Here is an 84355-nt window from a genome sequence, read left to right on the forward strand (position 1 = left end):
AAACCCCGCTCGACTTGCATGTATTAGGCACGCCGCCAGCGTTCGTCCTGAGCCAGGATCAAACTCTCCAATAAAGTATTGAAAAGAGCGATAAGCTCATTTTGAATCTGACGAGATATAAATCTCATTGTTTGCTGTTACTTTCGTAACAGCGATACTCACTCGTTGTTCAGTTTTCAAAGATCAAGCATTTCACTTTCGCTCATCACCGCGTTTCAGCAGCGACTTTAATAATATATCATGTTAAGTTCGTTTTGGCAAGAGATTTTTTTATTCTTTTCAATCTCTTATTCTTTCAACCATCTTTTAATGAATATTGTCAAAAGCGGAACGAGAATTAATTTATCACATTTTGTAATGCTAAGTCAATAACTTCTTTACTTATTGTTTCACTTGGGGAAAACGTCCGCTTCTTGCATACTTGGATAGTTCTTTGGGCGGAGCAAAACGGGCGTACATCCGGAATACAGTCTTGTAGCGATTGGCAATCGCACGTCGGATATCCTGGTCCAGCCGGGTATCTGTCAGATCCAGCAGCATTTCATCCAGTTCCTTACGCAGCACATAGTCAAGTTCTTTGCATTCTTTATCGTTGAAGAGCATACCCAGCATTAGTCCTGGCCTCCTTTAAAATGATTTCTGGTTATCCTTAAATCCATGTAAGAACGACAATTCAGAGGTGTACCCTTTTTTTAACCTGAACCCAACATTTTAAATCGCAGCTCAAGCCGCAAATTTGCTATACCAGCCTCTATGCAGCTTCCTGTATTCTTCGTCCCGCAAGTTGACAGGGGATCCCTATCGTCCATAAAGAATTGATGTATCCCCCTATTGGTATGCTCAACTTTTGGTAAAATTATGAATGCAAGTTGCAGATATTTATCTGCCGACCAGTTGATAAGTAAGTGTACTCTCGATAACAGCAGCTGCAAACAGCAGGATAACGACCCAGACGGAAGCAGTCCCTGCTTGTCTAAGCATCGGTTTCCAGCCTCTTCCCCCTCTCTCATAATCGAAATCCTTTTTGCCGCGGATCGCCCACCAGAGCGTTCTCCCGAACTGCAGCCCAAAGGCGCAGGCAATAATTAAAGCCGGTATTTCGATAATTCCATGCGGCAGCAGCCCTTTCACAATCAGCTCAGTCACTCCCGCTCCATTCAAGTCCGCCAGACGAACAACAAAGCCTACTACCATTCCATTAATAACGAGGAAGATCAGAGGACCAATACCAAACAAAGCCCCCAGGAAAATGATGATGACACTCTTGATCGCGTTATTAAGAAAAATAAATATAAAGAAGCTCAGCTGAACGTTATCCGATGTTTCCAGCTTCTCACGGACCTCTGTCAATCCTTGCAGCTGTTGAATCAGCATGTCACGAAAGGTCTCTGCGCCGTACCAGCCGGCACCTAGGGATACCGCAAAAACAGCAGCCGCAAACAACAGTACGTAACGCAGACTGGTCAAATCCTTAATGAATGTACTAAAACGAAGCATATTCTCCTCCTTCAGATGATTGGGAATAAGTAACGGGTACAGGCATATTATTTAGAGTAAACAAGCTGAGGTGAACAAGCAACTTTATCGTGGAGAGGGGCGATTTAAGGCATGAACCAGTTTTTCTATGTACTGAATGGCAAAAAAATAAAAAGGATGCTGCTGGTTGCTGCAGCGGCCGTCTTTGCTCTCGGTGTCATCTATCTGGAGTCCGACCATGTGACCGTGTTTTCTGAACAGGCACCATCCGCTGTATACAGCGTCCCAACAGACAAAAAAGTGATCGCATTGACCTTCGATATTAGTTGGGGTGACAAACGCGCTGAACCGATCCTGAAGGTGCTGGAGGACAACAAAGTGGAGAAAGCGACCTTCTTCCTCTCCTCTCCTTGGAGTAAAACACATCCAGAGCTAGTAAGCACCATGAAGGAGCGCGGGTACGAAATCGGAAGTCACGGATACAAGCATGAAAATTACAGCACACTAACAGACGAAGATATCCGCAAGCAGATCAACACAGCCGATGTTATGCTGTCTGAACAGCTTGGACAGAAACCGAAGCTTATTCGTCTTCCTAATGGTGATTTTGACAAGCGGGTACTCCAGACCGCAGCCAATTTGGGTTATACAGTTGTTCAGTGGGATACGGACTCCCTTGACTGGAAAAATCCCGGAGCCCAAAAAATAGCAGATCGTGTGATCTCCAAAGCGCACCCCGGGGACATCGTCCTTCTTCATGCAAGCGACTCCAGCCAGCAGACACACGAAGCCCTTCCTGTTATTATTGACCAGCTCCGCAAGCAGGGATACACCTTCGTCACGGTCTCGGAACTCATTAATCAAAGCACAGCCAAGGGCAAGGAGGTCCGCGATCAGGCCTCCGTTCAGCGTGCAATTGAAGATGCAGCAGGTTTGTAATCGAATATGAATTCTTTCGGAGAAGGGCTAAGGGATTAGCTCTTTTTCCATTGGATACATCAGATGAAAAGCAAAACTTGGACAACATAAATCTCATTGTCTCCTCACATACTACATCCAGTATTCATAAAGGAGGAGCAGCCATGAAGCGGACGGTGTACACGATGCTTGGCATCATTTGCAGTCTTAGCGTGCTTCTGGCCGGATGCGGTTCTGATCAAAGCTACTCGCCTCCGCAAGCCAGTTATAAAGAAATGAAAACCATGGTCGTCGATATCCTCAAGAGTGATGACGGTAAAAAAGCAGTGGAAGAAGCTTTAACCGGTAAGAGCAGCAGTTCGGGCGGAGAGTCTGGCAGCGGCGGCAGTGGAGGCTCTGGCGGTGGAAGTATCGGCATGAAAATGTTAATGCCAAGCCAAAGCCAGGATCAGATTCGTATTGCCGTCAAAGATACATTGACCGCACCCGAATATAAAAAAGAAATTGAAAAAATTATGACAGACCCCACCTTTGCCGGGGAATTTGCCAAAGCCATCAATTCCCAGAGCAAGCAGCTTCATATGCAGCTGATCAAGGACCCCACCTACCAAAAGTCAGTTGAAGAAATGATGAAGTCACCGGAAGTCACCAAAATGTTCCTGGACCTCACTAAAACATCTGAATACCGAAAACAGTCGATGACCATTATGCAGGACGCTATGCAGAACCCGCTTTTCCGCATGGAGGTTCTCACCCTCTTGAAATCCGTAGTACAGGACGAGCTTCAGCCTAAAGTAGAGAAAGGCGGAGGTGGAGAAGGCGGGCAGGGAGGCCAGGGTGATCAGGGTCAAGGTAAAGAAGGCAGTGACAAGCAGAATGGAGAAGGCGGCAATAATCAAGGCGGCGGCTCCTAACCGATAATACCATCAAAAAAAGCCTGCAGCTGCTGCAGGCTTTTGGGCTGATCCCGATTGATTATATCGTGTGGTCAGCCTTCTTTATGTTCACATTGCTTAATCACCTGCAGAGCGAGCTCGTTGTACAGCTCCCCGGTTTCTGTAGATGATTTGTAGACTGAAGGTGAAAAATCCGGCTCAGACGGATGATTATCCGGTGCTCCCAGTGGAATCTGGGCCAGCAGGCTGGTGTGCAGGCTCTCCGCCAGCCGGCCGCCGCCGCCGCGGCCGAATACATAGTCTTTCTCTCCGTTGGAATTAAGGTAATAAGACATGTTCTCCACAATCCCCAAAATCTCATGATCCGTCTGCAGGGCCATCGCGCCCGCCCGCGCGGCTACGAAGGCTGCAGTAGCATGTGGTGTCGTTACAATGATCTCCCGGCTCTGCGGTACCATCTGGTGTACATCAAGGGCTACATCCCCCGTGCCTGGCGGCAGATCGAGAAGGAGGTAGTCCAGCTCTCCCCAATCCACGTCGCTAAAAAATTGACGGAGCATTTTGCCAAGCATGGGTCCGCGCCAAATGACCGGATTGTTCTCGCGGATGAAGAAGCCCATAGACATCACCTTTACGCCATATCGTTCAACAGGCTGAATCCGATCGTCAATGACGGCAGGTCCCTCTTCAATACCCATCATATCCGGAACACTAAAGCCATAGATATCTGCATCAATCAACCCTACACGTTTCCCCTGGCGAGCCAGTGCAGCCGCCAAATTGACAGTTACGGTTGACTTGCCTACTCCCCCTTTACCGCTTGCAACTGCAATAAAATGGACATCCGGTGAATTCAGCAGTTCATTACGCTCCATTCCTGCGGCATGTCCTTTACGAAGGACTTCCTCATCTGTAGGTTCTTCTGTTCCAAGGACAGTCTGACGTTCATGCTCAGACGCTTCACGAAAACGGATATGTACGCCTTCTGCGCCAGCTCCAGTAAGCGTCTGTTCAACAAAAGCCCTGATCTCTGACTGCTCCTGTTCATCCAGAGACAAGCATACGACCGTTAAAGATATATGGTTCTCTTTAATCATGATATCTCTAATAAACTGAAGCTCACTCAAGCTTTGCCCGCTGTGTTTCTCTGTCAGCGGCTGTAACAACTGAAGCACTTGTTCTTTTGACAGCACGATATCAGCACCTCTGCTCTATGAATGAATTAGGAACATTGACTAGATGTGCTCATTATAGCACTAGAGGGCTGGCGTTGACGATGGCTTGGCTTTTTCCCCGGAACTGTAACGCAGAATACCTTTATACACAGCTGCCGCAACTTTCCGCTGATATTCCGGGTTTCCCAGATTACGAGCTTCCGCCACATTGGATAAGAAGCCGACCTCTACTAAAGTAGATGGAATCTGGAGGGCCTGCAGAATGTATTTGGAGTCAAGTGTCTTGGCTGCACGGTCTGTATTTTCCAGGTTACGCCGGATTTCTTCCTGAATCAGATTAGCCAGATCCGCGTTGCCGGGACGATCCGGATAGTAAAAGGTCTGTGCTCCGCTCCAGCGGCTGGAAGGTATACTGTTCATGTGAATACTTACAAACAGGTCCGCTTTATGCTCTTCGATCAGCCGTACACGCTGTTTCAAGTCCTCTGTCTTCCGTTTGGAGTACCCTTTAGTCCCCGGCTGGGCCAAATCCCGGTCTTCTTCCCTTGTCATATAGACGATCGCACCAGCCTGCTGCAGATAATCCCGTAAATAAAGAGCGATGGCCAGGTTAATATCCTTTTCGATGATGCCTTCCTTGCTGACCGCTCCACCATCCGGCCCGCCATGACCCGCATCCAGTGCAACGACTTTACCCGACAGCGGCAGATTCCATGGCTTGGATGCCTTGGAGGACGGCACCTCATACATCACTACCCCTGCAAACAGCGCCAGCAGACACATCCCCAGCAGCAGCCTTTTGATTGTCTGCAGCCGGATCCATACTGTTACCTTCTTATTACTTGGCAATTTATTCACGCAAAAAACACCTCGCCCCATACAGACTCTAACTCATCTATATGGGACAAGGCGTTTAAATATGCCGTATGTTGTTATTGCGCTGGCTGATGTTCCACCATACCTTCGATCAGGATTTGAGCTACCTCAGGGCGTGTGAACTCAGGTGGAGGGCATACACCATCCCGCAGCAGTGCCCGGACTTTTGTTCCCGACAGGGTCAGATGCTCTTCTTTTGGATGCGGGCAAGTTTTGCTGGAAGCCATGTTGCCGCATTTTTTGCAAAAGAAGCTATGTTCGAAGAACAGAGGCGTTATGGTCAATTCTCCCGGGGTAAACTGTTTGAAGATCTCCTGCGCTTCGTAGGTTCCGTAGTAATCGCCTACACCTGCATGGTCTCTCCCCACAATGAAATGGGTGCATCCGTAATTTTTGCGCACAATGGCATGAAAGATCGCTTCACGTGGACCTGCATACCTCATTGCCGCAGGGAAAACACCAAGAAACGTGCGATCCTCCGGATAGTAATGTTTCAGCAGCTCCAGATAGCTCTTCATTCTTACATCTGCCGGTACATCATCCGATTTGGTCTCACCTACCAGCGGATTAAGGAACAAAGCGTCTACGATCTCCATCGCACTCTTCTGGATATATTCATGAGCCCGATGAACCGGATTACGAGTCTGAAAGCCTACAACCGTTCTCCAGCCATTCTTTTCAAACTGAGCACGCGTCTCTCGGGGATCAAAATAAAAATCCTCAAACTTTGCAGGCTTAGGACGATTCAAGACCTGCACCGGACCTCCCACATATACAGAAGGACGTTCATTCAGCTTACGAACACCAGGATGCTCCGGATCGGACGTTTTAAATACGGACAAGGCCTCCTGCTCCTGATCGACACGGTAAATACTCTCCACTTTAATGACACCATAGATCACTTGATCCTCTTCACCCACCAGGGCTACCTGCCCGCCGATCTGAAGACGCTGGGAGAGCTCTTCATCCACAGCAAGCGTAATCGGAATACTCCATACAGTCCCATCGCTCAAACGCATGTCAGCAAGTACACGCCGGTAATCCTGCTCATTCATAAAACCGGTTAACGGCGAAAATGCTCCTACTCCAATAAGATCAAGATCCGAAATCGTCCACGTATTAATAGCAATCTTCGGGCTCTGTTCAGCAGCCGCAAGCAGACGCTCACGCTCACTTCCTTCTGCAATCCGATTAATTAGTTGGCCACCGTGCGGCAGGATGCCTGTCATAACAATACCTCCAAAAATCGATTATTTATGAAGTCCACATTCTGTCTTGTCGTTACCAGCCCAACGGCCCGCTCTAGGGTCTTCCCCTGGCTTAACTTCTCGTGTGCAATATTCACAGCCGATGCTTGGGAAGTTGCGGTCATGCAGCGGGTTATAAAGGACGTTGTTCTCACGAATATACGCCCATACGTCTTCAGATGTCCAGCTTGCCAGCGGATTAAATTTGACCAATCCAAACTTCGCATCGTATTCGACTTTCTTGGCATTAGCCCTGGTAGGTGCCTGATCGCGGCGAATCCCTGTAATCCAGGCGTCGTATTGGGACAAGATCCGGGTCAACGGTTCCACTTTGCGGATATTACAGCATGCATTCGGATCACTCAGCCACAGACTTTCTCCATGCTGCAGCGCTTGTTCCTCCGGTGTAATTAAAGGAGATACTCTAACAAACTCCATATTATATTTTTGCATCATCTGATCACGGGTTTCGTAGGTTTCCTGGAAGTGAAAATCCGTATCCAGATAAAAAATATCCGTCGATGGACTAATCTTCTGCAGCATATCCACCAGCACAACATCTTCTGCCCCGAAGCTGCACGCGAACGTGATGTTCGGGAATGTCTGAACGGCCAGTGTCAAAATTTCTTGCGGTGTCGCCAGTTCCAAGTCTACTGCCTGCTGTCCGATCCATTGCTCTTTCTCCAATAAGTTCATTTCCAGAAAACCTCCATCTTGTGAAGTCAGACTTATATCCTACTAAATTAATGTGATTAATGTAATTATAGTCCATTCCAACTTAATGTCAATATAAAATAAAGTCTGAAAACAAAAAAAGAGCCTCCTCCATAAAGGAGAAGACTCTTGGAAAGACATATTAACGTTTGGAGAACTGTGGCGCACGACGAGCGGCTTTGAGGCCGTATTTTTTACGTTCTTTCATACGTGGGTCACGAGTCAGGAAGCCTGCTTTTTTCAAAGCTGGACGGTACTCTGGATCTGCTTTGAGCAGAGCACGGGAGATACCGTGACGGATTGCACCGGCTTGACCGGAGATACCGCCGCCATTAGCGATAACCAGAACATCATATTGACCGATAGTTTCAGTCAGGTTCAGTGGTTGTTTAACGATCAGTTTGAGTGTTTCCAAACCGAAGTATTCATTGATATCACGTTTGTTGATGACAATGCGTCCTTCACCCGGTACGAGACGTACACGTGCTACCGAGTTCTTACGACGACCTGTCCCATAGTATTGTACTTGTGCCATGAAACTGTCCTCCTTTTAATTATCCGCGAAGTTCGTAAACTTCTGGTTTTTGTGCAGCATGTGGATGCTCAGTGCCTTTGTAAGCTTTCAGTCTCAGCTTCATTTTCTCGCCCATGCGAGTCTTAGGAAGCATTCCGTATACAGCCAGTTCCAGCATACGCTCAGGTTTGTTGGCGATCATGTCTTTAGCAACAGTGACTTTCAAACCACCTGGGTGCAGGGAGTGACGATAGTATTTTTTGTTATCCATTTTCTTACCAGTCAACACGATTTTCTCAGCATTGATTACGATCACGAAATCGCCGCCGTCCACGTGAGGAGTAAAGGATGTTTTGTGTTTGCCGCGAATCAGAGCAGCAGCTTCGCTTGCCAGACGGCCAAGCGTTTTGCCTTCAGCATCGATGATGTGCCATTGGCGCTCAACTTCACTTGGCTTCGCCATGTACGTAGTACGCATGAAAAGGTTCCTCCTTAAATTCGTTCATTAATCGGTTTATAACCATTTATCTTCGTTCATTTGATAACACAATGTTGATGGATTATATGTTGCTTTTTGTGATGATCTCAATTGGGGCTGTGGGAAAGCCATTAAGAAAACACAACTTATATATTACATGATAAGTGTTGTTTCCGCAAGCAAAAATTCAATCATTTTCGCTATTAAAATGATATTCCACACTCCACAGCATTAATGCATGTGCAACAGCTGTTGGCCCGGCCTTGGAACGGTCTTTGGCAGCAAGAATACCCGGAATATCGTCCGGCGATTTCTTGCCTTCGCCAACCTCAATCAGCGTCCCCATAATAATCCGCACCATGTGCTGCAAAAAGCCGCTGCCTGTAATATAGGTGTCGATGATGCCCTGATCATCAGAGCCAGGACGTGAGTAGGACATATCGACCTTCATATGTGCATCAAAGATCGTACGGACATGATCTGTCTTCTGTGACCGCCTCGAGGCGAACGAAGTATAGTCATAGGTACCGATCAAATGCTTCAGTCCTTCTTCCATAGCAGCTACATTCAGCTGTGTAGGATGATGAAACTGTGTGCGCCGATGAAAGATATCCGGGAACCGGTTCGCATTGATGCTGTACCGATACGTCTTCTTCTTGGCCAGACGGCGTGAATGAAAAGATAAAGGAACCTCTATCGCATCCGTCACAATAATATCCTGAGGCAGACGCGCATTAAGTGCCAGACACCAGCGGCGCAAGGGAATCGGAGACTCTGTCAGGAAGTTAAAAACCTGGCCATAAGCATGCACTCCTGCATCCGTACGGCCTGATCCCGTAATCTTGAGTTTCTCCCCTGTCAAAGAGTAGATCGCCTCTTCAAGAAAATCCTGAACCGTGTTCCCGTCCGGCTGTGTCTGAAAACCGTTATAGGCAGTTCCGTCATAATTCACTTTCATACACAAATTCCGCATGATTCTCACACCTTTGTTCATACTACAAGATACACAAAACCTACATTAGACAGCACTTCAAGCGGCTCAAATGAAAAGAGAAGCCCCTTACGGAGCTTCTCACACAAGAGAAAAAAAGGGCTTGTTCAGAATCAGCCGATCCTGTCCACCCTTTCCTCACCCTCGCCTGTTCTACGCGCGGTCAACCAGTTCCAGATATACCATTGGAGCGGCATCGCCACGACGAGGTCCCAGTTTCAGGATACGAGTGTATCCACCTGGACGCTCAGCGTAACGTGTAGCCAGTTCGCTAAACAATTTTTGGATTGCATCCTGCTCACCATCAATAGTTTCACGGCGTACATACGCAGCTACTTGACGACGTGCATGCAGATCTCCTTGCTTAGCTTTGGTGATCAGCTTTTCAGCGATAGAACGAACTTCTTTAGCTTTCGCTTCTGTAGTTTGGATACGCTCATACAGGAACAGATCCGTTACCAAGTCGCGAAACAACGCTTTACGGGCACTGGAGTTACGGCCCAACTTTTGATATGCCATGATTACCCTCCTTCACACAAACGCTCTACTGACTATTCTTCCGTCCGGAGACCCAAACCGAGCTCTTCCAGCTTCTCTTGTACTTCTTCCAAAGATTTACGACCCAGGTTACGCACCTTCATCATATCCTCTTCGGATTTCGTAGTAAGTTCCTGAACCGTATTGATACCTGCGCGTTTCAGGCAGTTGTAGGAACGGACAGAGAGATCCAGCTCTTCGATCGTCATTTCGAGCACTTTTTCTTTTTTGTCTTCTTCTTTTTCAACCATGATTTCAGCGTCTTTCGCTTCGTCAGTCAATCCTACAAAGAGCATCACATGCTCCGTCAGGATTTTAGCGCCGAGGCTAACCGCTTCTTCAGGTCTGATACTTCCGTCGGTCCATACTTCAAGCGTCAGCTTGTCGTAGTTGGTAACTTGACCGACACGCGTATTCTCCACGCCATAGTTAACGCGGGAAATCGGGGTGTAGATGGAGTCGACAGGGATGACGCCGATCGGTTGGTCATCGCGTTTGTTCCGATCCTGCTTAACGTAGCCGCGACCTCGATTGGCAAAAATACGCATGTGAAGTCTCGAACCCGGACCGAGCGTTGCAATATGAAGATCCGGATTAAGAATTTCCACATCGCTGTCCGCACGAATATCTCCTGCCGTAATAGCTCCTTCGCCTTCAACATCCAGTTCGAGCACTTTCTCCTCGTCGGAATGAATTTTCAGCGACAAAGCCTTCAGGTTCAAGATGATTTCCGTTACGTCTTCCATCACGCCTGGTACTGTTGAGAACTCATGAAGAACCCCATCGATTTGAACCGATGTCACTGCCGCACCCGGCAATGAGGACAAGAGGATCCGGCGAAGCGAGTTGCCAAGCGTCGTACCGTATCCGCGTTCCAGCGGCTCAACCACGAATTTCCCGTAGCTGCCATCTTCGCTGACATCTACTGTCTCAATTTTCGGCTTTTCGATTTCAATCACTGCAATACCCCTCCTTCAAAACGTCGCTCCTATATGAAACATTCACCTTATCAAGTGTAACCATGCAGTACGCCTAATCAACCATTATGACCTAATGTTATGATTTTATACTACACGTAAGGGGCAAATCTCATTAGACACGACGACGTTTTGGAGGACGGCATCCATTGTGAGGAACTGGAGTTACGTCTTTAATCAGGTTAACTTCCAGACCAGCTGCTTGCAGGGAACGAATCGCTGCTTCGCGGCCAGCACCAGGACCTTTAACCATAACTTCCACGCTCTTCATGCCATGTTCCATTGCTGCTTTAGCTGCAGTTTCTGCTGCCATTTGAGCTGCGAATGGAGTCGATTTACGGGAACCACGGAATCCAAGACCGCCGGAGCTTGCCCAGGAAATTGCGTTACCGTGTGGATCAGTAATCGTAACGATCGTATTGTTGAATGTGGAGCGGATATGAGCCACGCCAGATTCAATATTTTTACGGTCACGACGTTTTGTACGTACGACTTTTTTTGGTTTAGCCATTGAATGTTATCCTCCTTTCTTATTTCTTTTTGTTTGCTACAGTACGACGAGGACCTTTACGCGTACGAGCATTTGTTTTAGTACGTTGACCACGAACAGGCAATCCACGACGGTGACGAATACCGCGGTAGCAGCCGATTTCAGTCAGACGCTTAATATTTAAGGAAATTTCACGACGCAGGTCGCCTTCCACTTTCACCGTTTTGTCGATCGTTTCACGTAATTTGCTCACTTCATCTTCAGTCAGATCACGAACACGAGTGTCTGCACTGATGCCTGCTTCTTTAATAATTTTCTGAGAAGTCGTCTTACCGATTCCGAAAATGTAAGTCAAGGCGATCTCAACGCGTTTGTCACGTGGCAAATCCACACCAGCTATACGAGCCATTTACGCTACACCCCCTTCTTTAACCTTGTTTTTGTTTGTGTTTCGGGTTTTCACAGATAACCATTACGTTGCCTTTGCGACGAATGACTTTGCATTTTTCGCAGATAGGCTTCACAGAAGGTCTTACCTTCATGTTTATTACCTCCTCAAAGTTTTACCAAAAGTAAAACTGGCCTGACTATGCAGCCTAGTTTTGCAGAGCAAAACTCTCATTATAAGGATTCACTGGTTCTACCGAAGTAAAACCATTCACACAACCTTTATAGCATACCTCTCTTTTAACAAAAAGAAAAGGGTCTTTGACAGCATACACGTTTCTATATCAGAAACGCAAGCCACCTATTTACGGTAAGTGATCCGACCTTTGGTCAAATCGTAAGGTGATAGCTGAACTACCACTTTATCCCCAGTCAAAATACGGATGAAGTGCATCCGCAGTTTACCGGAAACATGAGCGAGAATTTGATGACCGTTCTCAAGCTCAACCTTAAACGTTGCATTCGGCAGCGGCTCAATTACCGTGCCTTCTACTTCAATTACATCTTCCTTGGCCACAGTCAGTCTCCTTTCTCTTCAGCTTAAGTTTCGGTGGACTGCTCGAACATCGCTACTGCGTGACGCAGCTTTCCGTTCGTAACCCGACCGCTTTCATTTAAACTATTTACAACCTCGCTGCTAATCATCGTCTGGAACGCCAAATGAGAAACATTTTTCTTCTTTGGCTGATCAAACTTGCGTTTGTCTCCATCCGCGATATACACGAATCTGCTGTCAGCAATGGCAACAACGACTGCTACCTGATCGGCATCTCTGCCTTTCAGAATTTTCACGAGCTGACCGATCTGCGGGTTGAGATTATTCATCTGATCACCTACACGTCCAGTTTTGTGAAAATTTCCAGACCGTCCGGTGTCACAGCCACTGTATGTTCAAAGTGAGCACAGAGTGAACGATCCACCGTCACGACTGTCCAATTGTCATCCAGGGTCTTCACATGACGTGAGCCTGCATTCACCATCGGTTCAATCGCAAGTACCATCCCCGGCTTCAACCGAGGGCCCCGATCTGCAGGACCGTAATTCGGAATTTGCGGCTCTTCATGCAGTTCCCTTCCTATGCCGTGACCGACATATTCACGAACGACCGTAAAGCCCGCATCTTCAATGTACTTCTGTATGGCATGAGATATTGTAAACAAGCGCGTTTCCGGTTTGACAAGCGCCAGCCCCGCATAAAGCGAGCCCTCGGTTATATCCAGCAGACGCCGTGCCTCCTCCGATATGTTACCAACCGGGTAAGTCCACGCCGAGTCTCCATGATAACCCCGATACTGCGCGCCGATATCAAACGTAACGATGTCGCCTTCGTTTAATTTGCGTTTACCGGGAAATCCGTGCACCAGTTCCTCGTTCACTGAAGCGCAAATGCTCGCAGGAAAACCGTTGTAGCCTTTAAAAGACGGCACAGCACCTTGACTGCGAATGTACTGATCAGCCATATCGTCAAGTTCTCCAGTCGAGATACCCGGTTGGATATGCTTTTCCAGGAGGCGGTGACATTCCGCTACGATCCGGCCAGCTTCTCTCATAAAGCCGAGTTCCGTGTCGGACTTACAGATGATCATTCCATTAACCCCGCAGTAAGGATATCAGTTCATCGGAAACGGCATGAATATCCTGATCTCCATCTACCTGGCGCAGGAGATGTTTGCTGTCATAAAAAGCGAGCAGAGGTTGTGTCTTGTTGTCATACTCATTCAGCCGCTTTTCTACACTCTCTTCGTTGTCGTCAGAACGCTGGTACAGTTCCCCACCGTCTTTATCGCAGATGCCTTCCACTTGTGGAGGATTAAAGACCACATGGTAAGTGGTACCGCAGACTTTGCAGATGCGTCTTCCCGTGATGCGAACCATCAATTTCTCACGGTCCACTTTGAGGTTAACAACATGATCCAATTTTGTGTTCAAACGAGCAAGAATTCCTTCAAGCGCTTCGGCCTGAGAAAGGGTTCTTGGAAACCCGTCCAATAAGAATCCTTTTTTACAGTCAGGTTGCTGCAGCCGTTCTTCTACAATACCGATCGTAACATCGTCCGGTACCAACAAACCTTGATCAATATATTCCTTGGCTTTAACTCCTACCGGAGTTCCCTGCTTGATCGCCAGACGAAAAGCATCACCTGTCGAGATATGAGGAATACCGAGTTCATTCACAATGACTTCCGCTTGTGTACCTTTGCCGGCCCCAGGAGGGCCCATGATTAGAATATTCAATTCCTGTCACTCCCCCCAAGAAGGCCACACACAAGAAACAGCACAATAGGTGCCGGAAAGGATAAACCTAGCCGGTACCTACAGTTCTATTTATTGATGAAGCCTTTGTAATGACGTTTAATCAGTTGGCTCTCAATCTGTTTCATCGTATCCAGTGCAACACCGATAATAATGAGCAGTGAAGTACCGCCAATCTGTACAGTCTTAGGCAGACCGGACAAGGCGCCAAACACTACAGGCAGGATCGAGATCACTGCCAGGAAAATAGCACCGGTCATCGTCAGACGTGTCATTACACGAGTCAGATATTTCTCGGTTGCTTTACCCGGACGGATGCCCGGAATATAACCGCCATTTTTCTTCATGTTATCAGCCATTTGCTGCGGGTTCATCTGCACGAATGTGTAGAAGAACGTGAACCCGAGGATCATGACAACATACACTGCAATACCCAGCGGCGCATTCAGGGACAAATTAGCCGTAACCCATTTAGCCCATTGATGCGTCGACCAGAAGTTGGCGATGATTACCGGGAACTGCAGCAGCGACACGGCAAAGATTACCGGGATAACACCTGCAGCATTGATTTTCATCGGGATATGCGTGTTTTGACCGCCATACATTTTGTTGCCTACAACCCGTTTTGCATATTGAACCGGAATTTTCCGGATCCCTTGTTGAATAAAGATAACCCCTACCACAATCAGAACGAGCACAATAGCCACAATGATTACTTTCAATACATTCATGAAGATTTGATCTGCCTGAATGAATTGGGATTGAGCTGTGTTACGGATATGTCCCGGAATCCCTGCAGCAATACCTGCAAAGATCAGAATGGAAATACCGTTCCCGATGCCCTTCTCCGTAATCTGTTCGCCAAGCCACATCAGGAACGAAGTACCTGCTGTAAGGACAATTGCAATCAGAAGGTAATCGACAAACGTCGCGTTCGGAACCATCGTCGCATTATAGAGACGGTTAAATCCGATCGCTGTGCCGAAAGACTGGATCAAGCTCAGGACCACTGTTAGATAACGAGTGAGCTGTGCTGATTTCTTCTTGCCGTGCTCCCCTTGTTTTGCCCATTCCGCCAGCTTAGGAATAACGTCCATGGACAAAAGCTGTACGATAATGGATGCTGTGATATATGGAATAATCCCAAGGGCGAAGATCGAAAATTGGAACAGCGCGCCCCCAGAGAATGTGTTCAAGAGTCCGAACAGCTCACTACCTGCCTGATTCTGAGCTTCAAATACCGACTTATCCACCCCTGGAACAGGGACGAAAGCGCCGATACGATAAACGATCAAAACCAGCAGTGTAAATAAGATGCGGGTACGGAGATCTTGAACATGCCATATATTCTTAAGGGTTTTGAACATTAGATCACCTCGGTTTTACCGCCGGCAGCTTCAATTTTCTCTACCGCAGATTGAGAGAACTTATTAGCCTTCACAGTCAGTTTGACTGTTACTTCGCCGTTACCGAGAATCTTGATGCCTGATTTAGTGTTGTTAACTACACCGTTCTCGACCAAAAGCTCTGGAGTCACTTCTGTACCTGCTGCAAAACTGTTCAGATCCTCGATGTTAACAATCGCATACTCTTTGCGAGTAGGATTCACGAATCCACGTTTTGGCAAACGACGATACAATGGGTTTTGACCACCCTCGAAGCCCGGACGAACACCACCGCCAGAACGAGCGTTTTGTCCTTTATGACCGCGACCAGATGTCTTACCAGTACCGCTACTAGTACCGCGACCTACGCGTTTGCGTTCTTTGCGGGATCCAGGAGCAGAGGAAAGCTCATGTAACTTCATCGTTCGTTGCACCTCCTTAAGTATTGTGGGATAAGCGAATGCTTATCCTTGAATTTCTTTAACGGATACCAAGTGAGATACTTGGTTAACCATCCCACGAATCGCAGGATTATCGTTATGAACTACAGTATGGTTAATTTTGCGCAAGCCAAGCGTTTTCACGGTCGTTCTTTGTGTTTCAGGACGGCCGATCAACGAACGCACAAGGGTAATCTCCAATTTAGCCATGATATTCCCCTCCTTAGCTCAGCAGCTCTTCGACGGATTTGCCACGCAATTTCGCTACATCTTCAGCGCGTTTCAAGCGGGACAAGCCTTCCAAGGTCGCATTGACCATGTTCATGGAATTCGAAGAACCCAAAGATTTTGTCAAGATATCGCCTACACCAGCCAGTTCCAGAACAGCACGCACTGGACCGCCTGCGATAACTCCAGTACCTTCCGATGCTGGTTTCAACAGCACGCGGCCTGCACCGAACTTACCTGTAACCAAGTGTGGAATCGTTGTTCCTACGAGTGGAACGTGAACCAGGTTTTTCTTCGCATCTTCAATACCTTTGCGAATCGCATCAGGTACTTCGCCAGCTTTACCGATACCAGCGCCTACCCAGCCATTGCCGTCGCCGACAACAACCAATGCGCTGAAGCTGAAGCGACGTCCGCCTTTGACAACTTTAGCTACACGATTAATATTTACAACTCTTTCAGTCAGTTCTAAAGTGTTAGGATCTACACGCAAGTCGTTAACCTCCTTTTAAAAATGTCTTAGAATTCAAGGCCTGCTTCGCGAGCAGCATCAGCCAGCGCTTGAATACGTCCATGATACAGGTAACCGCCGCGGTCAAAGATAACAGCTGTTACACCTTTGTCCTTCGCACGTTTAGCGACCAGTTCGCCAACTTTACGAGCGGACTCCACGCTGCCACCGTTTTTGATATCAGCGCTCAGTTCTTTATCCATAGTCGAAGCTGCAGCCAGTGTTACACCAGCTACGTCATCGATCAATTGAGCATAGATGTGTTTGGAAGAACGGAACACGTTCAAACGAGGACGTGCTGCAGTTCCTTCAATTTTCTTACGTACACGCAGATGTCTTCTGACACGCGCTTTGTTTTTGTCTTGTTTCGTAATCATCTTTTCGTTTCCTCCCTTCAGAAGCTGTTCAAAGCTTCATATTAAGCCGCTTGGGGTATATAAGAAACACGATACTTTCCAATCGGAAAACCGCACCAAAGCAGGTAAGAAAGCTTACTTCTTCTTACCAGCTTTACCTTCTTTACGAATGATGCGTTCGCCTTCGTACTTGATACCTTTACCTTTGTAAGGCTCAGGTTCACGAACGGAGCGAATTTTAGCTGCGTATGCACCTACGCGCTCTTTATCGATACCACGAACGATGATCTTCGTGTTCGAAGGAACTTCGAACTCGATCCCCGGCTCTGGAGTGATTTCAACAGGATGGGAGTAACCTACGTTCAATACGATTTTATCCCCGGATTTGCTTGCACGATATCCGACCCCAACCAACTCAAGGGATTTTGCGAAACCTTCAGTTACACCGCTCACCATGTTGCTGACAACACTGCGTGTTGTACCGTGCAAAGAACGGTGAGTTTTGTTATCGGAAGGACGTTCTACGAGAATTTCGTTGTTCTCAACGGTTACCTTCATGTCTTTGTGAAGCTCACGAGTCAAGGAACCTTTAGGTCCTTTAACAGTGATTGCTGTGTTGTTCAGTGTGATGTCCACACCACTAGGTACTGTGATTGGTTTACGACCAATACGAGACATTTAAGTGCGCCTCCTTTCTTCTAGCGTTATATTACCAAACGTAGCAGACAACTTCGCCGCCGGATTTAGCTTGGCGAGCTTCTTTGTCTGTCATGATACCTTTGGAAGTCGAGATGATCGCGATACCCAAACCGCCGAGTACACGTGGAACTTCATTGCTCTTCGTGTAGACGCGCAGACCTGGTTTACTGATTCTTTTCAGACCAGTGATAACACGCTCATTGTTGGAACCGTACTTCAGGAAGATACGGATAATCCCTTGTTTGTTATCTTCGACGAACTCTGCATCACGGATGAAACCTTCACGCTTCAGAATGTCCGCGATTTGTTTTTTCATCTTCGAAGCAGGCATTTCTACTGTCTCGTGACGCACAGTGTTGGCGTTACGAATACGAGTAAGCATATCTGCAATTGGATCAGACATAGTCATTGTGTGTAAACCTCCTTCCCGTTCAGGACTTTTTACCAGCTTGCTTTTTTCACGCCAGGAATCTGGCCTTTATAAGCTAATTCACGGAAACAAATTCTGCAAATTTTGAACTTTTGCAGGACCGAATGTGGACGTCCGCAACGTTCACAACGAGTGTATGCACGTACTTTGAATTTCGGTGCACGTTGCTGTTTAACTTTCATCGAAGTCTTTGCCACTTAGCCTGACACCTCCTAGATATTATCGGAGAAAAGGGAGTCTTACGACGCCCGGAACGTTAAGCCGTCATTACTTTGCAAAAGGCATGCCCAGTTGAGTCAGAAGCTCACGGGACTCTTCATCTGTCTTAGCAGTTGTTACGATAACGATGTCCATACCGCGGACTTTATCCACTTTATCGTACTCGATCTCAGGGAAGATCAGCTGCTCTTTCAGGCCCAGTGTGTAGTTACCGCGGCCGTCGAACGCTTTGTTCGATACGCCTTGGAAGTCACGTACACGTGGCAGAGTGATGTTGAACAATTTGTCCAGGAAGTAGTACATGCGATCTCCACGCAGTGTAACTTTAACCCCGATCGGCATGTTCTCACGCAGTTTGAAACCTGCGATGGATTTTTTAGCACGAGTGATGACAGGTTTTTGACCTGCAATCAGTTCCATGTCGGCTACAGCGGAATCAAGCACTTTGGAGTTTTGGACAGCGTCGCCCACACCCATGTTGATTACGACTTTTTCCAGTTTAGGAACTTGCATTACTGTGCTGTAGTTGAACTTCTGCAGCAAAGCAGGAGTAATCTCATTCAAATAACGTTCTTTCATTCTTGCAGTCATGAAAGTTGGTCCTCCTTTCTTAAGCGATTGTATTAGTCGATGATTTCTCCGGAACGTTTAGCAACGCGTACTTTCTTACCGTTGTCCAATACTTTGTAACCTACACGGGTTACTTTTCCGCTCTTCGGATCAACGTGCATTACGTTGGAAACGTGAATTGGAGCTTCTTTCTCGATGATGCCGCCTTGCGGGTTCAGCTGGTTAGGCTTCTGGTGTTTTTTGATCATGTTCACACCTTCAACAAGGACACGGTTCTCACGAGGATAAGCAGCGATGACACGGCCTTTTTTACCTTTGTCTTTACCGCTGATAACAATAACTGTATCGTCCTTTTTCACGTGCAGTTTGTTGTTATGGGACTCCAGAACTTTTTTCACTCTTGGCATTTCGTACACCTCCTGTTTCGTGCATTTGCAAACAAAACTACGTGCCCAATCACTCGGGTGCTATTAGATAACTTCCGGAGCCAAGGAAACGATTTTCATGAAATCTTTGTCGCGAAGTTCACGAGCAACAGGTCCGAAAATACGAGTTCCGCGAGGGCTTTTATCTTCCTTAACAACAACCGCTGCGTTTTCGTCAAAACCGATGTAAGATCCGTCTTTACGGCGAACGGAACGTTTAGTACGAACCACAACCGCTTTAACTACATCACCCTTTTTGACAACGCCGCCTGGTGTTGCTTGTTTTACGGAGCAAACGATCAGGTCACCGATTTGAGCTGTACGACGTCCAGTACCACCCAGGACACGGATACACATCAGTTCCTTCGCACCGGAATTGTCGGCTACGGCCAAACGTGTAAATGGTTGAATCATTTAGATTTCCTCCTTTCGGCAAAAACTGCTTAGGCTTTAGATGATAACCGCTTTTTCAGTTACTTCTACGAGTCTCCAGCGCTTATCTTTGGAAAGCGGACGAGTTTCCATGATTTTCACAGTGTCACCGATTTTCGCAGTGTTGTTCTCGTCATGTGCTTTGAACTTCTTAGTGTATTTAATGCGTTTATGGTAGAGATCATGTTTTTTGTAAGTTTCTACAGCAACAACGATCGTTTTCTCCATTTTATCGCTGACCACTTTACCGATTAATACTTTACGGTTATTGCGTTCGCTCATTGTTGGCCTCCTTCCTGATTACAGACGGACTGTCCACCCGGTCTGCTATCTTAGCTAATCCCTAGTTCTCTTTCACGGATGATCGTTTTGGCACGAGCAATCTCGCGGCGTACATCACGAATACGAGTCGGGTTATCAAGCTGACCGGTAGCGAGTTGAAAGCGGAGGTTAAAGAGTTCCTCTTTAAATCCTGCAATCTTCTGCTCAATTTCAGCAGTAGTTAGGTTGCGGATATCACTAGCCTTCATTTACTTCACCACCCAATTCTTCACGTTTCACAAACTTCGTTTTGATAGGCAGTTTATGAGCGGCAAGACGCATTGCTTCACGAGCAATCTCTTCCGGTACACCAGCAAGTTCAAACATGATCTTACCAGGTTTCACTACTGCTACCCATTTCTCAACGTTACCTTTACCGCTACCCATCCGGACTTCGAGAGGCTTTTGAGTAATCGGTTTGTCAGGGAAAATCTTAATCCAAACTTTACCACCACGTTTGATATAACGTGTCATTGCAATACGGGCAGCCTCGATCTGACGGTTCGTGATCCAAGCTGGTTCCGTTGCTTGCAGGCCGTATTCGCCAAAGTTCAGCGTAGTGCCGCCTTTAGCTTGACCTTTCATGTGACCGCGCTGTTGCTTGCGGTGTTTTACGCGTTTTGGTACCAACATGATTAGTTGCCTCCTTCCTGAGCAGCTTGTTTCTTAGCCGTAGGAAGAACCTCTCCACGATAGATCCATACTTTTACGCCGATACGGCCATAAGTAGTATGAGCCTCTGCTGTACCATAGTCAATGTCGGCACGAAGCGTATGAAGTGGAACAGTTCCTTCGCTGTAGCCTTCCGTACGAGCGATCTCGGCTCCGCCAAGACGTCCGCTAGCTGAAGTTTTAATCCCTTTTGCTCCGGAACGCATAGTTCTTTGAATTGCTTGTTTCAGTGCACGACGGAAAGAAACGCGACGTTCCAGCTGTTGTGCAATGCTTTCTGCAACGAGAATAGCGTCCAGCTCAGGGTTTTTAATTTCGGAAATGTTAATGTGAACTTTTTTACCGCCTGCGATTTTGGTGATTTCACCACGCAGAATTTCTACTTCGGAACCACCCTTACCGATAACCATACCTGGTTTCGCAGTGTGGATCGTTACGTTCACACGGTTAGCTGCTCTCTCGATCTCAATGCGGGATACAGCAGAGTCTTTCAACTTGTTTTTCAGGTGCTCACGGATCTTAACGTCTTCCAGCAAAAGATCACCGAAATCTTTGCCTGCATACCATTTAGATTCCCAGTCACGGATAATTCCGACACGGAGTCCGACTGGATTTACCTTTTGGCCCACACGTTTTCCCTCCTTATTTTTCAGATACCACCAAAGTGATGTGGCTAGTACGTTTGTTAATCCGGCTTGCGCGACCCATCGCACGAGGACGGAAACGTTTCATCGTTGGACCTTGGTTAACATAAGCCTGGGAAATAACCAGTTTGTTAACGTCCAAAGAGTAGTTGTGCTCAGCGTTAGCGATCGCTGAGTTCAAGAGCTTCTCAACAACAGGAGAAGCGGATTTCGGAGTATGGCGAAGGATTGCGATCGCTTCACCGACTTGCTTACCGCGAATCAAGTCAACAACGAGTTGAACTTTACGAGGAGCAATCCGTATAAACTTGGCATGTGCTTTTGCTTCCATTGTTTTACCTCCTCTCAACATTTGCGTTGTTCAATTTATCTTCTTGTCTTCTTATCGTCATCTGTATGGCCTTTGTACGTACGGGTTGGAGCGAACTCGCCCAGTTTGTGTCCGACCATGTCTTCAGTAACGTATACCGGTACATGTTTGCGTCCATCGTATACACCGAAAGTGTGTCCGATGAATTGAGGGAAAATTGTGGAGCGGCGGGACCAAGTTTTGATAACTGCTTTCTTGTCCGTTTGATCCAGTACTTCAACCTTCTTCAACAGGTACCCGTCAACGAAAGGTCCTTTTTTAAGACTGCGACTCATATATGAATCCTCCCTTCATCCAATGTTCTCGCTCAAGCTAAAGCCAAAAGTAAAGTATTACTTCGTGCGGCGACGAACGATATATTTGTCAGAAGCTTTTCCTTTTTTACGTGTCTTGTAACCAAGGGTTGGTTTACCCCAAGGAGACATAGGCGATTTGCGTCCGATAGGAGCGCGGCCTTCACCACCACCGTGTGGGTGATCGTTAGGGTTCATTACTACACCGCGGACTTCAGGGCGTTGACCCAACCAGCGGCTACGGCCTGCTTTACCGATTTTCACGAGCTCGTGATCTTCGTTACCAACAGAACCGATTGTAGCACGGCAAGTTTTCAGAATGCGACGAACTTCCCCAGAAGTCAGGCGGATCGTTACATACTTCTCTTCTTTACCGAGCAATTGAGCTTCTGTACCAGCAGCACGAACCAATTGGCCGCCTTTACCTGGTTGCAGCTCGATGTTGTGGATAACTGTACCTACTGGAATGTTTTCCAGCGGAAGAGCATTACCGATTTTGATATCGGAGTCTGCGCCAGATACCACTTGATCTCCAACTTTCAGACCTTTAGGAGCGATGATGTAACGCTTCTCGCCGTCTGCATAGTGGATCAGAGCGATGTTGGAAGTACGGTTCGGGTCATACTCGATTGTAGCAACGCGGCCCGGTATTCCATCTTTGTTACGTTTGAAGTCGATGATACGGTATTTACGTTTGTGTCCGCCGCCTTGATGACGAACTGTAATTTTACCTTGGTTGTTGCGGCCCGCTTTTTTGCTCAAAGGCGCCAGCAACGATTTCTCCGGCTGATTTGTTGTGATTTCTTCAAAAGAAGAAACGGACATTGCACGTCTTGCCGGGGATGTCGGTTTGTACTTTTTGATAGGCACTAGTTTTCCCTCCTTACTTACACAGTTTCAATTATACCGATTCAAAAAACTCAAGCGGCTTACTGTCTTGGCTCAGCGTTACGAATGCTTTTTTCCATTCGCTAGTGTAGCCATTGTAACGGCCGTAACGTTTTGGTTTCGCTGGTACGCGAAGCGTGTTAACGTTAGCCACTTTCACGTTGAAAATAGCTTCTACAGCTTGCTTAATCTCGGTTTTGTTCGCACGGATGTCGACTTCGAATACATATTTGGATTCGTTCATCATGTCAGCTGTACGTTCAGTGATAACCGGACGTTTGATAATATCACGAGGATCTTTCATTACGCGAGCACCTCCTCTACCTTCTGAACTGCTTCTTTCGTAATGATCAGTTTGTCGTGCCCAAGCACGTCAAGAACATTAATGCCGTCAGCGGCTACGAATTTCACACCAGGAATATTACGAGCGGAAAGAGCCACATTATCATCATAGCTAGGAGTTACGATCAGCACTTTGCGATCAACCTTCAGGTTGTTCAGAATTGCTGCGAACTCTTTCGTTTTTGGAGTTGCCAGGGACAGAGCATCCAATACGATGATTTCGTTATCCACAACTTTGGAAGACAGAGCGGATCTGATAGCCAGACGACGAACTTTCTTCGGCAGTTTGAAGGAGTAGCTGCGTGGAGTTGGTCCGAAGACTACGCCGCCGCCTTTCCATTGTGGTGAACGGATGGATCCTTGACGAGCGCGACCTGTACCTTTTTGTTTCCAAGGCTTACGTCCGCCGCCACGTACTTCAGAACGTCCTTTTACTTTGTGTGTACCTTGACGCACAGCAGCTTGCTGGAGCAGAACTGCTTCATGCATAGCGTGCACGTGTGGTTGAATACCAAACACTGTATCGTTCAGCTCGATTTCGCCCACTTGGCTACCGCTGACATTATAAAGTGCTACTTTTGGCATTTTGTGTTCCTCCTTTCTTCAGTCGATTATTTTTTCACCGTTTCTTTAACATTTACGAAGCTGTTTTTAGGACCCGGAATGGAACCTTTAACGAGCAGTACGTTACGTTCTGCATCGACTTTAACAACTTCAAGACGTTGGATTGTCACTGTGTCATGACCCATATGTCCTGGCAGGCGTTTACCTTTAGGAACGCGGTTCGCTTGAATGGAACCCATGGAACCAGGTCCGCGATGGTAGCGGGAACCGTGAGACATTGGTCCAGTGCTTTGTCCCCAACGTTTGATAACGCCAGCAAAGCCTTTACCTTTGGAAATGCCCGTTACGTCAACAAATTCGCCCTCAGTGAATACGTCAGCTTTCAGTTCTTGGCCAACTTCATATCCAGCGAGATCAATACCGCGAATTTCACGAACGTAGCGCTTAGGAGCAGTGTTAGCTTTTTTCGCATGTCCTGCTTCAGGTTTGTTGGAGTTTTTCTCTTTTTTGTCGGAGAAACCGAGCTGTACTGCTTCGTAGCCGTCATTCTCCAGGTCTTTCTTTTGCAAAACAACACAAGGACCTGCTTCGATCACCGTTACAGGAATTACATTACCTTCTGGGGTAAACACTTGAGTCATTCCGAGTTTTTTTCCTAAGATACCTTTCATGTTGACACCTCTTTTCCCTTCTTAAATCAGCTATTGCTGCTTGTATTACAATTTAATTTCGATATCTACACCGGACGGCAGGTCCAAGCGCATCAAGGCATCCACAGTTTGTGGAGTCGGGTTAACAATGTCGATCAGACGCTTATGTGTGCGCATTTCGAACTGTTCCCGGGAATCCTTGTACTTGTGTACCGCACGGAGAATGGTAATCACTTGTTTTTCAGTTGGCAGCGGGATTGGACCGGATACACCAGCACCGGAACGCTTTGCTGTCTCAACAATTTTCTCAGCGGATTGATCAAGAATTCTGTGGTCGTAAGCTTTCAAACGAATACGAATTTTTTGCTTTGCCATTATATTTCCCTCCTTCTATCGCCCAATTTATTATCGGACATACTCCGTGAAAATTTTCTAACCACTCTCCCATGGCAAAGGGGCCGGGTGTGTCAGTAACCTCTCACATCATCGCACAGTCACAGAACAACATTTATTATTATATATAAGAGATGGGCATATTGCAAGCATAATCTAAAAAAAACTTTGCTATACCCTAAACATGCCATAAAACAGAAAAAGCTCTAATCCCATAAGGATCAGAGCTCCTCTTATCGTTACAGTACACTGTTGCTCGTTCCAGTACAATGTTGCTCTATTCAAGACTTGAAAGTCTTTATTATTTGGAGATTGTTGCTACGGAACCTGCACCAACTGTACGGCCGCCTTCACGAATGGAGAACTTAGTTCCTTCTTCAATCGCGATTGGGGAAATCAGTTGAACAGTAACCGTGATGTTATCACCAGGCATTACCATTTCAGTACCTTCTGGCAGGTTGATGATACCAGTAACGTCAGTTGTACGGAAGTAGAACTGTGGACGGTATCCAGTGAAGAAAGGCTTATGACGGCCACCTTCTTCTTTTGTCAGAACGTAGATTTGTGCAGAGAATTCTGTGTGTGGTTTAACAGAACCTGGCTTTGCAAGAACTTGACCGCGTTCGATTTGGTTACGGTCAACACCGCGAAGCAGTGCACCAATGTTGTCGCCAGCTTGAGCGGAGTCAAGCAATTTGCGGAACATTTCTACGCCTGTTACTACGGATTTTTTAGTTTCTTCTTGGATACCAACGATTTCGATCTCTTCGCCGACTTTAACAGTACCACGCTCTACACGGCCTGTAGCAACAGTACCACGACCAGTGATGGAGAATACGTCCTCGACAGGCATCAAGAAAGGCTTGTCAGTTTGACGCTCAGGCAATGGGATGTAAGTGTCGATTGTTTCGAACATTTCAACAATCTTCTTAGCCCAGTCGCCATCAGGGTTGTTGAGGGCTTCACGAGCGGAACCACGAGTGATTGGAGTATCGTCGCCTGGGAACTCATATTCGTTCAACAGGTCACGTACTTCCATTTCAACCAGTTCCAGAAGCTCTTCGTCTTCAACCATGTCGCATTTGTTCAAGAATACAACGATGTAAGGTACGCCTACTTGGCGGGAGAGCAGGATGTGCTCGCGAGTTTGCGGCATTGGGCCGTCAGCTGCGGATACAACCAGGATCGCTCCGTCCATTTGAGCCGCGCCAGTGATCATGTTTTTAACATAGTCGGCGTGACCTGGGCAGTCAACGTGTGCATAGTGACGGCTAGGAGTCTCATATTCAACGTGAGCTGTGGAGATTGTGATACCGCGCTCGCGCTCTTCTGGAGCTTTGTCAATTTGGTCGAATGCTACAGCAGCACCACCGTAAGTTTTGGACAATACAGTTGTGATTGCAGCAGTCAGAGTTGTTTTACCATGGTCGACGTGACCGATAGTACCAATGTTAACGTGCGGTTTATTACGTTCGTATTTAGCCTTTGCCATTTGAACGTTGCCTCCTTAATATTATAAGTATATTGGGCCGCTGGATTACTGCAGTTCACACCACAGAATCCAAGCGACGTGAAAACAGATTACTCGCCGCCTTTTGTTTTGGAGACGATTTCTTCAGCGATGTTCTTAGGAACTTCATCATAATGGGAGAGTTCCATGGAGAATACGCCGCGTCCTTGAGTACCGGAACGAAGAGTTGTAGAGTAACCGAACATTTCGGACAGAGGCACCTTAGCACGGATGATTTGAGCACCACCACGAGCGTCCATACCTTCGATCCGTCCACGACGGGAGTTCAGCATACCCATTACATCGCCCATGTATTCCTCAGGCACTGTAACTTCAACCTTCATGATTGGCTCCAGCAGGACAGGTTTACACTTGTCTTTAGCTGCTTTCAAAGCCATCGATCCAGCAATTTTAAACGCCATTTCATTGGAGTCAACGTCATGGTAAGATCCGTCCACGATTGTAGCCTTAACATCTACAAGTGGGAAGCCCGCGAGGACACCATTCTTCATCTGCTCTTCAATACCAGCAAGTGCAGGCTGAATGTATTCTCTTGGAACGGAACCACCGACTACTTTGCTCTCGAATTGGCTGCCAGTACCTGCTTCAAGAGGTTCGAACTCAACCCATACGTGACCGTATTGACCACGACCACCGGACTGACGAACGAATTTACCTTCTACGCGTGCAGGCTGACGGAATGTTTCGCGGTAAGCAACCTGTGGTTTACCCACGTTAGTTTCAACCTTGAACTCACGACGCATACGGTCGATGATGATATCAAGGTGAAGCTCACCCATACCTGCCAAGATCGTTTGACCTGTTTCTTCATCAGTATGAGCACGAAGAGTTGGATCCTCTTCAGTCAATTTACCGAGAGCAACACCCATTTTATCTTGGTCAGCTTTGGTTTTAGGTTCTACTGCGATTTCGATTACCGGATCAGGGAAGTTCATGGACTCCAGGATAACCGGATTCTTCTCATCACACAGTGTATCACCTGTGCCAGTATCTTTCAAACCTACAGCAGCTGCGATATCACCGGAGTAAACTTCGGAGATCTCTTGACGGCTGTTGGCATGCATCTGAAGGATACGGCCGATACGCTCACGTTTGCCTTTTGTAGCATTCAATACGTAAGAACCGGATTGCAAAATACCGGAGTATACGCGGAAGAATGTCAATTTACCAACGTAAGGATCTGTCATGATTTTAAATGCAAGCGCCGAGAACGGCTCTTCGTCGGAAGAGTGACGCTCTACTTCAGTACCGTCTTCCAGGTGACCCTGAATGCTTGGTACGTCAATTGGAGCTGGCAGGTAATCGATAACTGCGTCCAGCATCAGCTGAACACCTTTGTTGCGGTAGGAAGATCCACAGATAACTGGGAAGATCTTAACTTCTACTACACCTTTACGGAGAGCGCCTTTGATTTCTTCAATCGTCAGCTCTTCACCTTCAAGGTATTTCATAGTCAATTCTTCATCAAGTTCTGCTACTTTCTCTACCAGTTCCATGCGGAGCTCTTCGACTTTGTCTTGATACTCTGCAGGGATTGGAGCTTCCTCGATATTTTGGCCCAGGTCATCTTTGTACATATATGCCTTTTGCTCAACAATATCGATGATACCGATGAAATCATTCTCTGCGCCGATTGGCAGTTGAATTGCAACAGCGTTTGCCTGAAGGCGGTCACGCATGTCAGCAACAACGTTCAAGAAGTCGGCACCGATGATATCCATTTTGTTTACATATGCGATACGAGGTACGCCGTAACGGTCAGCCTGTCTCCATACGGTTTCGGACTGAGGCTCTACGCCTTCTTTCGCACTGAAAACACCAACTGCTCCGTCCAATACACGCAGGGAACGTTCAACTTCTACAGTGAAGTCAACGTGCCCTGGGGTATCAATGATATTAACGCGATGACCCTTCCAAGCGGCTGTAGTCGCAGCGGATGTAATTGTAATACCGCGCTCCTGCTCTTGTTCCATCCAGTCCATTGTCGCAGCGCCTTCGTGAACTTCACCGATTTTGTGCGTACGGCCTGTGTAGAACAAGATCCGTTCAGTAGTAGTCGTTTTACCGGCGTCAATATGAGCCATGATCCCGATATTACGTGTATTTTTCAAGGAGAACTCTCTTGCCATGGAATGGGTCTCCCTTCAAAAATGAAGTTATTTTTATGAGCTGAATCCTACCAACGGTAGTGAGCAAACGCTTTGTTCGCTTCAGCCATTTTATGTGTGTCTTCACGTTTCTTAACGGAAGCGCCTGTGTTGTTGGAAGCATCAATGATTTCAGCCGCCAAACGCTCTTCCATTGTCTTCTCTCCGCGGTTGCGGGAGTAGTTAACGAGCCAACGAAGTCCCAAAGAAGTACGTCTCTCTGGCTTAACCTCGATTGGTACTTGGTAGTTGGCACCGCCTACACGGCGAGCTTTAACTTCCAGGACTGGCATGATATTCTTGATTGCTGCTTCAAACACTTCCATTGGGTCGTTGCCTGTACGCTCTTGAATCAATTTGAATGCATTGTACAAGATGCTTTGAGCAACACCGCGTTTTCCGTCGAGCATGATGCGGTTGATCAAACGGGTAACCAACTTGCTGTTGTACACCGGATCTGGCAACACGTCTCTCTTGGTAACTGGACCTTTGCGTGGCATGGATATCCCCCTTTCTCACATGTTGTCTGAAGATAAGCTGCGATTAAAGTTGAATCATCTTCAGATGGCTATCGCCTTAGTATTATTAAGCTTTTTTAGCTTTTGGACGTTTCGCACCGTATTTGGAACGAGCTTGCATACGGTTGTTAACACCTGCTGTATCCAGTGCGCCGCGAACGATATGGTAACGTACACCCGGAAGGTCTTTTACCCGTCCACCGCGAATCAATACAACACTGTGCTCTTGCAAGTTATGTCCGATACCCGGAATGTAAGCAGTAACCTCGATACGGTTAGTCAAACGTACACGGGCATATTTACGAAGTGCGGAGTTCGGTTTCTTAGGCGTCATTGTACCTACACGAGTGCAGACACCACGTTTTTGCGGGGCACTCAGATCTGTAGCTTCACGCTTCAAGGCGTTAAAACCTTTTTGCAGAGCTGGCGATTTCGATTTCTCGATTTTAGCACGACGACCTTTACGAACGAGCTGGTTGATAGTTGGCATGTGATTGCCACCCCCTTCCTCAGTTTTTACTGTTTCTTTACAAACCGCTTTTTAAGCCCACAGACCCAGGCGGTTCATAAAAAGACAAATGAAAAGTTTTTGCCGGTGAGATTCCAAGCTCTCTGACAAAAACGCCTCTTACCTTATTGTTTTACGATAGCAGCCATAGCCGCACCCACTTCAATCCCGCATGCTTTGCCGAGATTTTTCATCGTATCCACCAAGGTAACCTTGGTATTATGTTTATCACACAAGGTGATGATTTTGGAAGTGAGCCGAGGATCTGCATCTTCTGCTACATAAACTTCTGCAGCGAAGCCCAATTCAACCATCCTCATGGTTTGCTTGGTACCGATCTTGACATGAGCATCCTGAAGTCCTTGTTCATTAGACATATCTCATTCCTCCGAAAAGACCTGATAACTACAGGGCACTCAAGCACCTTTGCTATATTATCATTACGGACCAATCAATGTCAAGAGATTTGCCTAAGAAAAATATCAAAGCACGGACGGATCGGATTCGGGGCATCCCTGCCCCTTCTCCGGCCCGCACTTTGTTATCTTCATTCAACACAAGCTCAGGTTAGTTTCTCTATTACTCTGCAGGAATTGTTTCGAGTTCCTCTGTGAGTCCCTCTTCACTATCGGAAGCCAGCTTCACACTGCGGTAACGGTTCATACCTGTACCTGCAGGGATCAGCTTACCGATGATAACATTCTCTTTCAGGCCAAGCAGCTGATCGACTTTACCTTTGATCGCTGCATCAGTCAGGACACGAGTTGTCTCCTGGAAGGATGCGGCAGACAGGAAGGAGTCAGTCTCCAGAGACGCCTTCGTAATACCCAGCAGCACCGGTTTGGCAACCGCAGGTTCATTACCGCTGAGAATAGCACCTTTGTTAGCTGCTTCATATTCATAAACATCTACAAAGGAGCCTGGCAGAAGCGCTGTATCTCCGGCATCGATAATGCGGATTTTACGCAGCATCTGACGGATCATAACCTCTACGTGCTTATCATTGATTTCTACGCCCTGGTTACGGTAAACGCGCTGAACTTCCTGAAGGATATAGTTCTGCACGCCGCGAACACCTTTGATGCGCAGCATTTCTTTAGGGTCAATGGAACCGTCAGTCATCTCGTCACCCGCTTCAATAGCCATGCCTTCGCTTACGCGCAGACGGGAGCCATAGGTAACGGAGTAAACTTTAGTCTCCGCTTCACCTTGAACTTCAATTTCACGACGATCCTTGCCTTCGCGAATCTCTTTAACCACACCATCGATCTCACTGATTGTAGCTTGACCTTTAGGGTTACGGGCTTCGAAGAGCTCCTGGATACGCGGAAGACCTTGTGTGATGTCGTCACCCGCAACGCCCCCGGTATGGAACGTACGCATGGTGAGCTGGGTTCCTGGTTCCCCGATGGACTGTGCGGCAATGATACCAACTGCTTCACCAATCTCAACGAATTTACCAGTTGCCAGGTTGCGGCCATAACATTTCTTACATACGCCATGGCTTGTGCGGCAGCTGAGTACAGAGCGAATCTGCAGTTTCTGCACGCCGGCAGCTACGATCGCCTCCGCTTTATCAGAGTCAATCAGCTCGTTACGGCGAGCCAGCACTTCATTCGTCTCTGGATGACGGACAGTCTCGAAGCAGTAACGACCTTCAATACGGTCATACAGATCCTCGATAACTTCCTTACCATCCTGGATACGGCTAACGATAAAGCCTTTATCTGTACCGCAATCATCCTCACGGACGATAACATCCTGCGCAACGTCTACGAGACGGCGAGTCAGGTAGCCGGAGTCAGCTGTACGCAATGCGGTATCGGCCAGACCTTTACGCGCACCGTGCGTCGAGATGAAGTACTCGAGTACTGTCAGACCTTCACGGAAGTTCGATTTGATAGGGAGTTCAATGATACGACCTGATGGGTTGGCCATCAGACCGCGCATACCGCCCAGCTGGGTGATCTGCGATTTGTTACCCCGTGCCTTGGAGTCCACCATCATCATAATCGAGTTATAACGATCCATGGATTTCAGAAGGATCTCTGTCAAATCGTCTTTCGTTTTGGACCAAATATCGATGATACGGTCATAACGTTCTTCGTTCGTAATCAGACCACGGCGGTACTGGTTCGTAACGACTTGAGCCTTCTCATCAGATGCAGCTAGAATATGCTTTTTCTCCTCAGGTACGACAACGTCAGCAACCGCAACAGTTACACCCGCTTTAGTGGAGTAGGTGAAACCAAGCTGCTTGATATCATCGAGGATGACAGCTGTTTTGGTTGTATGGTAAATCTCAAAGCAGCGGGCAATGATGTTACCGAGGTAATCCTTACCTACGCCGCCCGCCTGAGGAGCGTTCATAATAGCCTCTCTCAGGTCCGCACCTTTCTCGTACACGAAGGAATGCTCTGGCGTACCTTGGAACAGATTCGCACGAGTTGCATCGTTAATGTATGGGAAGCTGGCTGGGAAGATTTCGTTGAAAATAATTTTACCGATCGTTGTGATCAGCATGGCACCCTGCTGCTTCTCCGTAAAGCTGGTTTTACCCAATGCTTTAACCGGAATCGCTACACGTGCATGAAGACCTGCAGAACCACGCTGATACGCAGATACCGCTTCGTTCACGTTACGCAGAATCATACCGGTTCCTTTTTCCTCTTTGTTATCCATAGTGAGGTAGTAGGAACCCAAGACCATATCCTGGGAAGGTGTAACAACCGGCTTGCCGTCTTTCGGGTTCAAAATGTTACCGGATGCCAGCATCAGCAAACGTGCTTCAGCTTGCGCTTCAGCAGACAAAGGTACGTGAACAGCCATTTGGTCGCCGTCGAAGTCGGCATTATATGCCGTACATACGAGCGGGTGAAGACGGATCGCACGGCCTTCAACCAGAATAGGCTCAAATGCCTGGATACCGAGACGGTGAAGTGTAGGGGCACGGTTCAGCAGAACTGGATGCTCCTTAATTACTTCTTCCAGCACATCCCATACTTCTGGGCTTACACGTTCAACTTTGCGTTTCGCACTCTTGATGTTATGGGCCAATCCTTTATTCACAAGCTCTTTCATAACGAAAGGCTTGAAGAGCTCCAATGCCATCTCTTTCGGAAGACCACACTGGTACATTTTCAGGTAAGGACCTACGACGATAACGGAACGACCGGAGTAGTCAACCCGTTTACCGAGCAAGTTCTGACGGAAACGGCCTTGCTTACCCTTCAGCATATGGCTGAGGGATTTCAAAGGACGGTTACCAGGACCGGTTACAGGGCGTCCGCGACGTCCGTTGTCGATCAGGGCATCTACAGCTTCCTGCAGCATCCGTTTCTCGTTCTGTACGATAATATCCGGTGCACCCAGATCAAGCAGGCGCTTCAGACGATTGTTGCGGTTGATTACACGGCGATACAGGTCATTCAGGTCGGAAGTCGCGAAACGCCCACCGTCCAGCTGTACCATTGGACGCAGTTCCGGCGGGATGACAGGAAGTACATCCATAACCATCCAGTCCGGTTTGTTGCCGGAATTACGGAAGGCCTCAATAACCTCAAGGCGTTTGATCGCACGGTTGCGACGCTGTCCTTGAGCTGTACGGAGCTCTTCTTTCAGGAATTCCAGCTCTTTATCAATATCGAGATCCTGGAGCAGTTTCTTAACCGCTTCAGCACCCATGCCTGCCTGGAAACCGTAACCGTATTTCTCACGGTAGCTGCGATATTCCTTCTCGGACAGAAGCTGCTTTTTCTCCAGCGGCGTTTCGCCTGGATCTGTTACGACATAAGATGCAAAGTAGATAATCTCCTCCAGAGATCTAGGAGACATATCCAGGGCGAGACCCATACGGCTTGGAATGCCTTTGAAATACCAAATGTGAGATACAGGTGCAGCCAGCTCAATGTGGCCCATGCGCTCACGACGTACTTTGGCGCGTGTTACTTCAACGCCGCAGCGGTCGCAGACAACGCCTTTGTAACGCACACGTTTGTATTTACCGCAATGACATTCCCAGTCTTTCGTTGGTCCAAAAATCTTCTCGCAAAATAGTCCTTCTTTTTCCGGTTTAAGCGTACGATAGTTAATCGTCTCCGGTTTTTTGACTTCTCCGCGGGACCAAGAACGAATTTTTTCAGGGGAAGCAAGCCCGATTTTCATATATTCGAAGTTGTTAACGTCCAACAAGGAGCAACCCTCCTTAACCCAGTCCTAAATTCTAGGGTTCCAGCCGGCACAGTGACCGGCGGAATCCTGAAGAAAACAAATCTCTCAAGGATGACCGCAGCGCGTAATCCAGCGGATCAGCACTGCGGTCATGACAGTTGGCCTTACTCTACGCCGACTTCCTCGCCTTCCAGATTCAGGCTCAGCTTATCGCCAGTCGTATCGTCTTCATCATCCAGTTCTTTCATTTCAATCTCCTGCTCGTCTTCGCTCAAGATCTTGACATCCATACCCAAGCTTTGCAGCTCTTTGATCAATACCTTAAACGATTCAGGAACGCCCGGTTCCGGAACGTTTTCGCCTTTGACAATGGATTCGTACGTTTTCACACGTCCTACCACGTCATCGGACTTGACGGTCAGAATTTCTTGCAGTGTATAAGCGGCGCCGTAAGCTTCCAGCGCCCACACTTCCATCTCACCGAAACGCTGTCCGCCGAACTGAGCTTTACCACCCAGGGGCTGCTGCGTTACGAGAGAGTAAGGTCCTGTGGAACGGGCATGGATTTTATCGTCAACCATGTGCGCCAGTTTGATCATGTGCATGACACCGACAGTAACTTCACGCTCAAAGCGTTCCCCTGTACGTCCGTCATAAAGCACAGTCTTACCATTGCGCTGCATGCCTGCTTCTTCCATCGTGTCAAACACATCATACTCGTTCGCTCCGTCAAATACCGGCGTAGCCACATGGATACCCAGGCGCATAGCCGCCATACCCAAGTGAACTTCCAGCACCTGACCGATGTTCATCCGGGAAGGTACGCCCAGCGGGTTCAGTACGACCTGTACAGGTGTACCGTCCGGCAGGAATGGCATATCTTCTTCAGGCAGGATCCGTGCTACGACACCCTTGTTACCGTGACGTCCGGCCATTTTATCACCCTCGGAAATTTTACGCTTCTGGGCAATATAGGCACGTACGAGCTGGTTAACACCTGGTGGCAGTTCGTCGCCATTCTCGCGTGTGAACACCTTAACGTCCACGACAATACCGTCGGTACCATGCGGTACACGCAGGGAAGTATCACGAACCTCACGGGCCTTCTCACCAAAGATGGCATGCAGCAGTCTTTCTTCTGCTGTCAATTCGGTAACACCTTTTGGTGTTACTTTACCAACCAGAATATCGCCTGCAGCGATCTCAGCACCGATACGGATGATACCGCGCTCGTCGAGGTTGCGAAGGGCCTCTTCGCCCACGTTCGGGATGTCGCGGGTAATTTCTTCAGGTCCCAGCTTCGTATCACGAGCTTCGGACTCATATTCTTCAATGTGAATGGAGGTGTAAACGTCCTCTTTCACCATTTTCTCACTCAACAGGATCGCATCCTCGTAGTTGTAACCTTCCCAAGTCATGAAGGCAACGACTACGTTACGTCCCAGGGCCAGTTCGCCCATCTCTGTGGAAGGTCCATCAGCAAGGATGTCACCCTTCTTCACGAATTCGCCAATCTTGACGATTGGACGCTGGTTAATGCATGTGCCTTGGTTCGAACGCATAAATTTGTGTAATTTATACTTAACGATGTCACCTTTAACTTCCTGTCCGTCCACCATCTCCACACGACGCAGCCAAATCTCGTTAGCTGTAGAACGTTCAATAATTCCGTCATGTTTGGATACAATACATACACCAGAGTCTTTGGCAGCCTTATGTTCCATGCCTGTACCTACCAGCGGAGCTTTCGGAATCAGAAGCGGAACGGCCTGACGCTGCATGTTGGAACCCATGAGTGCGCGGTTGGAGTCGTCATTCTCGAGGAACGGGATCAACGCTGTCGCAACGGACACAACCTGTTTAGGCGATACATCCATGTAGTCAACACGGTTACTTGGCATCGGAAGGATGTTGTCGGATTGTTTGTTATAACGAACGATAACCGTCTCATCCTGGAACGTACCCTCTTCTGTCAAAATCGCGTTGGCCTGTGCAATGATATAGTTATCCTCTTCATCTGCCGTCATGTAATCAATATGTTCGGTTACACGGCCTGTTTTCGGATCAACCCGACGGTAAGGCGCCTCAATAAACCCATATTCATTAATGCGCGCAAACGTAGACAAGGAGTTAATCAGACCGATGTTCGGACCTTCCGGCGTCTCGATTGGACACATACGACCGTAGTGACTCGGATGGACGTCACGCACTTCCATGCCCGCGCGTTCACGTGTCAGACCACCAGGTCCGAGAGCGGACAGACGGCGTTTGTGCGTCAGTTCAGCAAGCGGGTTCGTCTGGTCCATAAACTGGGACAGCTGCGAACTGCCGAAGAACTCTTTAATAGATGCAATCACAGGACGGATATTGATCAGTGCCTGCGGCGTAATAACATTCGCATCCTGAATGGACATTCTCTCACGAACTACACGCTCCATACGGGACAACCCGATACGGAACTGATTCTGCAGCAATTCGCCGACCGAACGCAGACGACGGTTACCCAGATGGTCAATATCATCTGTGCTTCCGATGCCATGCAGCAGGTTCAGGAAATAACTGATGGATGAGATAATATCTGCCGGTGTTACATTCTTGACGGTTTTATCAATATTGCCGTTGGCAATCAGCTTGACTACTTTTCCATCCTCAATCGGAGAGAAGACGTCAATGGTTTGCAAAGGAATATCAACAGAATCCATCACACCATTGGCAACATGATAAGTTTTGTGACCTACTGACTCTTCCAGCTGCGGCAGAATTTCGTCGAGAATACGACGGTCAATCATCTGACCTGCTTCTGCAATAATCTCACCGGTTGCTGTATCGATCAGCGTCTCAGCCAATCGCTGGTTGAACAAACGGTTTTTGATGTGCAGCTTTTTGTTGATTTTGTAGCGGCCTACATTCGCCAGATCATAACGTTTTGGATCAAAGAAGCGTGCAACGAGCAGACTCTTCGCGTTATCCAGCGTTGGCGGCTCGCCTGGACGAAGACGTTCGTAAATCTCGATCAAGGCTTTCTCGGTAGAATCCGTATTGTCCTTGTCGAGTGTATTGCGAATATATTCGTCGTTCCCAAGCAGATCCAGAATTTCCGCATCTGTGCCGAAACCCAGTGCTCTCAGCAGCACGGTCACCGGAATTTTACGGGTGCGGTCGATACGTACATAAACGATATCCTTCGCATCCATTTCCAGTTCCAGCCATGCGCCGCGGTTAGGAATCACGGTAGCTGCGTAGGTGGTTTTAGCATTCTTATCTATTTTTGTATTGAAATAGACGCTAGGAGAGCGAACCAACTGGCTGACAATTACCCGTTCCGCACCGTTAATGATAAACGTACCGGTTTCTGTCATCAGCGGGAAATCTCCCATGAATACTTCCTGCTCTTTGACTTCGCCAGTTTCTTTGTTGATGAGACGGACTTTGACCCGAAGAGGCGCTGCATACGTCACGTCACGCTCTTTTGCGTCGTCAACCGTATACTTCGGCTCACCCAGACTGTAGTCGATAAATTCCAAAACAAGGTTACCCGTAAAATCTTGAATCGGCGAAATATCCTGGAACATTTCACGCAATCCTTCCTCCAAAAACCAATCGTAGGATTTTTGTTGGATTTCGATCAGGTTCGGAACTTCGAGTACCTCGTTAATTCGTGCATAACTGCGCCGAGTGCGTCGACCATATTGAACAAGATGTCCTGCCAACTTAAACTCACCCCTCATGTCTACTCACTTAAAAATTCATTGCGAACCTCTGTTTGTCACCTTATAATGGATTCATACAGAGCCTTACTTTCCACAAATAAAGAAAAGCCCTTACTCGAATATCTTCGAAAAAAGAGCGACATTATATGTGGACATTCCTGCGACTTACCCCTCTTCATGTATGATTCGCCCAAAATGTACATATTATACGTAACAAGACGGATTTTTATACCCTGATGACATATAACTCATTGACATTTCAGCATACTAAAGCTACGAAGGGCATCTTAATACTGACATTTTATAATAATACCACGTTGTCGCTTTCACGTCAATAGTCCTATTGATTTTTTTTTCAAAGCTTTCAATATCCGGTAACCTTTATCCTTGGTCACTTCTTCAACCTCACCGAACAGCTCCTCCAGCTTTGCCTGCGCAGATGGTGCTCCCTGCTTCTTTTGGATCACAACCCAGAGGCTCCCGCCTTCGTTTAATTGCTCAAAGGACTTCTCAAAAATAGCATGTACTGTTGATTTGCCTGCACGAATCGGCGGGTTGGTCAGGATCACATCAAAGCTCTGCCCTTCAATCTCCTGAAACAGGTCACTTTGCAGAATAGTAACATTTGATATAGCGTTCCGCTCAGCATTCTCCTTCGCAAGCTCTACTGCTCGTCCGTTGATATCAATCATGGTTACATGGCCGCCAGGGACCATTCGGGCGGCTGTCAGTCCGATCGGTCCGTATCCGCAGCCCACATCCAGCACCGCAGCCGCCGGTGGCAGCTCCATCGCCTCAATCAGCACTTTACTGCCATAATCCACGCCATTCTTCGAGAACACACCCGCATCACTCGTTAAGCGCAGCTTTTGTCCGCGAAGTGTTACTTCCAAGGCATGACGGTCATGGGCCGTATCCGGCTGTCTGGAATAATAATGATTAGGCATACGCTGCCTCCCGTTCCCAATCGTTTTTTTACCCATTGTAAACCTTCTGAATCCTTTTCATACCAAAAAGGTCTGATTACAACAACAAACCCCTTGAAAAGTTCAAGGGGTTTGTTGTTTTGTTTCTGTGCAAAAGAAAAGCTTATTACTTCACTTCTACAGTAGCGCCTGCTTCTTCCAATTTAGCTTTAACGGATTCAGCTTCTTCTTTGGAAACTTTTTCTTTCAGTGGTTTTGGAGCGTTGTCTACCAGGTCTTTAGCTTCTTTCAGACCCAGACCAGTGATTTCGCGAACAGCTTTGATTACGTTGATTTTGGACGCACCAGCGTTAGCCAGGATTACGTCAAATTCGGATTGCTCAGCTTCAGCAGCGCCGCCAGCAGCACCGCCCATAACTGCAACTGGAGCAGCTGCTGTTACGCCGAATTCTTCTTCGATTGCTTTCACGAGATCGTTCAGTTCCAATACTGTCATACCTTTAATTGCTTCCAAGATTTGCTCTTTGCTCATGGTTGAACCTCCATTTATATAATTAGTTTGGTTGTAAAACAAGGGTGAAGCCTGTAAAGCATTATGCTATTAAGCGCTTTGCTCTTCCTTCTCGGAAACGGCTTTGACTGCCAGTGCGAAGTTGCGCACAGGAGCTTGAAGCACGCTGAGGAGCATGGAAAGGAGACCTTCGCGGGATGGCAGTTCTGCCAGCGCTTTAACTTCGTCGACGCCAACAACGCGGCCTTCAACGACGCCACCTTTCAGTTTCAACGCATCATTCTTTTTGGAGAAGTCGTTGAGGATTTTAGCTGGAGCTACAGCATCGTCCGTACTGAATGCGATCGCAGTAGGACCTGTCAGAACTTCGTCCAACTCAGTCAGCTCTGCAGTAGCAGTCGCACGGCGAAGCAATGTATTCTTCAGCACTTGGAACTCGATACCAGCTTCACGGAGCTGCTTACGCAGTTCAGTTACTTGGGCAACGGTCAGACCGCGGTAGTCAACAACAACAGTCGTTGCGCTATCGCGCAGCTTTGCAGTTACTGCTTCTACGGCTTCTTGTTTTGCTTGGATTACTTTTGCATTTGCCAAACTGTACACCTCCTAATAGATTTGCTTACCCGGAGAGCTTGCAACCGGATATTTTCCCGTATGGGCATGTAAAAAGCCTCCGTAGAATCACGAAGGCCTGAATGAATCATCGCGGATCAACATCTGATCAATCCGCGCTTACTTCTATCACAACACCTCGGTAGGAAATTAAGCTCTGCAGCACCTACTGTCTACGGTAAGCATATTCAAATTTAGCGGTTCGTCCAAAGACTCACAACTGTTTCATCATAACAAGAATGATTGAACATGTCAATCAATAATATTATCTGAAGCTAGCTGCGTTCACGCGAGCGCTAGGACCCATAGTCGAAGAGATTGCGACATTCTTCAGGTAAACACCTTTAGCAGCCGCAGGCTTCGCACGGTTCAACGCGTCGATAAGTGCTTTAAGGTTCTCGTTCAACTGTTCAGCACTGAAAGATGCTTTGCCGATAGGCGCGTGAATTTGTCCTGCACGATCCAGACGGTACTCGATTTTACCAGCTTTAATTTCTTGAACAGCTTTGGATACATCGAAAGTGACCGTGCCGGCTTTAGGGTTAGGCATGAGGCCTTTACCACCGAGCAGACGACCCAATTTACCAACTTCACTCATCATGTCCGGTGTCGCTACGCAGACGTCGAACTCGAACCAGCCTTGTTGGATTTTGTTGATCATGTCCTGATCGCCAACATAATCCGCGCCAGCCGCTTCCGCTTCTTTCGCTTTGTCACCTTTTGCAAATACCAATACGCGTTGTGTTTTACCTGTGCCATGTGGCAAGACAACGACACCGCGCACGGCTTGGTCTTGTTTACGTGGGTCTACGCCCAAACGAACTGCTACTTCAACGGTTTCGTCAAATTTGGCAGTCGCGCCTTTTTTCACCAGTTCAACGGCTTCAGAAGGCTCGTAAGTTGCTTCGCTGTCAATCAGCTTAGCAGCTTCCAGGTATTTCTTACCGTGTTTAGCCATGATTGTATTCCTCCTTTGTGGTGTTAGCGGATATTCCTCCCACACAAATCGGACGTGCCGATTCTACAAAGCAATCCATGAAGGATTAGTCTTCGATGGTGATACCCATGCTGCGAGCAGTACCTTCGACCATACGCATTGCAGCTTCAACAGATGCAGCGTTAAGGTCTGGCATTTTTTGCTCAGCGATTTGACGAACGGATTCGCGCTTCACAGTTGCAACTTTCTTCTTGTTCGGCTCACCGGAACCTTTTTCGACTTTAGCAGCTACTTTCAGCAGCACTGCAGCCGGAGGAGTTTTAGTGATGAACGTGAAGGAACGGTCTTCAAATACCGTAATTTCAACTGGAATGATCAGGCCTGCTTGATCAGCAGTACGAGCATTGAATTCCTTACAGAATGCCATGATGTTGACACCCGCTTGACCCAAAGCCGGACCTACTGGAGGCGCTGGATTCGCTTTGCCTGCAGGGATCTGCAGTTTTACCATTTTAATTACCTTTTTTGCCATGGATGACACCTCCTTGACTTCATAGTGGTAGACGGATCAAAGGATCCTCCCACAAGAAACTTGAAGAAAATCTATATCTTCTCCACTTGAGTATAATCCAACTCAAGCGGTGTTTCCCGTCCAAACATGTTGACGTGAACTTTAAGCTTGCTTTTCTCAGCCAAAATTTCTTCCACGGAGCCCACAAAATTCGCAAATGGACCAACCTTAATCCTTACGGATTCCTTGATATCGAATTCAATCTTCGGCTTCGGTTCAACCATGCCCATATGCTTCAGAATCTGTTCAACTTCTTCCGGAAGCAATGCGGTCGGTTTGGAACCCGAACCCGTCGACCCGACAAAACCGGTAACTCCCGGCGTATTGCGGACAACGTACCAAGAATCGTCGGTCTGGATCATTTCAACCAAGACATAACCTGGGTAAACTTTACGCATGATGGTCTTTTTCTTACCATCCTTGTTCACCAGCTCTTCTTCCATAGGAACAAGAACGCGGAAAATCTTGTCTTCCATGCCCATGGACTCAACGCGCTTTTCCAAATTGGCTTTGACTTTATTCTCATACCCTGAATAGGTATGAACAACGTACCATCTTTTTTCCATATCAAGCCACCTGGGACCCTTCTTAAATAATCGCTTCGATCACAGCGGAAATACCGATGTCGAGAACCCAAAAGTAAATGGTGACAAATGCAATCGTGCCAATAACAATCAGCGTATAATTTGTCAGTTCTTTGCGATTGGGCCAGCGAACTTTTTTAAGTTCTGCCCAGCTTTCAGAGAAAAAGGAAAACAGAGACTTGAAACTACGTTTCACGCCGACTACACCTCCAAAAAACTATCTGGTTTCGCGATGAGAAGTCTGCTCGTTACAAAACTTGCAAAATTTCTTCATCTCCATGCGGTCGGGGTGATTACGCTTGTTCTTGGTAGTCGTGTAATTTCTTTGCTTACAAGTCGTACAAGCCAAAGTAATGATTACCCGCATGATCTGCACCTCCCGAAGACATCCTTCTAATCAGAAGTCTCTAAATTGATCCTAAAAAAAATCGCGAATTTAGGCCTACCTAAAACACTTTATCACAAGGGTATAGCACTGTCAACGGAAGAATAGAGGTAAATTATTGGCTGTCAAGTCGGCGTTACGCAAGCTGTCTCTGAAATCTTTTATGCTGAAAACCATTCTCTTTAATCAAAGCGCATACTTCATAGTATGATTCATTTTTCTCTCGTATAAACCCTGGCCTTCCGGCCGACAAAAAAAAGACTCATAATCGAGCCTTTTCCTTCACCAACATGCGACTGTTCAATTATCTCTGACTTCAAGATACTTTTCAAGTTTTCGCTTCACCCGCTGTAATGCGTTGTCGATCGACTTCACATGGCGGCTGAGATCAACCGAAATCTCCTGGTAGGAACGACCATCCAAATAAAGCATGAGTACTTTGCGTTCGAGATCACTCAGAATCTCAGACATCTTGTCTTCCAGGCCAACAAACTCTTCCTGGTTAATAATGAGTTCCTCAGGATCACTCACCTGTGAACCGCAAATAACGTCAAGCAATGTACGGTCTGAATCCTCATCGTAAATGGGCTTATCCAGTGATACATAGGAATTCAGGGGAATATGCTTCTGGCGTGTGGCCGTCTTGATCGCCGTTATAATCTGCCTGGTAATGCACAATTCGGCAAATGCCTTAAACGACGACAGCTTATCTCCCTTGAAGTCGCGAATCGATTTGTATAAACCGATCATGCCTTCCTGAATAATATCCTCACGATCTGCACCGATTAAAAAATACGACCTGGCCTTAGCGCGCACAAAGTTGCGGTATTTGTTAATCAAATACTCCAGCGCTTCGCTGTCGCCTTCATGGACCGCTCTGACAATGTCTTCATCATTTCTATAATCATACTCTGACAACATGATATCCTTGAGGTCGACACTCACTAACAATCCCTCCGGCTGCAACGCAAGGTAACCACTTACAATGTTAAAATATAGGACAAGTATAAAGGATGGTACCTGACACCGTCAACCACAAAGGCCCCAAAACAGAAGACGAATAACATTTTTGGCAACTCCTGCATTCAGGACACTGCCTTAATCGACATATAACGGTAAATTCCTCCTGCATCCGCTAACCTCTGCGCCAACGCTCAAACAGCTTGCGCATCTCGGGCGACAGCTTATGATCGAGTGTATTGCGATTCGAACGCTGCTGATCGCTTTCAATCCGCTGCTGCACTTCCTTCTCGCTCTGCTCCAGTTCAATCAGCAGTTCACGGGCGGAGATCCGGAGCGCCCCCTGGCCGAAGATCACGTGCTGCTCCACCATATCGCTGGTAGCCACGTAGATCTGCCGCCTTCGCCGGCTGAGCTCTCGCACCAGCCGCTCAATGCATTCATCCGCGGTTTCCTTTTCCTTCGTGAAATAAACTTCCACCTTGCTCTCGGCAAAGGATTTGCCCAGTCCAGGCACCAGGTATGCATCAAAAACACAGATGACCTTGCGCCCGGAAAAGGCCTGATAATCCGCCAGACGCGCCAACAGCCGGTTGCGCGCCTCATCGAGTCCTATATCTGCCAGGGAGGACAGCTCCGGCCAGGCTCCGATCATATTGTAACCGTCCACAAGAAGTACATCCCGTGAATCAGCCATATCGTTATCCCTGCGCTTGGCGTCCGCGAAGCACTTCGTACATGACGACTCCGGCAGCAACCGATGCATTCAGCGAGTTAATCTGCCCCGCCATGGGCAGCTTGACGAGCACATCACATTTTTCACGGATCAGGCGCCCCATGCCTTTATTCTCATTACCGATCACGATAGCTACCGGTCCTGTAAACACCTTGTTGCCGAATACCGCTTCTTCCGCCCGGACGTCCGTACCGACAACCCACACTCCCGCTTCCTTGAGCTGATCGATGGTTTGTCCCAAGTTGTTCACCCGCGCAACAGGTACGTATTCTACAGCGCCCGCCGACGTCTTGGATACGGTAGCTGTAACTGCAGCCGAACGCCGCTTCGGCACTACAATCCCATGAGCTCCTGTGCAGTCAGCCGTACGCAGAATGGAGCCCAGGTTATGCGGGTCTTCAATCTCGTCCAGCAGAATGAGGAAAGGATCCTCCCCTTTGGTACGCGCTGCTTCAAGCAGATCCTCCACCTCGGCATAGTCATAAGGAGCTGCCTGAGCAACCACGCCCTGGTGCTGGATACCCGGCACCATTTGATCCAGCTTACGCTTGTCCACATTTTGAATGATAATGCCTGCTTTACGGGCTTCCGCAATGATCGGCTGTGTGAGATGCTTCTGGGCATTCTCGGCAATCCAGATCTTGTTGATCGTTCGGCCTGACCGGAGCGCTTCCGTAACGGAATGCTTGCCGGCAATCAAATCTTCTTCCATGCTAGTTATCCTCCTGCAGACCTCCGGTTACATCAGTATGCCGGATATCTGTTCAATGTTGTTCAAATTATCGTTCAGGAGCCGCTGTTACCGCCTGCCTGCTGCTCCATATGTTCAATACCCGATGTGATCAATTCCTGTATCCGTTCCAATTTATTCTCGCAATAGAGATAACCGATCAGCGCCTCAAGCGCTGTTGCATGCCGGTATTCCAGCACATTCGCATTCTTCGGTACACTCCCCGATTTGGCATTACGCCCCTGCTTGACAACCTCCTGTTCCTGTTCGGTCAGACCAGGCTCCAGATAAGACAGCAGCTGGCTCTGGGCCTTGGCCGACACGAAGCTCGTCGCCCGGCGATGCAGGTGGTTGGGCCGCAGATTGGGGCGGGACAGCAGATACTGCCGCACAGCCACCTCATAGACCGCATCGCCGATATAAGCCAATGCGATCGGGGGCATCAGGTGAGCCGGCCGTGCCGGCGGGTAGGGAAACCAGCCCGCCCCGCTCATTTACGGCGCCAGCGCATCCCCTGCGCCGTATCTTCCAGAAGAATCCCTTTCGCTGCAAGCAGATCACGGATTTCGTCCGCCCGGGCCCAGTTCTTCGCCTGGCGAGCTTCTGCACGTTCTACAATCAGAGCCTCGACTTCTTCATCCAGCAGTTCCTCATTGTTGTCCGCATAGAGACGCAGAACCCCGTTCATCCCGTTGAAGGTATCCAGCAGCGCCTGCAGGTCAGCCGTATGAATGACATCACGCTGCAGCTGCAGATTGGCTTCATTGACCCATTCGAACATCGCAGTGATGGCATCCGGTGTGTTAAAGTCATCATCCATTTTGTCATGGAACTGGCCTGTCAGTGCATCCAGCTTCTGCTGCAGCTCCGGCGTTACCGTACCGTCCCCTTCCAGCGCAGCTGCCAGACGATGCTTGACGTTCGTCACAGCATTCGCAATCCGCTCGATGCTCTTCTCAGCCTGTGCCATCGTATCGGCATTAAAGTTCAGCGGGTTGCGGTAATGCGTAGAGAGCATGAAGTACCGGATCGCTTCCCGTTTATACTGCTCACGCAGATCTTTAACCGTAATACCGTTGCCGAGAGATTTGGACATTTTCTCATTATTGATATTGATATACCCGTTGTGCATCCAGTAGCGAGACAGCGGCTTGCCGGTTAACGCTTCAGATTGGGCGCATTCGCATTCATGGTGCGGGAACTGAAGATCCTGGCCGCCGCCGTGAATGTCCAGTGTGTCCCCTAGGTACTCGCGTGCCATAGCCGAGCATTCAATATGCCAGCCCGGACGGCCTTCACCCCATGGACTGCTCCAGGAGATTTCGCCCGGCTTGGCGGCCTTCCAGAGCACAAAATCCTCCGGATGCTCCTTGCGTTCATCCACACCGATCCGGATTCCAAACTGCAGCTCCTGCAAATTTTGCTTGGACAGCTTGCCGTAATCCTTGAATTTGTGGGTGCGGTAGAAGACATCCCCGCCGTTCTCGTAGGCATACCCCTTGTCTTCAAGCTCCTTGATGAAAGCAATAATAAGATCCATGCTCTCGGTGACGCGCGGGTTACGTGTGGCCAGCGGAATACCAAGACCCTTAATATCCTCGTAATAGGCATCGACAAACCGGTCTGCCACTTCAGGTACAGTGACGCCCAGCTGCTCAGCCTTGCGGATTAATTTGTCATCCACATCTGTAAAGTTCACCACGTAATCCACATCGTACCCTATGTGCTCCAGGTAACTGCGGACAATATCAAAAAAGATCGCCGGTCTTGCGTTACCAATGTGAATGTAATCATATACGGTCGGGCCGCAGACATACATTTTAACTTTGCCCGGTTCCAGCGGGATGAAATTTTCGCGTTCCCGCGACATCGTATTATAGATTTGAAGTGCCATCTTGCACGTTCCTTTCGTACTGTCTTATTTATGATTCCACGGCCTGCCCTCAGCCGCATTATTCACGAGAAGCCGTTTCTTTCTCCAGCGTCAGCTGCCGAACTTCCTCACGGAGGCGTTTGATCTCCTCCTGTAATATACACATATGCTCATACACAGGATCCGGCATCTGATGACTTAACCGGTCCGGTCGTTTACCATTCTGTCTAACTATAGTGCCGGGAATACCTACCACCGTGCTGTTCGGCGGCACCTCTTTAAGTACAACAGAATTCGACCCGATACTTGAGAGGTCCCCCACCTTGAAGGAACCGAGTATTTTCGCACCGGAGCCAATTACAACCTGGTTGCCGATGGTCGGGTGGCGCTTTCCTTTCTCTTTACCCGTTCCTCCCAGAGTGACACCCTGATAGATAACGACATCATCGCCAATCTCACAGGTCTCACCGATAACGACGCCCATACCATGGTCAATGAACAGCCGTCTTCCGATGGTGGCGCCAGGATGAATCTCAATCCCGGTCATAAAACGGCTGAATTGGGATATAATCCGGGCCAATGTAAACCAGTGGTGCCGGTATAGGAAATGGCCCATCCGGTGGAACCAAATGGCATGCAGTCCCGAATAAGTGAAAATGACTTCAAAGCGGCTGCGGGCCGCTGGATCATTGTCAAAAACGGCCTGAATGTCTGATCTGATATTTTTAAACATACCGTTCCCCTCTTTGCCCTAGGCGATAACGTTGTTGGCTGACGTCCTTATCAATATGCGCATACTAAAAGATCAAAAAAACGCCTCCGCAGCTCGCGCTGCAGAGACGTTTCACCGTGGTTCCACTCTGCTCGAAGGCAGCTCAGCCCAACAGAAAATTCCATTGGAACGAGATGCCTCCATCTCAGCGTCCTGTAACGGGGTACGTCCCGGTATACCCTGACCGGCGGATCCATGTATCGGTCCTGTGGTTCGGGTATACAGCTCACAGGTGCATTTCCCATGCCGGTTATCCAGATGACTCTCAGCCCGGGTTCACCCCTCGGTCATCTTCTCTGTCGAATACCTGACACAAAGTACTTCTCCTGATCTCTGCCTGTCTGATGATTTGGTTGTATTATAGCGGAAACGATCGCTGCTTACAAGAAGTCAGGCGCTCGGTAATCTCGGTTATGACCGATTTACCCCTTAATCTGAGCTCTAAGACGGTCAAGAACTTTGTCACGTCCAAGCAGATAGATGGTCTCATTCAGATCACGGCCATGCATTTGTCCTGTCAGCGCTACACGGATCGGCATGAACAGCTGCTTGCCTTTGAAGCCCGTCTCCTTCTGAACTTCCTTAATCAGCACAGCCATACGCGATGCCGTAAATTCCTCGGACTGCTGCACTTTATCGGCAAAAGCTCGCAGAACCGCCGGCACCTGCTCTTCTGCAAGCACTGCGGCTGCTTCTGTCTCCAGCTCCATATGTGTACGGAAGAACAGTTCGGACAACGGCACGATATCCGATGCGCAGGTCATCTGCTCCTGGTAGAGCTTAACCAACGATTTTGCCCAGGCTGTCTGCTCAACGCTAAGAGCATCCGGCAGACGTCCGGCCTTCTGCAGATGCGGAATCGCCAGGTCAGCGACACGGTCAGGATCCGCATTTTTGATGTAATGATTGTTCAGATGCGCCAGCTTGTGCTTGTCGAACACGGCAGGGCTCTTGGACAGACGGGAAGCATCGAAGATGGAGACCAGCTGTTCCTTACTGTAAATCTCTTCTTCTCCTTCCGGCGACCAGCCAAGCAGGGAAATAAAATTGAACATGGCTTCTGGCAGATAACCCAGCTGATCATACTGCTCAATGAACTGGATGACAGACTCATCCCGCTTGGACAACTTCTTGTGATTATCACCTACGATCAGTGTCATATGAGCAAATGTCGGCGGCTCCCAGCCGAACGCTTCATAGATCATCAGCTGACGTGGTGTATTGGAAACATGGTCCTCGCCGCGCAGCACATGTGAAATCTTCATTAGATGATCGTCCACTGCAACGGCAAAGTTGTAGGTAGGAATACCATCTTTTTTGACAATAACAAAGTCGCCGCTCTCTCTGGAGTTGAAGGTGATCTGGCCTTTCACCATATCGTCAAAGGTATAATCCCGTTCTTCCGGCACACGGAAACGGATACTCGCTACACGGCCTTCTGCTTCAAATGCCTTCTGCTGCTCTTCGGTCAGATCACGATGCTTCCCGGAGTAACGCGGGGTTTCACCGCGCGCCATCTGCTCTTCGCGCTCTTTCTCCAGCTCTTCTTCTGTTACATAACAGCGGTAAGCCAGGCCACGGTCAATCAGATCCTGCCAGTACTCTTTATAAATATCCAGACGTTCAGTCTGGCGATAAGGGCCATATTCACCGCCGACATCAATACTTTCGTCCCAATCAATCCCCAGCCATTTGAGATAGGTCAGCTGACTTTCCTCGCCGCCGGCAATGTTTCTTTTGACATCCGTATCCTCGATCCGAATGATGAATTTGCCGCCCTGGCTGCGGGCATATAAATAATTGAACAGCGCCGTTCTGGCATTCCCGATATGCAGGTGGCCTGTCGGGCTTGGTGCATAACGCACACGTACTTCGGTACTCATGTAATCCCCTCCGTCTCTATTACTTTCCAGATGATAGCATACCCTGAATCAGGCAAACAACCGACTGCGCAGCAATTCCCTCACCGCGTCCGGTAAAGCCCAGCTGCTCCGTTGTGGTCGCTTTGACATTGACCTGTTCCAGCTCAGCATCCAGCGCTCTGGCAATCACCTCGGCCATCTGTGGAATGTAAGGCGCCATTTTAGGCTTCTGGGCAATAATCGTTGAATCGACGTTGCCCAGACGGTAGCCGCGTTCCTTGGCCAGCGACCATACGTGCTCCAGCAGCTTCAGGCTGTCCGCATCCTTGAATTCGGGATCGGTATCCGGAAAATGCTTGCCGATATCCCCAAGACCCAGTGCACCCAGAATGGCATCAGAAATCGCGTGCAGCAGCACATCCGCATCGGAGTGGCCCAGCAGGCCTTTCTCATAGGGAATGGTTATCCCGCCGATAATGCAGGGTCTGCCCTCGGTGAGCTGGTGAACATCGAATCCTTGTCCTACGCGTATCATCGTTATTTCTCTCCCCTTGTCGTCATCCATACCGCTGCGATCTCCAGATCCTCGGGCGTGGTGATCTTAATATTGGTGTAGCTGCCTTCAGCCACAGCAACCTGCCGGCCCATCCGCTCCACCAGCATAGCATCGTCTGTGCCCATGAACCCGGCTGTCTGCGCATCCTCGTGAGCCTCCATCAGCTCGGAAAGCCGAAAAGTCTGTGGGGTTTGAATACTCCACAGACTGCTCCGCTCAGGCGTAGCGGTAATAATACCCTGATCATTGACTTGTTTAATCGTATCTTTGACCGGAACCGCAAGGACGGCTGCCCCAAAGGCAGCCGCTGCTTCCAAACAGTCCTTGATGTGCTGTCTCGTAATAAACGGACGAACCCCATCATGCACCATAACCCATTCCGTATCCAGCTGACACAGACCGCGGTAGACTGAATCCTGACGTTCCCTGCCGCCTGCAATGACCTTGGATACTTTACCGATGCCATACTTTCTGATCCAGTCCTGACAGCGTTCTACGTCGGCGCTGCCCGTAACCAGCACGATATCATGAACCTCAGGCATGGCGGCAAAGGTCTCCAGTGTATGTATGAAAACGGGCTTGTCCTGCAGCAGCAGAAACTGCTTGCTCTCCGGGGTCCCCATGCGCGATCCCCGTCCTGCTGCCACAACAACGACGCCCAATCTGTTATTCATCACGCCAATCCCTGCCTAACCCAGAATGATGTATTAGCTTGCACATTCCATCATACCGCTTTTACTGGGCTTTTTCCAACAGTTTTGGTTTGGCGAAGATCATCCGGCCTGCAGAGGTCTGCAGTACACTGGTGACAAGCACTTCCATCATGGTACCGATGTACTCCCGGCCGCCTTCCACAACGATCATCGTACCATCATCCAGGTAAGCAACACCCTGTCCATGCTCCTTGCCGTCCTTGATAATCTGCACGAGGATTTCCTCTCCCGGCAGCACGACAGGCTTTACGGCGTTGGCCAGATCATTAATGTTCAGAACCGAAACTCCCTGCAGCTCACAGACCTTGTTAAGGTTGAAGTCATTCGTCACGACCTTGCCGCCAAGCAGCTTGGCGAGCTTCACCAATTTGCTGTCCACTTCGGAAATCTCTTCGAAATCCCCTTCATAGATGAGCACCTGCACATCCAGCTCTTTTTGAATTTTATTCAAAATGTCCAGTCCTCGGCGGCCGCGGTTGCGCTTTAGCAGATCCGAGGAATCGGCAATGTGCTGAAGCTCCTCCAGAACAAACTCCGGAATGACAATCGTCCCTTCGATAAAGCCCGTTTTGCAGATATCTGCAATCCGTCCGTCAATGATAACACTGGTATCGAGGATTTTGTGCTCCTCCGTCTTGCGCTCTTCACCTGAATCATCCTTACCGAACCTACCCGACAGCCAAAAAGCTGCCAAATCCTCTCTTTTCTCAAGCCCGACCCGCAGGCCCATATACCCGCACATCAGTGTAACCGCAACCTGCAGAATCCGCCCCGGCTGTCCCAGCCAGGAGAAAAGCGGATACATCAGCATGGACATGACCAAACCCGCAGCCAGACCACAAACCCCCGCTGCCAGTTCGTTCATAGGTACACGCACCAGACCTTCGATTCCCCGCTGAACCCGCTTCGCGGTTGAATCCCCAAAGATGGAGCACAGTGCCATGAAGACCAGGGCACCCAGAGCCATCCACAGCAAGCTTCCGCCTGCTGAATCTCCGCCGCCGATCCACCTCGTCATCCAGGGCAAGCTTTCATCTGCTTTTTGAAACAGGGTATAGCCTGACCACACACCGCATAATCCCGTAAAAGTTAAAATGGCTTTTCTCCACATCCGTCCCTGCACCTCCCTAACCGTTTGTGTTTTGCAATCAGCGGACTGCATGAACCGGAGAACAAGTTCCCTCAGAGAATAAATCTGATTGATGCAGCACGCTCATACTAGCAGTATGTTCCAGTTTCGGGCTGACTAACCGTAGCCTTGCAATATTTTTCTCCAATCCCTTTTCCTCTCTCTTTTTCTCGGTCAGACTCTCTCTTAGAACTTCTTTTGGGTTTGGTCATTGAAAGGAGGTTCCAGAGTGGCATATAATGGACTCAATTCATACACAGGGGTGGATAGCCAAATGAACGCATCAAGTTTGCAGGCTTTTCAAGACCAAGTTTCCGAGTTGTTACTCCGTCACCGCAGTCTTCTGGATATCCTGTCCAAAACCGGACAATCCGGGGCTTCTGTCAATCGAGCTGTCTCCAAGGCTATTACGGAATGCGGTTGTGTTGAGCTGCATGCCGCCAAGCAGAAATATCAGCCTGATCTGGGGTTGGAGCAGGCGAAGAACACACTGGACAGCCATGTTCAGGGTGAACTGTGCGAGAACTGCCGGGAGGTTGTTATGGCTGAACTGGGCCGGAGCCTCTTCTATATGTCCGCTTTGTCCAATGTGCTGGATATTTCGCTGGAGGAAGTTCTGCAGCGTGAATCCCAGAAGTGCTCCACACTCGGATTGTTCAATATGTCTTAAATACAGGTACGGCTGATGGAAGCCAAACCAATAAAAAAAGCATCTATCTCGCTGATTGCTCAGTGAAATAAATGCTTTTTATTATGCCTAAAATGAAATTATGGAATAATAGCGGTAAACCTATCGTTTGGAATGGCGGTAGTTCTCATCGGATTCCTTCTGCTGCTTGCGGCTGCGGCGGATCAGCTTATCCACATTCTGCTTCATTCCATACAATGCATAAAGACCCAAAGGAATGAAGATCATCTTCGAGAGCTGATCAGGGAAAGCAACTGCCAGCAATACGGCCACAAGAACAACAATTGGAGCGATCCAGATCGCTTTCTTAGGAAGCCCTACTTTTTTGAAATTCGGATATTTCATGCTGCTGACCATCAAATAGGACAGAAGCAGCGTGGCGATAACCATATATGGAGCCGAGACATCTTTGTGAAACAAGGAAAGTGTCGCGAGAACTCCACCGGCAGCAGGAATCGGCAACCCTGTAAAGTAACCCGGAGTTCCGGAGATAACATTAAAACGAGCCAGACGCAAAGCTCCGAACATCGGGAAGATTCCCGTTACCGTCCAGGCCAGAGCTTGATTCAAATCATGAAAAGAGACAATAAACATAATCAGTGCTGGCGCAACACCAAATGAAATTACATCCGACAGGGAGTCCAATTCCTTACCGAATTCACTCTGTGCATTCAAGGCACGAGCTACCCGACCATCCAGTCCATCCAACAGCATCGCAACGATAACCATAATGGCTGCAAGGCTGTACTTTCCGTCAAACGCCATAAGGATGGCGACCATTCCGAGAAACAGGTTACCTAAAGTAAACAAGTTCGGAATTGATTTTGTTATCATTTCTTCACCTCATATTAATCTATGAATACCAATAACATCCACAGATTGTATATCATTTACATCTGCCTGTCAATGAATACCTGCTCCTGCAGACGTTTCAATCCTTCACGAATCGTACGCGCACGTACCTCTCCGATCCCATCCACTTCGTCCAGTTCCTCAACGGTTGCAGTCATCACCTGAGGCAGCAGATCAAACCGGTCCACCAGGTTGTGAATAATGACATTTGGCAGGCGAGGGATTTTGTTAAGCACCCGGTATCCTCGCGGTGCCACTGCATCTTCCGACAGGGCAGCCGAAGCCGGGTAACCGAGCAGGCGAGCAATATGATGAACATCCAGCAGCTCATCATCTGTCGACCGGTGAAGTGCTGTGATGATTTCATTAATTTTGTCGTCGCTGTCTTCCTTCGCATAATCCTTATACAGAAGCCAGGCTTCCTCTTCCGTATTGCTGACCAGCTCTTCCATCTGCATGCTGATCAGGCGGCCTTCATTGCCGAGCTCATTGATATAACGCTTGATCTCGGTTTTAATCCGAAGCACCATCTCCGTGCGCTGAATGACATTGACAACCTCCGGAATCGTCACCAGTTCCTCAAACTCTGATGCCGACAGGTTGGTCAGAGACTGATTCAGTACCGCTTTGTATTTCTCCAGCGTCTGAATGGCCTGATTAGCCTTGGTCAGAATGACACCAATCTCCTTCAGTGCATAACGCACAGCCCCCTGGTACAACGTAATAATATTCCGGCGCTGTGAAATGGAGACGACCAATTTACCGGTCTGCTTCGCTACCCGCTCTGCTGTACGGTGCCGAATCCCTGTCTCAGACGACGAGATTGACGAATCGGGAATCAGCTGGGTATTGGCATACAAAATCCGCTTCAAATCTTCACTTAGAATAATGGCTCCATCCATTTTGGCCAGCTCATACAGGTAGTTCGGTGAAAAGTCACAATTAATGGAGAAACCTCCATCCACGACCTCCATGACCTCAGGGCTGTAGCCAACAACGATCAACGCGCCGGTCTTGGCGCGGAGCACATTCTCGAGCCCTTCCCGAAAGGGCGTGCCTGGTGCCACAAGCCGGAGCAGGTCGTTCATTTTATCCAGTTGGCTCGTCTCTTTCATGTTCCCTTTGCCCCCTAATCTAAAGCAACCGCTAGCGCATCTGCTACGGTATCCACGCCAATAATTTGAATTCCCTTGGGCGGGGTCCAACCCTTCAGACTCTTCTGAGGAAGGATCACCCGCTTGAAGCCAAGCTTCTCGGCTTCTCTTACACGCTGCTCCGCACGGGATACCGCACGAACTTCGCCTGTCAGGCCAACTTCACCGAACATAACATCATAAGGCTTGGTCGGCATATCGCGGAAGCTTGAGGCAATGCTGACGGCAATTGCCAGATCCACTGCAGGTTCATCCAGCCGGACGCCGCCTGCCACGTTCAGGTAGGCATCCTGGTTCTGGAGGAACATGCCCATCCGCTTCTCCAGCACTGCTATGATCAAACCCAGGCGGTGATGGTCGATCCCGGTACACATCCGGCGGGGAGACGGAAAGTGTGTCGCTGCTATCAATGCCTGGAGTTCTACGAGCACCGGCCGTGTACCCTCCATGCTGGCGACAACCGTCGAACCGGCTACGCCCAGGGGACGCTCCGACAGGAACAATTCCGACGGGTTCTCCACTTCACGGAGACCACTCTCCCCCATCTCGAAGATCCCCATCTCGTTCGTTGAACCGAATCGGTTCTTCACCGCCCGTAAAAGCCGGTACGTATGGTGACGCTCACCTTCGAAATAAAGCACACAATCCACCATGTGCTCCAGCATCCGCGGGCCGGCGATCGCACCCTCTTTTGTAACATGCCCCACCAGTACGGTTGCAATGCCGAGACCCTTGGCAATCCGCATGAACCTGGACGTACATTCACGCACCTGAGAGACACTGCCCGGCGCGCTGGTCACTTCCGGCAGGAACACCGTCTGAATGGAGTCAATAACCAGAAAATCCGGCTTGGTATTCTCTACCGCGTCCTCAATAGCCACCATATTATTCTCACATAATACGAACAGCTCTGGAGACAGCGCACCGAGCCGGTCTGCACGCAGCTTCGTCTGGCGCACGGATTCCTCTCCGGAAATATACAGGACGCGCAGTCCTGACAGCGCCAGACTGTTCGAGGCCTGCAGCAGCAGGGTTGACTTCCCGATCCCCGGGTCGCCACCGACCAATACCAGCGATCCCGGAACAATGCCGCCGCCGAGCACCCGGTTCAGCTCATTGATTCCGCTATTGATACGAGGTTCTTGGTTACTCTCTATATTTATGATTGGAAGCGGCTTTTCTTTACTATTGAAAAGAGGAGAATTCATCCCCTGGGTCTTCACCACAGTTTCGGTTTCTTCGACCATGCTGTTCCAGGCCTGGCAGCCCGGACATTTGCCGTACCACTTTGGTGATTCATAACCGCATTCGGTGCAATAAAATTTAGTTTTGACTTTGGCCATGAATATCTCCTTACTTCTTCCGTATTTGTCGAATTCGGTCCGGCCGCAATAAGAAAAACCCATCGTGCTGGACGAGTCGATACGAACACGCTAAACAGCATATTTAGAATGTAAGAAGCCTTTCTTTCCTACATATTGTGCCCGAACTCATGGAACTAACCTAACAAGGTGCCCAACAATAAAAGTTTACCATTGCTCCGAACCGGCGTAAAGGCAAATCAAAAAGTTACACAAATGAGAAGGAGTTCAATAAAAAAAAGGGGCATCCTCTACCAGCGTCAAGCCAGCGGGATGTCCCTTTATTTTATTTATTAGCGTATGCCGCTACATACGATTCATTAGGAATTGCTGGACGGCACATTATCTTTTTTGGTTACATTCAGCGCACCGTCCTGTTCGTCGATCAGCAGATGATCGCCTTTGGACACGTTGCCGGTCAACAATTCTTCAGACAGACGATCCTCGATATGCTTCTGGATCGCCCGGCGGAGAGGACGCGCACCATAGGAAGGATCGAAGCCTTCTTTGGCCAGGAAATCCTTTGCCTTATCTGTAAGTTCGAAGTCCACCTCGTACTCTCTGAGGCGCTTGCGCAGCTCTTCGGACATCAGCGAAACGATCTGACCGATATGCTCCCGCTCCAGGGAATGGAACACGATGATCTCATCGATCCGGTTCAGGAATTCCGGACGGAAGCTCTTCTTGAGATCTTCCATCACTTTGCCCTTCATGTTGTCATACTGTGCACCCGCGTCGACCACAGCTGTGAAGCCCAGCGTCGAGTTTTTGCGGATTGCTTCCGCTCCGACGTTAGATGTCAGAATGATCAGCGTGTTGCGGAAATCGACGACACGGCCTTTGGAATCAGTCAGACGTCCGTCTTCCAGCACCTGCAGCAAAATGTTGAACACTTCAGGGTGAGCTTTCTCGATCTCATCCAGCAATACTACGGAATATGGCTTACGGCGTACTTTCTCAGTCAGCTGACCACCTTCATCATAACCGACATATCCCGGAGGAGCTCCGACCAGTCGGGACGTGGAGTGCTTCTCCATGTATTCCGACATATCGATACGGATAACCGCATTCTCATCACCGAACATCGCTTCCGCCAAGGCGCGTGCCAGCTCGGTTTTACCTACACCGGTTGGACCGAGGAAGATAAAGGAGCCGATCGGACGCTTCGGATCTTTGAGGCCCGCTCTTGCACGGCGGATCGCGCGGCTGACAGCTTTGACCGCTTCATCCTGACCGATGACGCGTTCATGCAGCAGGCTCTCCATGTTCAGAAGACGCTCGGTCTCTTCTTCTTTCAGTTTGTTCACCGGAATACCCGTCCAGATCGCTACCACCTGAGCAATATCTTCCGGTGTTACTTCAGAATCTGTCCGGCCTTGCTTCTCTTTCCATTGGTTCTTCGTTACATCCAGCTCTTCACGAATCTTCTGCTCTGTGTCGCGCAGAGCTGCCGCTTTCTCGAATTCCTGACTCTGAACCGCGGAGTCCTTCTCCTTGCGGATATCATCCAGGCGGTTCTCCAGCTGCTTCAGATTAGGCGGTACCGTGTACGAATTCAGCCTTACCTTGGAACCCGCCTCGTCGATCAGGTCAATCGCCTTATCCGGCAGGAATCGGTCAGTGATGTAGCGGTCAGACAGCTTTACAGCCGCTTCAATTGCTTCGTCCGTAATTTTCACACGGTGATGTGCTTCGTAACGGTCACGCAGACCATACAGGATCTGGATCGCTTCATCCGGGGATGGCTGATCGACAGTGATCGGCTGGAAGCGGCGCTCCAATGCAGCGTCTTTCTCTATATATTTACGATACTCATCCAGCGTTGTCGCACCGATACACTGCAGCTCGCCGCGTGCCAGCGCCGGCTTCAGAATATTAGAGGCATCGATCGCGCCTTCCGCACCCCCTGCACCGATCAGTGTATGCAGCTCGTCGATGAACAGTACGATATTACCGGCTTGGCGAATTTCGTCCATGATTTTCTTCAGACGATCCTCGAACTCACCGCGATATTTCGTTCCGGCAACCACGGAGCCCATGTCCAGTGTCATCACGCGCTTGTCGCGCAGCGTTTCCGGAATTTCATTCGCGATGATCTTCTGGGCGAGCCCTTCGGCAATCGCCGTTTTACCTACCCCAGGTTCACCGATCAGCACCGGGTTGTTCTTGGTACGGCGGCTCAGTACCTGAATGACACGTTCAATCTCCTTGCTGCGGCCGATGACCGGGTCCAGATTGCCTTCCTTGGCAATAGCAGTCAAATCGCGTGCGAGGCTGTCCAGCGTCGGTGTGCTTACATTGGCTGGTGCGCCATTATGGCTGGATACCGCTTCACTGCTGCCGAGCAGCTGCAGCACCTGCTGACGTGCCTTGTTCAAGCTGATGCCGAGGTTATTGAGCACACGTGCCGCAACCCCTTCACCTTCCCGGATCAGACCGAGCAGGATATGCTCTGTACCCACGTAGGTGTGTCCAAGCTTGCGCGCTTCATCCATCGAGAGCTCGATGACTTTCTTCGCACGCGGTGTATAAGCAATGTTCGTAGGCTGCTCCTGGCCGCGGCCAATGAGCGTTTCTACTTCATCTTGAATTTTCTCCAGTCCAAGACCCAGACCGATCAGGGCTTTGGCCGCAATACCTTCACCTTCACGAATCAGACCGAGCAGGACATGCTCTGTACCAATGTTGTTATGACCTAAACGTACTGCTTCTTCTTGAGCAAGTGCCAGCACTTTCTGTGCACGTTCTGTAAATCTTCCGAACATCATAATCTCCTGCACCTCCATGAGTTGGGATTGCCAGTATATCTATTGTTAAGGGGTTGTGCCTAAAGTTGTTCGGATCAGCTGCGCCCGGTACATATCGCGTTCCGAGGCGTGCATCTGATCGTTGAATGTCTTCTGCAGGAAGCCAGGCTGAATCATTACATTCAATTCATTCAACACCGGGATCGAAGGTTCCTGCAAAATACCGAGATCAATACCCAGACGGACATCGGATAACCGCTGACCCGCTTCCTTGGCATCCATGATCGCTGCATGCTTCAGAATCCCGTAGGATCTCATGATCCGGTCGGAAATCCGCAGCCTCGACTCTGACAGCAGACGCTGCCTTGCCGTGCGTTCCTGGCTGATAATCTGCATGACCACACTGTGCAGATTCTCGATAATCTCAAGTTCGGTCTGCCCCAGCGTGATCTGGTTGGAGATCTGGAACAGGTTGCCGATCGCCTCACTGCCTTCGCCATAAATGCCTCTGACCGTCAGACCCACCTGAGAGACAGCGGACAGAATCCGGTTAATCTGCTGAGTCATGCTCAGAGCCGGAAGATGCATCATTACAGACGCCCGCAGACCGGTACCTACATTCGTAGGACAGCTGGTCAGATAGCCGCGTTTGTCATCAAATGCATATTCAGCGTGCGCTTCGAACACATCGTCAAGGGCTGTTGCCCGTTCCCAGGCTTCCTTGACCTGAAAACCGGGATACAAACACTGGATACGAAGATGGTCTTCTTCATTCACCATGATGCTCACCGATTCATCCTCACTGATCAGCGCCGCACCGTTGCGCGATTCACTGGCCAGATTAGGACTGATCAGATGCTTCTCCACCAGTACCCTTTTATCCAGATCACTCAGTTCAGCCATCTTCAGAATATGAAAATGGCCAAACTGATGGGCCTCTTCATCATCAAGCACTGCGGTCAGCTTGTCGAGCACTTCCTCCGACTGGGAGTTCGTAGCCAGCATCGGAAAAGGAATATGCTGCAGGTTGCGCGCAATCCTTACCCGGCTGCTGATGACGATTTCTGAATCCGCAGCGGAGCCGCGCATCCAATCGCTAAGCGGCTTTGTGGTAAACCGGAGATTGGGCATTACGCATTCCTCCTACTCATCACAAACTTTACTCTTGGGCAATTTCTTTTTCAAGCTGGCGGATCTGGTCCCTCAGCTGGGCTGCAGTCTCAAACTCTTCCGCCTGTATGCTGCCCTGAAGCTCCTGCTTCAGTTCCTCAATCTTGCGTTCAACCTTGATGCGGCCGCCACTGCGTACCGGTATTTTGCCGATATGCGAAGTGCTGCCATGCACCCTTTTGAAGAGCGGATCAAGCCGGTCATTAAAATATTTATAACAAGAGCTGCAACCGAAGCGGCCGATCTTGCTGAACTGCGAGTAGGTCATGCCGCATTCTTCACAGCGGGGAGAAGGCGGCGGACTGCCGGACGCTTGACCCTTAATAGACGGATCAAAGTCCAGTAATCCTGACAGCAGACTGTGAATGGAGAATCCATTCGGTGTCCCGGGGATCATTTCCCCTTTCTCCCGCGCACAAGTCTCACAAATATGAAATTCCGTCTTCTCCCCGTTAACGATCTTGGTAAAATGGAGAGTTGCCGGCCGTTTACCACATTCCTGGCACAGCATAGCGACGTACCTCCTTAATGACACTCTGTTTATTTGTTAAGCAGTGAAATCAGCATTGCCTTCAGCAGACGGGCACGCAGCTGATCCCTGTACGGCAGCTTAATCGCCAGGCACTCCCTGGAGATGGCCGCCCGCATCAGCGCTGCCTCACGCGGATTCAGGAACTTGGCTTCTTCCAGCTGATAGATAAGTCCCTCACCCGCCGACTGGCTGATGGCTTGCCCGATACTCTGATGGAGATGGGTATGAAGTACATGCTGGGCAGGAAGCTCAATACGCTGAATGCGGATGTAGCCGCCGCCGCCGCGCTTACTCTCGACAAGATACCCTTTCTCCAGCGTAAACCGGGTGCTGATCACATAATTGATCTGGGACGGCACACAGGAGAAGCGATCGGCCAGGTCATTCCTCTGAATCTCTACCATGCCTTCTGCGCTTTCCTGCAGTATACTCTTCAGATATTGTTCGATAACATCAGAGATATTGCGCATTCCCTCATCCTCCACTAGTTAGAAAAAAAACGTTGAAGCCAGCTGAATTCGAACATCCAGTATCCCTGTATACAGCGCCTGTTAATTGCTTAACCAATACGCCGGAACACGAATCCCGGGATGAGAACCCTGCAGATCTACTACGCATCCTGATTGCTTCATCACTTTATTAGTTTGACCACTACAGGTTCCAAATCATACGCATCATTCAAGATAATACGTATTTCTCAAACCGCGAAGCGGAAACTGAATATCCTTCATCAACTCAATCTCTTGCTGACTTTGACTTTCTTTGACTTTGATTACATTATAGCACACTCACCCGATTTGCCAAGTGGTTTTTTGTATTTTGCACAATTTATTTTTAGAAGGATGGATGAACAAAAAAAGGCGCTTCCTTCCGGCAGCTGACTTATTACAGCATCAGCCCGAAGAAGAGCACCCTTGTCTTGCAAATCGTATATCAAAAAATCCTATATTTAATAAGAAGAAATAATTTTAGAAGAAGTCCATCAGGAATGTCTCCGCCTGTGGAATCCAGCGCTCCAGACGGTGCACGGCCTCCAGGCTGCCGCTCAATCGTCCTGTCCGGTGCAGAGCCAGCGGGCGACGGTATCCCAGCAGCATGATGGTTAATGCCTGAATGTCACAGCTGACATCTGGGTCTGCCGCTTCCTCTCCGGCACTTCCGGCAGCAGTGAACTGAGCCGTGCCTTCTACGTTCACATCCAGCTTCCACACCCCTTCGTTCCACTCCGCATGCGGATCCCGGATACCGATTCGGAGTGAGGCCCCTTCTCCTTTGGCAAAAGGATACTGCTCAATCAAGCCCTGAACATCCACGATACGAGCCATAAAATAAGGCACAAGCTCCTGTGTAAATCGCGGATCCGGCACCAGGGAAGGCAGCATATCTGAAGCAGGAACAAAATCCAGCTTTACTTGTCTGACCATAGAATCATGGTTCGCAATAAACGTCCATAACGCCTGCCGGGCTTGTTCATTCAGGTAAACGAGCTCATCACAGATAAATTCCTTATCCTTGATTTCATAGAGCAGGTATCCCTCCGGCATGCCAGACTCCGAATAATACACCGCCGCATGACTGTCCGGCAGCACGGAGCGCGTCCACCACTCCGTATCACGTACGAGCGTTCCGTTATAACCTGCAGCAGCAGCCTGATACACCGCATCCAACTCTTCCATCTGCTGAACGCCGCGGACAATCTTGCCGGGAACCACGGCTTTTGGTGGAAGCAGCTCTACCGGAATGGAGTATTTCTTATGTTCTGTGTAGAGTTCCCAACCATATTTGCGGTAAAAAGGAAAGTAAAACGGATGCAGAAACGACAGGGTCTGCCCACTCTCCTTCATCTGCTTCAGGGCATACGTCAATAGGCTGCTCACATGCCCCTGCCGGCGGTTCTCCGGCCAGGTAGCTACACCAGCAATGCCGCCCATCTTCACCTTCTGTCCATGCAGATACACCTGAAAGGGAATCAGCGTGAATTTGGCCTGCAGCCGGTCCTGATCGTCGAAAATCCCCCATGTCTGTTCCGGTTTGAAGCTGTTTCTCCGCTCTTCCTTCTTCTCCGCAGGAAGCGTGTACTGAAAGGCATACTCCGATAACTCCACACTGGCATCAAATTCATGGGACTTAAGCTGTCTGATTTGCATTTCGATCACCTCAGCATTTATGTATTGGATCACCAGACTGCCGACGCAGCCGTTAATCCGAGTCTCGCAAAGCCTGAAGCTGATGTCAAATCAAACCTCAAACCCCGGCCAGCACGAGCTTGCGCCCGGCTGCCGGGGGATGTTCCGGCATTCATCGTCTTCTATAACTTCAAGGAGTCTCAGCTGGGCTGCAGGGCAGCCGTTCTCTCCTCTGTTTCCTGAACCTGTTGCGATCCCAATCCGTCAAATACTTCATTAAAGATCGTATCCTTTTGAATTTCGGCTGCAATAGACTCAATAATTTTCGCTTCCACATCACGGTTGTCGATCATGAGATCAATTTTGCGGATCATATTCTGCTGGACATGCTCCAGATCACGTACGTCAAAGATATACTCACCCTGTCCAAAATGATTCAGCAGCTCGCGGTATTTGGTAGCCCAGCCCAAGGCCAGAACCGGCGTCCCATTCTTGTACGCATGTACAATCGAGTGGTAGCGGGAGGCGATGATGAAATCAAACTGATCCAGCAGATGATGGATTTCGATGCAGTCATATTCATCTTCCAGCAGCACTACTCTGTGGTCCTGGGCATAGTGCTTCTTCACATCCTGACAGAGGATCAGGTCTTCTGTAGAGTGACGCAGCAGATAGACATTTTTTCCTTTCGCCAAAAGATGATCTGTCATTTCCTTATACATATGGATTAATGTCTCCCGGGAACCATATTTCATCGTTTTTACGTTAGGTACAATGGCAACCGAATTCGGCATAACCGCTACAGGTTCCTTTGGCGAGTAGGCGCCGCCCTTAAACAGATGCTCCAGGTTAAACTCTTTGCTGCCCTGCAGTACAATATCCACTGATTTTTTCACATTATGGGTCGTGTATTTACTCAGATACTCCAGCCCCTCCTGCTCCCGGGCATAAATGGCTTTGGGATAGGTCATGTATTTCTTCATCAGTGCAGGAATGATTGTCTTGTAAGGGCCCTCATAATCAAACGGACCAAACGACTGTGACAGCAAAATCATCGGAATATTGTACTTCTTCGCCAGCATAATGTTAACCAGATAATTAATCGAGTGACGGATACTGAATTGAGAAGACAGCGCAAACCCGCTGATATCAATAATCAGGTCGGTATCGTTCAGCAGCTCTTTCATTTTTTGCTTGTTCACATTAACATGGGATGCACCGGGAATCAGCTTGCCGATGGAACCGTAGACCCCACCCAGCAGCTCGACCTTCAGCTTTTTCCCGATTTTGATGATCTCAAAGTTATAATTCCGGTCCTCGTCCATGCAGTTCATGATGATTTCTTTGTCCGGATAGCGGTTGCGGATTTCATTAATTACTGTAAAAGACATTGCCTGGGCGCCTTTATTCTCCATTTGCCCGCCGGTAATCAGAATTTTCCCCATAGATCCGTTAACCCCTTTGTATATTAGTCTTGAACATGGCATATATCTCGCTGCTGACACATTCCCTCATTCTCCTGATGGAATCCTAAGGCTTGTGGTAATAGGATATAGGTCTGGCCATCGCTGCATCAAAGCACTTCTTAACCGAATGATACCCAATGGCAAACTGCTGAAGCGCCGGATTCCATTTCGTATATTCTTTTAAGGCATCCACCACCTTCTCCGCATGGGTCGCGGACTTTTCCTTGTGGATGGGAATACCCGCCTTTTTGGCATTTCGCAGATTATAGGGCTCCACATACAGCCTGAGATCACGAATGGCACCGCTGCGCAGCAGGTTTCTTCCCGCTGTCCCCATATTGGCATGGTCCCGGTGATTACCGCCCAGATCGGTGAACACCTTCACCCTGGCCTCCGGGTAACGTTCGAGGAACTCCTGAAGGACCTTCTCGCAGGATTCCACCGTGGTTGTCCCGTCCTTAACCAGATGTCTGGAGAAATGGATATGCTTATCCGGAACGCCCAGCGCTTTGCAGGAACGCAGAAATTCATCATTCCGGTATGCCGTCATATCCTGTTCCTGCAGCGGCTTGTATCCTTCCTCTGCCGGGTTTAACGTTTTGCGATAAAGCGCGCTCTTGATCTCCCCGTTCAGCTGTCTGCGCACATTTGATGTGGATCCGTCCGTGTAAATGATGACGCGGCACTCGTCCCCGACATCCAGATGATTACGGATCGCAGCACCGAAGGTCAGCGCCTCGTCATCCTGGTGAGGGATAAAAAACAGATTAACCGCCATGCCTGCTCCTCCTGTGAATTATTTCAACTGCTCCAGCAGCTTGCTGCGGATGCGTAATTTCTCTTTATCACTGACCTTGTAATAGTAGATATGATTGATCATCTCGCCGCTGCCCTGCACCTCATCCTTATCCACCTTTTCGATGTCCTGACGGTAATTAGTGAAAATATCCATAATATCATCCATCGTCAGATTGGTTTTGGTGCTGCCTTTGATTTGATCCAGAATCTCGGGGATTTTGGTTACACTGGAGATGTTCTTGGCCTGATCAATGAGGGATGAGAGCACAGCCTGCTGCCGTGCATTGCGCCCGAGGTCACCCTTGGGGTCATCATAGCGCATACGCGAATACATCAGAGCATCATGCCCATTCAGAGAGAGCGGACCCTGCTCGTAGGTTCTTCCTTCATATTTAAATGCAAAAGGATTATTCACCTCGACGCCGCCCAAAATATTAATGATATTCTCAAAACCTTCCATATTGACCTTGATATAATAATCCATCGGCACGCCAAGGAAGTTCTCTACGGTGTTAACTGCCATTTGCACACCGCCGAACGCATAAGCATGATTAATCTTGTCCACCGTCCCATGTCCCACAATTTCAGTACGGGAATCGCGGGGAATATTGAACATCAGGACAGAGTGCTTCGCCGGATTCACGCCCAGCACAATAATGGAATCCGAGCGTCCGGTGTCATGCTCCCGCTCGTCCACCCCCATCACCAGCAGCGTAAACGGCTGCTTTTGACTAAGGTCAACCCCTTGGGCATCCGCCTCGGGCACACTGCCGGCAGTCCCCGCGGTCTTGATGGTTATGGGTTCATTGCTGGCTGCGGCTTCCGCCCGATCCCCGGTCCCTCCTGCTACAGAGCGGACCGGTTCATAGATGGAGCTGACGGTATTTTTGACCGATTGATAGAGATAGGCGGTGTAACCGCCGGCACTTACGCCAAGAGCACATGCCAGTGCAATGGTTACCTTCCAGCCCCGTTTCATGAGGTCATTCTCCCGGACAGGCAGTGGGCCTCAATATCTTCCCAGTCGGTGAACATTTCCGTGAAATCATCCTCTTTGAGAAGTGGACCCTTCTGGATTTCGATGAATTCCATGTCGGTCACCGCTTTGAGGCAATGATACGTATCCGCAGGAATAGTCACTACATCGCCGGGCTGTACGCGCTGCAGTTCACCATCCAGTACGAGAATTCCCTCACCGCTGATGATGGTCCACGTATCTGATCGCTGACTGTTCATCCGGTAACTCAGATGCTTGCCGGCATCCAGTCCAATCCGCTTGGTAAGCACCTCTTCGTTCTCACTCTCATATCTGGTGTAATCCAGCACGCGGTACCAGCCCCAGCGCCGTTCCTCGTACATCGGACGCTGTCCTGGCAGAACCAGATCCTTCACCCGCGGACTTGCCGCCTTGTCGGACACGAGAATGCCATCCGGACTTACCGCAACCACCGCATTCGATACACCGATCACTGTAACCGGAATGTCGAGTTCATTGATCAGATGAGTATTGTGCGAGTCTTCACTGATAATCCCCTCGCCAATGACATTCGCCCCCATATTCTCGGTCAAGGTGTTCCAGGTTCCGAGATCCTTCCAATACCCGTCATACGGAATGGCAACGATCTCTTCCTCCTTCTCTACAACCTCGTAATCGAAGCTGATCTTCGGCAGGGTATGATATCTGGAAGAAAGATCTTCATACTGAATGGTAATCTCTTTCTGGATCATTTTGTTCAGCATATAGCTGAGCTTGAAGGCAAACACACCGCAATTCCACATGGCGTTCTCTTGAATCAGCTGCTCGGCCTGTTCCTCGGTCGGCTTCTCCGTGAAGCGTCCCACACGGCGGAAATCCGTCTGCATACCGCCTTCGTCTTCTGCAGCCGGTACGATATAACCGTATTTTGAGGAAGGGTACGTCGGATTCACACCCATCAAGGCGAGTCCTGCTCCCGATGCATCCAGAGCCCGCTCCAGATCCTTCAGCCGTTCGAAGAAATGATCATCTACATAAGGATCTACCGGCAGAATGCACACCGTCTCATCCAATGGCACCTTAGCTTCGGAATATAGATATGCAGATGCAAGGGCGATGGCCGGGAATGTATCCCGGCGCTCCGGCTCTGCAATAATCGGCACATTGCCCAGCTGGTTCTGCAGAATATCGACCTGCAGGCTGCTGGTCGCGATTACCGTGGAATCAGCGAGACCCGCCGAGCTGATCTGTCCCCATACACGTTGAACCATCGATTCCATAGCCTGATTTTCATTCTCCAGCACCTTCAGGAACTGTTTGGATCTTGCGTCGTTGGACAGCGGCCACAGCCGCTTGCCCGAGCCTCCGGAGAGTAATACCAGTTTCATGCCGTTTCCTCCCTTAGTGAAAGTGGGTTATACGATCTTCAGTTCGTCAAGTGCCTTTGCTGTTTTCTCAGAGCCGATCGTCTCCAGCAGGTAATCTCTCAGGTCCGGGCCCAGCTCTTCTCTTTTAAGCGCAAAATCAAAATTCGCCTTCAGATAGCCGAGCTTGCTGCCAACATCATACAATTTGCCTTCATAGCTGTAGCTGTACATGCGGGACAGGTTCGCCAGTTCTTTGAGTGCATCGGTCAGTTGAATCTCGCCGCCTACGCCGGCAGGCTGGTTCTCCAGAATCTCCATGATTTCAGGCTCCAGAATATAACGTCCGATAATAGCCAGATTGGATGGAGGATCCACCTTCGGCTTCTCCACAAGATCGGTGATCAGCTCCAGCTTGTCCGTCAGCTTCTCTCCCTTGATCACGCCATAGCTGCTGACGTCTTTCCAAGGCACCGGCTCAACAGCAATAATGCTGCCTTCTGTCTCGTCGTATACATCCATCATCTGCTTGAGGCACGGCACCTCGCTGTCGATGATCATATCACCGAGCAGTACCGCGAAAGGCTCATTACCGATAAATTTCCGTGCACACCAGATGGCATGACCCAGACCGAGCGGCTCTTTCTGGCGGACACAATGAATTTCCACAAGATTCGTCACTTCACGAACAATGCTCAGCAGCTCTTCCTTGTTTTTTTCTTCCAGGTCGGCTTCGAGCTCCACATTTTTGTCAAAATGATCTTCAATCGCACGCTTGCTGCGGCCCGTCACAATGATAATGTCCTCAATACCGGAGTTGATGGCCTCCTCCACAATGTACTGAATGGTCGGCTTGTCCACGATCGGAAGCATTTCCTTCGGCATGGCTTTGGTGGCGGGCAAAAAACGGGTTCCTAATCCTGCGGCCGGGATAATTGCTTTTTTCACTTTACTCATTTGAAGCCCTCCTAAAAATTAATTTTGACTCAGCGTGGTTTTCGAAAATGTATATAAATTACATATACTTGACGTATTATGTAATTATTTGTTTCGCACTTACGCTAACTTATTCTTTCTTATAAGCATATCGCGCAAGTTTTGAATCAGACTCCGGTTAAAAATGAAGATGGCTGCAGCATAGAATATGACACCACAGACGACCTGCACAATGAAGTTCGCGTGCTGACCCATGAGAAGGAAGAACAGCCGGTCCACGGCGAATACGCCAACGACCATGATCAGCCCGTACACCATTGCAGGCAGCATGCTCTTCAGATAAGGCGCGAGGCAGGAGCCGACCATCCTTTTGACCGCGTAAGAATATTGAATGGCGAACAAGGCCAGCTGGATAACGATAAAGGCGATAGAGACACCAATCGCTCCACCGGCAAATGCGCCGATAAACAATCCGGGGATCTGAACACACATGCCAATCAGCGTATAGCGGAAATACACATCCGCCCTTCCTTTCGCCTGCAGCAGCGGCTGGATCGGCAGAATAAGCGCACGGATCAGCATCGCTACGGACAGAATCTGGATAATCAGCGTACTAGGCAGCCACTTCTCTCCGAATACGAATGGGACCAGTACAGGAGCTGTAACGATAATCCCGAGATAAATCGGTGCGTTCAGATAGCTCACCCAGCCTACGACCTTCACGTAGACGCCGCGCAGCTCGTCGATTCTGTCCTGAATTTTGGCAAAAATCGGCAGGCTGACGGTCGATACCAGCGGGGAAAGCTTCTGTACCGGCATAATGCAGAGCTGGAAGGCAAACGAGTAATACCCCAGTGCCTGAGCGCCGTACAAACGTCCCAGAATAATGTAATCGAGATTCGACATGAACGATTGCAATACGTTGGAGGACATCTGATAGACCCCGAAGCTCAGATAGCCTTTCAGGTCCTTTCTTGCAAAATGAAGGGTAGGCGGCCAGGTTCTCCAGCCGAGGAACATCAATCCTACAGACTTCACCAGCGCATTACCCAGGTACGAGCCTACGAGAGCGTATACGCCCATTCCGGCATAAGCTCCGATAAAAGCAATCAGAAATCCGGCGACATAGGCAGCAATTTGAATTTTGGAAATGTTATTGAACTTCAGCTCCTTGCGGAACAGGACTTCAAACTGCTGGCCAAATGCCGGAATCAGACAGAGCAGCGACATCCAGCGGACCGGATTCACTAACCGGGGCTCATTGTAGAACGCTGCGACTATAGGTGCACTCAAGAAAATGATCAGCGTGATGAAAGCGCTCATAGCGAGATTAAGTATGTAGAGACTCGACAAATGATTACGATTGACATCCTGACGGTGAATAATCGCATTCGATATCCCCATGTCCGTCAGGTTGACGGCAGCCGCCACGACAACCATAACCATTCCCATCAATCCATAGTCGGTTGGACCAAGCAGGCGGGAGACCAGGATGAGCTGCAGCAGCTGCACAATGATCTGAAATATCGTGGACATCCCTGACCATTTGGCGGCGTTAATTCCTTTTGCTTTTAATGACATCGTAGCTCTTCTCCCCTAAATTAAGATCGGATACATGAAAATCAATCTCTCCCGTTACAGGTTCTGTGCAAAATCCAGCAGTGACTCCACCTTGGAATCCCAAGCATGCCGTTTAGCCAATTGGCGGACTGTCTCTTTATCAGAGTGCTGCTCAAGGGTAGCTCTCACCTGTTCCGGAAAATCCCCGGCTTGACGGTAGAAATACAAAAATGGTTCACGCCGCCGAAGCAGCTCTGGTGTCTCTGTCACCACAACAGGCAGACCTGCCGCCGCGTATTCGTACAGCTTCATAGGACTCCGGCCTGCATTCGCAGCATGATTGCTCAGCGGCAGCAGAGCGATATCACAATGCTGCAGATAAGCCGGCACCGTCTGATAATTTTTGGCACCAAGCAGGTAAACATTGCTTAAACCGGCAAAATAGCTCTTGGCTCCTTCATGAACCGGACCGATAATGACGATACTCAGCTCCGGCATCCGTTCAGCGAGCAGATGCAAGGCCTTCAGATCCAGGCGCTCGTCAATGGCACCGACATAGATCGCACGCGGTCCGGGAATATCCCGCAGTTCCTCCGGTTCTGCAGCCGGCTTCGAGAAGTGATCATACTCCACACCGTTCTCCAGCAGCAGTGTCGGGATGTCCGGGTTATACGGCAGCAGCTCGGACAAGACCGGACCGGAAGTCGATACAAGACCCTGAACCCGGGACAGCAGCGTCTGCTCAGCCGCAGCGATCGAACCGTCTCCTGTCATTTTGCTGTAAATGTCGGTTGGCCGGTAGATCGTAACCTTCGGCTTAATCAGCTCCTCCAGACCTACAAAACGCGGCTGGTCGATCAGCAGGAGGTCAACGGAGTCCATATTCTTCTGCCTCATCGCTTTCTTCAGGGAAGGCAGCATATAATTTTTTTTCGTCCGCTTATACAGCGGTCCCGCAATTTCCCATGGCAGCATTGTCATCGGGATCGAGTTAAGCACGCTCGGATGAACATCCGGCCGCTTCCCTCTCCAGATTTTGAACCGCTCCTGAATATCCCGGTCCTTGCTGTATTTCAGTAGATGGAACGGACTCAGCGGGGTGCTGACATGGATCACAGAGTGCCCCAGCTTGTCCATTTCCCGGGCGAGATGGTGGGAGCCAACGACAAACGGGCTGCCCATATACGTATGGCTTGCGAACATGATATTCATCAGAGCACACCCTTCTTCACATTATTTTCCTGCCATTACACCTGCGCTGGTATTCTCGGCTGCCACGGCCTTGGCGCTGGTATAACGGCTCAGTACAGCCAGTGTCTCACGGGTGCACTTTTCCCAGGAGAAGGACTGTGCCTGCTTCAGCCCCTGGCGGCTGAGCTGTTCGCGCAGCATGCTGTCACTCATGAGCAGCTGAATCTTGTCGGCAATATCCTGCGGACTGTTGGGATCGCAATACAATACAGCATCCCCGCACACTTCAGGCAGCGAAGCCGCATTGGACGAAATAACGGGACATCCGCATGCCATCGCCTCCAGAGGCGGAAAACCAAAGCCTTCGTAAAAGGAAGGGAAAACGAAACCCGCTGCCTCGTTGTACAAGGTACGCAGCTCTTCATCCTCGACATATCCCATATATTTAACGTTGTCCGTTAACTGTGCCTCGGGGGTCTTGAATACCTTGGGATTCGTGCCTCCGGCAATGACAATATCAAAGCCCGGCTGTCCCATGATTTCAATCGCCTTCACAATGGAACGGAAGTTTTTGTTGGGGCTCATGCTGCTTACCGCGAGGACAAATGGCTTATTCAGCCCCTTACGCTCAAGGAAATCCGGATCGCGGTGTGTCCGCAGAATATGCTCTTTGCCATGGTAGATGACATGAATCTTGGAGTCCTTGATTTTGCAGAATTCCATCAGCTGCCGCTTCGAATTCTCCGAGCAGGTCAGAATGACTTTGGAAGTCACACCAAGGATCCGAAAAAGCACCTTATACCAGAGCTTGAATGCAGCCGAATAGCTCTCAGGCACAACATAGACAGCCGTATCATGCAGCGTCACACCCTGATTACGTTTCAGCAGCGGGCCGGTATTACAGAGATTCAGCAGAAATCCGCCTGCCGTATGGAATGGCAGCACCAGTTGCTCCCATACATGGCCGCTGAAGCGTCCTACCTGTCTGATTTCAATATGCTGAAGACCCGGATCATGGATTTCCCCCCGCGGTGCCAGCACAATCCATTCATAAGGAGATAGTGCGGGATCCCGCTCGTCAATCATCCGGTCCAGAGACTTGATCAGCTCGAAAGCATATCTCTGCACGCCTGTAATCGACTGCGTCAGGAACCTGCCGTTAATGTATACCTTGGTTTTTCTCATGATTGCCCCTCCCTTACGGTATGCCAGCTTGTCAGCCGTTTACGGTTGTAGTGAAGGAACAGGGTGAAGGCCACCAGCACGATCCAGCACGGAAAGAAACGGCCGCTGCTGAAATACAAGTAACGCGGTACCTCCAGAATGCCAACCATCCAGATGGGATACATGATCAATCCGAAGGTATGACCCTGCTTGAAATGAGTGAACAGCAGTCCGCTGAAAAAGCCCATCACTACCCAGAACACCGATGCGCCCAGCACGCCATAGTCATGGTAAGGCAGCAGCAAACCTGAAGGATTGTTGAATTCCGGATTGCCCATGCTTTCCAGCACATTGTTCAGCATCATTTCCGGCTGGGTGCCGAACATGGAGAAGTACGTACCCGATCCAAGTCCCGGGAAGCTCCACAGCCACTCCCAGGTAAAATAAGGGAAAGGCATGGACTGAAAGCCAAGCTGCTGGATATACAGTGTACCCGTGTTCATTGCCGTTACGTAGTAGCCGAAGAAGCGGGTCACGATAAACTCCCAGAAAGAAGGATAGACGTAGACGTAATAGCTCAGCCAGGAGCGGAAGTACTCACCCAGACCGAAGAACAGAACAAGGACTGCAACCCCGATCACCGGAAAAATGTTTAACAGCGGGATTTTTTTTCCTTGTTTATGACGGACCGAGACCCAGATCACCAGAGCCGGTACGAGAATTTCGAGAATGGCCAGCCGCTCCGAGAAGAAGATCGATCGCAGCAGGGTCAGCACGACCACGATGGCCAGCATCGGCATAAACGTTTTCTTGTTCCGGAAGCATTGATAATAGACGGCCAGAATGGTGAACGGGATTCCGAAGTTGGTGAACGAAGTCACGCCCGTCACCTTCTCAAAATTCTGGGTAATGTCATAGATGGCTCCGGGCTCTCCGCTAAGCACATTCATGAATAATCCCAGTGAAAATCCATTCTTGACCATAATGGCAAACCAGGCTATGTAACCGAATAAAGTGAATGCGAACAACAGCTTGATAGCATTTTTGATAAAAGATTCACGATTGATCATCGTGTCGACCAGCACATGCTGCTTCTTCACCCCTTTGGTTGTCAGGGAAGCAAGAATGCTTCCCGCGACAAAACAAATGGCAGGGAGAATGATGTACCAGATATTCGTATCATTAATGAATTTGTCTACCCGGTAGAAGCTGACGTAGCTGCTTTCCGGAATCAGGTAGGCGCCGGCTGTGACAATCCCGATCACCATCAGGAAGATAAAGGTCGGATTCATCCACCATATTGAAAATTTGAAGCCTTCACGTTCCTTCATTCCACATAACTCTCCCTCGGACTGGATTACGGATTCAGCAGAATCGACTCTCTGAATTGATCAAGACTGCCCACCTGCGGACGGCCGATCGAGTAATACTGGAACTCCGCCTGATTAATCTGTTCCTTCGTGAAGACATTCCGGCCGTCAATCAGCACAGGCTGGTTCATGATCTGCCGCAGCTCGGACAGCTGCACATTTTTGAACTCGGCCCAGTCTGTCAGCAGGCACAGCGCATCGCAATTCTCGGCAGCGTCCATAGCACTTCCTGCCCATTCCACCGTTTCATCACCCTCGAACACCTTGCGGAAGTTCTCCATCGCAATCGGGTCATAGGCTTTGACCACAGCGCCAGCCTCGAGCAGGGCACTGATAATATCCAGCGCAGGTGCTTCGCGCACATCGTCTGTATCCGGCTTAAAAGCCAGACCCCAGATACCGATCACCTTGCCTTTGAGATCACCGAGTGAATGCTTCAGCTTGGCAATCACGTTAAAACGCTGACCCTGGTTCACTTCAACGACGGACTTCAGCAGCTTGAACTCATAATCCACGTTACCAGCGATCTGGATCAAGGCATGAGTGTCTTTGGGGAAACAAGAACCACCGTACCCGATACCCGCCTGCAGGAAGGAAGAGCCAATCCGCTTGTCATACCCCATGCCCTGTGCCACGTGCGTAACGTCCGCACCTACCTTCTCACAGATGTTGGCAATTTCGTTAATGAACGAAATTTTGGTTGCAAGGAAGGCATTCGATGCATATTTGATCATCTCGGCACTGCGCACCTCTGTCACCATGATCTGATCCGTCAACGGATGATGCAGCTCGACGAGCATCCGGGCTGCCTGCTCACTGTCAGAGCCGATGATGATGCGATCCGGATGCAGCGTATCTTTAACCGCCGACCCTTCACGCAGGAATTCAGGAATGGAGACCACATCGAACGGATGTGAAGTCAGCTGGCTGATAATTGCCTTGATCTTGTCGTTGGTTCCCACAGGCACGGTGCTTTTCGTTACGACAACCTTGTAGCCGTTCATAGCCAGCGCGATATCCTGTGCAACCTGCTCAATAAATTCAAGATTCGCCTCTCCATTCGGCAGCGAAGGTGTACCCACTGCGATGAATACGACATCTGCACGATGTACGGCTTCCGTCAGCTCGTTGGTGAAACGAAGTCGTCCCAGCCCTTTGTTTTTATCTATCAGTTCTTTCAGTCCTGGCTCGTAGATCGGCACTTCACCATTATTCAGCATTTCGATCTTACCCAAATCCTTGTCCACACAAGTGACCTGATTGCCAATCTCCGAGAAGCACACCCCGGATACCAAGCCCACATAACCCGTTCCGATAAATGTAAGATTCATAAGTATGGTCTCCTTTTCGCGAAATCACTGTTTTCTGTTTATTTATATGAGGAACTGATTAGAGCTTCGTTGCGACCAGCTGCTCTGCCGTTTTATCCCTTGGATTTATGAAATCTGGCGATACTACTTGAGGTGCCGTATACTTGCGGCTGCTCTCGTGAATTTTGCTGTCAATGTGGTTCTGCAGCGTACGCTTGAACGCCTCTGGCGAGAAACGGATCGCATTCCTGCGGCAGTTGGCCGCCAGAATCTGTTCTCCCTCCGTTTCGAAACGGCGTACACCCTCTACAATGGCATCGGCCGTCTGTTCATCAAAGAACACGCCTGTCGGGTTACTTTTGTCCAGACCTCTTACAGTCTCCAGTGAGCCGCCGCGTCCGTACGCAATGACGGGTGTACCGCAGGCCTGGGCTTCAACCGGAGTGATCCCGAAATCTTCCTCTGCTGCGAATACAAATGCCTTGGCACGCTGCATATGACTGACCAGCACCTCATCTGACTGGTATCCGAGCACCTGGATATTATCCGAGGCGAATGCCTTAACCTTATGCATATCTGGTCCATCTCCGATGATCACCAGCTTTTTGTCCGGCATCCGGGAAAAGGCCTCAGCGATCATGTCCATCTTCTTGTATGGCACCAACCGTGAGGCGGTGAGATAAAAGTCTTCCTTTTGCTCCTGAAATGAAAAAGCCTCGACATTCACCGGCGGGTAAATGACTGCAGCCTCTCTGCGGTACACTTTCCATATGCGGTTCGCAATAAATTGGGAGTTGGCGATAAAGTGATCGACACCATTGGAGGTCCGGTAATCCCACATCCGCATCTTGCTCAGAATCCATTTGGCAAAAGCGCCCTTAACCCCTTTTTCCAGGCCGGACTCCTTCAGATACTGATGCTGCAGATCCCAGGCATACCGGATCGGAGAGTGTACATAGGAGATATGCATCTGGTTCGGCCCGGTAATGACTCCCTTGGACACCGCATGGGAGCTGGACAGAATCAGATCATAGGAGGACAAATCAAACTGTTCGACAGCCAGCGGCATAAGAGGCAGATACTGCCGGTACTTCTTCTTGGCCAGCGGCATCTTCTGGATGAATGAGGTGTGCACCTTTTTCCCTCTCAGGAATTTGCGGTCCTCTTCTGACAAAAAATCGACCGTACTGAACAAGTCAGCATCCGGATACAGAAGGAGCATCTGCTCCAGCACCTTCTCGGACCCGGCGTAGGTGGTGAGCCAATCGTGAACGATTGCTACCTTCATACGGGAATCATCCTTTCTCCACTCTTTTTCTTGAATTCTCCAGCAATGCTTACCCGTGGAGTGTATTAGTAGGCGCCCTTCTTCAGGAGCACGCTCCATACTGTAAGGAACAAAATTTTAATATCCAGCCAGATCGTCTTGTTGTATACGTAGTAAAGCTCGAGGTCTACCCGCTCCGGATAGCCCACATCGCTGCGTCCGCTGACCTGCCAATAGCCGGTTACTCCCGGTTTGACCGACAGCAGTTCTCCTTGGCGATCCTTGTACTCCTTCAACTCCTGTGAAACGACCGGACGCGGCCCGACTAGGCTCATATCATTCTTCAGAACATTGAGCAGCTGCGGTAGTTCATCCAGGCTGGTCTTACGCAGAAACTTCCCCATACGGGTTACGCGCGGATCTTCATCCGGCTCCAGCTTGTAGTTATTCGCCACATACTTGGCATACAGCTCCTTGTCTTCCTTCAGCCTCTGTTCGGCATTAGTAGCCATGGAGCGGAACTTGTAGATTTTGAACAGATTAAAGTTCTTACCTACACGGGGCTGCTTGAAAAATACAGGTCCCTTCGGGTCCTCAAGCTTGATCAACACAGCAATCAAAGCAAAGACAGGAAGCAAAACAATCATGCCGAGGCCAGCAGCTACCACATCCAAGCTTCTCTTGGTGAATTCGAAGAGGTAGCCCTTATCCCAATCCAACTCTCTGGACGAAACAGTATTGTAGTCAGCAGCCTCAGCCTCGTTATTGGCCATGTTCATAGGTGATTTCCTCCATACTCATTTGATAGTAGGGCCTGCCCCGGATTCGGATCAGGCGTAATTCAGCACAGCACCGAGCAGCTTGGCATTCACATGCTCCATCCCTGCTTTTACCTTGCGGACTTCCGTCTTGGTGACTTTACCTGTGTGGACAACTAGAACAACCCCGTCACTCATCGAGCCAAGAATTTGGGCATCACTGAAGCTCAGCGCCGGAGGCGTATCAATGATAACCACGTCATACAACTCGGACAGCTCCTGCAGTAGAGCACGCATCTGGTCAGACCCGAGAATTTCAGACGGACTCGGAGGCAGCTGTCCCGAATTCAGTACAGACAGATTCGGCACATTGGTGGAAGATACAACATCTTCAAGCTCCAGATGGCCTGTCAGCAGATCCGTCAGCCCTTTACGGCTCGTTCTCGCGAATACATGCTGAAGGGAAGGCGTACGCAGATCCCCATCCACCAGCAGTACCTTCTTGTTCTCCTGCGCATAGGTGACAGCAAGATTGGCTGCGGTCGTGGTCTTCCCCTCGCCTTCTGTTGCCGATGTTATGAGAAGCACCTTAACGGGTCTTTCCAGCGCTGCGAAGCGAATATTGGTTCTGAGTGTTTTATAGGCTTCAGAAGCCGGCGAGCTAGGATTTTTGTCTGCGATGAGCAATCGCTCACTTGCCATTCTTGTCATATACAGATTCCCCTGCCTTACATATGAATTTGTTTGATCGGTCTTTCTTTCGCATCTACGAGCGTAACGGATACCGCGAAGGATTTGCTCTCCGTATTAAACGCTGTCTGGCCGGAAAGTAAGGAGCTGTAGATATTCTCCATTTCCCGTGTCTGGGCGGCGAAGTTGAATTTCTCACGCACCCGCTTTTGTCCATTCTCACTAAAGCTGTGCCACAGCTCCTCGTGTTCCATCAATCTCAGAATGTAGCTGGCCAGCTGCTGCCAATCCCGTTCCTTCGCGAGATAACCGGTACCGTTATGCTGTACGGCCTCCGGAATCCCGCCGGTCGCGAAGCTGACGACAGGAAGCCCCATAGCGTTCGCTTCGAGGAAGACCATGCCCAGTCCCTCTTCAGCTCCTGATTTCGCCTTAATGCTGGGTACACAGAATACCTTGGCCCGGTTCATCCAGCTTTTGACTACAGCCTGCGGCTGCGTACCGAGGAACGTCACATTCTTCAATGTTTTGGCTGCTCTCTGCTCCAATTCGGAGCGAAGCGGACCATCTCCAATAACAACCAGTTCTACTTCCGGATTGACCAGCTGCACTGCCTTCATCGCCTTCAGTAAGTAGCTGCACCCTTTGACTTCAACCAGCCGCCCTACGAACAGCACAATGGGCTTGCGAATTTCCACCGGGTTCGGTTCAAAATTTTCTGCCTGGAGACCAATGTAATGCCGCACGATCTTATTCGCAGGAAATCCCTGATCCAACATCTTGCCCTTGATGAAATCAGAGACAGCAATAAACAGGTCCGCTTGCTGCTGAAGGCGTGAGCGATAACGGATATAGTTCCGATGGGTATAATAAGATTTTTTGGCATAAACGTCCTTGGTGGTGGCGTCATATCCATGGAATGTAGCAATCAACGGGATATTCAGCTTTTTGGCTACCGGCAAGGCCAGTACCGCATCAGGACCGAAGTGAGCGTGCAGCAAGCGAGGATTCAATTGATGAATTTGCCTGAACATTCCACGTCTCAGTCTGCCTGTCAGCTTGAACGATATCTCCTGGGATCTTCCCCACATTCCTCCCGGATTCACTACCATTCGGAATTGTTCATCCAGCGTCAAACCTTCGACGGTACGAGAACCCAAAAAGTGAGCCTGATACTTCTGAAAGCCTTCCGCCTGACTTTTAATAAACGTCTCCGAAGGAGGTAGCAATTGATCACGGTAAATCAAAATGTTTTGTTTGATATCATTATTTTTCATGAGGGCACCTGCATGTCGTCTATTTTCCATTGTTGTCTACGCACATTATGATTCGGTGTTTAATGTATCAATCAGTGATTACTCATTAGCTGGGCGTAGAACCGGTTTCTCTGTCTGCTGCATAGTAGATCCGGCATTCAGGTCACCGCGGTTCATATGCTCAACCTTGCTTAGCAGCTTGATTCCGAGGACCTGCTCCAGGTCATGCTCTGTTCTTACAGAATCATCCAGGTAGTCCAGTAGGAAGATAATGCCTAATCCTAGAAGAAGACCAACTACAAGACTAAGTATAATTAATACCGTCTGATTGTTATTGACCGGCCCGGCATTATAGGTAGGGTCTGCCGCATTCAGAATAGTAACATTGTTGACCTTCATAATTTCGGTAACACGGTTGATGAATACATCCGATACCGAGTTAACGATCGTCGCTGCTCTCTGATAGGAAGAATCTCGTACTGTCACGTTGATGACTTGAGTATCCTTCACAGAGTTGATCGTAATTTTATTGCTCAGCTGCTGGGCTGTCAGATTCAATTCCGGATGTTGCTTCACGACACTTTTCGTAATCGCCTCCGAGGATATGATCTGCTTATACGTATTGACGAGCATCAGATTCGTATTAATCGAGTTTTGGTCAACCTGGGTTTGGCCTGTGCTCGTCTCAATCGGTTTATTGACAATCAGATCCGCAGATGCCTGGTAGACGGGCTTAATACTGCTCGTATACAGGAATGCAGCACCTACACAGATCACGAGTGTCAGAGCGAGAACCCACCACTTTCTTTTGATGACGCTCAAGTATTCCTTCAGTTCCATATGCTTTTACCCTCCGTTTTGATTGGTCTGTTTATTTACTATCCAGATAAACTGGAGTTGTAAAATAGGTGAAGTCACGACACGTGCAGCAAACCACCGCAAATAAATCAATAATATAAAACAACAGCCTCTAACCAATGGCACACACTAGGTTTGAAAAGTATTTGCATTATGGGATTTGAGTCGGATCGTGTAATAAATTGGGGAAACGAATCATTAAGGAAAAATCTTCTGGAAAAAAGGACACGATTGAAGTATTACGCTTGGAGGTAAATCCATGAAGCGATGACCAATAAGCGATAGTTATGTATTGGGTATCAGTCTCCTTTACTGGAATCTGAGAGGAGCTATGAATCGTTAATGCCTTCCCCGTCTGTGTCAGTAACGCGAGACAGTACGTCCTTAGCAGGCAGTTATAGCAGCCGGACAGGGCTAATCTTAAACCTGTCAGCTGTACTGCAGGCTGATTGGCTTATGCGCTTGGCTTGATATCCTTCACGTCCTTTTACTGCTGCCTTGTCTTTATCACTCTTAAACGATATAAAAATTGTTGAAACATTTTCACGAATAAATCAAGAAAATGCAGGAAAAAAGTCCTACATGAACACACGCTTTCCGTATAATTACTTATCTTTTGCCAAATTACTTTCAGAAACAGCATAAAACCGCAGCTTTTCAGCTGCGGTTGCCTCAAATTTAACGATAAAATCAGCAAATGATTTCTAGAATCCTTTGTTATTTTCTTTATGGATTGTGCCTTTTTTGAAAACGGTTGGAGTCTCCTGGGACTTGCTGATCGTATTGGAGGTGAAATAGATGTTGCCGATATTTCCGTCTCCCCATACTCCAATTCCATTGTGCGGCGCATTCAGGATCTGGTTATCGGTAAAGCTTACTTCGGTCAGTTCACCCTGAGAGGCATATACCAGCACGTTTGGATGATCATTCGGTTCACGCATGCCGGTATGGTCAATCGTGTTGCCAGTCACCTTCACATCCTTAACGTTATCGGTATCCCATTCCTTCTCAACCGCAATGTAGATACCCGCCATTTCTGTATCACGGATGGTATTATTCTCAATCGTCACATCCGAACCGCCAACCACCGATATTCCCCGGGCTTTGGAACCATATCCCACATCATTTCCCCGTATTGTAATATCGCTCGCTGCCGGACTGCCATCCCGGTAACTGACTACCGCAATCGTATCATCACCGGTCCTGCGCACTTTATTGTTCTCGATTGTAATATCGCGGCTGCCGCTCGTAATATGGATTCCATCTGCCCCTGTGGCGTCAATGGTATTGTTCTCAATTTTCCCGCCTTCGGCTGAACCTTGTACAAGAATTCCCGCCGTACTGGCCTTCTCGATACGAACATGATTGATCGCAAAATCCTTAGCCCCGCGCACCGTAATACTGTTCTTCTCGTTGGCGCCATTGCCCCGCTCTACCGTTGTCTCGTAGATATGTGCAAGATGGCTTAGGGATACATTACGCCCCTTCAGATCGATAGAACCATTCTCAGGATCCGTTGACGTCAGAATCGTCTTGTCCGATCCTGCTCCTGCCATACCTACACCATCCAAGGTGATGATCCTGCTGACCTTGAAATTGCCTGCAGGCACGTAGACACTTTTCCCCTGCTTCTTGGCTTCCTCGATACAATCCATAATAGCCTGGTAATCATCATTGTCATCATCCGGCACAGCCCCAAAGTCGACAACGGACAGGCTGGACGTGGAAGGGGCTGGCGCAGAATCAGGTTCCGGTTCGGAAGTCTCTGAGGATGAGGGATTATTGAGCCACCAGAGAGCGGCCAGAGCCACGATCACCAACAGAACTAGGATTCCAGGCATAATCCACCTTTTTAGTTGTTTTGACTTGTTCATGAACGACCTCCTGTATCTATCTGGTTCCATGCTATGATCCCAAAAACAGTTTGAAGCAAGTAACTCACGTAAGAGTATATATCATCCGATCTGACAGATACAATCTGACAACAGGGCTGCACAGCCGTGCTGATTCTCCCACTAAATGAAAATAAGATTAAAATTGATATTATTCGATTCATGCATATTCGCGAAGGTTAATACATAACTACGAACAGCTTTTACTGTCATACTGATGATGTAGAGATCCGTGAATGTATGGATCATCATGAAGACAGAAAAGGCTGACACCAGTTGCAGCCTGGTATCAGCCCTAATCGTTGCTGTTCGAGATGTAATTGTAGACCTGTATGGAATTTACGAGGTGCTGGTTCCTAGAAACCGATATTTTCCGTTAGATGAATCAGCCCGCTCGTAAATACAGTAGCATCACCTATGTTATTAATAAGTGTGTTTTTGGTAAAATACACATTCTTAATGTTACCTGTTCCCCACACCCCTAGTCCTCGGTGAGCGGCATTTTTAAACAGATTGTTGTTAAAAATGACGTTATCTATGGTTCCTTGTGAAGCATAGACGAGTACATTTGGGTGATTTTGCGGTTCCTGAATACCGGTGTGGTCAACTGTGTTGCTGTTAATCTTGATCTCATTCACATTGTAGGTGTTGTAGTTACCTTCTACAGCAATATAAATACCTGCCATCATCGTATCTTTGACCGAGTTATTCTCAATCAGCACATTGCTGCCGCCAACGACAGTAATGCCGCGGGCTTTGGACATATAACCAACGTCATTTCCTTTAATAGTAATATCACGGGCAGCAGCGATATCTTCCTTATAGCTGACGACAGCAATCGTATCATCACCCACACCTTTTACTGTGTTGTTGCTGATCGTGATCGTGTAACTTGCATCTGTAATATGAATGCCATCCGCATTGGTACCTTCCACCGTACTGTTGGTGATCGCACCGTTATGGGCAGCACCCATGACCAGGATCCCTGCTGTGCTGGCCTTGGATACATAAACGTTATCAATCGTAAAATGGGTTGCCCCGCGCACCGTGATGCTGTTCTTCTCATTCGCTCCATCTCCACGAGGTACAACGGTATTATAGACATGTTTGATCCCGCTGAGCTTAACGCCGTCCCCCTTGATATCAATGGAACCTTTATACGGATCTGTAGAGGTCAGTGTCGTTACCTCTTTGCCGGCACCTCGGAGACTAACTCCATCCAGTGTAAGAATTTTACTGAGCCGATAGTTTCCTGCTGGAACATATACTGCGGCTCCGCTTTTCTTGGCCTTGTCTATAGCGGCTGCAAAAGCAGGATAATCATCCGTGCTGTCATTTGGAGTTGCACCGCAGCTGATAACTGAAATTTCAGCAGCCGCAGTCTCTGTCGTCGTTGTCAGAGTGGAGGACGACGTGTTTGCAGCCTGGTAGGTAGGCGTAAAATTAACGCTTGGATTCCACAGCGTATGATCATTGTTCGTGGTCGTTCTTTTGTTAACAATAAAATAGATGGACGAACCGGCTGTTACTGGTATATTCGTTACTCCTGTCGGATTCACAGCCGTCGGCGAAGTAACAACACTGCTCCACAGCGTCGTGCTGTCCTTCATAATAGTGGCAAGGATGCCATCCCCAAGGCTATCCCCTTTGCTTACGCTGCCAGTGATGCTGATTGTGCCCGAACCAGGGGCAACCCACTTTCTCACAGAATCAAAGTTAGCGTCTGGATGCTGAGCGTTCGCCGTTACCCATGGATAACCGGTGCTATCCGGCTGCCAGCGCTTGTTAGTTGTATTGTAGACCAGATCAGAAAATACTGCTCCTGATTTTTTCAGATAAGACCATTGATTTTGTCCTTGGGTGATACTAAATCCAGTCGATGCTGTATATGTCTGGCTTGTACCTTCGGCTTGTACTTTTACAGCTGCAGCCCCGGCACCGCCGCCAAATCCTAATGTTAACGCAAGCGCGGATAATAGATAATGTTTGATTTTCAAAGCAAACCCTCCGTTGTCTTCATTTTTGTCATCGCCTAAATGGACGGGTCAGTAGTATAGATCAACTTCGTTCATTTCCTCCAACAGGAAAACAGCTTCCTCGAATTCTCTCCCTTCCTGTGACCAATTGCCATTTGCATATTTGTGTATTAGCTTCCGGTAATAATTGGTACACGTTTAAAGTCTATGGGTTCCTCTTCTATATGTCTATAGGTCGGCCTCTTTATTCTCCAGCCGGGACCCCACATGAGCAGGATAGCTTTAGTAGAAAAATATTCCTGCTTTCTCCGTCTATATCGGTTAAAAGTTACAGTTTTGTTAGGAGACCACCCTGTCCATGTGCGCATGATCAAGCTGATATTAAGGCCTATAGTCCGAGAGAGAGTTTAATTTCTTCACTGTTCATTTTTATGTATCAAATAGTTCATAAGTATTATTATAATCTTGAAACATGACTTTTCGATTATATATGTATATACCCAAAGTTATAAACTTAGTAACATAGAATCAATAAATTCATTCAAAATATTATATAAGCCTTCAGACCCGGTAATATACTCTCACTTTATAATTGGAGATTCAACCACTTTTTAGATAGGACGCTTAATAGATAATTAATTTTTTTTAATGTAGCTTTTTGAATTTAGGCAGACCAAAGTTAACTATAATCAAAGGTATACCCTATCATCAATGATATAGTAGGGGAGTAAACCGTAGGTGAAGTTTATTAGATAAGGAGAGGATTGATTGATTCAGCCTTTGCTGTTAATTGAATGTGCGGATGTAAAGCTATGTGAATATCGAATGGAAGACGCGGAGAGAATTACCTCCATTGCACAGGAAAATGAAGTCAGCAAATTTCTCCCGGATTGGAGCGTTTCTCTAAGCCAACGACAAATATGGATGGAGCATTATGAAATTCCGGAGAACCAACGCTTTAAAGCAGCTGTAATGGAAGGAAAGCACCCTGGGCAACTCAGGCTGCGGATGGTTATTATACATAAAAAAAACGATGAAGTGATTGGATGGTGTTGCACAGGTATCAAAGAAGAAATTGGACAGCGGGAGATTATGTATGCCATTTCAAGCCGTTATACCAATCAAGGCTATGCTAGTCAGGCAACGTGGGGATTGAGAGACTACCTTTTTAATCACACTTCGGTTCAGCAGCTCGCCGCTCTGGCACACGTTCATAATGTCGCATCCCAGAGGGTTATCCAGAAAAGTGGCTTCCGTTATTGCTTTACACGTACCTTAGACGCACACCCCTATTATGTGTACACTTTGGCGAGAAGCGATTGGAATTCGTTGCATGCAAAAAACCACTGTTGAGTGATCAACAGTGGTTTTCATATGCTTGGCAACGTCCTACTCTCCCAGGACCCTGCGGTCCAAGTACCATCGGCGCTGGAGGGCTTAACGGTCGTGTTCGGGATGGGTACGTGTGGAACCCCTCCGCTATCGCCACCAAACGAATAACAAGGTTTTGCACCTTGAAAACTGGATCCGAAACAAACATGCGATCTAGCTGCTTACCGGATGTCTCCGGCAAGCTTGTAGGATAAGCCCTCGACCGATTAGTACTGGTCAGCTCCATGCATTGCTGCACT

Annotated in this window: 94 protein-coding genes, 2 rRNA genes and 1 other annotated feature; of the genes, 4 read left to right on the forward strand and 92 right to left on the reverse strand. The window is 48.8% G+C overall.

Annotated elements, in window-relative coordinates:
• From Q5741_RS18135 to Q5741_RS18145, 3 genes are all read right to left on the reverse strand, one after another.
• Positions 1-74: ribosomal RNA gene (locus Q5741_RS18135) — 16S ribosomal RNA — on the reverse strand; the annotation flags it as partial.
• 307 nt (positions 75-381) lie between these two features.
• On the reverse strand, positions 382-612 hold the full coding sequence (locus tag Q5741_RS18140; protein WP_305025537.1) for a hypothetical protein: 231 nt from the start codon (positions 610-612) through the stop codon (positions 382-384).
• A gap of 267 nt (positions 613-879) precedes the next feature.
• Positions 880-1497, reverse strand: coding sequence for a stage II sporulation protein M (locus Q5741_RS18145; RefSeq protein ID WP_305025538.1), 618 nt, complete (start codon positions 1495-1497; stop codon positions 880-882).
• 111 nt (positions 1498-1608) lie between these two features.
• Here Q5741_RS18145 and pdaB point away from each other — a divergent pair, with 111 nt between their 5' ends.
• Both pdaB and gerD read left to right on the forward strand, forming a co-directional pair.
• Positions 1609-2415, forward strand: a complete 807-nt coding sequence (pdaB, locus tag Q5741_RS18150; protein ID WP_305025539.1) for a polysaccharide deacetylase family sporulation protein PdaB — start codon at positions 1609-1611, stop codon at positions 2413-2415.
• 143 nt (positions 2416-2558) lie between these two features.
• Complete coding sequence (gerD, locus tag Q5741_RS18155; RefSeq protein ID WP_305025540.1) at positions 2559-3308, forward strand: spore germination lipoprotein GerD; 750 nt, start codon at positions 2559-2561, stop codon at positions 3306-3308.
• 74 nt (positions 3309-3382) lie between these two features.
• On the opposite strand, the gene Q5741_RS18160 is transcribed toward gerD, so the two are convergent.
• The 63 genes from Q5741_RS18160 to Q5741_RS18470 form a co-directional block, all read right to left on the reverse strand.
• A complete protein-coding gene (locus Q5741_RS18160) occupies positions 3383-4483 on the reverse strand; it encodes a P-loop NTPase (protein WP_305025541.1) in 1101 nt (366 codons plus the stop codon).
• Between the two features lie 63 nt (positions 4484-4546).
• The gene (gene cwlD / locus Q5741_RS18165) at positions 4547-5323 is read right to left on the reverse strand and encodes an N-acetylmuramoyl-L-alanine amidase CwlD (protein ID WP_305025542.1); all 777 of its coding nucleotides are present in this window, start codon (positions 5321-5323) and stop codon (positions 4547-4549) included.
• Between the two features lie 74 nt (positions 5324-5397).
• Positions 5398-6570, reverse strand: coding sequence for a sulfate adenylyltransferase (gene sat, locus Q5741_RS18170; RefSeq protein ID WP_305025543.1), 1173 nt, complete (start codon positions 6568-6570; stop codon positions 5398-5400).
• Positions 6571-6591: 21 nt separating this feature from the next.
• Positions 6592-7284 (reverse strand): phosphoadenylyl-sulfate reductase, encoded by a 693-nt coding sequence (locus tag Q5741_RS18175; RefSeq protein WP_305025544.1) that lies wholly within the window; start codon positions 7282-7284, stop codon positions 6592-6594.
• 160 nt (positions 7285-7444) lie between these two features.
• Positions 7445-7837 (reverse strand): 30S ribosomal protein S9, encoded by a 393-nt coding sequence (rpsI, locus tag Q5741_RS18180; protein ID WP_305025545.1) that lies wholly within the window; start codon positions 7835-7837, stop codon positions 7445-7447.
• Between the two features lie 19 nt (positions 7838-7856).
• Entirely contained in the window at positions 7857-8294 is a 438-nt protein-coding gene (gene rplM, locus Q5741_RS18185; protein WP_305025546.1) for a 50S ribosomal protein L13, read from the reverse strand.
• Between the two features lie 187 nt (positions 8295-8481).
• Positions 8482-9267, reverse strand: coding sequence for a tRNA pseudouridine(38-40) synthase TruA (gene truA, locus Q5741_RS18190; RefSeq protein WP_305025547.1), 786 nt, complete (start codon positions 9265-9267; stop codon positions 8482-8484).
• A 171-nt stretch (positions 9268-9438) separates the two neighbouring features.
• Entirely contained in the window at positions 9439-9804 is a 366-nt protein-coding gene (rplQ, locus tag Q5741_RS18195) for a 50S ribosomal protein L17 (protein WP_305025548.1), read from the reverse strand.
• Between the two features lie 32 nt (positions 9805-9836).
• Positions 9837-10781 (reverse strand): DNA-directed RNA polymerase subunit alpha, encoded by a 945-nt coding sequence (locus Q5741_RS18200; RefSeq protein WP_305025549.1) that lies wholly within the window; start codon positions 10779-10781, stop codon positions 9837-9839.
• A gap of 133 nt (positions 10782-10914) precedes the next feature.
• Positions 10915-11310: a 30S ribosomal protein S11 gene (gene rpsK / locus Q5741_RS18205; protein ID WP_068537278.1), complete on the reverse strand. Its 396-nt coding sequence runs from the start codon at positions 11308-11310 to the stop codon at positions 10915-10917.
• 19 nt (positions 11311-11329) lie between these two features.
• Entirely contained in the window at positions 11330-11698 is a 369-nt protein-coding gene (gene rpsM, locus Q5741_RS18210) for a 30S ribosomal protein S13 (protein WP_305025550.1), read from the reverse strand.
• A 19-nt stretch (positions 11699-11717) separates the two neighbouring features.
• Complete coding sequence (gene rpmJ, locus Q5741_RS18215; protein WP_003333770.1) at positions 11718-11831, reverse strand: 50S ribosomal protein L36; 114 nt, start codon at positions 11829-11831, stop codon at positions 11718-11720.
• Positions 11832-12037: 206 nt separating this feature from the next.
• Positions 12038-12253, reverse strand: a complete 216-nt coding sequence (gene infA, locus Q5741_RS18220) for a translation initiation factor IF-1 (RefSeq protein ID WP_006212898.1) — start codon at positions 12251-12253, stop codon at positions 12038-12040.
• 23 nt (positions 12254-12276) lie between these two features.
• Positions 12277-12561 carry a KOW domain-containing RNA-binding protein gene (locus Q5741_RS18225; RefSeq protein WP_305025551.1) on the reverse strand — a complete coding sequence of 95 codons (285 nt, stop codon included), beginning with the start codon at positions 12559-12561 and terminating at the stop codon, positions 12277-12279.
• Between the two features lie 8 nt (positions 12562-12569).
• Positions 12570-13322: a type I methionyl aminopeptidase gene (gene map, locus Q5741_RS18230; protein ID WP_305025552.1), complete on the reverse strand. Its 753-nt coding sequence runs from the start codon at positions 13320-13322 to the stop codon at positions 12570-12572.
• A 4-nt stretch (positions 13323-13326) separates the two neighbouring features.
• On the reverse strand, positions 13327-13971 hold the full coding sequence (locus tag Q5741_RS18235; RefSeq protein ID WP_305025553.1) for an adenylate kinase: 645 nt from the start codon (positions 13969-13971) through the stop codon (positions 13327-13329).
• Positions 13972-14057: 86 nt separating this feature from the next.
• Positions 14058-15356: a preprotein translocase subunit SecY gene (secY, locus tag Q5741_RS18240; RefSeq protein ID WP_305025554.1), complete on the reverse strand. Its 1299-nt coding sequence runs from the start codon at positions 15354-15356 to the stop codon at positions 14058-14060.
• Complete coding sequence (gene rplO / locus Q5741_RS18245; RefSeq protein WP_305025555.1) at positions 15356-15796, reverse strand: 50S ribosomal protein L15; 441 nt, start codon at positions 15794-15796, stop codon at positions 15356-15358. Before rplO ends, secY begins: the two co-directional genes overlap by 1 nt.
• A gap of 42 nt (positions 15797-15838) precedes the next feature.
• Complete coding sequence (gene rpmD / locus Q5741_RS18250) at positions 15839-16024, reverse strand: 50S ribosomal protein L30 (RefSeq protein WP_305025556.1); 186 nt, start codon at positions 16022-16024, stop codon at positions 15839-15841.
• A gap of 13 nt (positions 16025-16037) precedes the next feature.
• Complete coding sequence (rpsE, locus tag Q5741_RS18255) at positions 16038-16535, reverse strand: 30S ribosomal protein S5 (RefSeq protein WP_305025557.1); 498 nt, start codon at positions 16533-16535, stop codon at positions 16038-16040.
• A 26-nt stretch (positions 16536-16561) separates the two neighbouring features.
• A complete protein-coding gene (gene rplR / locus Q5741_RS18260) occupies positions 16562-16930 on the reverse strand; it encodes a 50S ribosomal protein L18 (protein ID WP_305025558.1) in 369 nt (122 codons plus the stop codon).
• A 114-nt stretch (positions 16931-17044) separates the two neighbouring features.
• Positions 17045-17587, reverse strand: coding sequence for a 50S ribosomal protein L6 (rplF, locus tag Q5741_RS18265; RefSeq protein WP_305025559.1), 543 nt, complete (start codon positions 17585-17587; stop codon positions 17045-17047).
• A gap of 31 nt (positions 17588-17618) precedes the next feature.
• Entirely contained in the window at positions 17619-18017 is a 399-nt protein-coding gene (gene rpsH, locus Q5741_RS18270; protein WP_305025560.1) for a 30S ribosomal protein S8, read from the reverse strand.
• 32 nt (positions 18018-18049) lie between these two features.
• Positions 18050-18235, reverse strand: a complete 186-nt coding sequence (locus tag Q5741_RS18275) for a type Z 30S ribosomal protein S14 (RefSeq protein WP_010348808.1) — start codon at positions 18233-18235, stop codon at positions 18050-18052.
• A 70-nt stretch (positions 18236-18305) separates the two neighbouring features.
• Positions 18306-18848, reverse strand: a complete 543-nt coding sequence (gene rplE / locus Q5741_RS18280; RefSeq protein ID WP_305025561.1) for a 50S ribosomal protein L5 — start codon at positions 18846-18848, stop codon at positions 18306-18308.
• Between the two features lie 32 nt (positions 18849-18880).
• Positions 18881-19234: a 50S ribosomal protein L24 gene (rplX, locus tag Q5741_RS18285; protein WP_305025562.1), complete on the reverse strand. Its 354-nt coding sequence runs from the start codon at positions 19232-19234 to the stop codon at positions 18881-18883.
• 63 nt (positions 19235-19297) lie between these two features.
• Positions 19298-19666 carry a 50S ribosomal protein L14 gene (gene rplN / locus Q5741_RS18290; protein ID WP_305025563.1) on the reverse strand — a complete coding sequence of 123 codons (369 nt, stop codon included), beginning with the start codon at positions 19664-19666 and terminating at the stop codon, positions 19298-19300.
• 36 nt (positions 19667-19702) lie between these two features.
• Positions 19703-19966, reverse strand: a complete 264-nt coding sequence (rpsQ, locus tag Q5741_RS18295) for a 30S ribosomal protein S17 (RefSeq protein WP_305025564.1) — start codon at positions 19964-19966, stop codon at positions 19703-19705.
• A 50-nt stretch (positions 19967-20016) separates the two neighbouring features.
• Positions 20017-20214: a 50S ribosomal protein L29 gene (gene rpmC / locus Q5741_RS18300; protein ID WP_305025565.1), complete on the reverse strand. Its 198-nt coding sequence runs from the start codon at positions 20212-20214 to the stop codon at positions 20017-20019.
• Positions 20204-20638: a 50S ribosomal protein L16 gene (rplP, locus tag Q5741_RS18305; RefSeq protein ID WP_305025566.1), complete on the reverse strand. Its 435-nt coding sequence runs from the start codon at positions 20636-20638 to the stop codon at positions 20204-20206. The genes rpmC and rplP overlap by 11 nt, the downstream gene beginning before the upstream one ends.
• Positions 20639-20640: 2 nt before the next feature.
• Positions 20641-21306, reverse strand: coding sequence for a 30S ribosomal protein S3 (gene rpsC, locus Q5741_RS18310; protein WP_305025567.1), 666 nt, complete (start codon positions 21304-21306; stop codon positions 20641-20643).
• 13 nt (positions 21307-21319) lie between these two features.
• On the reverse strand, positions 21320-21652 hold the full coding sequence (gene rplV / locus Q5741_RS18315) for a 50S ribosomal protein L22 (RefSeq protein ID WP_047914085.1): 333 nt from the start codon (positions 21650-21652) through the stop codon (positions 21320-21322).
• 35 nt (positions 21653-21687) lie between these two features.
• Positions 21688-21966 (reverse strand): 30S ribosomal protein S19, encoded by a 279-nt coding sequence (gene rpsS, locus Q5741_RS18320; protein WP_305025569.1) that lies wholly within the window; start codon positions 21964-21966, stop codon positions 21688-21690.
• Positions 21967-22023: 57 nt separating this feature from the next.
• Positions 22024-22854, reverse strand: coding sequence for a 50S ribosomal protein L2 (rplB, locus tag Q5741_RS18325; protein WP_305025570.1), 831 nt, complete (start codon positions 22852-22854; stop codon positions 22024-22026).
• Positions 22855-22885: 31 nt separating this feature from the next.
• On the reverse strand, positions 22886-23176 hold the full coding sequence (gene rplW / locus Q5741_RS18330) for a 50S ribosomal protein L23 (RefSeq protein WP_305025571.1): 291 nt from the start codon (positions 23174-23176) through the stop codon (positions 22886-22888).
• The gene (gene rplD, locus Q5741_RS18335) at positions 23176-23799 is read right to left on the reverse strand and encodes a 50S ribosomal protein L4 (RefSeq protein ID WP_305025572.1); all 624 of its coding nucleotides are present in this window, start codon (positions 23797-23799) and stop codon (positions 23176-23178) included. Before rplD ends, rplW begins: the two co-directional genes overlap by 1 nt.
• A 26-nt stretch (positions 23800-23825) precedes the next feature.
• On the reverse strand, positions 23826-24449 hold the full coding sequence (gene rplC / locus Q5741_RS18340) for a 50S ribosomal protein L3 (RefSeq protein WP_305025573.1): 624 nt from the start codon (positions 24447-24449) through the stop codon (positions 23826-23828).
• A gap of 45 nt (positions 24450-24494) precedes the next feature.
• Entirely contained in the window at positions 24495-24803 is a 309-nt protein-coding gene (gene rpsJ, locus Q5741_RS18345; protein ID WP_006676490.1) for a 30S ribosomal protein S10, read from the reverse strand.
• 319 nt (positions 24804-25122) lie between these two features.
• A complete protein-coding gene (gene tuf, locus Q5741_RS18350) occupies positions 25123-26313 on the reverse strand; it encodes an elongation factor Tu (protein WP_305025574.1) in 1191 nt (396 codons plus the stop codon).
• Between the two features lie 89 nt (positions 26314-26402).
• Positions 26403-28481: an elongation factor G gene (gene fusA, locus Q5741_RS18355; RefSeq protein WP_305025575.1), complete on the reverse strand. Its 2079-nt coding sequence runs from the start codon at positions 28479-28481 to the stop codon at positions 26403-26405.
• Positions 28482-28528: 47 nt separating this feature from the next.
• Positions 28529-28999 (reverse strand): 30S ribosomal protein S7, encoded by a 471-nt coding sequence (rpsG, locus tag Q5741_RS18360; protein ID WP_007432586.1) that lies wholly within the window; start codon positions 28997-28999, stop codon positions 28529-28531.
• 85 nt (positions 29000-29084) lie between these two features.
• Positions 29085-29507 carry a 30S ribosomal protein S12 gene (gene rpsL, locus Q5741_RS18365; RefSeq protein ID WP_305025576.1) on the reverse strand — a complete coding sequence of 141 codons (423 nt, stop codon included), beginning with the start codon at positions 29505-29507 and terminating at the stop codon, positions 29085-29087.
• Between the two features lie 143 nt (positions 29508-29650).
• Positions 29651-29902 carry a ribosomal L7Ae/L30e/S12e/Gadd45 family protein gene (locus tag Q5741_RS18370; protein WP_305025577.1) on the reverse strand — a complete coding sequence of 84 codons (252 nt, stop codon included), beginning with the start codon at positions 29900-29902 and terminating at the stop codon, positions 29651-29653.
• Positions 29903-30104: 202 nt separating this feature from the next.
• The gene (gene rpoC / locus Q5741_RS18375) at positions 30105-33716 is read right to left on the reverse strand and encodes a DNA-directed RNA polymerase subunit beta' (protein WP_305025578.1); all 3612 of its coding nucleotides are present in this window, start codon (positions 33714-33716) and stop codon (positions 30105-30107) included.
• A gap of 143 nt (positions 33717-33859) precedes the next feature.
• Positions 33860-37405, reverse strand: coding sequence for a DNA-directed RNA polymerase subunit beta (rpoB, locus tag Q5741_RS18380; RefSeq protein ID WP_305025579.1), 3546 nt, complete (start codon positions 37403-37405; stop codon positions 33860-33862).
• Between the two features lie 326 nt (positions 37406-37731).
• Positions 37732-38352, reverse strand: coding sequence for a class I SAM-dependent methyltransferase (locus tag Q5741_RS18385; protein ID WP_305025580.1), 621 nt, complete (start codon positions 38350-38352; stop codon positions 37732-37734).
• Between the two features lie 145 nt (positions 38353-38497).
• Positions 38498-38863 carry a 50S ribosomal protein L7/L12 gene (gene rplL / locus Q5741_RS18390; protein WP_305025581.1) on the reverse strand — a complete coding sequence of 122 codons (366 nt, stop codon included), beginning with the start codon at positions 38861-38863 and terminating at the stop codon, positions 38498-38500.
• Positions 38864-38932: 69 nt separating this feature from the next.
• Positions 38933-39436 carry a 50S ribosomal protein L10 gene (rplJ, locus tag Q5741_RS18395; protein WP_305025582.1) on the reverse strand — a complete coding sequence of 168 codons (504 nt, stop codon included), beginning with the start codon at positions 39434-39436 and terminating at the stop codon, positions 38933-38935.
• A 60-nt stretch (positions 39437-39496) separates the two neighbouring features.
• Positions 39497-39651 (reverse strand) — a sequence feature (ribosomal protein L10 leader region).
• Positions 39652-39719: 68 nt separating this feature from the next.
• Entirely contained in the window at positions 39720-40412 is a 693-nt protein-coding gene (gene rplA / locus Q5741_RS18400; RefSeq protein WP_305025583.1) for a 50S ribosomal protein L1, read from the reverse strand.
• 85 nt (positions 40413-40497) lie between these two features.
• On the reverse strand, positions 40498-40923 hold the full coding sequence (gene rplK, locus Q5741_RS18405; RefSeq protein WP_305025584.1) for a 50S ribosomal protein L11: 426 nt from the start codon (positions 40921-40923) through the stop codon (positions 40498-40500).
• Between the two features lie 71 nt (positions 40924-40994).
• The gene (gene nusG, locus Q5741_RS18410) at positions 40995-41528 is read right to left on the reverse strand and encodes a transcription termination/antitermination protein NusG (protein ID WP_305025585.1); all 534 of its coding nucleotides are present in this window, start codon (positions 41526-41528) and stop codon (positions 40995-40997) included.
• A 22-nt stretch (positions 41529-41550) separates the two neighbouring features.
• Positions 41551-41742 carry a preprotein translocase subunit SecE gene (secE, locus tag Q5741_RS18415; RefSeq protein WP_013312170.1) on the reverse strand — a complete coding sequence of 64 codons (192 nt, stop codon included), beginning with the start codon at positions 41740-41742 and terminating at the stop codon, positions 41551-41553.
• Positions 41743-41763: 21 nt separating this feature from the next.
• The gene (gene rpmG, locus Q5741_RS18420; protein ID WP_081752062.1) at positions 41764-41913 is read right to left on the reverse strand and encodes a 50S ribosomal protein L33; all 150 of its coding nucleotides are present in this window, start codon (positions 41911-41913) and stop codon (positions 41764-41766) included.
• A 318-nt stretch (positions 41914-42231) separates the two neighbouring features.
• Positions 42232-42876, reverse strand: coding sequence for an RNA polymerase sporulation sigma factor SigH (gene sigH / locus Q5741_RS18425; protein ID WP_305025586.1), 645 nt, complete (start codon positions 42874-42876; stop codon positions 42232-42234).
• 190 nt (positions 42877-43066) lie between these two features.
• Positions 43067-43588 carry an NYN domain-containing protein gene (locus tag Q5741_RS18430; protein ID WP_305025588.1) on the reverse strand — a complete coding sequence of 174 codons (522 nt, stop codon included), beginning with the start codon at positions 43586-43588 and terminating at the stop codon, positions 43067-43069.
• Positions 43589-43592: 4 nt separating this feature from the next.
• Positions 43593-44339 (reverse strand): 23S rRNA (guanosine(2251)-2'-O)-methyltransferase RlmB, encoded by a 747-nt coding sequence (gene rlmB, locus Q5741_RS18435; protein WP_305025589.1) that lies wholly within the window; start codon positions 44337-44339, stop codon positions 43593-43595.
• A gap of 74 nt (positions 44340-44413) precedes the next feature.
• Positions 44414-44851, reverse strand: a complete 438-nt coding sequence (locus Q5741_RS18440) for a Mini-ribonuclease 3 (RefSeq protein WP_305025590.1) — start codon at positions 44849-44851, stop codon at positions 44414-44416.
• Positions 44848-46251, reverse strand: a complete 1404-nt coding sequence (gene cysS / locus Q5741_RS18445; protein WP_305025591.1) for a cysteine--tRNA ligase — start codon at positions 46249-46251, stop codon at positions 44848-44850. The genes Q5741_RS18440 and cysS overlap by 4 nt, the downstream gene beginning before the upstream one ends.
• Positions 46252-46309: 58 nt before the next feature.
• Complete coding sequence (gene cysE, locus Q5741_RS18450; protein ID WP_305025592.1) at positions 46310-46963, reverse strand: serine O-acetyltransferase; 654 nt, start codon at positions 46961-46963, stop codon at positions 46310-46312.
• A 461-nt stretch (positions 46964-47424) separates the two neighbouring features.
• The gene (gene gltX, locus Q5741_RS18455) at positions 47425-48885 is read right to left on the reverse strand and encodes a glutamate--tRNA ligase (protein WP_305025593.1); all 1461 of its coding nucleotides are present in this window, start codon (positions 48883-48885) and stop codon (positions 47425-47427) included.
• A 19-nt stretch (positions 48886-48904) separates the two neighbouring features.
• Positions 48905-49399, reverse strand: coding sequence for a 2-C-methyl-D-erythritol 2,4-cyclodiphosphate synthase (gene ispF / locus Q5741_RS18460; protein ID WP_305025594.1), 495 nt, complete (start codon positions 49397-49399; stop codon positions 48905-48907).
• Positions 49400-49401: 2 nt separating this feature from the next.
• Entirely contained in the window at positions 49402-50094 is a 693-nt protein-coding gene (ispD, locus tag Q5741_RS18465; protein ID WP_305025595.1) for a 2-C-methyl-D-erythritol 4-phosphate cytidylyltransferase, read from the reverse strand.
• 61 nt (positions 50095-50155) lie between these two features.
• Positions 50156-51244 carry a PIN/TRAM domain-containing protein gene (locus Q5741_RS18470; protein ID WP_305025596.1) on the reverse strand — a complete coding sequence of 363 codons (1089 nt, stop codon included), beginning with the start codon at positions 51242-51244 and terminating at the stop codon, positions 50156-50158.
• A gap of 292 nt (positions 51245-51536) precedes the next feature.
• Between Q5741_RS18470 and Q5741_RS18475 the strand changes: the two genes are divergently transcribed.
• Positions 51537-51932, forward strand: a complete 396-nt coding sequence (locus tag Q5741_RS18475) for a nucleoside triphosphate pyrophosphohydrolase family protein (RefSeq protein ID WP_305025597.1) — start codon at positions 51537-51539, stop codon at positions 51930-51932.
• A gap of 120 nt (positions 51933-52052) precedes the next feature.
• On the opposite strand, the gene pssA is transcribed toward Q5741_RS18475, so the two are convergent.
• From pssA to Q5741_RS18600, 25 genes are all read right to left on the reverse strand, one after another.
• Positions 52053-52784 (reverse strand): CDP-diacylglycerol--serine O-phosphatidyltransferase, encoded by a 732-nt coding sequence (gene pssA / locus Q5741_RS18480; protein ID WP_305025598.1) that lies wholly within the window; start codon positions 52782-52784, stop codon positions 52053-52055.
• 56 nt (positions 52785-52840) lie between these two features.
• On the reverse strand, positions 52841-53917 hold the full coding sequence (gene disA / locus Q5741_RS18485; RefSeq protein ID WP_305025599.1) for a DNA integrity scanning diadenylate cyclase DisA: 1077 nt from the start codon (positions 53915-53917) through the stop codon (positions 52841-52843).
• A gap of 14 nt (positions 53918-53931) precedes the next feature.
• A complete protein-coding gene (radA, locus tag Q5741_RS18490) occupies positions 53932-55299 on the reverse strand; it encodes a DNA repair protein RadA (RefSeq protein WP_305025600.1) in 1368 nt (455 codons plus the stop codon).
• A gap of 338 nt (positions 55300-55637) precedes the next feature.
• A complete protein-coding gene (clpC, locus tag Q5741_RS18495) occupies positions 55638-58085 on the reverse strand; it encodes an ATP-dependent protease ATP-binding subunit ClpC (protein ID WP_305025601.1) in 2448 nt (815 codons plus the stop codon).
• A 45-nt stretch (positions 58086-58130) separates the two neighbouring features.
• Positions 58131-59195, reverse strand: a complete 1065-nt coding sequence (locus tag Q5741_RS18500) for a protein arginine kinase (RefSeq protein WP_305025602.1) — start codon at positions 59193-59195, stop codon at positions 58131-58133.
• A gap of 28 nt (positions 59196-59223) precedes the next feature.
• Positions 59224-59745: a UvrB/UvrC motif-containing protein gene (locus Q5741_RS18505; protein ID WP_305025603.1), complete on the reverse strand. Its 522-nt coding sequence runs from the start codon at positions 59743-59745 to the stop codon at positions 59224-59226.
• A gap of 29 nt (positions 59746-59774) precedes the next feature.
• The gene (locus tag Q5741_RS18510) at positions 59775-60236 is read right to left on the reverse strand and encodes a CtsR family transcriptional regulator (RefSeq protein ID WP_305025604.1); all 462 of its coding nucleotides are present in this window, start codon (positions 60234-60236) and stop codon (positions 59775-59777) included.
• Positions 60237-60734: 498 nt separating this feature from the next.
• Entirely contained in the window at positions 60735-61913 is a 1179-nt protein-coding gene (locus tag Q5741_RS18515) for a GNAT family N-acetyltransferase (protein WP_305025605.1), read from the reverse strand.
• A gap of 179 nt (positions 61914-62092) precedes the next feature.
• The gene (locus Q5741_RS18520) at positions 62093-63337 is read right to left on the reverse strand and encodes a polysaccharide pyruvyl transferase family protein (protein ID WP_305025606.1); all 1245 of its coding nucleotides are present in this window, start codon (positions 63335-63337) and stop codon (positions 62093-62095) included.
• Between the two features lie 85 nt (positions 63338-63422).
• Positions 63423-64136 carry a PIG-L family deacetylase gene (locus Q5741_RS18525; protein WP_305025607.1) on the reverse strand — a complete coding sequence of 238 codons (714 nt, stop codon included), beginning with the start codon at positions 64134-64136 and terminating at the stop codon, positions 63423-63425.
• An 18-nt stretch (positions 64137-64154) separates the two neighbouring features.
• Positions 64155-65135, reverse strand: coding sequence for an LCP family glycopolymer transferase (locus Q5741_RS18530; RefSeq protein WP_305025608.1), 981 nt, complete (start codon positions 65133-65135; stop codon positions 64155-64157).
• Positions 65132-66520 carry a sugar phosphate nucleotidyltransferase gene (locus Q5741_RS18535; RefSeq protein ID WP_305025609.1) on the reverse strand — a complete coding sequence of 463 codons (1389 nt, stop codon included), beginning with the start codon at positions 66518-66520 and terminating at the stop codon, positions 65132-65134. The genes Q5741_RS18530 and Q5741_RS18535 overlap by 4 nt, the downstream gene beginning before the upstream one ends.
• A gap of 27 nt (positions 66521-66547) precedes the next feature.
• Positions 66548-67453 (reverse strand): UTP--glucose-1-phosphate uridylyltransferase GalU, encoded by a 906-nt coding sequence (gene galU / locus Q5741_RS18540; protein ID WP_305025610.1) that lies wholly within the window; start codon positions 67451-67453, stop codon positions 66548-66550.
• 99 nt (positions 67454-67552) lie between these two features.
• Positions 67553-69013 (reverse strand): MOP flippase family protein, encoded by a 1461-nt coding sequence (locus tag Q5741_RS18545; protein ID WP_305025611.1) that lies wholly within the window; start codon positions 69011-69013, stop codon positions 67553-67555.
• A 54-nt stretch (positions 69014-69067) separates the two neighbouring features.
• Positions 69068-70204 (reverse strand): glycosyltransferase, encoded by a 1137-nt coding sequence (locus Q5741_RS18550; protein WP_305025612.1) that lies wholly within the window; start codon positions 70202-70204, stop codon positions 69068-69070.
• Positions 70205-70225: 21 nt separating this feature from the next.
• A complete protein-coding gene (locus Q5741_RS18555) occupies positions 70226-71368 on the reverse strand; it encodes a glycosyltransferase family 4 protein (protein ID WP_305025613.1) in 1143 nt (380 codons plus the stop codon).
• Positions 71365-72678 carry an O-antigen polymerase gene (locus tag Q5741_RS18560; protein WP_305025614.1) on the reverse strand — a complete coding sequence of 438 codons (1314 nt, stop codon included), beginning with the start codon at positions 72676-72678 and terminating at the stop codon, positions 71365-71367. The genes Q5741_RS18555 and Q5741_RS18560 overlap by 4 nt, the downstream gene beginning before the upstream one ends.
• 26 nt (positions 72679-72704) lie before the next feature.
• Positions 72705-74048, reverse strand: a complete 1344-nt coding sequence (locus Q5741_RS18565; RefSeq protein ID WP_305025615.1) for a UDP-glucose dehydrogenase family protein — start codon at positions 74046-74048, stop codon at positions 72705-72707.
• Between the two features lie 58 nt (positions 74049-74106).
• Positions 74107-75315 carry a glycosyltransferase family 4 protein gene (locus Q5741_RS18570; RefSeq protein ID WP_305025616.1) on the reverse strand — a complete coding sequence of 403 codons (1209 nt, stop codon included), beginning with the start codon at positions 75313-75315 and terminating at the stop codon, positions 74107-74109.
• Between the two features lie 65 nt (positions 75316-75380).
• Entirely contained in the window at positions 75381-76073 is a 693-nt protein-coding gene (locus Q5741_RS18575) for a sugar transferase (protein ID WP_305025617.1), read from the reverse strand.
• Between the two features lie 51 nt (positions 76074-76124).
• On the reverse strand, positions 76125-76763 hold the full coding sequence (locus Q5741_RS18580) for a CpsD/CapB family tyrosine-protein kinase (protein ID WP_305025618.1): 639 nt from the start codon (positions 76761-76763) through the stop codon (positions 76125-76127).
• A 17-nt stretch (positions 76764-76780) separates the two neighbouring features.
• Positions 76781-78019: a glycosyltransferase gene (locus Q5741_RS18585; protein ID WP_305025619.1), complete on the reverse strand. Its 1239-nt coding sequence runs from the start codon at positions 78017-78019 to the stop codon at positions 76781-76783.
• A 78-nt stretch (positions 78020-78097) separates the two neighbouring features.
• Entirely contained in the window at positions 78098-78838 is a 741-nt protein-coding gene (locus tag Q5741_RS18590) for a YveK family protein (protein ID WP_305025620.1), read from the reverse strand.
• Positions 78839-79560: 722 nt separating this feature from the next.
• Positions 79561-80730, reverse strand: a complete 1170-nt coding sequence (locus Q5741_RS18595; protein ID WP_305025621.1) for a right-handed parallel beta-helix repeat-containing protein — start codon at positions 80728-80730, stop codon at positions 79561-79563.
• A 374-nt stretch (positions 80731-81104) separates the two neighbouring features.
• Positions 81105-82745, reverse strand: coding sequence for a right-handed parallel beta-helix repeat-containing protein (locus tag Q5741_RS18600; protein ID WP_305025622.1), 1641 nt, complete (start codon positions 82743-82745; stop codon positions 81105-81107).
• Between the two features lie 747 nt (positions 82746-83492).
• Here Q5741_RS18600 and Q5741_RS18605 point away from each other — a divergent pair.
• Positions 83493-84077 (forward strand): GNAT family N-acetyltransferase, encoded by a 585-nt coding sequence (locus Q5741_RS18605; protein WP_305025623.1) that lies wholly within the window; start codon positions 83493-83495, stop codon positions 84075-84077.
• Positions 84078-84100: 23 nt separating this feature from the next.
• Here the strand turns inward: Q5741_RS18605 and rrf are convergent.
• Positions 84101-84217: ribosomal RNA gene (gene rrf, locus Q5741_RS18610) — 5S ribosomal RNA — on the reverse strand.
• Positions 84218-84355: the final 138 nt, after the last annotated feature.

The organism is Paenibacillus lacisoli, from assembly GCF_030580655.1.
In the GTDB taxonomy this organism is placed as follows: domain Bacteria; phylum Bacillota; class Bacilli; order Paenibacillales; family Paenibacillaceae; genus Paenibacillus; species Paenibacillus lacisoli.

What these genes read in the sequence shown, in the direction of transcription:
- Q5741_RS18140 (WP_305025537.1), bottom strand. Translation starts at nt 612, where the DNA reads ATGCTGGGTATGCTCTTCAACGATAAAGAATGCAAAGAACTTGACTAT.
- Q5741_RS18145 (WP_305025538.1), bottom strand. Translation starts at nt 1,497, where the DNA reads ATGCTTCGTTTTAGTACATTCATTAAGGATTTGACCAGTCTGCGTTAC.
- pdaB (WP_305025539.1), top strand. Translation starts at nt 1,609, where the DNA reads ATGAACCAGTTTTTCTATGTACTGAATGGCAAAAAAATAAAAAGGATG.
- gerD (WP_305025540.1), top strand. Translation starts at nt 2,559, where the DNA reads ATGAAGCGGACGGTGTACACGATGCTTGGCATCATTTGCAGTCTTAGC.
- sat (WP_305025543.1), bottom strand. Translation starts at nt 6,570, where the DNA reads ATGACAGGCATCCTGCCGCACGGTGGCCAACTAATTAATCGGATTGCA.
- Q5741_RS18175 (WP_305025544.1), bottom strand. Translation starts at nt 7,284, where the DNA reads ATGAACTTATTGGAGAAAGAGCAATGGATCGGACAGCAGGCAGTAGAC.
- rpsI (WP_305025545.1), bottom strand. Translation starts at nt 7,837, where the DNA reads ATGGCACAAGTACAATACTATGGGACAGGTCGTCGTAAGAACTCGGTA.
- rplM (WP_305025546.1), bottom strand. Translation starts at nt 8,294, where the DNA reads ATGCGTACTACGTACATGGCGAAGCCAAGTGAAGTTGAGCGCCAATGG.
- truA (WP_305025547.1), bottom strand. Translation starts at nt 9,267, where the DNA reads ATGCGGAATTTGTGTATGAAAGTGAATTATGACGGAACTGCCTATAAC.
- rplQ (WP_305025548.1), bottom strand. Translation starts at nt 9,804, where the DNA reads ATGGCATATCAAAAGTTGGGCCGTAACTCCAGTGCCCGTAAAGCGTTG.
- rpsK (WP_068537278.1), bottom strand. Translation starts at nt 11,310, where the DNA reads ATGGCTAAACCAAAAAAAGTCGTACGTACAAAACGTCGTGACCGTAAA.
- rpsM (WP_305025550.1), bottom strand. Translation starts at nt 11,698, where the DNA reads ATGGCTCGTATAGCTGGTGTGGATTTGCCACGTGACAAACGCGTTGAG.
- rpmJ (WP_003333770.1), bottom strand. Translation starts at nt 11,831, where the DNA reads ATGAAGGTAAGACCTTCTGTGAAGCCTATCTGCGAAAAATGCAAAGTC.
- Q5741_RS18225 (WP_305025551.1), bottom strand. Translation starts at nt 12,561, where the DNA reads ATGAATAATCTCAACCCGCAGATCGGTCAGCTCGTGAAAATTCTGAAA.
- map (WP_305025552.1), bottom strand. Translation starts at nt 13,322, where the DNA reads ATGATCATCTGTAAGTCCGACACGGAACTCGGCTTTATGAGAGAAGCT.
- secY (WP_305025554.1), bottom strand. Translation starts at nt 15,356, where the DNA reads ATGTTCAAAACCCTTAAGAATATATGGCATGTTCAAGATCTCCGTACC.
- rplO (WP_305025555.1), bottom strand. Translation starts at nt 15,796, where the DNA reads ATGAAGTTACATGAGCTTTCCTCTGCTCCTGGATCCCGCAAAGAACGC.
- rpmD (WP_305025556.1), bottom strand. Translation starts at nt 16,024, where the DNA reads ATGGCTAAATTGGAGATTACCCTTGTGCGTTCGTTGATCGGCCGTCCT.
- rplR (WP_305025558.1), bottom strand. Translation starts at nt 16,930, where the DNA reads ATGATTACGAAACAAGACAAAAACAAAGCGCGTGTCAGAAGACATCTG.
- rplF (WP_305025559.1), bottom strand. Translation starts at nt 17,587, where the DNA reads ATGTCTCGTATTGGTCGTAAACCAATCACAGTACCTAGTGGTGTGGAC.
- rpsH (WP_305025560.1), bottom strand. Translation starts at nt 18,017, where the DNA reads ATGACTATGTCTGATCCAATTGCAGATATGCTTACTCGTATTCGTAAC.
- rplE (WP_305025561.1), bottom strand. Translation starts at nt 18,848, where the DNA reads ATGACTGCAAGAATGAAAGAACGTTATTTGAATGAGATTACTCCTGCT.
- rplX (WP_305025562.1), bottom strand. Translation starts at nt 19,234, where the DNA reads ATGCCAAGAGTGAAAAAAGTTCTGGAGTCCCATAACAACAAACTGCAC.
- rplN (WP_305025563.1), bottom strand. Translation starts at nt 19,666, where the DNA reads ATGATTCAACCATTTACACGTTTGGCCGTAGCCGACAATTCCGGTGCG.
- rpsQ (WP_305025564.1), bottom strand. Translation starts at nt 19,966, where the DNA reads ATGAGCGAACGCAATAACCGTAAAGTATTAATCGGTAAAGTGGTCAGC.
- rpmC (WP_305025565.1), bottom strand. Translation starts at nt 20,214, where the DNA reads ATGAAGGCTAGTGATATCCGCAACCTAACTACTGCTGAAATTGAGCAG.
- rplP (WP_305025566.1), bottom strand. Translation starts at nt 20,638, where the DNA reads ATGTTGGTACCAAAACGCGTAAAACACCGCAAGCAACAGCGCGGTCAC.
- rplV (WP_047914085.1), bottom strand. Translation starts at nt 21,652, where the DNA reads ATGGAAGCAAAAGCACATGCCAAGTTTATACGGATTGCTCCTCGTAAA.
- rpsS (WP_305025569.1), bottom strand. Translation starts at nt 21,966, where the DNA reads ATGAGTCGCAGTCTTAAAAAAGGACCTTTCGTTGACGGGTACCTGTTG.
- rplW (WP_305025571.1), bottom strand. Translation starts at nt 23,176, where the DNA reads ATGAAAGATCCTCGTGATATTATCAAACGTCCGGTTATCACTGAACGT.
- rplD (WP_305025572.1), bottom strand. Translation starts at nt 23,799, where the DNA reads ATGCCAAAAGTAGCACTTTATAATGTCAGCGGTAGCCAAGTGGGCGAA.
- rplC (WP_305025573.1), bottom strand. Translation starts at nt 24,449, where the DNA reads ATGAAAGGTATCTTAGGAAAAAAACTCGGAATGACTCAAGTGTTTACC.
- rpsJ (WP_006676490.1), bottom strand. Translation starts at nt 24,803, where the DNA reads ATGGCAAAGCAAAAAATTCGTATTCGTTTGAAAGCTTACGACCACAGA.
- tuf (WP_305025574.1), bottom strand. Translation starts at nt 26,313, where the DNA reads ATGGCAAAGGCTAAATACGAACGTAATAAACCGCACGTTAACATTGGT.
- fusA (WP_305025575.1), bottom strand. Translation starts at nt 28,481, where the DNA reads ATGGCAAGAGAGTTCTCCTTGAAAAATACACGTAATATCGGGATCATG.
- rpsG (WP_007432586.1), bottom strand. Translation starts at nt 28,999, where the DNA reads ATGCCACGCAAAGGTCCAGTTACCAAGAGAGACGTGTTGCCAGATCCG.
- rpsL (WP_305025576.1), bottom strand. Translation starts at nt 29,507, where the DNA reads ATGCCAACTATCAACCAGCTCGTTCGTAAAGGTCGTCGTGCTAAAATC.
- Q5741_RS18370 (WP_305025577.1), bottom strand. Translation starts at nt 29,902, where the DNA reads ATGTCTAATGAACAAGGACTTCAGGATGCTCATGTCAAGATCGGTACC.
- Q5741_RS18385 (WP_305025580.1), bottom strand. Translation starts at nt 38,352, where the DNA reads ATGCCTAATCATTATTATTCCAGACAGCCGGATACGGCCCATGACCGT.
- rplL (WP_305025581.1), bottom strand. Translation starts at nt 38,863, where the DNA reads ATGAGCAAAGAGCAAATCTTGGAAGCAATTAAAGGTATGACAGTATTG.
- rplA (WP_305025583.1), bottom strand. Translation starts at nt 40,412, where the DNA reads ATGGCTAAACACGGTAAGAAATACCTGGAAGCTGCTAAGCTGATTGAC.
- rplK (WP_305025584.1), bottom strand. Translation starts at nt 40,923, where the DNA reads ATGGCAAAAAAGGTAATTAAAATGGTAAAACTGCAGATCCCTGCAGGC.
- nusG (WP_305025585.1), bottom strand. Translation starts at nt 41,528, where the DNA reads ATGGAAAAAAGATGGTACGTTGTTCATACCTATTCAGGGTATGAGAAT.
- rpmG (WP_081752062.1), bottom strand. Translation starts at nt 41,913, where the DNA reads ATGCGGGTAATCATTACTTTGGCTTGTACGACTTGTAAGCAAAGAAAT.
- Q5741_RS18430 (WP_305025588.1), bottom strand. Translation starts at nt 43,588, where the DNA reads ATGGCTGATTCACGGGATGTACTTCTTGTGGACGGTTACAATATGATC.
- rlmB (WP_305025589.1), bottom strand. Translation starts at nt 44,339, where the DNA reads ATGGAAGAAGATTTGATTGCCGGCAAGCATTCCGTTACGGAAGCGCTC.
- Q5741_RS18440 (WP_305025590.1), bottom strand. Translation starts at nt 44,851, where the DNA reads ATGAGCGGGGCGGGCTGGTTTCCCTACCCGCCGGCACGGCCGGCTCAC.
- cysS (WP_305025591.1), bottom strand. Translation starts at nt 46,251, where the DNA reads ATGGCACTTCAAATCTATAATACGATGTCGCGGGAACGCGAAAATTTC.
- cysE (WP_305025592.1), bottom strand. Translation starts at nt 46,963, where the DNA reads ATGTTTAAAAATATCAGATCAGACATTCAGGCCGTTTTTGACAATGAT.
- gltX (WP_305025593.1), bottom strand. Translation starts at nt 48,885, where the DNA reads ATGAGTACCGAAGTACGTGTGCGTTATGCACCAAGCCCGACAGGCCAC.
- ispF (WP_305025594.1), bottom strand. Translation starts at nt 49,399, where the DNA reads ATGATACGCGTAGGACAAGGATTCGATGTTCACCAGCTCACCGAGGGC.
- ispD (WP_305025595.1), bottom strand. Translation starts at nt 50,094, where the DNA reads ATGAATAACAGATTGGGCGTCGTTGTTGTGGCAGCAGGACGGGGATCG.
- Q5741_RS18470 (WP_305025596.1), bottom strand. Translation starts at nt 51,244, where the DNA reads ATGTGGAGAAAAGCCATTTTAACTTTTACGGGATTATGCGGTGTGTGG.
- Q5741_RS18475 (WP_305025597.1), top strand. Translation starts at nt 51,537, where the DNA reads ATGAACGCATCAAGTTTGCAGGCTTTTCAAGACCAAGTTTCCGAGTTG.
- pssA (WP_305025598.1), bottom strand. Translation starts at nt 52,784, where the DNA reads ATGATAACAAAATCAATTCCGAACTTGTTTACTTTAGGTAACCTGTTT.
- disA (WP_305025599.1), bottom strand. Translation starts at nt 53,917, where the DNA reads ATGAAAGAGACGAGCCAACTGGATAAAATGAACGACCTGCTCCGGCTT.
- radA (WP_305025600.1), bottom strand. Translation starts at nt 55,299, where the DNA reads ATGGCCAAAGTCAAAACTAAATTTTATTGCACCGAATGCGGTTATGAA.
- clpC (WP_305025601.1), bottom strand. Translation starts at nt 58,085, where the DNA reads ATGATGTTCGGAAGATTTACAGAACGTGCACAGAAAGTGCTGGCACTT.
- Q5741_RS18500 (WP_305025602.1), bottom strand. Translation starts at nt 59,195, where the DNA reads ATGCCCAATCTCCGGTTTACCACAAAGCCGCTTAGCGATTGGATGCGC.
- Q5741_RS18505 (WP_305025603.1), bottom strand. Translation starts at nt 59,745, where the DNA reads ATGCTGTGCCAGGAATGTGGTAAACGGCCGGCAACTCTCCATTTTACC.
- Q5741_RS18510 (WP_305025604.1), bottom strand. Translation starts at nt 60,236, where the DNA reads ATGCGCAATATCTCTGATGTTATCGAACAATATCTGAAGAGTATACTG.
- Q5741_RS18515 (WP_305025605.1), bottom strand. Translation starts at nt 61,913, where the DNA reads ATGCAAATCAGACAGCTTAAGTCCCATGAATTTGATGCCAGTGTGGAG.
- Q5741_RS18520 (WP_305025606.1), bottom strand. Translation starts at nt 63,337, where the DNA reads ATGGGGAAAATTCTGATTACCGGCGGGCAAATGGAGAATAAAGGCGCC.
- Q5741_RS18525 (WP_305025607.1), bottom strand. Translation starts at nt 64,136, where the DNA reads ATGGCGGTTAATCTGTTTTTTATCCCTCACCAGGATGACGAGGCGCTG.
- Q5741_RS18530 (WP_305025608.1), bottom strand. Translation starts at nt 65,135, where the DNA reads ATGAAACGGGGCTGGAAGGTAACCATTGCACTGGCATGTGCTCTTGGC.
- Q5741_RS18535 (WP_305025609.1), bottom strand. Translation starts at nt 66,520, where the DNA reads ATGAAACTGGTATTACTCTCCGGAGGCTCGGGCAAGCGGCTGTGGCCG.
- galU (WP_305025610.1), bottom strand. Translation starts at nt 67,453, where the DNA reads ATGAGTAAAGTGAAAAAAGCAATTATCCCGGCCGCAGGATTAGGAACC.
- Q5741_RS18545 (WP_305025611.1), bottom strand. Translation starts at nt 69,013, where the DNA reads ATGTCATTAAAAGCAAAAGGAATTAACGCCGCCAAATGGTCAGGGATG.
- Q5741_RS18550 (WP_305025612.1), bottom strand. Translation starts at nt 70,204, where the DNA reads ATGAATATCATGTTCGCAAGCCATACGTATATGGGCAGCCCGTTTGTC.
- Q5741_RS18555 (WP_305025613.1), bottom strand. Translation starts at nt 71,368, where the DNA reads ATGAGAAAAACCAAGGTATACATTAACGGCAGGTTCCTGACGCAGTCG.
- Q5741_RS18560 (WP_305025614.1), bottom strand. Translation starts at nt 72,678, where the DNA reads ATGAAGGAACGTGAAGGCTTCAAATTTTCAATATGGTGGATGAATCCG.
- Q5741_RS18565 (WP_305025615.1), bottom strand. Translation starts at nt 74,048, where the DNA reads ATGAATCTTACATTTATCGGAACGGGTTATGTGGGCTTGGTATCCGGG.
- Q5741_RS18570 (WP_305025616.1), bottom strand. Translation starts at nt 75,315, where the DNA reads ATGAAGGTAGCAATCGTTCACGATTGGCTCACCACCTACGCCGGGTCC.
- Q5741_RS18575 (WP_305025617.1), bottom strand. Translation starts at nt 76,073, where the DNA reads ATGAACATGGCCAATAACGAGGCTGAGGCTGCTGACTACAATACTGTT.
- Q5741_RS18580 (WP_305025618.1), bottom strand. Translation starts at nt 76,763, where the DNA reads ATGACAAGAATGGCAAGTGAGCGATTGCTCATCGCAGACAAAAATCCT.
- Q5741_RS18585 (WP_305025619.1), bottom strand. Translation starts at nt 78,019, where the DNA reads ATGAAAAATAATGATATCAAACAAAACATTTTGATTTACCGTGATCAA.
- Q5741_RS18590 (WP_305025620.1), bottom strand. Translation starts at nt 78,838, where the DNA reads ATGGAACTGAAGGAATACTTGAGCGTCATCAAAAGAAAGTGGTGGGTT.
- Q5741_RS18595 (WP_305025621.1), bottom strand. Translation starts at nt 80,730, where the DNA reads ATGAACAAGTCAAAACAACTAAAAAGGTGGATTATGCCTGGAATCCTA.